Consider the following 113291-nt stretch of genomic DNA (forward strand, 5'->3'; position numbering starts at 1 on the left):
CCACCGTGTCGAGCAGACGCCGGCGGGAGGCCGGTGCCGGCTCGGAGGTCGTGACGGGCTCGCGCGTGAGGGAAGCCGATGTCACTCCTTGACGGATGGTGATCGGACCAGATGAACGACGGTGAGCGGGAAGGCTGTGACGCATGGACGAGACGAAGGTCGCGGAGGCCCTTCGAGGACTGGGAATCGGGGCCGAGGCGGTACGGGTCTACCTCGTGCTGCTGCGGATGGCGCCCGCCTCGCTGAGCGCGGTCGGGGCGGCGGCCGAGCTGGAGGGTGAGCACCTGGCCGTGGCGTATGGCGAACTGGTCGACGTCGGCTTGGCCTGCGGTGCCGTGGGAGAGGACGACCTCGCGGCGCCCGTCCCGCCGGGTGTCGCGCTGAAGGCGCTGACCAGGCGCCGCGCGGCGGAGGCCGACGCGTCCGGCATCACGGTGGCCGGTGCCTTCGAGGCGTTCCGGCGACTGAGGCTCGCGGCGCACAACGAGGATCTCGTCGACGTGGTCACCGGCGAGGACGTCGGCCGTCGGGCACGCCAGGCATGGGCGGGCGCCCGCGAGCAGATACGCCAGTTCGACACGCCTCCGTACTACTCCGTCGGGTCCGGCACAGGGGTGGCGCTGGACACCCTCGGCCGTGGTGTCACCCAGCGCGTGGTCTACTCGCGGGCGTCGCTGGAGCTGCCCGGCAACCTCGCCGCGAACATCGAGCCGTGCATCGCGGCGGGGGAGGAGGCGCGTGTGCTGCCCTCGCTCCCGGTCAAACTGATCATCATCGACGACGCGTACGCCCTGGTCTCGCTGTCGATCGCCGACGTCGACGTGCACAACACCATGCTCGTCGTGCAGCCGTGCGGCCTGTTCTCCGCTCTCGTCGCCCTGTTCGAGCAGACGTGGCAGCAGGCACTGCCGTTCCCCGGCGCACCGGGGCCGTCGCCTTCGCGTCTTCCGCCGGCGGAGCGACGTCTGCTGGCGCTGCTGGCCGGCGGCGTCAGCGACGACGACATCGCCCTGGAGATGGGGATCAGTCGGCGCACCCTGTCCCGGCGCATCGAGGTCCTGATGGCCCGGGTCGGCGCCAGTACACGCTTCCAGATGGCGCTCCAGATCCACCGTCGCGGCTGGCTGTGAAGGCCGTAACGGCTCGGGAGGCCTCCGCCGTGCCATCGGCACACCATGGAGGACGAGTTCGCCGGCTGCCCGAAGGCGTCGCTGAGACCCTCCGAGGCGCCGGTCGTCGGCGCGGACGCACGGCTCGGCGTCGAGGCCCTCACCACGGCGGCCGGCGCCGGTCACAGCCAGCCCCGGTGCTGTGCCTGGAGGGCCATCTGGAAGCGCGTGGTCGCGCCGAGCCGGTTCATGTGGGTCTCCACCCTGCGGGAGAGGGTGCGGCGGCTGATGCCCAGGTTCCGCGCGATCTCCTCGTCCGGGACTCCGGCCGCGAGGAGTGCCAGCAGGCGGCGGTCCGCCGGGACCAGCCGGTGGGGCCGGGGGACGTGACCGTGGAACGGCAGAGCGTTCTGCCAGGTCTGTTCGAACAGGGCGACGAGTGCCGAGAAGAGGCCGCAGGGCTGCACGACGAGCATGGTGTTGTGTACTTCGGCCTCCTGGATGGACAGCGAGACCAGGGCGTACGCGTCGTCGATGATGAGCAGCTTGACCGGGAGCGAGGGCAGGACACGGGCCTGCTCGCCGGCGGCGAGACATGGTTCGATGTTCCGCACCAGGTTCCCCGGCACCTCCAGGGAGGCCCGTGAGTAGACCACCCGCTGGACGACCCCGCGCCGGAGAGTGGCGAGTGCGGCGTCGCCGCCCCCGGCCAGGGGAAAGTACGGCGGCGAGTCGAACTGCCGGATCCTCAGCTCGGCGCTCTGCCAAGCCTGGCGTACCCGTGGGCCGATCTCTTCGCCGGTGACGAGTTCGACCACGTCCGCGTGGTGCGCGGCGAGCCGTGCACGCCGGAACGTGTCGAAGGCGCCGGTCACGGCGATCCCGAACTCGTCGAGCTCCGCGGCCCGGTGCCTGCGGAGCACCTGCAGGGACGCGGCGGGCGGTACCGGGGCCGCGAGGTCCCGGACTCCGGCTGCGGCTCCGGCAAGTCCGGCGTCCACCAGCTCGCCGTACACGGACAGCAGCCGTTCCCCTGAGAGGCCCACCGCCTTGCCGATCACGTCGAGTGGGGCGGGGGACCGTTCGAGCAGTTCGACGTAGACACGCGTCGCCGCGTCGCCGATGCCCAGCCGGCGCAGTGCGGCGGCGACGTTCGTACGCATCACTGGAGAGGCCGCGGATCGGTGACGGTCGGGTCGGTCACGGTGTCGTGTCTCCCTCGTCGTCCGGTCGCCAGGGGCGTGACAGCGGCCCGCAGGCCGGCGTGGCAGCGACGCACAACCGCAGAGCGGCGGTGCGTGAGCTGTTTCTAACCGACGCGGAGCCCCCTGGTCGCCAGATCCCGCCAGTGGCGCGAACGGGCGACCCCGCGTGACGGGTGAGGGAGCGGAAGGGCCCACGGTCCGTGTCCCGCACGGTCGCAGCCGCTGCCGCCGCCCGGCTGCCGTCCAGAACATGCCAATGACTCGATTGGGCACCACGCGGTCGGCCACCGGGATACAACCACACCGCCACTCCCGCTTCACCGTCGAGACGCGGACGGTCAGGAACTCGGCGCGACGGCTCCGACCTGCCTCGACCCCTCGCACCATCGACCAGCGCCGAGAAGGGAAACACCATGCCGCACAAGCCTGTTCACATGGGCCTCGCACTCGCCACGGCAGGCATGCTCACCGCCGTGCTCGCCGGCGGAGTCGCCGGAGCCGCGCCCTCTCCACGCTCCACGCCCGTCTCCGACGGACCGTCCACACCGGTGACGTTCGAGACGCCCGACGGCGAGCTGTTCAGCTACGTCATCAACACCACCCGGGCGAATCCCGGGCACGTCCAGCAGGTCGAACGCGCGGTCGTGAAGTCCGGCGGCGTGGTCGTCCAGTCCTGGCCCGAGATCGGAGTCGTGGTCGCGCACTCCGACCGCGCCGCCTTCCGCGTCGACGTCAAGCGCCGTGGCGGCCGGTTCGTCGAGTCGATGGGCCCCACCCGCTACGGCACCGTGTACGAGGGCACACCGGAGGGCATCGAGACGCCCTGGTCCACGCCGGAACCGGTTCCTCCCGCCGCGCAGCCCGGCGTGAGCAAGCCCGACCCGCGGGAGTCGGAGCAGTGGGCACTGAAGGCGATCAAGGCCGACCAGGCCCACCGGATCACCGAGGGGTCGCGTGACGTCCTCGTCGGTGTCCTGGACACCGGCATCGACCCCGGCCACCCCGACCTGAAGTCCAATCTGGACCCCTCGAAGTCGGTGAACTGCGCGGACGCCGGCCGCCCTGACCGCAGCGCGACGGACTGGCACAGCACCGTAAACGGCCACGGCACCCACGTCGCGGGCATCATCGCCGCGGAACGCAACGGCAGGGGCGTCGTCGGTGTCGCGCCCAAGGTCCGCGTCGCCTCGGTGAAGGTCACCGGTGACGAGAACATGATCTACCCCGAGTACGCCGTCTGCGGCTTCATGTGGGCCGCGCGGAACGGGTTCGACGTCACCAACAGCAGTTACTACGTCGACCCGTTCACCTTCTGGTGCACCGACCAGCCGGAGCAGGCCGCATCGGTCAGCGCGGTGCGCAAGGCGGTCGAGTACGCGACGAGGAAGGGGGTCGTGCACGCCGCCGCGGCCGGCAACGGGACCACCGACCTGACGGCGAAGACCACCGACACCTACCCGGTCCAGCGGAAGATCAACAACGACTGTCTCCACCTACCGGGCGAGCTCGACGGCGTGGCGACCGTGTCGGCCGTCAACAGCAAGGGACAGCTGGCCTCCTTCTCCAGCCGCGGACTCGGCGCGATCGACGTGGCCGCCCCCGGCCGGGACGTCATGTCGACCATCCCCGGCGGGGGCTACGACGCCTGGGCCGGCACCTCGATGGCCTCGCCGCACGTGGCCGGCGTGCTGGCGCTGATGAAGTCGGCACACCCTCACCGGACCCCCGCGCAGATGCTCGAAGCGCTGCGGGACCAGGCCGAGGACCACTCCTGCGAGCCCGCCGAGGGCGACAAGGGCCCCGCCTGCCAGGGCCCGGCGGAGAACAACAGCCACTACGGCGAGGGCGTGGTCGACGCACTCGACGCGGTGCGCTGATCCACCTCCGCGACCGGGGCAGGGGCCTGGTGATCCGCCGCCCCCGCCCCGATGCTCCACCTCCCCCGACCCGACGCCTTCCGAGAGGAGTGCGGACCATGATCACGTACGTCGTGCGCCGGCTCTTCGGCTGGGTCCTGATGATCGTGTTGGCCACGAATCTCACGTACTTCCTGGCCTCGTCGTTCCTGGACCCCCGCGCCAACTACCTGGAGCGGACCCCACCGGTGCCCGAATACGCCGTCGACGCCAACCTCGACCGCTACAACCTGAACGACGAGGAACCCCTCCTGCACCGATGGTGGGACTGGGCCGGCGGAATCGTCACCGACTGGAGCTGGGGGTTCAGCCCGGAAGGCCTCGCCGTCAACGGACAGGTAGCGAGCAGGATCTGGGTCAGCGCCGAGCTCGTCCTCGGCGCCACGATCCTCGCCACCGTCCTCGGCGTCACCCTCGGAGTCTTCACCGCCTCCCGCCAGTACAAGGCGTCCGACCGCTTCTGGCAGCAGGTCTCCGTCGTCGCCCTCAACATCCCCGCACCCGTGATGGCACTGATCGCGGTGGTCGGCGGCATCACCTTCAACGAACAGATGGGCGAGACGGTGCTGTTCGTGTCCGGGTCCGGCAGCGTCGGGGTGACCGGGCTGTGGGCGACCGCACTGGACACCGCGCGCCACCTGCTGCTGCCCACCTTCAGCCTCGTCGTCACCGGATACGCCGGCTACCACTTCCTCCAGCGCGCGCTGCTGCTCGACCACATCAACGCCGACTACGTGCGCACCGCCCGCGCCAAGGGACTGACCAAGGCGGCCGCGATCCGGCGGCACGCGCTGCCCACCTCCCTGATCCCGGTCGCCACCTCGGTCGCCTTCTCCATCCCCGCCGTCTTCACCGGCGCCGTGATCTCCGAATCGATCTTCGGCTGGGAGGGCATGGGCCGCTACTTCGTGACGACCATCGCCAAGAACGACATCCACGGCGTCGTGGCGGTGGCCGCCTTCGGCGCCCTGGTGACGGCCATCGGCGCGGTGCTCTCCGACATCGTCGTCGTCGCCCTCGACCCCCGGACGCGGGTGAGCTGACATGACCGGCAAGACACTGACCGCCCTCGCCGAGGACAGCGCCACGACAGCGGCGGCGGGCACGGCGACGAACAGCGCCGCGCCCCGGCCCGGGCGCCGCAAGGGACGGCTGTACCTCACCCGCTTCCTGCGCAACAGGACGGCCGTGGCGGGCGTGTTCATCCTCCTCCTGATCGCCCTGTTCGGACTGGCCGGCGGAGCGTTCACACCACACACGTACGAGGACGTCGACTTCCTGGCGATCAACCAGCCCCCCAGTGCCGAGCACTGGTTCGGCACCAACGGGGCGGGAAACGACCTGTACGCGCAGCTGGCCCACGGCATCCAGCGCTCGCTGGTCATCGGCCTGGTCGTGTCCCTGTGCACCACCGCGATCGCCGCCTTCGTGGGCGCCGTCGCCGCCTACGTCGGCGGCCGGACGGAGCGGATCATCCTGGAGGTCATCCACTTCCTGCTGGTGGTCCCCAGCTTCCTGATCCTCGCCCTGGTCTCGAACAGCGTCGGCGGCGACTGGCGGACGCTCATCGTCGTCCTCGTCGTCTTCGGGTGGATGTACTACGCCCGCGTCATCTGGACCATGGCGCTCTCGCTGCGCGAGCGCGAGTTCGTCACCGCCGCTCGCTACATGGGGCTCGGGCCCCTCTCCGTCGTCCGGCGGCACATCATCCCCAACCTCGCCTCGATGCTGACCATCCACTTCACCCTGGGCGTGGTCACCACCATCCAGTCCGAGACGGCGCTGTCGTTCCTCGGGTTCGGCGTGAAGCCCCCCGACGTGTCGCTCGGCGCGCTGATCGGCAGCGGCAGTTCCGTGGTCTACAGCGCTCCCTGGCAGTTCTGGTTCCCGGCCGTGACGCTCACCCTGCTGACCGTCTCGATGGCCTTCATCGCCGACGGCCTGCGCGACGCGCTCGACCCCGACTCGAGTGCAGGAGGACACGCATGACCCCCACGACCTTGCCCCGGACAACCCCCGACCTCACCCGCTCCGCCGCGCCGGTCCTGAGTGTCCGGGACCTGCGGGTGTCCTTCCCCTCCGAGGCCGGACGGGTCGACGCCGTGCGCGGCGTCTCCTTCGACCTCCGAGCCGGCCGCACCCTGGCCGTCGTCGGGGAGTCGGGCTCCGGGAAGTCGGTGACGGCGCTGTCCGTGATCGGGCTCCTCGCCGACCGGGCCGCTGTGACCGGTTCGATCACCCTGGAAGGCCGCGAGCTCATCGGGCTCACCGACCGGGAGATGTCCGCCGTGCGCGGCAACGACATCGCCATGGTCTTCCAGGACCCGCTGACGAGCCTCACCCCGGTCCACAGCATCGGCAAGCAGCTCGTGGAGGCGATCCGCGCCCACCGGGACGTCTCCCGGGAGAAGGCCTGGCAGCGCGGCATCGAACTCCTCGACCTGGTCGGCATTCCGAACCCGGCCGTGCGCATGCGGTCCTACCCGCACGAGTTCTCCGGCGGCATGCGCCAGCGTGTGGTCATCGCCCTGGCGGTGGCCAACGAACCCAAGGTGATCATCGCCGACGAACCGACCACCGCCCTCGACGTCACCATCCAGGCCCAGGTGCTGGAACTCCTGAAGAAGGCCCAAGCCGAGACCGGCGCCGCGCTCATGATGGTGACCCACGACATGGGTGTCGTCGCCCGCATGGCCGACGACGTCATGGTGATGTACGCCGGCCGGCCGGTGGAACACGCGCCGGTCGACGAGCTGTTCCACCACCCGCGCATGCCGTACACCCTCGGTCTGCTCGGCGCGGTACCGCGCGCCGACGAAGGCGCGAGCACCACCCTCGTCCCGGTGACCGGAAATCCGCCGCTCCTGATCGACCTCCCCGACCGATGTCCTTTCGCCCCCCGCTGCCCGATCGCGACCGACGACTGCCACGCCCGCGAACCCGAGCTGATCGAACTGACGTCCGGTCACACGACCGCCTGCCTGCGCAGCTCCGAGATCACGGACGGCGCGATCGACGGCGTTTCCGTCTTCGCACGGCCCGACGTCCGTCCCGGCACCGTGGTCAGGACGCCCAGGGCCGACCGCGCGACCGTGCTGGGTGTCACCGCGCTCACCCGCGAGTTCCCCCTGCTCAAGGGGGCCGTGCTCAAGCGACGGGTCGGCACCGTCCACGCGGTGAACGGCCTGACCTTCGACATCCGTGCCGGCGAGACGCTCGCCATCGTCGGGGAGTCGGGCTGCGGCAAGAGCACCACCCTGCTGTCCATCATGGACCTCGCCAAGAACGCCGGCGGCCGGATCGAACTCGACGGCGTCGACCTCACCTCGGTCCGCGGACGCGAGGCCCGCGACCTGCGCCGCAAGCTCCAGATCGTCTTCCAGGACCCGATGGGAGCGCTCGACCCGCGGTTCACCGTCTCCGAGCTGATCGCCGAACCCCTCCGCGCCTTCGACCTGGCGCCCGCCGGCCGGATCGACGCCCGCGTCGCCGAGCTCATGGACCTCGTGGGCCTCGACCCCGCCCACGTCGACCGCTTCCCGGGCGCCTTCTCGGGTGGACAGCGCCAGCGCATCGGCATCGCCCGCGCCCTGGCCTCCGAGCCCTCGCTGCTGGTGCTCGACGAACCCGTCTCGGCACTCGACGTGTCGATCCAGGCCGGCGTGATTAACCTTCTCCAGCGGCTCCAGGGCGAACTCGGCCTGTCCTACCTGTTCGTCTCCCACGACCTGTCCGTGGTGCGACACCTCACCGACCGCGTGGGCGTGATGTACCTCGGACGGTTCGTCGAGTACGGCGACGTCGACGCCGTCTTCGGCGATCCGGCCCACCCCTACACCCAGGCGCTGATCTCCGCGATCCCGGTACCGGACCCCGTGGTCGAGCGCTCCCGCGCACCCCTCCTGCTCACCGGCGACCTGCCCAGTCCCACCGAGAACCCGCCCGGCTGCGCCTTCGCCGGACGCTGCCCGCTCAAGCCCACGCTCCCCGAGGAGAAACAGCGGCTCTGCACCACCGTCAGCCCCGGGCTCACGGGAAGGGAGGGAGCCGACCACCGGCACGCCTGTCTCCACCGCTGACGTTCCGGAGCCGTCCCCGACGGCGCCGGAAACCCCCACTGACACAAGGAAAGTCCATGAAGCACACGAAGCGGATCGCGACGCTGGGCGTCGTCCTCGTCCTCGGTCTCACCGCCTGTTCGTCCGGAGGGACGACCGACAAGGGGGAGCAGCGCTCCAGGGAGAAGCTGGCCGCGGCCGCCCCGCAGTACAACGCGCAGCCGCGCGAGAACCTCAAGGACGGCGGCACGTTCACCACGGCGGCCACGGTTCCGGACCAGTTCAACGCCTTCCACTCGGACTCGACGGCCGGCGGTTGGGAGATCTCCGAGTGGTACAACCCGGCTCTCTTCCTGCAGGCCGCGAACGGTGAGTGGTCGCCGAACCCGGACTATCTGACGGACGTCAAGAACGAGCTGGTCGACGGCAACCGCCGCGTCACCTACACCATCAACCCGAAGGCGAAGTTCAACGACGGTACGCCGATCGACTGGCGGGCCTTCGAGGCCCGCTGGAAGACGGCGAACGGCAAGAACAAGGAGTTCTCGGTCGGGGGTACGGACGGTTACGACCTGATCGAGTCCGTCAAGCCCGGCAAGGACGACCGCCAGGCCGTGGTGACCTACAAGGGCCCGTGGGTGTGGTGGCAGGACCAGTTCGTCATGCCGCTTCACCCGGCCGCGGCCGACCCCGAGACCTTCAACACGGGCTTCGTGGAGAACCCGCACAACGAGTGGGGCGCCGGCCCCTACCACATCAAGTCCGTGGACCACAACGCCGGGACGGTCGTCCTCGAACGCAATCCGAAGTGGTGGGGCGAGCCGGGCAAGCTGGACCAGCGCGTGTTCCGCACCCTGGAGCCCACGGCCGAGCTGAACGCCTTCCGCAACGGCGAGCTCGACGCCATCAAGGCGCCGTCCAAGGAGTTCTACACCCAGGTCAAGGGCATGAAGGACGTCGAGATCCGCCAGTCGGCGATCCTGTCCACCAACTTCCTCACCCTGAACCCCGACTCCAAGGTGCTCCAGGACGAGAGGGTCCGCGAGGCGGTGCTGCGCGGTTTCGACCGCGAGACGCTGCTGAAGGTCAAGTTCGACGGCCTCAACTACACCGAGAAGCTCCCCGGCTCCATGTCCCGCTACCCCTTCCAGGACGGGTACCGCGACAACCTCGCCAAGGTCGGCATCACCTACGACGAGGCCAAGGCCAACGAACTCCTCGACGCCGCGGGCTGGAAGAAGGGTCCGGACGGCTTCCGCGCGAAGGACGGCCAGAAGCTGAAGCTGGTGTGGCCGGTCACCGGTGACGACACGGGAAAGAAGAACATGGCCACCGCGGCGCAGGCGATGATGAAGAAGATCGGCATCCAGCTGTCGATCGACCAGCGCGCCGGTACGGAGCTCTCGAAGACCCTCAGCGAGAAGACGTACGACGCGTTCAACCTGAGCTGGAACTCCGGTCGCCCCGACTACGGCTTCGCGGAGTTCTGCGGGCTCTTCTGCACCGACCCGTGGATGGACTCCGCCACGCAGAAGAAGATGATCGAGAAGGCCCGGGAGATCAACCTGATCGCGGACAAGGCCCAACAGGTCGAGCGGTGGAACGACCTGGAGGTCGAGGCGTTCCGGACGAAGCTCATGCTGCCGATGCACAACGGGCCGGCGATCTGGGCGGTGAAGAAGGGGCTGGCGAACTTCGGCGCGAGCCAGTTCCTCATCGGCCCGAAGCAGGACATCGGCTGGCAGAAGTGACCTGCTGATCAACGTGGAGGTGAGTGGCCGGCGCCCGGTGCCGGACCGCGCGCCGGCGGCTCCCCCTCCCTGACGAACCGACCCTCGACCAAGGAGCGTCATGTCAACGGAGATCCGTCTGGCCGTCGTCGGAGCGGGCAACCGCGGTGCCGCCTACACCCACATCGCCGGGGCCACCGGCCTGGCCCGCGTGATGGCCGTAGCCGAGCCGCGGGAGTCGCGGCGCACGGCCATGGTCCCCCGCCAAGCGATCGACCCCGGCCTCGTGGTGGACGGCTGGCGGAAGCCGGCCGCGGGTCGCCGACGCGGTCGCCACTGGCTCGCCCGCATCGTCGGGCGCAAGGCCGTTCGGGTGTCGTCGTTCGGCAGCCTCTACCACTTCCGCCCCGAGAACCGGCCGGACGGCGCGGCCGACCGCTGCCTGGACTGCGGGGTGGAGGCAGTATGCCCGTACTCCGCCAAGAAGCTGTACATGCCCCCCTCCCCACCGCGACGCCCGACTCCTGGCCGCTCTCGGTGATCACGGACGACCTCACGGAGGCCGGGGTGCTGCGCGCCCTGGCGGAGGGATCGTACGGCCGCTGCGTCTACGCCTGCGACAACGACGTCGTCGACCACCAGGTGGTCGCCCTGGAGTACGAGGGCGGCGTTACCGCCTCCTTCACGATGACCGCGTTCACCCCCTCGGCCCACCGCAAGACCGGGCTGTTCGGCACGCACGGCTACGTCGAGGGCGACGGAGTCACCCTGCGCGTCCAGGACTTTCGTACGGGGGAGTGGGAGACGACCGACACCCGGGCGGGTTCGGACGCCACGGCCGCCGGCGGCCACGGAGGCGGCGACCACGCCCTGGTCACCGCCTTCCTGGAGGCGGTGCGCAGCGGTGACAGGTCCGGGATCCTGTCCGGCGCCCGCGAGAGCCTCGACACGCACCGGGTCGTCTGGGCGGCGGAACGCTCCCGCACGACCGGCGAGACGGTGACCCTGCCCTGAGCCGCTTCCGCTCAGAGGCCGTCCTCGTCGTGCCAGTGGTTCTGCCAGCGCCGGTCGACCGGCTGGGCCGCGGCCTGGTAGCGGATGTCCGTGGAGAGGCGGAAGACACCGTCCGGATCACGGTTGTCGAGCGAAGCGTGGATGATGTGCGCGTTGTGGATCATGACATCGCCGGCGGTGAAGTCGGTGACGAGCCATCGCGCGTCGTACGCGTCGGCGAGGGCGGGCAGGTCGGCGGTGAGGGAGGCGGCCGGACGCCTGAGCGTGCCCTCCGCCTCCTGGCGGAGGGTCACGCGGTGGCTGCCCTCCAGGTAGACGAGCGGGCCGCGGCTCACCGGGACGTCCCCCAGCGGAATCCAGGCCGACACCACCCGGTCCGTGCCCTCGCGCAGGTAGACCAGGTCGTAGTGGGCCTGGGTCGCGGTGCCTATCCCGGTCTCGCCCGGCCCGACGTGACGGATGATCTTCCGGCGGTGCAGGTGCAGGGCGTCCTCGCCGAGAAGCCATTGGAAGAAGGCGACCAGCCGCGGGTGGCGGCAGAGCGCCTCGTACTCCGCGCTTGGTACGACCTCCCTGAACAGGCTCGTCCGCAGCCGCCCGCGGTCGACGTCCGCGGGGTCGGCGGCGATGCCCTCACCGGGGTCGGTTCCCGCCCGGGTCAGCCCGCTGCCGGCGAGGGCCGAGAAGTAGTGCCGGCGGAAGTCCAGCACGGTCGCCGCGTCCAGGAAGCCCGGCAGATAGAGGTAGCCGTCCCGTGCGAAGCGGCTCGACAGGGCGTCCCTGTCGCCCAGTTCCTCCGGCGTCACCGCTTTCAGTCGTCCCAGCCGATCGGCCCTGGGATCGAGTGCGTAGCCGTTCGAGGTGAGGGGCCGGCGAACCGGTATCCCGTCCGAGGTGGCGTTCATGACCGCATCCTCGCAAGACGGATGTTCGTAGAGCCATGCACGAATTCGTGCTTTTCTTGGACTATTCCTCCGGGAGTGCGCCCTGGCGAGATGCGGAGGCGCGTCTGGCGTGATGCTAAGTTAGCACCGTGCGTCCAGCTCAGCCCAACCAGTCCCTGATCGACGGACTGGCTTGCCTCCAAGTGCTCGCCTCGCACGCCGAGCCCGTCGGTTCGCGCGAGCTCGGCCGGATGCTCGGTCTGGAGCCGACGCGCGTCAACAGGCTGCTCAAGACCCTGGCGTACGTCGGGCTCGCCCAGCAGGACGCCCACCGCAAGTACCTTCCGGGGCCGGGCATCCACGTCCTCGCGGCGCAGAGCCTGCGGGGGTCGGGGCTGATCCGGCGCGCCCTCGGGCCCCTGGAGTCGCTGTTCGACCTCGGGCACCAGGTGGCCATGGGCGTCCTCTGGGGGGACCAGGTCTGCTACCTCTACCACAGCAGCCCCGGGGAGAGTCCCGGCGCCGGCCTCGGCCGGGAGCCCCTCTACCCCGCCGCGGCGTCCGGTCTGGGGCAGGCGCTGCTCGCCCGCCTCGACGACGAAGCCGTCCGGGAGCTCTACGACGGGTCCACGGGGCGGCACCCCGTCGCGCCGTCGCGCCACCCGGTCGACACCGACGCGTTGTCGAGGACCCTCGCCACCGTCCGCGACAGCGGCTACGCCCTCGTCAAGACCCTGGAGCCCGCCGGGTACCGCACCCTCGCGGTGGCGCTCGACGGAGGTGACGCGGCCGCCATCGGCGTCGCCGGTCTCTTCCCGGACGAGGACGTGCCCGGCATGCTCGCCCGCCTCGAAGTCGTACGGGACGAGATCGACTCCGCGGACGGCGAGGCCGGGCCCGCGGTCCGGCGCTGACCGCGCCGCTCCGGACCGCGGGGGTCAGGTGTAGAACAACTGGGCGCTGGCGGTGGTACGACGGTCGCTCACGACCCGCACCCAGTGCGCGCCGAAGCCGCTCGGGAAGACGTGTGTGCGCAACTGCCCCGCCGGTACGGCGACTTCCACGACGGACCCGAAGCGCCCGTGCCCGTGGACGTCCACCTCGACCGTGAAGACCACGTCCTCGTCGCCGAGGTTCTCCAGGTGCACGCACTTCCCGTCGAAACCGGTCATCAGGTAGGGGTCGGACGGCACGCCGGCCTCGACCTCGCTCTCCCACCAGGGACCGCCCCAGCCGGCGGGCTTGCCGAAGTTCCACAGGTCGTCCGTCTTGCCGAACCACATGTTGGACTGCGGTTCCGCCGTGTACGGGTTGAGGCCGTGGCTCGGCGACGCGTTGTCGGCGCCGGCGACGAGCATGCCGCGCCACGAGCAGAAGTCCCCGAGCACCCACAGGTGCGTGGAGATCGGCCGTACGCCCCAGATCCGCCCTCCGTACGCCCACGGGGACAGTTCGTAGAACATCCCGTGGTGGTCCATGAGCAGCCGCTCATGCTCCACCTCGCGGATCCGCGGCCATTCGGTCTGCCACTTGTGGTCGAAGCAGTGGGATGCCTTCGGCAGGCGGTACCGGGTCCAGGAGCCGTCCGCCTCGGTGAACACCTGAAGGATCGCCGACGCCCGGTCCCACCCCGTGGCGAAGATCGTGCCGCCGAACTCATGGCGCCCGCCGATGGCGGTGAAGGGCTTGTCCTCGATGATCCGCCAGGCGCCGCCGTCGTACTCGGCGAGCCGGCCGCGGGCCCGCTCGCCCGCCCACTCCGGCTCCGCGTACTCGTTGGAGCAGACGACGAGCCGGCCGAAACTCGTGTAGCAGTCCTTGTAGTGGACCTTCATCTCGCCCTCGGTGCCCAGCTCTTCGTTGAGGTCGAAGATCCGCGTGCACGCGAGGGTGGTGACGTCGAGTTCGAAGAGCTCGCCCTCCATGGCCAGGACGTACACGTGCGTGTCCGGCTTGGTCAGGTGCCTGGCCGTGCCGCAGGTGCGCAGGGGCACGAGCTCCGGAACCGTACGGATCCGGTGGTGCCGGTCGATGACGTGCGGGCCGAGGACGAGCAGGCCGGTCGGGTAGTGGACGAAGCGGTTGGTGTAGGTGCCGTCGACGCCCAGCGTCTCCGGCACGACCTCCAGGGAGAAGTCCTCGTGGACGCGGCGCAGGCTGACGCCACCACCGCTCGCGGCCTTGTGCGAGTTGTAGTTCTGCACGTACAGCTTGCCGTTCCACGGCATCAGGGACCCGATGCCCAGTTCGCTCCGCGGCGGCCCGAAGTCGCCGATCTGGGCCAGGGACGGGTACACGCCGGAAACCTGCTGCGGCGTCGCGTGGTCTGACATGCGGTCCTTCTCTCCTCGGGTGTCAGGGAAAGCCCGGTGAACCCCTTGAGCGAGCGACGAGTGGCGCTAAGGTAGCACCACTATGTTGCTATCACAGCATCATCCGGCTTTCGGTCCGGTTGATCATCACGGCGGTAGGCAGGTCGTCTCCGGCGCGTTCCACTACGCCAGGGTCCATCCAGCCCAGTGGCGCGAGCGGCTCGAACTGTGCCGGGCCATGGGCCTGGACACCGTCGAGACGTACGTCCCCTGGAACCTCCATGAACCGTCGCCCGGCACCTTCCGGTTCGACGGGCTCGCCGACGTCGAGGGCTTCCTCGACCAGGTGGCGGGCATCGGCCTGAAGGCCATCGTGCGGCCCGGGCCGTACATCTGCGCCGAATGGGACAACGGCGGCCTTCCCGCATGGCTCACCGGCACGCCGGACATCCGCGTCCGTACCGGCGACCCGGCCTACCTGGCGGCGGTCGACCGGTGGTTCGACGAACTCGTCCCCCGGATCGCGGCCCGCCAGATCACGCGCGGCGGCCACGTCACCATGGTGCAGGTCGAGAACGAGTACGGCTCGTACGGCAACGACACGGGCTATCTGAGACACCTCCGTGACGGCCTGCGTGCGCGAGGCGTCGACGTACCCCTCTTCACCTCCGACGCCCCCACGGACCTCACGCTGACCGGTGGCCTCGTCGAGGGCGCGGCGGCGACGGTGAACTTCGGCAGCAAGCCCGAGGAGGCCTTCGAGGTCCTGCGGCGGCACCGGCCGCAGGACCCGCCGTTCTGCATGGAGTTCTGGAACGGCTGGTTCGACCACTGGGGCGGGCCGCACAACGAGCGGGACGCCGCGGACGCCGCGGCGGCGCTGGAGGCGATGCTGAAGGCGGGTGCCGGCGTCAACTTCTACATGGTCCACGGCGGCACGAGCTTCGGCGTGACGGCGGGCGCGAACGACGACGGCCGCTATCTCCCCACCATCACGTCGTACGACTACGACGCCCCCATCGACGAGCGCGGCCGGCCGACGGAGAAGTTCTGGGCATTCCGCGAGGTGATCGGCCGCTTCCGCGAGCTCCCCCCGCCGCCGCGACAGGCGACCACGCCGGTCCTTCCGGAGGCGGCGGTCCGCTTCGACCGAACGCTCCCCCTGCGCGAGAGCTGGACCTCCCTCGCGCAGCCGCCCCGCCGCACGCCCCATCCGCCCACCTTCGAGGAACTCGGCATCGCCCACGGCCTGGTGCGCCACCGCACCCGGATCCCCGGTCCACGCCCGTCGCGCCCCCTCACCCTCCCGGGCCTCGCCGACCGCGCGCACGTGTACGCGGGCGGAATACTGCTCGGCATCGTCGACCGGGGTGCCGGCACGGCCTTCGACCTGGAGGTGCCCGCGGAGGGCCTCGACGTCGAGATCCTCGTCGAATCCATGGGCCGGGTGAACTACGGACCGCTCCTCGGCGAGCGCAAGGGCCTCGTGGGCGGGGTGCTCCACGGCGGCGTGTACGTCCACGGGTGGGACGTGTCAGCCCTCGCACTGCCGGACCTTCCGGCCGTCGACTGGGCCGCGGCACCGGCCGTCGGCGACTGCCCGCCCACGCGCCTGCCGGCCCTGCTGCGCGGCACCTTCGATGCGGAGGAGCAGGCCGACGGCTTCCTCGCCCTCGGCGGCTGGGGCAAGGGATACGTCTGGGTCAACGGCTTCTGCCTGGGCCGCTACTGGGGCCGGGGTCCCCAGCGCACCCTGTACGTGCCGGCACCCGTCGTGCGCTCCGGGCCCAACGAGCTGGTCGTGCTGGAACTCGACCACGTCGAAGCTCCCGTCGCCACACTGGAACCGCATCCCGGTCTCGGGCCGCGGTGAGAGCCGCACCCGCCAGGAACCAGGCCTGGGACGAACCCGGCGGGGCGCGGGCCATCCCGTCCGGCAACGTGGTGGCCTGGACCGTGTTCCGTTCGGGAGACTCCCACCTGCGGCAGGGCCGCTTCTCCGCGACGGTCGGCTTCTGGGATCTGTGCGACGGTACCCGCGGCGGCTCGCCGGAGGACTTTACCGCCGTCGTCGACGGCGGACCGCGCCGGAAGAGGACGGGAACTTCTGGGGCATCACCTTCACCCCGGACGACCGCACCTTCCGCGCGACGATGGCCGGCCGAGGCGCGACCTGGCTCATGCGGGGGACGCCCGGGAACGCTCGCTCGTCTCCGTCCGTGAGAACGTGGGATGCTCCTCCCTCGCGCCCGACGGAACGCGCATCGCGTACAAGAAGCGCGTTGACGGCGGCCGCTGGCGACTTCACGGCCTGTTCACGGCCTGGACCTGCGGACCAGGCGGGATGTCCCGCTCGCCGAAACGGCGCACGTCGACGTCCAGCCCGCGTGGCTGGACGAGGACACCGTCGGGTACGCCCGCCCCCAGGGCCGCAGCATCGCGGTCTTCACGGGCGCCGCCGACGGATGGGGCACCCCGCGGCGGCTGATCGAAGCTCCCCGTCTGTGACGACCGAACCGCAGCCGTCGGGGCACCGTCGTCGGAGCCCCCTGGGACCTGTCTCCGCCCACCAGCTAGCAGACACTTTCCGTGCTGGAAACTGCACACTTTCCATAGTGGAAAGTCTCCGCTACTCTTTCCGTCATGGAAACAAACGGGGTACGACCGACACCAGAGCAGGCCCGTTCCGCGCTGGCCGACACCGAGCACATCCGAGCCTCCGCCGCAGCGCTGTCCGCCACGCCGTGGCCGAACTGGTTCGCTGTCACGGTCACCCTCTACGCTGCCGCGCTTCCGATCGCCTATGGGGGCGTCATGGCCGACACGGACTGGCTGCTGCCGCGTCCCGCCTGGATGGGCGTCATGCTGGCCATCACCGTGGTGTACACGGCCCTCTTCGCCGTCGCAGGCAGGGCCTGGTGCGACAAGACCGGGGTGGCACTGCGTTTCGACGTGCTGCCGAAGCGGGCGACTGTGCCCCTTGCGATCGGTCTGCCCGCGCTGCTGGTGGGAGCGGCGTTCGCGTTCCGCGTCACTGGATGGCCGGTGTGGCTGATCGCGGCCTCCCTGATAGGTGCCGCCACGTCCGCTGGCTTCCACCTCGCCTTCGTCCGCCTGCACCGGAAGCTCGCGTGAGCGCCGAAACCCACGACCCCCTGGAGGGGTTCGACGCCACCATCCACGCCCCGAACCGGCTGCGCATCTGTGCCCTCCTGGACGCCGCGGGCGAGGCGGAGTTCGGTCTGATCCAGAAACAACTCGCCTTCTCCGCCTCCGTGCTGAGCAAGCACGTCACCGTACTGATGGACGCCGGATACGTCGGCCAACGCAAGGCCGTCCGCGACACCCGGCAGCGCGTGTGGCTCTGCCTGACTCCACGGGGTCGGGACGCCTACCAGGGTCACCTCGCGGCGCTGAGGGCGATCGTGGGGCCGTCGGATCCGGCTCACTGAACCTCTTGCGTCCTGGACGGCTGCGGGTCGGCGGAGCGTGGACGGCTCGGGCCCTGTGAGCCCCCTTCAGAGCTGACGCGTTCTCAGCCGACGAGACGTGCTGATTGCGGATGTCTGCCAAGGGACAGGCGGCGCCGCTGTGAGGTCGTCGATCTTTGGCGCCCGCCCGAGGAGCTCACCTCGCTGCGCGGGATGTTGGACCAGTTCCCGGATCCCGGTCGCACTCGGCGCAGTGCCCGGGGTAGGGACGGTGCTCTTGAGGTAGGGAGTCGGACCACGCTCTGTACGTAGGTGTGGGCGGTGTCCTCGCTGATCCGGAATCACGCGGCGAGCTTCGCTCAGGTTGTGCCCGGGCGAGTAGACCAGGCGATGACGGCGCGTTGCGGGGCCGCGGCTTGCGCCGGCGGCCACCCTCACGGGTGACGACTGGTCAGTGGGTGTGGTGACGAGGCAGGTCACCTGGCTGCTGCGCCTGCATCTGCATCGCAGCCCCACAGCACCCGCCGGTGCAGGTTCTCCTGCTTCCAGCAGGCGCTGCTCAAGCTCGTCCACCTGCGCGAGAACGAGGCGTTCTCGCAGTTCGCAGCCGGTTTGGGGATATCCCGGGCCACTGCCTGGCGGTACGTCGACGAGACCTCGGACGTCCTGGCCCCAGACGCTGCGGTGGCGACGGTCGTGGAAGACGCCCTCGGTCCGGGCCGGCCGGACGTTCGGCTCCGCGCTCCGCCTTCCCGAACAGGTGTGGCGCACGGACCGTGGGGACCCCTGCCGTCCCGCGCAACGGCAGAGCCTGCCGGATCAAGTCCGGCAGGCTCTGCGACAAGACGAACGGTGTGCCCTCGTGAGATGAGATCAGAAGGTCAGGCCCCAGGAGTCGATGTAGCCGGTGTCCTGAGCGGCCTGGTCCTGGACGCGGAGCTTCCAGGTGCCGCCGGCACTCTCGGAGGAGGCGTCGACGGTGTACGTGGCGATGACGTTGTCGGCGCCGTCGTTGCCGGCGTACGCCTTGAGCGGGCGGACGGTGCCGTCGGGGGCGATGAGATCGACGGCGAGGTCCCCGCGCCAGGTGTGCTTGATGTCGACGGCGACCTTCAGCTGGGACGGGGCATTGCCGGCCACGCCGGTGATGGTGAGGGAAGAGGTCACGGCGGCACCGTTGTCCGGGATGTCGACGTTCTCGGTGTTGACGAACGTCTTCGGGTCGGTGGGCGTCGTGGTGTCGCCCGTGAGGGCGGTGACCGTCTTGGCCGCGTCGGCGATGCCCGCGCCGCAGCCGCCCTGGCAGGTGCCCGGAAGCTCGCGGGCGTTGGCCTTGAGGGCGCTCTCGATCTGCGCCGGGGTCAGGACAGGCCGGGTCGCCTTCATGAGCGCCGCGAGTCCGGCGATGTGGGGGGCCGCCATGCTGGTGCCCATGGACGGCTTGTAGGTCTCGGTGGTCGGCGAGGTCTTGCTCGCGTTCACCGTGGACAGGATGCCGTTCTCCGGCGTGGTGACGGTGCCCGGAGCGTCGGTGGAGCGACGGGTCTCGCCGCCGGGGGCGGAGATGTCGATCTTCGCGCCGAAGTTGGAGTAGAACGCCCGGTCGCCCGAACGGCTGGTGGAGGCCACCGAGATGATGTTGTCGCAGTTGGCGGGGGAGAACCCGGCGACGTCCTGGTTGCTGTTGCCCGCCGCGACGATGACGGTGGTGCCGCGGGCGACCGCGCCGTCGATGGCGTTCTGGTAGGTCCGGGGGCAGCTGGAGGACGGGCCGCCGAGACTCATGTTGATGACCTTGGCGGGGTTCGGGTTGTCCGGGACGCCGGGCACCTTGCCGCCGGAGGCCCAGGTGATCGCGTCGGCGATGTCGACGCTGGAGCCGCCGCACTTGCCGAGTACGCGTACGGGCTGGATCTTCGCGCCGTACGCGATGCCCGCGATGCCCTTGCTGTTGCCGGTGACCGCGCCGATCGTGCCGGCCACGTGGGTGCCGTGCCAAGAGGAATCGGCGGGTGCGGGGTTGCCCCCGCACTCCCAGGCGGCGTACCAGTCGCCCTTGTCGGCGGGGTCGGCGTCGCGGCCGTCGTTGTCACGGGCTGCGGCGGCGTCGGATATGAAGTCGTAGCCGCCCCGGATGTTGCCCGCCACGTCGCTGTGCGCCACGTAGCCGGTATCGAGGACGGCGACGTCGACACCCGCACCGCTGGTGGTGGACCAGGCGCCGGGGACGTTCATGCCGCCGGTGGGCTCGAATAGGTCCCACTGCTTGGCGTAGTCGGTGTCGTTCGGGCCGGCACTGACGGCCAGGGGCTGCGCGGTGAGCTCGGGCTCGACGAAAGCGACGTTCGGGTCGGCGCGGAACTCGGCCATGAGGACGGAGACTTCGGCCGTGGACTTCTTGCCGCCGAGGCTGAAGACCACGGCACCGGTTCCGGTTCGGCGCTCGAACTCCAGCGACTCGCCGGCGGCTTCGCCCTTCCCCCGAGCGTCCGCGACGGCGACGCTGTTCGAACGGGCCCCCTGCGTTCCGGGCTTGTATCCCACGACCAGGCGTTCGGTGGAGACGGCCTGCGCCTGCGAAGTGCTGGGCGAGGGTGCGGCGGCCGCCGCGGGCATGACTGCGGCCAGCCCCAGCAGTGTGGCACTTGACGCCGTTATCGACAGCGCTTTGAGAGTCGACTGGTGCAAGACGATCCCTTTCGGGCGTGGCAAGTCCTCGGGTTGGCCGTGGAGTTGCCGTTCGGTGGGGGGTGCACGTCCGAGAGATGTCTCGGACATGTCATGCGAGAACCTATCCACCTGCCCGGAGATCGCACAAGGTATATCGTCGTCGAAATACGGGCTTGCGTTGGCTGGGTGGAGGACGCGGTGACGGTTTTCGTATGCAGACTCGGCCGGGTACCCGCTCTTGGCGGCCGATGGGCCGGTGCCATCGAGGTGTGAACAGTCAGGAGGAGGTGTGCCATGACGGCCGATGGCGTCAAGGAGAAGCGCAGCCTCGGCGCCCGACAGGGTGAGGGGCACCGAGTCGTCGTTCCAGGTGAAACCGCTCTCCCTCCGTCCCGTCCTCCGGCTCGACCGTGGCGGTCTCCCGAGGCGGGCGCGGTGCCTGGAGCAGCTGCCTGGCCCGCCGTGCCGGCGCCCGTCCTCGGTACCCGAGGACGGTGAAGCGCCAGCCCGAATGCGGCACTCCGGCACGGGGCTGAGCTCTCCCCCGTCCCTCACCGACTGATTCCCGTGGGCGTGTAGACGCCTTGTTCCGTGGCCGAGGTGCGCACCGTGGCGGGGGCGGGGTGCGGTCACCGGCATTTCGCCGAGGGCTGCTTCCCGTCCGGGTTCCACCATGCGCTCGGGGAAGTGCTTCGCGTCGCCGTGGAAGCCCATGCCGTCGATCGACGAGTGGCTGCCGTCGCAGGAGCCCGGGATGAGCCGGACGGCGGCACGATTACCTTCGTAGTCGTACGAACCTGTACCCGTCCGACCTGCTCATGTCGTGCACGCTCAGGGTCGGGGCGTGCTCCCGCACCGCCGGGCCCAGCGCCTCGACGGTCCATATACGCGGGAACCCGGCCGCGGCTCCGGTGGCGGCCGGCGCAAGAAGGCGCAGTCGACCGCCTTGCGTGCGTCTTCCTTCAGCCGCGCATCTGCGCCGCCTGTGCTGGTCATTGTCCCGGTGGGATCTAGCCAAGATTTCGTATATGGAATACCTTCATCTCGCTCGTTGAAGCCTTGGTGCCTGGTCCGTCCCCCCATTTCTGGCTCCTCGCAGACCGGAGGCGGCCGGCCCCGACCTCGGCCACCGTTCCCCCGCCTTTACCACCGTCGTTGCCTGTCATCGAAGGAGATGCCATGACCCCCCACGGTTCACCGGCTCCAAGCCGCAGGTCCATCCTGCGTGGCGCGTCCGTCGTCGGCGCCGCAGCAGCTCTGTCCCCCCTAATCAACCTTTCCACCGCCCGGGCTGCCACCTCCGGCAACTACACGATCCGGTTCGACAACGGCCGCCGGCAGACGATCCTCGGCCTGGGCTTCGAGATCCAGTCCGACTCGATCGGCTCGGGCAACAACGGGCTTCCTGATCTGGTCAGCGGCGTACCGTACGACCTGACCGACTCCGAGCGCACCCGGTTCTACCAGCAGATGTTGAAGGCGGGACGGTCCGACCGGGGCTTTCGCTACTGCCGGCTCGCCATGGGGCTGTACTACCGCGGCCTCGACCCGACCCGGAAGCTCATGCGCGGACGCTACCCCGGCCAGACCGCGCTCCTCGCTGACATGTGCGACCAGGCCGGGATCGAGGGCCTGTCGGTCGAGTACTGGTCGCCGGCACCGGGATGGAAGTCGAACAACTCCTACATCAAGGGCAGGCTCACGTCCTTCGACCCCGTCTTCCTCGACGAGTTCGGCGACGCACTCGTCGCCGATCTCGACTATCTCACCGCGGGTGGATTGCGTATCTCCCAGTGGGGTTTGCAGAACGAACCCCGGTACGCGACCGACTACTCCTCCTGTCAGTACAGCGGATCGGAGTACCTGGCGACGTTCAAGGCGGTCGCGCCGAAGATCCACGCGAAGTACCCGCACGTCATGATCACCGCGGACAGCCAGGACGGCTGGGGCCACGACATCGGCAAGGCCCTCCTCGCCGACCCGCAGGCACTCGAGCACGTCGACGCGTGGACATACCACCGCATCGGCTACGACAGCGACTACCAGATCGACAACGACTTCAAGCGACTGGCGCAGGGCAAGCCGGTCTTCAACAACGAGTTCGAGTACCTCCAGGGCGAGGTCGACGCCCGGCGCACCATCAACACCGCCCAGTCCATCATGAACTGGATGACCTTCCAGGACTCGCCCACCTGGTACTGGCTGCACGCGCTGAAGCCCACCACCAACTCAGAGTCGCTGGGCTACTCGCTGGGCCTGTGGCGCCCGCCGCACGACACGGACTTCTCCAAGTTCGGGCACATCAAGCCGGGGCATTGGGACTGGAATGCGAGAAACTGGAACTCCGTCGCCGGTTTCGTCACGTACATGCCGTGGGACTCCGTCCGGTACCACGTCGAGGAGTCCACCGTCCTGCGGGACCAGCGGATCATGGCGTGGAAGACTCCCCAGGGCAAGCAGGTGTTCGCCCTCACCAACCGCTCGGCGACCGAGTCGTTCACCTACACCATCGACACCCAGACGGCCGCCTCTTTCGAGGGCCACCGCTACAGCCCGACCGTCAACGACCAGCGACTGGCGCCCAAGACCGGTCCCCAACTGACCATCACCCTCCCCCCGCACACCATCGAGATCTGGGTCCGCACGCCGTAACCGCGCTGTATGTACGGGGTCGCGGAGATGCGGTCCTGTGCGCCGACAGGGGCTTGCCGGCGCACAGGACCGCAGGGTCGTGCCGTGGGGTCGGGTTCGAGCACCTGGTCGGTGACGGAAACGAAGCGATGGCTGCGGACCAGATGTTCTGAACCAGGTGTTCGGGACCGGGCTCCGGCAGATGGGAGCGGCACCACCTGCACTCGCTACGACGTCCATTCCGTACACGCACCGGCCCAGGGTGGACTGCGCGAGGTTGGGGCAGCGACGCGTCTGGCCGGTGCCGGACGTCAGGAGCCGGGGGAGGGTTCGGCTCCGGCGGACCGCGCCCATTGCCGGGCCTGGCTCCATGCGGTGCGTGCGTCGTGTCCTGGCGGAATCAGTGTGCCCGCCGGCAGGGCCACCACGAGGCCGAGCACGAACAGGGGAGGCCAGGCGAGCGCCAGACCCGCCGTGACAGCGGCGCCCCCGGCGGCCCCCGATGTCACCGGCCCGCTCAGCGCGACCAGCAGATTGCGCGGCGCGCCGAGGTCCTCGTGCGAGACGGCCATCGAGCCTCCGGACCACTCGGCCCGGAGCGTGCGCGCGCCGAGCAGGAGCGCCGCACGCGCGTGGCCGTACTCGTGGACGACGACGCAGAGGGGCACGCCGAGGAACGCGGCCAGTACGTCGAGTCTGATGAGCCAGCCGGCGGGCCAGACGCATACCAGCATGACCGTGGTGGCGAGGCCCAGCCAGGCAAGCGGCCTGCGGCCGTGCACGAGGACGACCACCGTCAGGCGAAGCGCGATCACTGCTCAGCCGATCGCGCGAAGTTCCTGTCCTTGACGCACATCACCTCTTGGGTGGCCAGATGGGCGAGCACGGCGACGACCAGCCAGTACGCCGCCGTCGCGGCTGCCGTGGAGAGTGCTCCGGCAGTGGAGCTGAGCCAGAAGAGAGCGCCCAGGGTTCCTCCGCTGAGCAATCCGCTTCCCAGCAGGGCGACTCGCTTCTCCGAGAAGTCTGAGTTGACGGTGGCCAGGCCGAACAGAACGCTCATGGCGCTCGCCGCCAGTGCCATGCACACGATGACCGCGTCCCGGCCGGGTTCCAGGGGCAGCAGGCTCGCGACCCTGATGAAGATCACGGTGAGGAGGCCCGCGGCGAGGGCGCCGAGAGCGTTGTGGCGCGCCCAGCGGCTGAACCCGCGGGGGTGCACGGCGTGGAGCCACGCCGTCTCGGCGAGCCGGAACGGGGCGAGCCCGGTGATCAGCGAAGTGATCCCGCAGAGCACCAGAAGGACCAGCGAGGCCGTCGCCTCCTGCAGGTGTCCCGTGTGGAACAGGACCGCGAGGGCCGCCGCGGCGGCGAGCGACACGGACGTGGCCGCGATGAAGAGGGGGTCGCGTAGCATCTGCCGGGCCTCGATGCCGGCACTCCGGCCGGGCAGCCGGACGAAGGCGAGCCGCCAGGGAGCCCCGTGATCCGAGTTCCTGCCGGACGTACCCGCGAACGACAGGGCGTACGCGCACAGCAGGCCCCACAACACGCTGGCGAGGAGGACGAGAGCTGCATCGGACAGCGAGTCGGGGATGCCCCCGGTCACGGCCAGCGGCGGGCACAGGACGTACAGGCCGGAGGTGCGACCGGCGAGCACCAGGCTGATGCCGGCGATCAGGAGGACACCGCAGGCCGAGGCGCTCACCGACTTCACCCCGAGCGCGTCGTTGGACGACCTCAGGACCAGAGCCGTCAGTGCCTGGATGGCGAGCGGAGTGATGGTGGCGATCAGACCGGTGAGCGCCGTGAACGCCAGAGCCGCCACGAACGACGCGCCGAGGCCGCTGCCGCCTGTGGTCTGGACGCGGGCCAGGGAGAGGACGGTGACGGGCCCGACGAGGAAGAGGGCCACGGTCATCGCGAGGACGTACGGGGGCAGGAGTTCTCCGAGCGCGCGGTTCCAGCGCCCCACGCCCTTGGAGACGGCGAGGACGCGGACGCCGGCCGGCTGCAGCCCGACGATGTCGAGGATGAGGGTGACGCCCCACGCGGAGGCCGCCATGCCCGTGAGCGACGCCCTGCTGACGTCCTTCAGTTGGAGTTGCTCCAACGAGGTCAGTGTCCGCTCGTGGATGAGCGGGGTGATCGCCTGAAGCTGGAAGGCGACCATGGCCAGCCCGCAGATGAGCAGCAGGAGCAGCGCCGCCGAGGTGAGGACCGGGGCTCGCCGGAACAACTGGCCCAGGGTGTTGCGCAGGGACTTCGCTGTGGCCCCGGCGAGGGCGAGGGCGGGCCGGACGGAATGGGACCGGGTCATGAGCCGTGCCCCCGTACGCCGTGCTTCGCTTTTCTGCGGTGGGGGACGGACGGAGCCAAGATCTCGCCGAAGAGGTCGTCCGCGGTGTCCGAGACGGCCTCCAGGCCGCTCAGCCGGAGGACCGCGGCTTCCAGGGAGTCGGTCCCCGCTGCGTCACTGATGGCATGCGGTCCTCCCTCGGCAACGAGCCTGCCGTCGGAGAGGACCACGATGTACTCGCATTCCCGCTCGGCCGTGTGCAGGTCGTGGATGGTCACGAGCGCGGCCCGCCCGGACCGGGTCCAGGTGCGAAGGGCGAGGCGGAGCAGCACGGAGCCCTCGACATCGAGGCCGGAGAACGGCTCGTCGAGGACCAGGAGCGGTGCCTCGCTGCTGAAGGCCGCGCAGAACTGCAGCCTGCGCTTCATGCCATGACTGTACGAACCGACGAGTTTGCCCAGCGCGCCGTCGATGCCGAAGATGCCGGCGAGGCGCACGGCGTCGTCGACCAGCGCTGGGGGACGGGATTCCAGTCCGGCCACGAGCTGGATGTATTCGGTCCCCGTGAGCAGGTCGGGCATGGGCAGTTCGTCCGGCGCGTAGGAGACCAGGCGCTTGGCGCGGTCCGTCCCGATCTCCTCGCCGAAGACCCGCCCGGTTCCGCCGCTCGGCTCGGCGAGGCCGATGACACAGCGCAGCAGGGTCGACTTTCCCGCCCCGTTGGCTCCCACGAGCCCGCACACCGAGGCCTCGGGCAGGGCGAACCCGATGTCGCGGAGCGCGTAACGGCTGCCGAAGCGTTTGCTCAGTCCCTCGACCTCCAGGGGCGCCACCTCCGCCATATCGCCGAAACACGCGTTCATCGCCTCTGCCTCCGGGACGTCACCAGGTAGGCGAAGGGAAAGCAGACGACGGTCAGAACGGCGATCACGAGGGGGAACGCTTCGGACGGCTGGAGACTGAGCTGGGCATCCGTCTGCGTGTAGTCGATCAGGCCGGGGACACTGACCGAGTCGTCGCGGGACAGCGCGTACATCATGGACAGCACCAGGGCGGCGAGAGCGAGGCCCGCCGCGCTCAGCACCGCGAGAATTCCGGATGTGATGATCTTCTTCATACCTGGTCCAAGGGTCGGGTGGGGCGGACGGCCCGCCCCGCGTCCGCGAGGGGCGACACGGGGCGGGCCGAGCCTCTGCTTCAGTACTTCTCGCAGATGATCTTGAATTCCCAGATGCGCCAGCCGTTCGGGCCGCTCCACTTCACGCGGTCATAGCCGCGACGGGTGCACTCCAGCGCGACGAGCGCGTAGGAGACGATGCCGGCGACGAGCACGACGGCGATGGCGATGATCAGCACGATCTGCCAGATGCGGTGCGAGACGAGGCGCGGCTCGCCCGGCACGCCCTGGACCTTTGCCAGCGACTCGGAGCAGCGCCGGTGGAGGGCCTCCGGGGTTCCGGTGGCCAGGATCTGGGCTTGGGTGGCAAGACGCAGGGGCGTCTCGCGAAGGGCTGTGAGCACCTGTGGTTCTCCTCGATGGGCTGGATACGATCGCATCGGTGCCCGCCCCGATTGGTGCGGGGCGGGCATCGTCCCGGCGAGGCCGCCGGGGCGTTTCCGATCCTCGTGACCGCATCCCGCCACGCACACCGCCCGTTGCACACCGTCCTTCGGCAGGACGGAGGGTGAACCGGTTCGAAGCGGGACGATTCGGGCGGTGTCTCGTCGGGCAGGGCCGGACCATCCCTCGAGTGACGGATGATGGGAACGGATTAAGTATACGATCTACGGCATCCTTGACCGGGAATCTGCAGGCACGTCACGGGGGCGCCTGAATTGCTGCACGTCACTGTTGTTCACCATCACCCTTTGATCCGTAGGGGACTTGAGCAAGCTCTGAGGGAAAGCGGGGGATTCGATCTGACCGTGTGCGCCGATGCGGCTTCGGCGGTCGCCGCGGTTCGGAGTCGACACCGCACGAGCGTCCTGGCCGCCGAGGGGCTGCCCTCCCTGGGGCAGTTCCTCGCGACGCTTCGAGTGCGGGGGCTCCGAGAGGTGCCCGTCGCGCTGATCGGGGACGTCGCGAGCACGGAGTGGCGGGCCGCACCCCTGCCCCCTGGCGTCTCGGGCTTCCTGCCGGAGGGGGCGGATCCGCGTGCGCTGGCTCACGCGGTGCACACGCTCGCCGCGGGCGCGGCGGTGCTGCCCTTGGAGATGCTGTGGTGCTCCGCTCTGCCCGGTGTCGTGGCGGCCGCCCCGCAGGGACTCCTCGCTCTCCGCGAGAAGGAGGTCCTGGTGCTCATCGGTAGCGGTCTGACGAATCATCAGATAGCCCGCCGCCTGGGGCTCACGGCCGCCACGGTGAAGGCGTACGTCAGCGGCATCTACGCCAAGATCGGCGCGGGCAACCGGGTTCAGGCGGCGCTGTTCGCGCACGGGATCGCCGGGTCGACGATGTAGCGAACGGCGACGGTCCATGGTCCGGACGCGCCCGGAGACCGGCGCCGTCAGGGTGACGGCGGTCGTCGCCCTGACGGACGCCGGCCTCACCCGCGGCGCCTCGGTCGAGCGGGCGGCGAGGAGGCGAGGACGGGGGCGGGGCCACCCATCGTTCCCGGGAAACGCCACGTCCGGCGGCCACGGCGAGTTGCACCCGCTTCCGTCACCGCATCTCACTCCTCAGTCAGGTGACATCTCACTCCTCAAGAGTCCTTTGGAACCCTCCGACGACCCTGCATAGAGTCGACGGCGGGGACACGCCGAGCCGGAGGCCGACGGACATGAGAGGCGAGCGGAGTGCTTGACGACATCAGGGCGGCGTGTGCCAAGGACCCCGCGCTGCGAGGCGTACGCAGCGCGGAAGTGCTGCTCTATCCCGGGCTGTGGGCGATCTGGGCACACCGCGCCGCCCACCGCCTCCACCTCATGGGCATCCCCTTCGTGCCCAGGGCGATCTCCCAGTGGATGCGTACGGTGACCGGCATCGAGATCCACCCTGGTGCCGTGATCGGACGCCGGTGCTTCATCGACCACGGCATGGGCGTGGTGATCGGAGAGACGGCCGTTCTCGGAGACGATGTGATGCTGTACCACGGGGTCACGCTCGGCAGCAGGGGCTGGTGGATGGACGGCGACCGGGTGGACAAGCGCCACCCCACCATCGGCGACCGTGTCGTCCTCGGCTCCCACGCCTCGGTGCTCGGCCCCGTTACGGTGGGCCACGACTCCATGATCGGCGCGCACGCGCTCGTCCTGCGCGATGTCGTTCCGCACACCACGGTCAGGGCCCCCGCGTCGGTGGCCTCCGTGGCCGTCGCCACGGGACAGCTCCCCGAGGCGCTGGAGTACTGCATCTGAATTCGCGCCCACGCGCCCGGCCGCACGCACAAGCCATCGAGAGGACAGCTGTGAACGCCGTACATTCGTCCATCACGCACCTGGTCGGCCACACCCCCATGGTGGAGCTGACACGGTTCGGGGAGGACCTGCCGGCCCGTATCGTCGCGAAGCTGGAGTCCTTCAACCCCGGTGGCAGCGTGAAGGACCGCATCGCCCTGGCCATGATCGAGGACGCCGAGCGGTCCGGCCTGCTGAGCCCCGGTCAGCACATCGTGGAACCGACCAGCGGCAACACCGGGGTCGGCCTGGCGATGGTGGCGGCCGCCAAGGGGTACCCGGCGACGTTCACGATGCCCGAGAGCATGAGCGTGGAACGCCGCGCGCTGTTCAAGGCGTACGGTGCCCAGGTGGTACTGACCCCCGCGGCCGAGGGGATGCGGGGGGCCATCGCCCGCGCGAACGAACTCGCCGAGGCGTACGGCTGGTTCAGGCCCCAGCAGTTCGACAACCCTGCCAACCCGGAGGTCCACCGGCGCACCACCGCCCAGGAGATCTGGCAGGACACCGACGGACGGGTCGACGTCTTCGTCGCGGGCGTCGGCACCGGCGGCACGCTCACCGGAGTCGGGCAGATCCTCAAGGAGAAGAACCCCGGCCTGACCGTGGTCGCGGTGGAGCCCGAGGCGTCCCCCGTCCTGTCCGGGGGGCAGCCCGGCCCTCACGCCATCCAGGGCATCGGAGCGGGTTTCCTGCCCGAGGTCCTCGATACCGAGGTCTACGACCGCGTTCTTCCCGTCTCTCTCGAGGACGCCCGTGCGACCACCCGGCACCTGGCCCGTACCGAGGGCATCCTCGCGGGCGTCTCGGCCGGGGCGGCCCTGTACGCGGCCACCGAGCTCGCACGGGATCCCCAGCACAAGGGCGCCGTCATCGTGGTGATCGTGCCCGACACCGGGGAGCGCTACCTCAGCACCTCCCTCTTCGAGGACGAGTGACCGCGGAGCGCCCGTCCGGCGTGGTGGGACGCGCCGCATCGGGTGGCCGGCGCGCGTCGGCCCGGGCGCCGAGGTGCGAGGCCGGTTCTCGGGACGGGCGACGCGCCGGGCCGTGACTCCGCCGGAACGCGCTGCCGGACGGGGCCGGATGAAAGGCGAGGGGACCAGGGAAGACACGGCCCTGGATCGCGGTGCCGACGGTTTGCCGATGCCGCCGTGCACGGCTCCGTCTCCTGTCCAAGGCGGGCGAAGGCAAGGACACCACCGACTTGCCCTGCTGATCCGCCCGGCCGTGGCCGGAGAGGGCCGCCGGAAGCCGTTCACCGACGACGCCTCCGTGAACTACCGCCGGGCGAGTCGACGCGGGCGTGTCAGATCGTGAGGGGCTGTGCGGTCAAGGAAGTGAACGACTCCACCACCTTCCTTGTGCAGCAGAAGGAGCTTCCCGTGTTCGCCACCTACGTCGTGGTCACCGTCCTCGCCTCGGCCGTCAACGGTTCGGCCGCCGTCGCCAACCTCATCGGCCACGATCACCCGAAGAGCCAGGCGGACAAACTGGGCGTCCCCCGGACCTGGATGCGTCCGCTCGGCACCTTGCTGGCCCTGGGTGCCCTGGGACTGCTGGCCGGGTTCGCCGTGCCGCTGCTGGGCGCGGCCGCGGCCATCGGCCTCGTGCTGTACTTCCTCGGCGCGCTCTGGGTCCACCTCCGCATCGGCGACTACCAGCTGGGTGCCTGGGCCGTGTTCTTCCTTCTGCCCGTCGCTGCTCTGGTCATGAACCTGGCCCACCACGGCGCCTGGTGACCGGAGCGCGACAGAAGACGGGCCGCCCTCGGACCTGAGCCGGGTGGGCACGCCGCACGCGTGCACCGGGGTGTGGCCGTCGAAGGGTGGCGGGGCCGTGTGCGACACGGTCCGGGCATCGGCCAACCCTCACGGGTCATGCTCTGCGAAGGCGGCGGGGACCGGTACCGGGCGAGGGCCGAGGTCGGCATCCGGATGACGGCGCGGCGGACATCCGGCGGGGCGGCACTTCGGCGAGGGCGCCGAAGCGGAGGGCTTTGGCTGTTCCGTCGGACACGGACTCGGTGGGGACGGACACGTGTGTCCAGCCTGTCGGGTCGCGTTCGGCGGAAGCCGGGGCGTAGTCGTAGGGGCCGAGCAGTTCGTCGATGCGGTCGAGCCCCTGATCCGAGACCCGCAGCGCCATGACGTCGGATGTCGACTCGGCTTGGCAGCGTGCCGACGCGTCCCGCCGGTACGGGGCGAGTTCGAACCCTTCGGGGTGGTCGAAGGCGCCGGGCAGCATCGAGACCCGCCGAACACGGCCCACTCGATACGTGCGCGGCCCCTTCTCTCCGGTCCGGGCGATCAAGTACCGGGCGCCGGCCTCGCACACCGGTCCCAGCGGTGATAGCGGGTCCTGATCGGGGGGAGGCCCGTACCGCGGCGGCGATGGCCTTCAAGTGCGTCGCCGCGTCGGGCTCTCTGGACCAGGGAACGGCGTCGAGGTGGAAGCGCTGTCTGATCCGGCCCGTGCGGTCCGCCGCTTCCTTGGGCGACGCCGCGAGCAGCTTCGGTTCCGTCGCGGCCAGTGCCGCGCCCAGGCCGAGTTCCGCGGCGGACAGGGGAGTCCGGACAAGGCCAGCGCGTCGGCTTCGTTCCCCGTCAGGCCGTTCAGGTGTGTGCGCCGGCCGGCTCCGACGGGGGTGGTGGCGGTCCATGCGGGTGCTGATGGCGTGCGCGGCCTCCGGCTTCCCGCCGGCACTGCTGGAGGGCGCCCACGGCGCGGGCCGGTTCCTCGTCTCCAGCCTGACCGTGGACAAGATCCACGACAACACCGGACGCGTGGTTCAGCCCGCCCAGGCGGTCGACGACAGCATGGCGTTCTACCTCGCGCTGGCCGGGTACGTTACGAGTTCTCCCTCGCACCGGTCGAGGAAGCCGTCGGCTTCGCGCCGATGACCGGATCCTTCACCACGTCGCCCGATCCGGACCGGCCGGCCGTCGTCACCGTGGGGACGGGATCGTGCGCGTCGTCCTCGACCCCGTGTGGACCCGGATCGTCGACGAGGGCTGTGACAGCTTCGCCATGCTCGGCGACACTCCGTACCTGGACACCTCCGGCCTGAACGTGGCCCGCTCGAAGCACCGGACGTTCCTGGCGCAGCCCGAGATCTCCCGGCTGATCAGCTCGATGCCGGTGGGCCACCTGGGACGACCATGACTTCGGCGGCGACGACAAGCACGGCTATTACAGCAGCAAGCGCCAGAACCGCACCGTCTTCGTCGGCTAGCGGGCCAACGCCGCCTTCGGACAGACCAGTGCACGCCGATCCTGACCGCTACCTGGATCAACCGGGAGGGCGAGCGCATCTTCGAGGTGAAGCGCACCGCGGCCGCCCCGGGGCACACCTCGTATCCCGAGCAGCCCGTCCGCGGCGCGTGAACGTCACGCCGGGGCGGCGTCGCCAGAGGCGATCGGCCGCCCCGGCCGAGCAGTCTCAGCGTTCGGGCCGTTGTAGCACTTGTGAGGGCAGGTCCCACAGCGCCGGGAGCGTACTCGGGCCCCAGTCCGGCCCGGGCCGGAAGTCACGCCAGGTGCCGTCGAAGGGGAACGTGCCCGCCGAGGCGAGGGCCGCCATCCGTTCTCCTTCGGCGCGCACCTCGGCGGCGCCGGCGAGGTCCCAGAAGCCCGGCCGTCCGGTCAGGTCGGCGAACTCCTCCTCGTCCTTCCACCGCCATGACCGCCGGTCGGGTGCGACGAGGAGGTCGAGGGCGTGATCGACGTGATCCGTGCCGCTCGGCCCCCGACCCGCATCCGATTCCAGGTTGACGTACCACCCCACGAACGCGCCGTCGCGGTCGAACGACCACCAGACGGAGTGCCGTTCGCCAGGCCTGGTGAGCATGAGCGTTCCGTACGGCTCCCACGTGCCGGGGGCGAGCAGGGTGGGCACGTCCATCGCCCGGTACCGCGGCCAGGACCGGGTGGGCGTGCCGTCGGGCGTCTCGCGTCGCAGTGTGGCCGATCCGGCCGCCACCCAGGTCAGCAGTCCGCGGTCGTCGTCGTGGACGACCCGGCCGCACTGGACGTACGCGATGCGGCCGTCGGGGAAGAGACCCCGGCGCACGACGGTCTCGCCCGTACGGAACACGGCTTCCTCCTCACAGGGGTGTGCCCGTATGCCGGGCGGCATACGGGCGGTGGGGATCACGCGTACAGCTGGAAGCGGTCGACTACCCAGTAGAAGTCGTTGTCCCCCGTGTAGTGGAACCGGACGTGCACGGAGGTGGCACCCGCCGGGACGGCGACGTCGATCGACTGCTGCTGGGCGATGACGTCGGACGTGAAGCTCTTGACCTCCTGCGGCGTGCCCGCGTTGAAGGAGACCAGGACCTTCGCGGTCTGTGCGTCCACCTGTCGGTAGTGCGTCACGAACTTGACGGTGATCTTGGCCTTGCCGGAGATACCGTACGTCGGCGACACCAGCGTCGACTCGAAGCGTCCGGAGAAGGACTTGTCCGACCACTCGTCGGAGTCCGCCACCGCGAACACTCCTCGGGCACGGACGTTCAGCTCGCGCCACTGGTTGCTCTCGGCCCGGGACCAGAACTCGTTGGTCGTGAAGGTCCAGCCGCGCCACTCGGCGACGCCGCCGGACCCCATCGCGTTGTTGATCACGGACCAGCCGCTCGGCGCGGTGTGGGTGAAGCCGAGCACGTCGGCCGGGATCCCCGTCTCGTCCACCCGCGTCCCCAGTTTCGACTGGAGCGTGTCGAACCGGTCGTCGGTCCGCTCCTGGACCGGCTTGCCGTCCAGGTTCCAGCCGCCGCTTACCGTGAGGCCGAGCTGCTTGAACACGGTGGGGACGACGTCGACGAGCCGGGTGTCGATCGGCCGGAGTCCTGCCGCGATCCCCGGTCCCTCCGCGAGGATCAGCGTCTGCCGCTCCGCCCATCCGTTGCCGCCGTGACCGCCTCCGTCGGCGTGGCCGTGATCGGTGACGACGAGGATCGTCCACCGCTCCGACGCGTAGGCCGGACGGGCCTTCACCGCGGCCAGCAGGGTGCCGACGTGGGCGTCGGCCCCGGCGATGGCCGCCATGTACTCCGGGCCGCTGCCGTCGACGGCGTGACCGACGTAGTCGACGTTTCCCAGGTAGACGAAGGCGACGTCCGGGTTCTGGTCCTTGAGCACCGAAGCGGCCTCGGCCGCGAGTGTCGCGTCACTGGGTGCGTCGTGCTGTGGTTGAACGAACTTCGCGTCCGCGCCGGCGGTGAGGACGCCGGAGGTGTCGAGCGGCGGCCACCCGATCGCCGAGTAGGTGGACAGTCCCGGCTTCACCTGGGCCAGCCGCGCGAACAGCCCCGGGTAGGCGGTGAACTGGCTGCCGGAGAAGGAGTTGTCCTTCACGCCGTGCTTGTCGGGCCACACACCGGTCGAGATCGTGGACCAGCCCGGGCCGGACCAGGTGCCGGCCATGGGGCTGCCGTACAGAAGGGACTTGGCGTAGGTGCCCCGCGCCATGATGCCCTTCATGTGCGGGGCGTCGGCCGTGTCGAGGCGGTCGGCCCGCATGCCGTCCACGCCGATGATCAGCACCTTGTCCTGGCTGATGCCGTTCGGCACGGTCGTGGCGGCCTGGGCCGTGGCCGCCAGGCCGAGGTTCGTGGCGGCGACGGTGACGGCGGTGGCGGCGCCGGCCGCGAGGACACCGCGCCGGCTGCATTCGTGGGTCATGCACTTCCTCCGGGAAGTCGGGAAGACCAGGGGACGGGGGCGTTGCGGGGCGGTGCTCAGTAACGGATGCAGGCGGACCGCAGGTCGGTGTAGAAGTCCCAGACGTCGGGAGAGCACTCGGGTGCGCCGAGCTGGGACGCCTTGGCGCCCATGTGCGGCAGATGGGAGTACGCCCCCACGCCCGGCCGGTTGACGTGCAGCATCCCCGCCTGGAAGTCCTGCAGCGCCTGGAACATCAGGGACGGGTTCTGCGTGAAGATCGTCCCGGACATGCCGTACCTCACCGAGTTCGAGATCCGCATGGCGTCCTCGTAGCCGTCGCAGTCGATGACCGACAGGACGGGGCCGAAGACCTCCTCCTGCGCGATCTCGCTGTCCCACGCCACATCCGTCAGCACGGTCGGCTCGACGAAGTAGCCCGGGGTGTCGAGCTCCGCGGCGCGGCCGCCGCAGGCCACCGTGGCACCGGCGGCCACGGCCGTCCCGACCGCTGTCAGGCAGGCCCGCATCCGCTCGTCGTTGACCACCGGACCGATGTCGGCCCCGTCCTGGTCGCCCGGCCCGATCCGCATCGCCCGTACCCGGGGCACGAGACGCTCCAGGAGGTCCTCCCGGACGGACCGGTCGACGATGACGCGGCTGGTCGCGCTGCACCGTTGGCCGCTCTGCCCGAACGCGCCGTGCGCGATCGCGTCCACCGCCGCGTCGAGATCGGCGTCGGAGAGGACGATCAGCGCGTTCTTGCCGCCCAGCTCCAACTGGGTGCGCATGAGCCGGCCGGCGCCCGCCTTGTTGATGGCCTGGCCCACCGGCAGGGAGCCGGTGAAGGAGATGCCGGCCACCCTAGGGTCGGCGACCAGCGTCTCGCCGGGTTCCCGGTCGCCCTGGACCAGGTTGAGTACACCCGTCGGCAGACCGGCGTCGGCGAACGCCTCGACGAGGAGGGCCGACGTCCACGGTGTCAGGGGCGAGGGCTTCAGTACCGCCGTACAACCGGCGATCAGCGCCGGGGCGACCTTCCACATCGGAATCGCGACGGGGAAGTTCCACGGGGTGATCAGACCGACGACGCCGAGCGGGCGGCGGAACGTCATGGCGATGGTCCGCGGTTCCTCGGCCGGGGTGGTCACGCCGTTGATCCGGCGGGCCTCACCGATCGTGAACTCCAGGATGGCCAGCGACCGCGACACCTCGCCCCGGGCCTCGGACAGCCGCTTGCCCTGCTCACGGGTGATCGCCTCGGCGAACTCCTCCCGCCTTTCCTCGATGAGGCGGGCCGCGGCGGTCAGGAACGTCGCCCGCTCGATCGGTCCGAGGGCGTCCCAGGAAGCCTGTGCGGCCGAGGCCGCGTCCACGGCCGCGGTGGCGTCCTTGGCGTCGGATTCCGCGAACCGGCCGATGACCTCGTCGGTGTCCGCGGGGTTGAGGTTGGCGCGCACCGCGCCGCTGGAGGACGGCACCCAGGCGCCGTCGATGTGGTTGAGGAGGTGTGCGGGGCGTGGCTCAGCCATGAGGGGGCTCCGTAGGGGATACGGCCGGGGCGGCCGGGAGGACCGTGCGGGAGAAGAGGGGCGGGGCGGGACGGCCCCGGGACGCCGCGCGTGCGGGGCGGTCAGTCCATGCGCACCGCGACGCGCGGTGCGGTGCCTTCGCGGGCGGCGGCGACGGCCGCGTCGATGTCCGTGAGCGGCAGCGCGTCGGGTACGAGGTCGCGGAACAGGTCCTGGACCGAGGTCAGCGTCAGGAAGCGGACCGCTTCGGCGAGGTCGCCGACGGTGTAGTTGTGGCTGCCGACGACGTGCGAGAGGTTGCGGACGAAGGCGTTGGGCTCGAAGCCGACGGCCGGGCCGGGGGAGACGGAGCCGACCAGGGCGACGTGTCCGTCCATGCCGACGATGTCCAGGGCGGACTGTACGGCCCGGTGGTTGCCGGACAGTTCGATGACGACGTCGGCACCGTACTTCTCCGCGATTCCCGCGAGTTCGGCCGGCTCGCACGCGGTGGTCGCGCCGAAGGCCAGGGCCAGTTCGCGGCGGCTCGCGTCCACGTCGCAGGCGACGACGTGTTCCGCGCCGAGCTCGCGGGCGTAGGCGACCGCGGTGAGCCCCAGCATGCCGCAGCCGATGACGACCACGGAGTCGCCCGCAGACAGTCCGGCCCGGCGGGCGGCGCACACCACGGTGGCCGTGGCGCAGTTCGCGGGTGCCGCCACCGCGGCGGGGAGCGAGTCCGGTACGGTCACCAGCCCCGTCCCCTCGACGAGGTGGCAGTGGGTGGCGAGACCGCCGTTGAGCCGCCAGTGATCGGTGATGGCCTCGTGGCCGTACTTGCGGACGCCGGTGCACTTCTGCGGGACGCCGCGGACGCAGCGGCGGCAGGCTCCGCAGGAGGTGCCGATGGTCCAGGTGACGCGCTGCCCCGTCTCGACGGGCCGGCCGTCGACCGTGCGCACGTCGCCGGCGACGGCCTCGACGAAGCCGACCGCCTCGTGGCCCAGGACGGTGGGCAGCGGGGTGGGCCGGTCGCCGGCGATGGTGTGCAGGTCGCTGCCGCAGATGGTGGCGAGCTCGATGCGGACCAGCACTTCACCGGGGGCGAGTTCGGGGCGGGGCTGGGGTTCCAGGGTGAAGCCGCTGTCCGGGCCGGACCAGACGGCCGCGAGGGGAAGCGCGTTCGGGTCTGTCATGTCGTTCTCCGGCTAGCGGCGGATGGTCAGGGCGACCAGGGCGCTGCACGCGCAGGCTCCGGCGACGAGGGGGAAGATGAGGCTGGTGTTGCCGGTGCTGTCCATGAGGCCGCCGATCAGCGGTTCTGCGAGGCCGGCGAAGAGGTAGGCGAAGCAGTTGACCACGCCGGTCGCCGTACCCGCCATGCGCTTGCCGGCGATGTCCGGGCACAGCGCCCAGAAGGACGACTGGGGGCCGTAGACGAAGAAGCCGGTCAGGAAGAGGACCACGATCCCCGTCGTCGTGCCGAGCGGGGCGGCGTACATCGTCAGGGCCATCAGCGCGCCGACGACCATGAAGAGGATGATCGGCCGGTCCCGGCGGGAGCCGAAGAGGCGGTCGGAGATCTGTCCGTTGACCAGAGCGCCGACGGCCATGCCGACCGGCAGGGCCACCGAGATCCACAGCGGGCTGATGCCGGTGTCGGCCTTCTTCCAGTCGTCGCCGAGGAAGTACACGGGCACCCAGATCAACAGGCCGTAGCGGGCGGTGTTCTGGAAGCCGAGGGCGATGCCGGTCGACCAGATCTTCGGGTTGCGCAGCACCGTCCTGTACCGCTGGAGGCTGGTCTCGCCCGCCGCGGCGGCCGCCGTGTCCGCGGCTTCCTCCTCGGCGGTCTGCCGGTGGGAGGCGGGCGGGGTGACGCCTGCCTTGGCCGGGCTGTCCCGGGCGACGAGGTAGAAGGTGACGCCGCCGACGAGCATGAGGAGCACCGGGACGCGGAAGATCCACTGCCAGTCGAGGTCCAGGGTGTCCACGACGATCGTCGAGGTGACGAAGGCGAGGACGGAGGCCATGCCGGCGGCGAAGGTGTAGAAGCCGAAGCTCCTGCCCCGCTCGTGGGAGCCCCACCAGTTGGAGATGACCCGGCCGCCCGAGGGCCAGCCCAGCGACTGGGCGAAGCCGTTGGCCCCCCAGCCCAGGGCGAGGGACTTGGCGCCGACCGCGAAACTGGTGCACCAGTTGAGGAGGGTGGACAGGACCGCGCCGGCGGCCATCATGCGCCGGCCGCCCCACTTGTCGGCGAGGTTGCCGTTGATCATCTGCCCGGCGGCGTACGACCACAGCAGGATGCCGCTGATCGCGCCGAGGGTGGCCTTGCTCAGGCCGAGGTCCTCCTCGATGCCGGGAATGGCGAAACCGAAGGTCTGCCGGCCGGTGTAGAAGAAGAAGTAACAGAACATGGCCGCGAGCAGCATGCGCCACTTCAGCCGCGAGTAGGGTCTTTCCGACAGCGGTTGGGGACTCTCGGTCCCCGGCACGAGCTTTGCCGAGTTGGACATGGCTTTCCAACCGTTCTGCGAAGTGACTGCGCTTTCCACCCGGGGTGGTTGAGGGGCGACGTCGAGACGGCGCCGGGGCCGGTGCGGCCGCCCCGACGGACGGCCGCACGGGGCGTCAGACGGCGAGCGGGGACTCCTGGGAGGCCACCAGCGTCGTGGCGACCCAGTAGGCGTCGTAGTTGTGGATGCGGGCGAGGTCACCGAAGGGGCTGTCCAGCGCCTCCGGCTCCGGCAGGCGCCGGTTGATCAAGAACGGGATCTGGAGCTCGCCCAGGGCGCCGTGGGAACGGAGGGGCGCGTCGAGGCCGCTCAGGTCGTGCCAGGCGGCAAAGCGGCCGAGCGCGGTGCCGGCCTCCGCGAGGATCACGATGTCCCCGATCCGGTCGGCCGGCAGGGCGAAGCGCTCGGCCGCCTCCTCACGGCCGTGGACCTCCTGCACGCCCCCGATCGCGCGGAGCTCCGCGATGACGGCCTCGCGGTCCGCGTTCGCCGGGAGGTGGACGCTGGCGAAGGAGCCGAGGGCGCCGTGGTGCACCGTGTAGGGGTCGGTGATGGGCAGGATGACGCGCAGGCCGTCGTCCTCGGCTTCGGCGTCCGCGTCGAGGCCGAGGATCCGGCGGACCTCCTCCTCCACGTAGACGACCTGGGCGATCCCCGCCTCGTCGGTCTTGGCGCTCATGCCGTGGTCGGCGGTGAGGACCACCGTCGCGCCGAGTTCGGCGAGCTTCCCGGCGTAGTGGTCGATCTGCTCGTAGAGGGCGTTGGCCGCCTCGGTGCCCGGCGCGTTCTTGTGCTGGATGTAGTCGGTCAGCGACAGGTACATCAGGTCGGCGCCGCGGGTCTCCAGGATCTTCAGCCCGGCCGCCAGGGCGAAGACGCTCAGATCGGCGGAGTAGACGCCGGGCAGGGGCTTCCCGACCAGTTCCAGGACGTCGCCGATGCCGTTCTCCTCGACGGTGGCCTGGTCGGCCTTCTCCGCCGAGAAGCAGATGCCCCTGCGGGACGGGGCGACGAACGCGCCCGAACCGTCCAGCGCGGGACCCTCCTCGACGAGGCCGGCGCCGAGCAGGCGGCGGAGCTTGTCCTTGGCGGTCACCACGACGACGTCCAGTCCCGCCTCGTTGGCGGCGGCGAACACCGTCGGCGCCCGGAGGAAACGCTTGTCGTTCATCAGCACCTCCTCACCCAGCTCGGTGTCGAAGATGTAGTTGCCGCTGATGCCGTGCACGGCGGGGGGCCGGCCGGTCGCGATGGAGACGTTGTTGGGGTTGGTCAGGGCCGGCATCGCGCAGTGCGCGGGCCACGACGTCCCCTCGCTCTCCAGGACCTTGCTGAGCCACGGCATCCGGCCGGCCGCCATCGCCTCGAGGTGGTAGTCGGGCTCGCTGCCGTCGATGCAGATCACCACCACGGGAGCGGAGGGCTTCGTGTAGGTCCTGCCGTTGACTGTGAACGTCGCTGCGGTCACGCGTGCTCCTCGGTGCTGTGCTCGGCTGAATTGCTGGGACGAGCGTGCGTCCGCGGCGGCGGAGGAGGAACCCCCGTTTCGGCTATGAGGGCTATTCGGCGAACGCCGCCTCCCGGGGATGGACGCCGCTGAGCTGGGCGGTTATGCCGTCGGGACAGGAGACCCGTCCGCTGGAGAGCCTGAGATAGCGCGGGGATATGGGGCGGATTCATGAACAGGGGGCCGCCGGCCGTTGTACGGGTCGTGACCGGTCGGAGATGCTGCCCGGGAAGACCACGAAAGGGCTCTGCGACCATGACGACCTCGGCGTGCGAACCGCCCCCGCCCCACCTGCTGCGCAACTTCACGGGCGGGGCGTGGACGCGGGCGGAGAGCGGCGTCGTGCGTGCGAACGTCAATCCGGCGGACGCCTCCGACGTGATCGGGGAGTTTCCCGAGTCGGGCGGGGTGGACGTCGAACACGCCGTGGGCGTGGCGGCCGACGCCTTCGCCGCCTGGCAGGCGCTCGACCCGGTACGACGCGCAGGGCACCTCGCGTGCGCGGCCCGGCTTCTGGAGGAGCGGGCCGACAGGTTCGCCGTGGCCATCACCCGGGAACAGGGGAAGCTCCTCGTCGAGGCCAGGGCCGAGGTCCACGGTGCGGTGGCCGCGCTGGACTTCGTGGCGGGCGAGGCCCGCCGGCTGGAACGGACGGCGGTCCCCACCGTGGACGACCGGACGTCGGCGTTCTCCTTCCGCCGCCCCATCGGCGTGGTCGGTCTGATCACCACGTGGCACCTTCCCCTGGCGACCCCCGTCCGGAAGCTCGCTCCGGCCCTGCTCGCCGGATGCACCGTGGTGCTCAAGCCTTCGCCGCTCGCGCCGCTGACGCCCGCGCTCCTCGCCGAGGTGCTGCACGAAGCGGGCGTTCCGCCGGGGGTGTTCAACCTCGTCCAGGGGGACGCCGCCGCGGGTGAGGCCTTGGTGGACCACCCGTCGGTGGCCGGCGTCGGCTTCACGGGATCCCGCCGGGTGGCCGCGGCCGTGCACCGCGCCGGCTCGGGGCGACTGCTGCGAACCGAGCTGGACCTGGCGGGAAAGGACACCGTCGTCGTCCTGGACGACGCCGATCTCGACAAGGCCGTCGCGGCCGTGGCGGCCGGAGCCTTCGGGCAGGCCGGCCAGAGGTACGGGGCCGTCGGCCGGGTCGTCGTCGACCGCCGGGTCAGGCGAGAGTTCCTCGCACGCCTGCTGCCGCGGGTCGCCTCGCTGCGACTGGGGCCGGGCATGGACCCCCGGTCGGAGATGGGTCCCCTCGTCGACGAGGAGCACGTGCACGCGTGTCTGGAGGCCGTGGCCAAGGTACGCGCGGGGGGTGCGGAACTGCTCAGCGGCGGGGACCGTGCCGCGGGCGGTCCGCTCGGGGGCCGGTACGTACGGCCGACTGTTCTGGCCGGGGATCTGTTCGCGGTGGAGACGGCCGTGGAGGAGGTCTTCGGACCCGTGGTGGGGCTCGTCGAGGCGGACGGACCCGACGAAGCCGTCCGGCTTGTCGGCAACGTCCGTACCGCGATGTCGGTGGCCGTGTTCACCACCTCGCGGACGCGCGCCCTCGAAGCGGTGGAACGCCTGGATGCGAGCGCGGTGCACGTCAACCGCCCCGCCGTGGCCGCGTACGTACCGCACGCGGACGCGAAGGGAGCGTGGTGCGGGCCGACGGAGTTCGCCTCGCGGATGTGGGACCTCTCCACCGAGTGGCGCTCGGCCCGCGTGACCCTCTGACCGGGTACCAGGTGCACGGCCGTTCCCACCCGGAGCCGGGCGTCGGACGCCGCCCGGGCCGTCAGGCCGCGTGATCGGGGAGCGGCCGGACCCGGGCCAGGAGCGCGGCTCCCAGGGCAATGGCCGGGCGGCCCAATCGGGCCGGCACCAGGTCGGGAAGCGTGCCGGGGGAGAGGCGTTCGCCCAGGGCCGTTCCCAGCGGTCCCGGCAGCGCGTACCGCATCAGCGGGGCGGGTCCGCCCACGACGAGCCGGTCGACGCGCCCGGCCAGCGGGACGAGTGCGTCGGCGAGCGCGGCGACGGCCCTCCGCCCTGACGACCCTGTCAGCCAGGCCCCCGGCCCGTACTGTCCGCAGGTCCGCGCGGCAGCCTCGTACCGCTCGGCGCAGAACGCCGCGAAGGCCTCGGCGGAGGCGAGGGTTTTCGGGCAGCCGCACCGCGTCTGCTCGTACTCCTGCTCCCGATGCGTGGCGACCCTGCGGCCCGGCCCGCCACAGCGAGGAGAGCCGACGGGAAGTCCGCTCCGCAGCTCGGTGACGTCGACGGTGGTCCCGACCGAGAGGACGGCGCACCGCTCGCGTCCCCGGCCCGCGCCGAGGCGGCTCTCGGCCACGGCGGCGGCGCGCACGTCTCCGGTCGCGACGACCGGAAGGCCCACGTGCTCCGCCAGCCACGGGCCGAGCGGAGTCCCGTGCCACCCCAGCGTGGTCGCGTGTTCGACGACGCCCGCCTCGGGGTCGACCGCGCCGTGCACCGCGACCCCGACCGCCGTCGCGGGGCAGCCCGCGCGCTTCGCTTCCGCGACCAGGTCCGCGGCGTGGTCCAGTACGGTGTCGACGACCGAAGGGGACCCTCGTTCGGGATGCGTGTACCACTCCTCCGCGAGCACCACGCGCCCGTCGGCACGGACGACCAGACCGCGTACGCGTTCGGCTGCCACGTCCAGTCCGACGACGGCCCCGGTGGTATCGCCGGGCAGGGGACGCCCGTTCACCCCTCGGAGCAACGCACCACACCGAACCCGGCCCGGACCCGTCGACGCAGCGGGGCGCGGTCGACGGAGCACCAGTCGCTCAGGCGCGCGACGAGCTCCAGGCGTCGGGCGCGCTCGCCGTCGTCGGTGACGGCAGACCCGGAGAGGTGCGACGGGGCGCCCGTGTCGGTCACCTCCACACACAGTTCCGGTCCGGCGAGCCAGATCCTGACGGACATCTCGGTGCCACCGTGCAGGGCGGAGTCGGCGGTCAGTTCTCCCACGATCAGCAGGAGGTCGGCGAGGCATTCCTCGTCGATTCCCCAGCCGGCCGTCAGCCTCCGTGCGAAGCGGCGGGCCACGCGTACCTGATGTGGTTCGGCGGGGAGCACCAGGAGGCCTCCCTCACGGATGCGAGGGTGAAGCCTCCTCGCCGGGGCCGGGGCCGGGGCCGAGGGGCGCGCCCCATAGAGCTGACGGGACATCAAGGGGCGGGCAGAAGCGGTTGTCATGGGAATCCCGCGTCTCTCGGGCACGCGCGTACGACCGCGGTGCGACAGGCGTCAAACGGGCGGCTTTCGCCGTGCCGCCGTTCTCGATGGCTCGATGGTCCGAGCGCGGGGCGCGGCGCACAAGACGGGTTCTGGTGATGACTCCTATAGCCGGCGCGCACGCGTACCGGGGCGGGTCAGCCGCCGAGGAGGCCGGTGCTGCCGCGCCGCCGGCGCACGAGGTCCACGAAGGCCTCCTCCGCCGGGGACAGGATGCGGTCCCGCCGGCGTACGAGGGAGATGTCCCGGGTCTCCGTGTCCTGGTGCGTCGGCAGGGCGACGAGGGTGCCCGCGCGCAGCTCGTCGGAGACGGCGTACTCCGAGACGAGGGCGACGCCGAGCCCGGCCCGCACGCATCGCTTCAGCACCTCCGGTCCCCAGGCGTCCGTGTGGGGCGGGGCGACGACGCCCCAGCGGGCCAGGGTGCGCTCCTGCACCTCCCGCGTCTGGGAACCCGGTTCGCGCAGGACGATGCGTTCGCCGGTGAGCATCTCCCCGGTGACGGGGCCCCGGCCCGCCAGAGCGTGGTCCGGTGGCGCGATGAGGACCATGTGGTCCTCGGAGACGGCTTCGCCGATCAGTCTCGGCTCGGTGGGGGCGCCGGCCACCAGTGCCACGCCCACCTCTCCGCTCATCAACTGCTGAGTCACCGTGGAGTTGTTGCCGACGAAGACGTGCCCGTCGATCCCCGGGTGCTGGCGGCGGTACTCGGCCAGCAGGTCCGGCAGCAGGTAGGTGCCCATGGTGGTCGAACCGCCCACCACCAGCCGACCCGTCTGGAGCCCGCTGAGTTGCTGTACGGCGGCGACCGCCTCGTCGGCCAGGAGGAAGACACGGCTCGCGTACTCGGCCAGCAGCTCTCCCTCGGCCGTGGGCCGGATCCGGGCGCTCGACCGGTCGATGAGGGTGATCCGCAGGGACTCCTCCAGTTTGCGTACCTGGTTGGAGACCGACGGCTGGCTCATATAGAGCTTCTGGGCGGCGGCGGAGAACCCTTGCTGCTCGATGACGTGCAGGAAGATCCACAAACGGTGCAGGTCGAGTGCCAAGTCAGTGTCCCAGTCGTGCGAAGCGGGGGTGGGGGAGTCATAACCCATGACCGCCGCCGCGCACCAGGGGGACGGCTGCGGGGCAGGTCGGGCCGGCGGATGTGTTTCCTTCGTCGATGTCGTGCCTATCGGCCCTCAAGGCAGCTTGAAGATGTCTTGACAGTGATCACATCAGAGTCTGGATGGGTGCCGCTACGGCTCTACGGTTCCATCCGGATTGACACTTGCATGAGATCTTAGAAAGTTTGCAATATTGGCGTCGGGTAAACATTGCAGAAATCTTGAAACACTTGAAAGTGGGCTGTTAACGTCCGGCCACCCCCCTCATGATTCGGACAGGAGTCCCATGAACCCCTCTCCCCGTGCTCTGCGTCTTACTCTGCTGACGTCCCTCGCCGTCCTCGCCCCGCTGGTCCCCTTCGTGTCCCCGGGCGAAGCCACCGCCGCCCCCACCACCGTTCTGACCGTGGTCAACGGCGGTTTCGAGCAGGGCACCACCGGCTGGACCTTCACGTCCGGCGCCGGTGTCGCCACCAACGCCCCGCACAGCGGGTCCAAGCTGGCCTACCTCGACGAGGGCACCACCAAGAAGGTCAGCCAGACCCTCACGGCCACCGGCGACGGCGTGGTCGACCTCTCCGCGTGGATCAGCACGGGCGGAGCCGGCGGCAAGTTCGTCGCCAAGGTCAACGGCTCCGTCGTCGGCTCCGCCGTCCTGGCCAAGCGCTCCCCCTACACCCGCTACACGATCCCCCGGGTGACCGTGAAGAGCGGGGACACAGTGGAGATCTCCATCGAGGGCGGAGGCACCGGCGCCAGCTACGTCAACGTCGACGACATCGAGGCGACCACCTCGCTCATTCCGGCGGTGGAGATCGTCAACCCCGGGTTCGAGCAGGGCACGACGGGGTGGACCTTCACCTCCGGCACCGGCGTCGCCACCAACCGCCCGCACGGCGGCAGCAAGCTCGCCTACCTCGATCAGACCTCGGCGAAGAAGGTCACCCAGACCATCACCGCCAAGGGCGACGGCATGTTCGACTTCTCGACCTGGGTCGCCACCGGCGGCACCGGCGGCAAGTTCCTCGTGCGCGTCAACGGCACGGTCGCCGGCTCCGTCGACCTCCCCAGCCGCGCCACCTACGCCCGTCACACCGTCAGCCGGGTGGCGGTGAAGACCGGCGACAAGGTGGAGGTCGGATTCGAGGGCGGCGTCAGCTACGTGAACGCCGACGACCTCTCCGTTTCTCCCTCCGCGCCGGTGGACCCCGTCGTCACGTCCTCCGACCCCAAGATCGTCGCCATGTTCGACTGGTCCAAGCGCAAGGCCAACAGTTTCGTCCAGCTGCCGGGTGCCGTCGGCCCGATCAACGTGGACGAGTTCAACCTGACAGGCACCGGCAGTGCTCCGTACGCCCCCTCATACTGGGCGGGTTACGCCAACCGCTCCGGCTACTACACCCGCGATCTCGCGCACCAGGTCGGCGGAGCCTCGGTCCTCGGTCTGAACGCCGAGAACAAGGCGATGCTGCGCACGCACGCCGCGTCCGCCACGGCCGAGCACGGGTACTACCCGGTGTGGGCGTTCAACTTCGACAACCAGAACTACCTGGCCATCGACTACATCAGCAAGCAGTACTTCGTCCGGGAGGTCCCGGCCGCCTTCGAGGTGGTGGAGAAGGCGAACGCCGCGTACCGGTGGAGCGGGGACAACGCCTACATCAACGACCCGGTCCTCTGGGACTACTACAAGCACACCACCAAGGAGTTCATCGAGCTCCATGACAGCAAGAAGCCGAACGGTGTCGCCGAGGGCGAGGGCGGCAGCATCTTCGTCGGCGCCGCGAGCTACAAGGAGGACGGCGACCTCCACGTCATCGAGGCAGGTGACGGCATCGGCGCCCAGTACCAGGCCTTCCGCGCGCTGTCCGCTCTCGCGGCGAGCAAGGGCGACACCGCCCTCTCGAACACCTACAAGCAGAAGGCCGACGACCTCAAGGCGTACTTCAACGACACCTGGGCCGGCAGCGGGAACGGCGCTGACATGGTCCGCGGCTACACCAAGGAGGGGGAGCAGGTCAAGGGTTGGGGCAAGGAGATGAGCTGGATCATGCTCCAGAAGCAGATCACCGCCCCCGGCCCCCGCACCGACGCCTACCTGGACTACGTGGACACGGAGTCCGAGGGCGCCGGGCGGTCGCGCAACATCGAGGCGTACACCTACCTGCCGGACGTCTTCTTCACCTACGACCGCAACGACACCGCCTGGAAGTGGATGCAGTACGTCTACGACCAGCGCGACGTCCAGCACGTCAACTCCAGCCAGGGGCCGAACGGCGACTACCCGGAGGTCTCCTACACTCTGGTCAGCCAGACCGTGGAAGGCCTGATGGGCGTCCAGCCCGACGCCCCGGCCAACGCGCTCTCCACCCTCTCCCGGCTGCCCTCGGGGATGGGCTGGCTCCAGGTCAAGGACATCAAGGTCGGCGGCAACACCTTCACGCTCCGCCACGACGGCGCGACCTCGTCGAAGCTGACCAACAGCTCCGGCTCCGCTTCCTACAGCTGGGAGGCGCGCTTCGCCGGCGGCAAGTCCTCGATCAAGGTCAACGGCGTGTCCCAGGCGGTGAAGACGAAGGTCGTCAACGGGAAGACGTACACCTACGCCACGGTCACGGTGGCTCCGGGGCAGACGGCCACTGTCACCGTCTCCTGACACGGTCGCCTCCCCCTGCCGGGGGAGGCGTGCCAGGTCATCCGCCGTGGGGGGCGCGCCGTGCCCCCCACGGCATCGGCGTCTAGAGAGTCCGGACACCGTCCGTGTCCCGCCGCGCGGGCGGCAGGCGATCGGCTTCCGGACGCACGGCGTCCTGGGGGGAGTCCGGGAACTCGAAGAGCTCGCGGTCGCAGCGGTCGAGCGCCACCCGGAGCGCTCCCAGCGCGACCGCCTCCACACCCAGCCGGGAGACACGCACATGCGGAGGATCGATGCACAGTCCCTCCAGGTGCCTGCGCAGCGGGTCCACGAGGATCTCGCCCGCGCGGGAGAGGCCGCCGCCGACGACCACCAGGTCGGGGTTGACCGTCAGTACCATGGCGGCGGTTCCCAGCGCGTAGGTGCGGGCGAACCGGTCGACACGAAGAAGGGCGGCCTCGTCCCCGTCCGCCGCGTCGGCGAACACCTGGGCGACGTCCGCACCACCGTGCAGGGCGTCCCGGTCGGTGCCGTCCCAGCCGAGGACCGCGAGTCCGGCGATCTCGCCGGCTGCCCCGGCGCGGCCCCGGCGCAGCCGCCCGTCGAGCACGACGGCGGCGCCGGTGCGCTGGCCGATCAGGAGGTGGATGAAGTCGTCGCAGTCCTGGGCGGCTCCCTGCCAGTGCTCGGCGACGGCGGCGAGGTTGGCGTCGTTGTCGGTGACGGCGGGGCAGCCGAACCAGTCGGCGGCCCGGGCGGCGAGATCGAGTCCGTTCCATTCCGGCAGCAGGTCGCAGTGACGGACCGCGCCCTGCGCGTCGACGATTCCCGGTACCCCCAGGCAGAGGGCGCGGGGCCGGGCGTCCGGGTGGTCGCCGACGAAGCGGACGGCGGCGCGCCGGATGGCCTCCAGCCGGTCCTCGCCGGCCCCGCCCATGTCCTCCGTGACCACACGGCGTCCGACCGGCTCGCCGTTGAGGTCCGCAAGCATGAACAGGACCGAAGTGCTGCCGACGTCGATTCCCAGGACGTGGCCCGCTTCCGCGCGGAAGCGGTAGCGCCGAGCGGGTCGGCCCTTGGTTCGCCCGGGGGCCACCTCCTCGACCCAGCCCTGCTGCTGGAACTCTTCCAGGACGAGGTCGACGGTCTGCCGCGACAGCGAGGCGGCGGTCGCGATACCGGAGAGCGTCATCGGCTCACGGCCGCGGATGGCGCGCAGGACGGCGTCGTTGTTGAGCCGGCGGAGCAGGGCGGGATCGCCTCCGTTGATGGCCGACCGCTTCACCGTGTGCCTCCTTAGCCGCGGATGTGCCTCGTGCATGCCCGCAGCGGCCATGCTAGCCCGTACCCACCAGTAATGCCGGGTTGTTACGTAAGTAATCGACGTAAGTCATTGACCTGCGGGTTCGAGCCTACCTACGATCCAGACACATCCCTTATGGAGGAACCCTCCATAAGCCCCTCCGTCGTTCGCACCACTGGAGCCGGTCATGTCTTCCACTCCCCGCGCACCCCGTCGCAGAGCGTTCGTCCGCCCGCTGGCCGTCGTCTGTACCGCGGCGGTCGCGGCCGGCGCCCTCAGCGCCTGTGGCACTCCCGGGGGTGCCCCGGCCAAGGCCGCCCCGACCGACGGAGCGGTGTCGACCGCGATCCCGACGGAGAAGGTCACGCTGTCGATCCTGACGTCGGACGAGTCGCCCACCACCAAGGCGCTCACCGACGCGTTCGCCAAGAAGCACCCGAACGTGACCATCGACTACCGCTTCACCGCCTACGACAGCTACAACACCAGCCTCGGCCTGGCACTCAACTCCGCCAACGCCCCCGACCTCGCCCTGCTGAACCTGCTCGGCAACACCGCCAAGGCGGGCCAGATCCGGCCCCTCGACCCCTACGCCAAGGCGTACGGCTGGGACAAGACCGTCTCGGCCAGCCAGCTGGACCAGTGGCGCAGCCAGGGCAACCAGCTGGGCGCCGGCAAGCTGTGGGCGGCCCCCGCCGGCTTCTCCCTGGTAGGCGTCTACTACAACAAGGAGATCGCCTCGAAGCTCGGGATCTCCGGGCCGCCGAAGACCCTCGACGAGTTCGAGAAGCAGGTCGCGAAGGCCAAGGCAGCGGGTCAGCTGCCCATCCAGGTGTCCAACCTGGACGGCCACTCCTCCTTCATCTTCCAAGCGCTGGTCAACCAGTTCCAGAAGCTCTCCGACAGCACCGCCTGGGCCTTCAACAACCCCGGCTTCACCGTCGAGAGCGACGCCGGCACCAAGGCCGCGCAGAAGCTGGCCGACTGGGCGAAGGAGGGCTACCTCCCCGAGGGGGCCAACGGCGTCGACAACGCCGGAGCGACCGCCGCCTTCACCAAGGGCCAGGGCCTGTTCCTGTTCGACGGCAACTGGGACGCCGGCGTCGTGGACAAGGCGATGCCCAAGGGCGCCGGCTTCTTCACCCTCCCCGGCACCACCCCGGACGCCCAGGCCGCGGGCGTCGGCACCTCGCTGGCCTACGCGATCTCCACGAAGGCGAAGAACCCCGACCTCGCCGCGGCGTTCCTCAACTTCCTCACCACCCCCGAGGCCGGCCAGATCCAGCTCGACAACGGCTTCATGCCGGTCTCGCAGGACCCCTCGATCAAGGCGGCCGAGGGCAGTGTCCGGGCCGACTTCGTGGCCGCCTGGAAGAAGGTCGGCGAGAGCAACGGCCTCACGCCCTACTTCAACAACGCCACGCCGACGATGAACGACGTCCTCACCTCGCAGGGCCAGCAGCTCATCGCCGGCAAGACCAGCGCCGCCGCCTACCTCAAGGCCGTGCAGGCCGAGTGGACCAAGGGGCAGAAGTGACCTCCGTCCTCAAGACGGCGCGGGACTCCGCTCCCGGCCCCTCCGCCCTCCCCGGCGGACGGGCCGGGGCGGGCCACCGCTCCACCGGGCGGCGCGGCGCCGCCGCCCGGCGGAGGCGGCGGAACAGCGCCTACCTCTTCCTGGCGCCAGCGTTCGTGATGTACACGGCCTTCGTCATCGTCCCCTGGGTCCAGGCCATCCAGCTGTCCTTCTACGACTGGGACGGCATCAGCCCCGGCGTCTGGGCCGGACTGGAGAACTACCGGACGGTCCTCAGCGATCCGCAGCTCGTCGGCTCGCTGGTGCACGCCGTCGGTCTCATCGGCTTCTACTCCGTCCTGCCGATCTGCGCCGGACTGGTGCTCGCCGCGGTGATCGGGAGGGGCCGTCGCGGAGGGAACTTCGCGTTCTCCCGCACCGTCCTCTTCCTGCCCCAGATCATTCCGCTGGTGGCCGTCGGCGTGATCTGGCGCGGTCTGTACGCGCCGGACGGCCTGGTGAACGAGGGACTGAGCGCCATCGGCCTCGGCTCCTGGACCAGGGCCTGGCTCGGTGACTTCACCTGGGCCTACGTGGCGGTCGGCCTGGTCGGCAGCTGGGTGATGCTCGGCCTGTGCCTGGTGCTGTTCCAGTCCGGCATCCAGAAGATCGACACCAGCCTCTACGAGGCCGCGCGGATCGATGGGGCGGGCCCCGTCAGGGAGTTCCTGTCGGTCACCCTGCCCGGACTGCGCGCCGAGATCGGCGTCGCGGTCACCGTCACCGTCATCGCCGCCCTCGCCAGCTTCGACATCGTCTTCGTGACGACCGGCGGCGGCCCCGGCGACTCCACGACCGTGCCCGGCGTGCTGATCTACCGGCTCGCCTTCACCAGCGGCCAGGTGGGCACCGCCTGCGCGCTCGCCGTGGTCCTCAGCCTGCTCATCTCGCTGGTGGTCCTCGCCATCGGCCGTCTGACCCGGGAGCGCGCATGAGCCGCACCGACCGCCTGACCGGCCGGGCCCTCGTCGCCCTGTTCTGCGCGGGCGTGCTCATCCCGTTCGCCGCGCTCGTCCTCACGGCGCTCAACCCGCCCGGCACCGCCGTCAGCGGACTCGCCTGGCCGAAGGACCCGACCTTCGCCTCCTTCGGAGAGGCATGGTCCGCGGCGGGCTTCGGCACCCTGCTGACCAACAGCGCGTTCGTCGTCCTGGGCGTGGTGCCGCTGGCCCTGGTGTGCGCCACCCTCGCCGGCTACGCCTTCGCCACGATGGACTTCCGTGGCAAGGGACTCCTGTTCGGCCTGCTGCTGGTCGGTCTCACGCTTCCCTACGAAGCCGCCGTCGTCCCGCTGTACTACAACATGCAGTCCCTCGGGCTCACGGACACCCCGTACGCGCTGGTTCTCGCCCTGGTCGGCCTCTACATGCCGTTCGGAGCGTTCTGGATGCGCCAGCAGTTCGCCGCCCTCCCCAAGGAACTTCGCGAGGCCGCCTCACTGGACGGAGCCGGCGACTGGGCCCTGCTGTGGCGCGTCCTCGTGCCCTGCATCCGGCCCGGTCTCACCACTCTCGGACTGCTCTACTTCCTGTGGGCGTGGAACCAGTTCCTCCTCACGCTCATCCTGATCCAGAGTCCCGAGGAGCGCACCGCCCCGGCAGGACTGGCCTTCTTCGTCGGCGCGCACTCCACCGACGTGCCCATGCTGGCCGCGGCCACCCTGATCGTGATCGCCCCCGTCGTGCTGGTCTACCTCTTCTTCCAGCGCAACTTCATCGCCGGCATGGTCTCCGGCGCGGTCAAGGGCTGACCGGCCCCCACCCCTCCTCACCACCGCCCCGCCACCAGGACGGCGGCCGGGCACACCGCCCTCCCACCACACGGAAGACAGGGAACCATGCTGGATCTTCATGTGGGTCTCATCGGCGCCGGCGTCATGGCGCAGACGCACCTCGAAGCGTGGATCACGCTGGGAGCCCGCGTCAGCGTCTACTCCGACGACGGCCGCCACGCCCACCTCGCCGAGACCCACTCCGCCCACGGAGTCGAGGCCGCCACCTCTTTGGAGCACCTCCTCGCCGACTGCGCCCTCGTCGACATCTGCACCCCCACCGGCAGCCACAAGGAACTCATCCTCGCGGCCGTCGCCGCCGGGCGTCACGTCGTCTGCGAGAAGCCCCTCGCCATGTGTTCCGACGACGCCCAGGAGGCCGCCGACGCCGCCGCCCGCGCCGGCGTGCGCCTCTTCCCCGCCCACGTGGTGCGGTACTTCCCCGAGTACGAGGCACTTCACCGCGCAGTGACGGCCGGCACCGTCGGAGAACCCGCCATCCTGCACTTCACGCGCATGACGGCCTACCCCGACTGGGCGCCCTGGTTCCGGGACGACACCCAGTCCGGCGGCATCCTCACCGACCAGATGATCCACGACTTCGACTTCGCCCGCTCCCTCGTCGGGGACCCGGTGCGCGTCTACGCGCAGGTCCGCGAGATCCACGACGGCCACCACGTCGCGGCCGGCACCGCCGTCCTCACCCACGCCTCCGGCGCCATCAGCTACTTCCACGGCCTGTGGGGTCAGCCAGGCACCTCCTTCCGCACCACCTTCCGCGTCGCCGGATCCGGCGGAGTGCTGCACCACGACTCGCACGAGACGACCGCCTTCCGCGTGCTGGCCCAGCCGGCCGGCGGCGAAGACGACCGCATCCCGCCGGTCGCGCTCTTCGAGAACCCCTACGCCGCCGAACTGCGGGACTTCGCCCTCACCGTCACCACCGGGAGCGTTCCGCGGGTCACCGCCCACGACGGCGTCATGGCCGTGCGCATCGCCGAGGCCGCCCGTGAATCCGCGCGGACCGGCCGCGCCATCGACCTGACCGCCGAGGAGGCAATCCGATGAAGGTCGGCCTGCTGTCGTTCGCCCACACCCACGCCCTCTCCTACGCGGCGCTCCTCCGCGACATGGAAGGGATCGAGCTCCTGACCACCGACCCCGACAGCCTCGCGGAGGAGCCGCGTCCCGAGTGGCCCCGTGGCCGGGACCTCGCCCGTGACCTCGGCGTGGACTACGTCGACACGTACGAGGAGGTGTTCGCCTGGCAGCCGGACGCCGTCATCGTCGCCGCCGAGAACACCCGCCACCGGCACCTCGTCGAACTCGCCGCGAGCCACGGCGTCGACGTCCTTTGCGAGAAGCCCCTCGCGACCACCGCACAGGACGCGGAGGCCATGATCAAGGCGTGCCAGGCCGCCGGAACCCGCCTGGCCATCGCCCATCCGGTCCGCTTCAGCCCCGCCTACGCCGCCGCCCGCGCCGCGGTCAAGGGCGGCCACCTCGGCAGGATCCTCGCCGTGCGCGGCGCCAACTACGGCCGGCTGTCCGACGCCGAGCGTCCCTGGTTCGCCGACCCCGCGCTGGCCGGTGGTGGCGCCCTCATGGACCACACCGTGCACATCGCCGACCTCCTCGACGACCTGCTCGACGGCGCCCGCGCCACCGAGGTCTACGCCCAGTCCAACACCCTTCTGTACCCCGACCACGAGACGGAGACCGCGGGTCTGGTCACCCTCGCGTACGACAACGGCACCCACGTCACCATCGACTGCAGCTGGAGCCAGCCCGCCCACCACCCGCAGTGGGGCGACGTCGAGATCCAGCTCGTCGGCGAGAAAGCCACCGTCGAGTTCGCCGCCTTCTCCCAGAGCGTCAGCGGCTACGACGAGGCGAACCGCACGGCCACCGTCCACCCGTGGGGCACCGATCTCGACGAGCGCCTGCTCACCACCTTCCTCCACGGCACCCAGGACGGAGACGTCGACGTCCCCGACGGCGAGTCCGGCCTGCGCACGCTCCAGATCGTCCTGGCGGGATACGCCTCCGCCGACGCGGGTCAGCCGGCCCCCATGGCCTGACAGACCGGCGGGGCGGGCCCGACTCGCGGTCTGGGCGAGACGCCCCCGCCCCGCCTCCCACCTCCGGCCGAGAGCGGGGAGACCGGCCAACCCGCCGGTCTCCCGCCCCGGCAGTTCCACACGAAAGAAAGTACGTCCGTGAGCCCCGAAGACCGTCCCCCGCCCCGCCAGGCGGCAGCGCCGCAGCAGGACTGCGTGCTCGCCCTCGACATCGGCGGCACCGGCATGAAGGGGGCGGTCCTCGACCGCGCCCTCGCCCCCGTCGAATCCATGTGGATCCCGACCCCGCGCTCTCAGGGGCCGAGCGCGGTCGTCGACGCCGTCACCGACTCCCTCCTGGAGCTGCGGCGCAAGGCCCACGCGCGGGGGCTGCGCGCCGACCACGCGGGCGTCGTCGTGCCGGGCATCGTGGACGAGTCACGGGGGAGGGTGCTCTGGGCGGCGAACCTCGGCTGGCGGGACCTGCCGCTCGCCGCCGAACTCGGACGGCACACGGGACTGCGCGTGACGCTCGGGCACGACGTGCGGGCGGGCGGCACGGCCGAATGCCTTCACGGGGCCGCCCGCGGCGTGCGCAACGCCCTCTTCGCCGCTATCGGCACCGGTGTGGCCGCCGCCCTCGTGTGCGACGGCGTCGCCGTCACCTCCGACGGGTACGCCGGTGAGCTCGGGCACCTGGTCGTGGATCCGCAGGGCCGACCGTGTCCCTGTGGCGGTACCGGTTGTCTGGAGACCGTGTCCTCCGCGAGCGCCGTCGTCACCGGATACAACGCCGCCGTGGACAGGGGCGTCGCGGGCGCGGCGGAAGTCGCCGCTCTGGCCCGAGGGGGCGATCCCGTCGCGCGAGCGGTCTGGGAGCGCGCCGTCGAGGGTCTCGCCAAGGCCCTCGCCTCCGCCGTCACCCTGCTCGCGCCCGAGAAGATCGTGCTGGGTGGTGGCCTCGCCGAAGCGGGCCCCCTCCTCCTCGACCCGGTGCGCGTCGCCCTGGCGGACCGGCTCGCCTTCCAGCGCCGCCCGACGATCGTCCAGGCCGCCCTCGGCGACCGCGCCGGCAACATCGGCGCCGGGATCGCCGCGTGGCGGACGGCCGGACTCGACACCACCGACGTCCGTATCCCCGCCCGCGTCCTCTGACTCCCTGGAGCACCGATGCTTCCCTCCGCTCCGCGGCACCACCCCCGAGTGCCCGACGCCGCAAGCCCCCATCGCGCCGACACGGCGTCGGGGAAGGTCGGCCTCTCGAAGGTCGCGGCGCGGGCGGGACTCAGTGAGGCGACGGTGAGCAGGGTCGTCAACCGGCGCCAGGGAGTGGCGGAGAAGACGCGTGACGCGGTGGAGAAGGCCATGGCGGAGCTCGGGTACGAGCGCCCGGTACGCGGGCAGTTGGTGGCCATCATGATGGAGCGCGTCACCAACCCGTTCTTCGCGGATGTCGCCGAGCGCATCGAGGCGGCACTCGCCCCCCACGGCCTGAGGACGCTCCTGTGCCCAGCGTTCCCCGGCGGTGTGCAGGAGCCGGCGTACGTCGACGCGATGGTGGACAAGGGAGTTGTCGCCGTCGTGTTCCTCTCGTCGTCGAACACCGTCGCGATGGCACGCACCAGGACGTACGAGCGCCTGCGGCTCAGGCGCATTCCCTACGTGGGCGTGAACGGGGTCTTCCCCGACGGAGTGGCCGTCCCGGTGTACTCCACCGACGACCTGTTGGCCGCGGAGCTGGCGGTCGGCCATCTGTTCCAGCTCGGCCACCGGGCGATCGGCATGGCGTCCGGTCCCGCGGGCAACACCCCGGCCGACCGACGCGTGAGGGGCTTCCTCGAAGCGATGGACAGGAGAGCGCTATCCGACGCACACCGGCTGGTGGTCCGTCAGTCCTTCGGCGTCGAAGGCGGTCAAGCGGCCGCGCAGACGTTGCTCGCCCGCGGTGCGACCGCGATCGTGGCCGCAAGCGACTTCATGGCGCTCGGGGCGATCCGGGGTGTTCGACGCCTGGGGTGTTCCGTCCCCGGGGACGTGTCGGTCGTCGGCTATGACGGGTCGGCGGTCACCGAGTTCGTCGAGCCGCCTCTGACCACCGTCCGCCAGCCGGCGGACCGCCTCGCCCTGGAGGTGAGCCGGAGCGTCCTGGCCCTGGCCGGCCGGCGCGAGGTGCCGGTGGGCGAACTGCTCTTCGATCCCGAACTGGTGGTCCGTGCGACGACCGGACCCGCTCCCGGAAGAGCCTGACATGAAATAGTCGGGGCATCGACTGCCTGCTGGAACCACCGCGCCTCCGAAAAGGGAGAAGGCGAACGACGAGCCCGTGCCTTTCATCAGCCTGAAGGTATCCGATGGCACCCTCGTTCAGGGTGCGAAGCCGTGGCTTGCAAGTGCCGCACGGTCGCGTGAACGGGAGCGATGACGGTGCCCGACCGTTCGATGCGCGGATGAGGTCGTCCGTGTACTGAACCTTTTCAACCTCAGGTTGAGGCGTGCTGAAGGACGACGATGGCTATCACGATGTCGGTGATTCGGCTGGTGCTGGAGCGGAGCTTATATAGCAGTCGCCAGCCCTTGAGGATGGCCATGGCCTGCTCGCAGAGGCAGCGGATCCTGGCGTGGCTGCCGTTGCGCCGGCGTATCCACCGCTTGAGTCGAGGGCCCCGAAACGGCACGCGGACAGGTCGGTCGGCGCCCTGGTAACGCCTTGTCCGCCCAGCACTTCACGCCTGCCTCGGCGAGCGCGTCGATGATGCCATGGGTGCGTGCGGCGGTCAGGTCATGGGGGGAGCCGGGCAGTGCGGATGAGGCCCACAGGAGCCGTCTGAACGAGTCGGTGAGAACCTGGACGTTCATGCCGTGGCGCTTGTGCTTCCCCGAGTAGTACGGGGGTGTCGGCAGCGGTGCGGTCGATCGGCAGCAGGGTGCCCTCCAGAATGACGAACGCCTTCGTCCGGATTGCCTTGATTTCCTCGGCCAGGGACGGGGCCAAAGCTGCCAAGGTCTCAACTGCTCACGTATGTGGCGGTAGGTAGTTGCGATCCCGATGCCGAATCCGGTGGCGAGCCGAGCGTAGGTGTCACCGCACCGCAGACGAACCAGGCGAGCAGGGCCTGACGCCCTGATGTCAGTCGTCGCCACCGCGTACCGAATTTTCTGCCTTCGGGAGGAGAGCCGTCCGGCCAGATACCGCAGGGTGCGACTGGACAGGTTGATTGGCGACGGATGGACAAGCACGCGAGGCTTCTGACAGCACAGTGGATTTTGGTCGTGACACGTCTATCAGGAGCTTCGTCGTTGCGCAGGAGCGTCCAACTCATGGCTCCTACGAACAGGTTGGGAAAAGCCTCGGTGCTGGTGCTACTCGGATGTTGCGCGACCCGCCTGGCGATGGAACCTGGGCGGGGCACACAGGTATATGGTGCGGCTCACACCAAGGCGCCGGTCCGGCCAGCGAACTCTCGAAGCCCCGGGATGCGTGCGGGCCCATACAGCAGGTTCGTCGTAAGGGCGCGGAGGGCCGGCCGGCGTGTTTCCTGGGGGGCTTCCTGTTCGACGCGGCGCAGGGCGGCGAAGGTCTCGGTGCCCTGGCCCAGGGCATGGTGCATCCGCGCGATGTCGGTCCAGGCCCTGGCGCGGCGCTCGGCGGTCGGGATGTGGTCGACGTTCAGGCGGTCCGCGACCATGACGCCCTCGTCGGGGGTACCGAGGGTGTTGTGGACGCTGATGCGGTAGAGGTCGACCTGCGTGCGGGTGGCCTCGACGGTGAACAGGCCGCGTGGTGCCTCGGGGTGTCGCGCGGTTTCGTCCTCGGCTTCGTCGAGGAGGGACAACGCTGTCGTGCGGTCGTTTCCCGCTGCGGCCGAGTACGCGGCGGTCAGCAGAAGGGTCGTGCGTACGGCGGCGGTACGGGGGTCGGCGGGGTCGAGCTCGGCTGCCTGGTTGTGCAGGAGGTTGACGGCTGAGGTGCAGCGGCTGGAGCGGCGCATCGTGATGGCGAGGACACGGGAGGCTTCGCCGACAGGAACGGGCAGGCCGCTGGAGCGCGCGGCGGTGAGGGCGCGGTCGGCAGCGACCCAGGCGGCATCCGAGTGCTCCTTCAAGGCGAGCTCGGCGGCCAGGACGTAACCCCGTGCGAGGAGCGCTGCCGCCTGGCGGCGGGCGGTGCCTCCAGCCGCCTCCCGCGTGGCTTCGGCGGTGGCGAGCAGCTGAGGCAGGACCCGGCCGAGTTCGGCGTACCGTGCGGCGGTGTAGTGCCGACGGGCGGTGACGACCTCGGACAGGAGGTTCTTCAGCGGCGCGGGGTCCGCATCGGGGAGACGGAACAGCAGGTCGTCGAGGTCGGCGGGGGCGGCCGCTGCCGGTCCTGCGCCGACGATAGCCGTCATCCCCGTGGCCAGGGCTCCGGCCAGTACTCCTCTGCGGCGCAATGCGTCCTCCTCGTCCGGCGTCAACGTGCTTGCCACCGTATCGATCAGGGGGCGTCCGGGCACGGTGGAACCACGTAGCTGGTCAAGGGACAGGTTCAGAGCCTTGGCGAACCGTGGGGCTGCGGCGGGGTCGAGCCGCATCTTGCCGCTCTCGATCCGGGAGATCGCGGAGGCGGAGTAGCCGACGCGCTGGCCGAGCTGCCCTTGGGTGAGGCGCAGCGTGCATCGGGCGCCGCGGATGAGAGTGCCTAAGTCCTGCTCGTGGATGCCCATGGGTACCTCCTGCACACCGACGGGCGCATGACGGTAGCGGGAGTGTGGACGGGCCGGTAGGGGCGCGCGGTTGCACGGCATGTGCCGGTCTCGCACACCGTGTGCGAGGGCAGGCCGACAGGCCCCCGCAGACGTCAGTACGGCGGGACGGTGGTGCCTCGCAGACGAGCGGCCGACCCCGGCCATTCCGCTGCTCGCACCTCCCGAGGAGGTTCCATGGAGGATCAGCCAGACCGGTTGCGCATCGTCATCGGATCCGACGACGCAGGCCGCGCCTACAAGGGCGTACTCGCCAATGACCTGCGCGCGGATACCCGCGTCGTGGTCGTCCGTGACATCGGTGTGGACGACCAGAGCCGTGCCTCGTACCCCCAGATCGCGCTCGCAGCCGCTGAACACGTCGCCGGCGGCCGCGCGGACCGGGCGCTGCTGGTGTGCCACACCGGCCTGGGCATGGCCATCGCCGCGAACAAGGTGCCCGGGGTCCGGGCCGTCACGGCGCACGACGTAGTGTCGGTCCGGGCCGCGGTCCTGTCCAACGACGCCCAGATCCTCGCGCTCGGGCAGGGCGTCATCGGTCTTGCCCTGGCCCGGCGCCTGGTCGACGAGTGGCTGAACATCCGCTTCGCGCCCGGCACGACGGCGACGGCGAAGCTCGCCGCGATCCGCGACTACGAGCAGCACCGCATGAGCGGCACGGCGGCCGGACGGGGGTGCTGACGATGGCGGTGGACACGAGCACGATCCCGGACGTCGACCCGGCGCTCCTGCGCTGGCCGGCCGAACCGCAGCAGGGCGGCTGGTACACCGACGCCGAGCATCAGGCGCTGGACCGGGTCATCCGCGAGTCGGACGACTGGCGCACCGGCTGGCGCCAGGCCGCGTACCTGGGCGAGTTCGAGGAGGCGTTCGCGGCGTACTGCGATGCCGGGTGCGCGGCCGGGTTCAACTCCGGAGGCACCGCTCTGGAGATGGTCCTGAGCGCCCTGGGACTGGGGGCGGGGGACGAGGTGGTCTCGTGCGCGGTGAACTTCGTCGGCCCGCACGTCGCGGTCATCGGACAGGGCGGGCGCCTGGTGCTCGCCGAGCCCGAGCCGGACACCCTTGGCCTCGACCTCGCCGACACCGAGCGGCGCCTGACGACGCGCACCCGGGCGATCCTGCTGACCCACTGGAACGGGGCCGTCGCCGACGTCCAAAAGTTCGAGGAGCTGGCCGCGCGACACCCGCATCCGGTGCACGGGCCGCCGAAGGTGATCGTGGACGCCGCCCGCGCCTGCGGCGGGCGGACGCCGAGCGGCGCGCGGGTCGGTGCCGAGGGCTGGGCGACGGTCTTCTCCTTCGAGTCGAAGAAGCTCATGACCACGCTCGGGCAGGGCGGGATGGTCACCACCAGCGACCCCGCGCTCGACGAGCGGCTGCGGCTGCTGCGCGGCTACGGCGGCCTGGGGGAGTCCTGGGGCACCAACCAGATGCTGTCGAAGGCGCAGGCCGCGGTCGGACTGGTCCAGCTCTCCCGGCTGGACGAGATGAACGCGGCGCGGATCGCCCGCGCGCACGCCCGCACCCGGGCGCTCGCCGACGTCGCCGAGCTGACGCTGCCGCCGACCTGGCACGAGGGGCGGCACCTGTACTACCGGCACAACCTCCTCGTCCCCGACCCGTGGGCGGGGGCCGGCCGGGACGAACTGATGCGCGTGCTCGCCGCTCGGTACGGCGTCGGCAGCATCATCAGCGACCCCATCACCCCGCACAGCAAGGCCCTGATCCGCCGCCACACCGCCGACCAGCGCGTCCGGCGCGCCGAACGGCTCGCCGCACGGCTGCTGTGCCCGGTCCTCCACCCGCGGATCAGCGAGGCCGACGAGGCCGAGATCTGTGACGCGATCCGTCGGGCCGTCGCCGACGTCGCCCGCACCCGCCCCACCACCTGACCCAAGGGGAGGACCCCGATGTCCCTTCTCCAGCAGGAGACCGACCGCATCCGCGGCCGCGAGATCTCCCTAGCCGACCCCTACGAGCCGAAGGACCCGGTCGGCCGGCTGCGGTTCGTCCTCGCGATGCCGTACGGGCACGCCTACAGCCTGATGTGCAGCGGCCCGATGGCCCTGTACGACCTGATCAACCGCGACCCCGGAATCCCGGCCGTCGCCGAGCGGGCCGTCGAGTACGACGGTCTCGTCCGCGACGGCGCCCGGCTGCGGCCGCCCGCCGGGGAGACGTACCGCAGCATCGAGTCCCCGGCGCCGGTCGCAGACGCGGATGTCCTGGGCGTCTCGGTGACCAACGCCGGCGGCCTGCACCAAGTGCTGCGGCTCCTGGACCTCGCCGGGATCCCGCGCCGCACCGCCGACCGCGCCCCGGGCCGCCACCCGCTCGTCGTCGGCGGCGGCCCGGGACTGACGAACCCCGAACCGCTCGCCGACTACCTCGACGCCATCGCCCTCGGCGAAGCCGAGCAGTCCATCCCCGAGCTCCTGCGCGTCCTGCACGCCCACCGGCTCGTCCCCGGTCCGATGCCGCTGCACCAGCAGCTCGCCCGAATTCCCGGCCTGTACATCCCCGCCGCCTACACCTTCGACCCCGCGCCCGGCGGTGGTGCGACCGCAGTGCGGCCTGTGGCGCCGACCGTTCCGGCCCGCGTCCACGCCCCCTACCTGTCTGTCGCCGAGCTCCCGGCCGCGCACTTCTGCTCCCCGGTCAGCGACGGCACCGCCGCCGTGATCAGCCCGGTCCTCGGCTGCCTGCACGAGTGCCACTTCTGCACCCTGGGCGTCCCCGAGTTCCGCCAGGCCCCGCTCGACCTCCTCACCGGCTACATCGACCGCCTGGAGGCCCACGGCATCCGCCAGATCATCATCAGCGCCCCCACCTTCACCCAGTACCGGCACAAGCGCGCGCTGCTGGACCACATCCGGGCCTACGTCGACCGGGCCGCTGCCAAGGGCGAGAAGGTCTCCACGATCATCGGATCCGTTCGGGCCGACGAGATCACCGCCGACTACCTGACGGCCCTCGCCGAACTCGGCGACTTCGGGCACCTCTTCACGGAACTCGCCCTTGACCGGCCCCGGGGCATCGTCACCCTCGCCCCCGAGTTCGCCGCCCCGGATCTGGTCGCCCTGTACGGCAAGACCCTCAAGCGCGAGCGGGTCGACAAGGCGATCGACCTTTGCCGCGCCAGCGGCACCGTCAGCGCCGTGATGCTGTACTTCATCGTCGGCGCCCCCGGCGAGACGGCCGCCGACCGGCACGCCATCGCCGACTACGCCCGCGACATCCGCAAGCGGCTCGGCGACGGCGACACGGCCGTGATCATCAAGATCACCCAGTTCCAGCCCACGCCCGGCACCCTCAGCCAGCGCCTGGCCATGGCCGACCCGGACACCGTCCAGGAGTACGTCCGACAGATCGCCGACGGTCTGCGCGACCTCGTCGGCCCGGCCGCCTTCGCCCGGCACTACCGCGTCGAAGGCCCCTCCGCGGCGCGCATGCACCTAGAGGCGGTGTGCCTGCGCGGGGACCGGCGCGTCGGCCACGTCCTGGAAGACCTCTACGACGCCGGCACCGACCCACACACCATCACCCGCGACCGGCTCACCGCCCCGCTCGCCGCGCGCGGCCTGGACTACGACCACCACCTGCGGCACATGGACGACACCGTCCTGCCCTGGCACACCGTCGACTCGGTCAACCCTGCCGCCGAGCAGCAGCTGGCGAACGCGCTCACGAAGAGGAAGGCCTGCCCGTGATCCATCCCGTCCTGCCGCTGCACCCCGGCAAGCACGCCTTGCCCGCGGTCGCGGACCCGGCCGAACACGCCCGTCACGTCCGCACCCGCGCCCCCGAGGCGAACCTCGCCGATCACGACGGCGCCGTCCTCGTCTACCAGGACCGCGTCCTGGCCCACACGGTCGCCAACTACGGCGGCCGCCGCACCGACTGGGTCCGCGGCAACCTGCGCCTGATCGAGCGGCGCGGCCGACGCCTCGCGGTCTGCGGCGGCTTCGGCCCCGGCGCCCCCGCCGCCGCCCTCGTCCTCGAACAGCTCCTCTCCCTCGGCATCCGCCGCGTCATCACCGTCGGCACCGCCGCCTCCCTTCACACCAGCCTCACCCCCGGCAGCCTCGTGGTGTGCACCCGCGCCCTGCGCGACGACGGCCTGTCCCACCACTACCTACCGCCCGGCCCGTACGCCGACCCCTCGCCCGGGCTGACCCGGCACCTGGTCGGCGCCCTGCACGCACGGGACGCCGAGCCCCGGCAGGGAAAGGGCTGGACCACGAGCGCCGTCTACCGGGAGACGGCCGCCGAGGTGGCCCGCTACGGCGCCCTCGGCGTCCTGACCGCGGACATGGAGGCCGCCGGCGTCTTCGCGGTCGCCGAGCACCGCGGCGCCGACGCCGCCGCGGTGCTCGCCGTCGCCGACAGCCTCGCCGACCGGCGGCCCCGCCGCGACCACCCCCGCACCGAGGCGGTCCTGCGCACCGCCGTCGAGGCCGCGCTCGCAGCCCTGACCGCTGCCGCACGCGAGCAGCCGCACGACTAAGGTGGGCCGTCTCCCAGATGACGAGACGGCGACGGGCAGGTTCCCGGCGCGGAGAAGGACCGGATCTTCGTGAGCACTGGCGCACCCCGCGTCGGGGCGGTCGTTCTGACGATGAACGACCGTCCCGACGAGTTCCCCAAGGCCATGAGCTCCCTCCTCGCGCAGGAGGGCGTCGACCTGGACGTGGTCGTGGTCGGCAACGGCTGCGCCCCCGACCAGGTCCCGGCCGGCGTCAAGACCGTTACGCTCGCGGAGAACGTCGGCATCCCCGAGGGCCGCAACGTCGGCGCCCAGGCGGTCGACGGGGAGCTGCTGTTCTTCTTCGACAACGACGCGGTCCTGCCCGACCCCCGAGCCCTCGCCCGCCTCGCCGCGGCCCTGTGCGACGAGCCGGCCCTCGCCTACGCCCAGCCCAGGATCGCCGACCCCGACACCGGGATCACCGTCCGCCGCTGGGTCCCCCGCCTGCGCGCCGGAGACCCGACCCGGCCCGGCATCGTCACGGTCATGGCCGAGGGCGTCGTCATGATCCGCCGCAGCGCGTTCGACGCCGCCGGCGGCTGGCCCGGCGACTTCTTCCTGTTCCACGAGGGCATCGACCTCGCGTGGCGGCTGTGGGACTACGGCGGCACCGGCCGCTACCTGCCCGACATCGTCGTCCACCACCCCGCGACCAACCCCGCCCGCCACGACCGCTTCTACCGGCTCAACGCCCGCAACCGCGTCTGGCTCGCGAAGAGGAACCTCCCCGCCCCCCTGATCCCCCTCAACCTCGCCGCCTTCCTCCTGCTCGCCCTGTTCCGGTTCCGGGACCGGGCGGCCCTCCGCGCCACCGCGGCCGGCTTCCGCGAGGGCCTGCGCGGAGGCCATGGACCACGCACCCCGATGAGCTGGCGCACCGTGGTCCGCCTCACCAGGGCCGGACGCCCCCCGATCGTCTGACCTCCCATCGGCATGGAATGAGCGGGCCGGAGGGCGACTGTGCCTGCTACTCCTGCGGACCTCGGTAGATGTCCGAGACGCTCTCCAATGCGGCGTGCCACGGGTACGTGGCCGGGTTGCCCTGCCCCGGCGGGTTCGGCACGAACCCGCCCTCGCCGTACACCACGCGGACACCGACGCTGCGCAGGGTCTCGATCGACCGCTCGAACTGCGGGTGCGCGACGTACGCCTGGTTGACGCACGGCATCATCGCCATGGGGATGCCCTTGCCGATGCCCTCGGCGACGACGCCGACGAGCCACTTGTCCGTGATGCCGAGCGCCCAGGCGTTCACCGTGTTGAAGGTCGCGGGCGCGACGAGGATGGCGTCCGGCTTGGGCCAGACGTCCGGCTGCCCGGGGGAGCGGTAGTCCCAGCGGACGGGTCGGCCCGTCAGGGCGGCGAGGCCGTCGAGGGATTCGTGGAGCCAGCGGGCCGCCCTCGGGGTGAGCCCCAGGCAGACGTCCCAGCCGTCGGCCTGTGCCTCCTCGATGACCCGGGCGATGTCGAAGACGGGGGGCGCCGCGCTGCTGAACAGGTACAGGGTCCGCGTACTCATGGATCTATCCGATCACATGGAATCGCCCCCGATCCAAGGGAGTCGGGGGCGAAGCCGTCTCGCGCAGCTCCGGGCGCGCGTAGCGTTCCAGATGTCGAGTCAGGAACGGAGTACCAGTATGCCTATCTCGGGCGACGACCACACCGGAATCCGCATCAAGGAACAGCGTCGGCTGGCGAGATTGACTCAGCGCGAACTCGCTGACCGGATCCCGTACTCGTACAGCTGGCTGACCCAGGTGGAGTGCGGAGCACGGCCGGCCAGCGTCGACTTCACTGCCGCTGTGGCACGAGCACTGAGGATCGACGTCACTGTGCTGACAGGCCAGCCCTACGTGACCCAACTGCAAGAGGACCGCCTGGCGGGACTCATCCGCCCCATCCGGGAAGCCATGGACGTGTACGACCTCGGCGACGACCCGGCGCTGACGACCCGTACCGCCGGCGAGCTGGTCGACGCCGTCGAGGATCTGTGCGCCCAGGTGCGGGCGGCGCACCTCCACGCCGTCGCGGCTGCCCTCCCAGACCTCATCACCGAACTGACCGCGTTGTGCTGGCGGACGCCGACCACGGAGCTGTGGCGAGCGCTCGCCGCCGCCTACCGGACCGCCCACGACGTCACCGTGAAGATAGGGTATTTCGACCTCGCGGGCGTTGCCCTCGACCGGCTCGGGTGGGCAGCGGAGCGGGCATCGGATCCGTGCCTCGCCGCCATACGGCAGTACTTCCGTGCGCTGGTCTACTTCCGGGAAGGCGAGTACGCGATCGGCCGGCGCCTGATCCGCTCCGGCCATGCCGTCCTCGGCCCGGGCGACCAGTCCCGCGAAGCACTCGCGGTGGCCGGCCAGCTTCACCTCGGCGGGTCCGTCCTCGCTGCGCGGGCCGCAGACAGGAGCGCGGCCGCCGACCACATCGCGAGTGCCCGCGAGCACGCGTCACGGGTCGGGGACGCCAGCCGTATCCACTGGCTCAGTTTCGGCGACACCAACGTGTCGTTGCACGAGATGAGCGTCGCCATGGAGATGCGGCGGTACGACGATGCCCTGCGGCAGGCGAAGGCGATCCGGCTGCCGGCGAGCATGGCGACGTCGCGCCGGTCCCACTACTACATCGACCGGGCCCGCGTGGAGATGGAGCTCGGGCACACCGAGGCGTCGCTCAAGTCCCTGTGGACCGCGAGGCGGGCCGCGCCCGAGCCGACCCGCTACCACCCGCAGGCGAGGGAGACCGTGCGCGGCCTCGTCCACACCTCCCGCCGCACCCCGGAGACGCTGGGCAACATGGCGGCCTGGGTCGGCCTGTAGGGGGGAAAAGGAACTCTCACTGAACTGAAAGAGTTCCGGCCCTCCGACCTCGCCACGATGGTCCCGACACTGATCAACGACGAGGTCGGGGGCGCTACATGGCGAGCCACGACGGTGTGAAGGATCGCACCTACGACCCTGGTCCGGCCGCCGATAACGGCGGTTGGACCAGGGGAGGGCCGACGGGGTCGGCCCTCTTTAACGGACCGATGGAAGCTGACCCCGGTGTGTTCGTCCACCCGCGCAGCGACCGCGCGGCCGGCGCCGAGACCTGGCTGATACTCGCAGCACGTGACGCCCCCCAGGCCCGGCGGGAGTGGGCGGAGTACGGCGTGGCGCTGCTGCGCTGCGGCACCAGCTTCACCGCCGTGCGAATCCCGGCGGACATCGTCCTCGCCGCGGCCGGCACCACCGACCGCGCCGCGCTGGTGACCTACCTGACGACAGTGCTCGACGGCCCGTGCTTCTTCGACGGCAACAGTCGGGCCTTCTACGCCCTCACCCCGCTCAGCACCGCGCACCGGTGGGACGTCCCCGAAACGGAGTGCTTGGGCGCCGACTTCTACCTCGGCGTCCCCGCGACCACCATCACCGAGCCCGACCCGCGGTGCGCCGCCTACTGGGTCGTACCCATGGACGGCCCGGCCGCGCTGTGCGACCCGGCGATCGTCCGATGGCTCGTGCAGCGGGGCCGGCTCCAGCGCTCGGAGGCTGCGGCGTTGGAAGCGGGCGAAGATGCTTGAGGTTCCCGCGCGCCAACGGCCGGAGTTCTACCTCGCCGCCGACGAGCCGTCCCTGTCGCGCACGCTGCCGTGCGACGTGAGGTCGGTTGCCGTCGCGCGGCGCTTGGTCATCGCTGCCCTCGACCGCTGGGAGCTTCCGAAGGACCTGGCGGACCGGGCTGAGCTGGTCGTCTCTGAGCTGGCCACCAACGCGGTCGTGCACGCCCGTACGCGCGGCGGCTCGATCCGGGTCGGCGTGTCCCGCGTCGAGGACGATCGCGTTCAGGTCGCCGTGACAGACCTCGACCGGCGCCCGCTGGTCCGGAGGGAAACGGGCCCGTGCGCCGAGGGCGGCCGCGGCCTGGACCTCGTCGCCGCGCTCTCCGCCCGCTGGGGCTGTGAGCGCCGGCATTGGGGCAAACGGGTGTGGGCCGAATTGCAGACCGCGGAGAGCCAACAGTGAGCAACACGAAGATCCAAGTCGTTTACTGCCTCGTCCTCGGGTCCATCCTCGGAGCTCTCTACGTGGGCATCTTCCACGGGTCGGCCGGTGGCTGACCGGCAGTGGGTTATCGGCCTGTGCTGGCGGTGCGAGGGCACTGACGAGCCGGTGATGTGGCTCGGCCCGGTCTCCAGCGAGCACCACGGACACGGCCCCTTCTACGCGTGCGACCCGTGCATCCAGCGCTTGGAGGAGCTGGTCGTGGAGTACGGCGCGCGGCGCGACACCTGAGACTTCCGTCCCGATCGCCCGGCCGGGGGCAGGGAGCCCCCTGCGACATGTGGAGGTCCTTCGCGACCGGACGCGCCATCATCACGGGGGAGCAGGCCGCATCCTGCTACTTTCGGACGGCCGTGGACGCCCCCAACCAAAAAGCGCTCGTCCAGATCTGCGAGCCGCGCAACGCCCTGTGACCACTGCTTCGTGGTGGCGACGAAGCGAGGGAAGTGCATGGCCGTGGGCGGCGTCCGCGACCGCCTGGTCCCGCAGCTCGCGGAGGCGGTGACGAGCAGATCGTCGCCCTCGTGGAGCCGGACGCCCACACGAACGGCAGCCTGGACGGCTTCGCTGAGACGTCGCGCTCCGTCTTCCGAAAGCTGCCCGGGTGTTTCGGGGAGACCGGCGACACGATCAAGCGGTTCGCGATGACCGGCATTTTCCCGGGTGTGCTGTGCGCGCCGAATTTACGGTTGGTAACGCATGCCCACTCCATGCTCGGTGTCCCGCGACCCTCTGGCAGGCGCGGCATGTGGCCGCTCATCGGTTTGGTGGATACCGGGCATGCGAAGGAGGTGCTCGGTCCAGAAGGCAGGGGAGAGCCTGCGCCAGCGCTGAGGTCTCAGGGGGCAGGCCGGGGGAGGAGAAACAGGCAAGCGGTCTGTTTTCGCCGTCGAGGTAGCTGTTGCAACAGCCTCGACAAGACATCAATCTGACAAGCTTGGGTTGGTTTGACCGGCTTGTCCGATGTGTGAACCGAAGGAAGATGTCGAATTCATAACGGGCGCAACCGGCCGGTAGGTATGAATATCGGAGGCGCGTGAGAAGGTGAAAGGCCCGAAGAGTCGGGCTGAAAGCCTTATTCGATCTTGCCTCGAACGAAGGCTGGTGATCTTCTTCGATGACTCCGCCGCCGTAACCCTTGCCAGGGCCGGCGGCTGTCTTCGCGTAATGTCCAGGAGGCGTTTCCGCCGCCCTCATCCCATCTGTGAATTCGCTTACGCGCTCTTCGGTCGGTGAGGGCCGTGCTCCGTGGTTTGAGCACGGCGGCGCATCAACGCCAGGGCGTGGCTGTCGCCCAGCTCGGGGGTCATCAACCAGCTCGTTAGAAAGGGAAGACATGTTCTCGGGCAAGGGCGCGCGCACGGCGCCCATTCCTCACATCGGGCGGCAGGACGGCAGGGCGCACCGCCGCTGGCGCCTCACCGCCTCTCGAGCGGTGGAGTCGGACCTGCACCGTCGACTTCGGCGCGAGCTTCAGGAACTGGGTGTCCGGCCGCCTCTGGACGTCGAGGCGCTCTGTCGGGCGCTGGCCGAGAAACGGGGGCGCCCCATCGTGCTCAAGGCCGCGCCGCTGGAGAAGCCCGGTCCGTCCGGTCTCTGGGTGGATACGCCCGGCATGGACGTCATCCTCTACCAGCAGGAAACGACTCGGTTCCACCAGGAACTGATCATCCTGCATGAGGTCGGGCACATCATCCTGGCCGACGACGAAGCCGCCGACAGCGGTAGGGCCGCTGAGGAGCCGGATGACTACGTGGAGGGCTGGGCGACGCTGCTTCCGGTGCTCGACCCTAAGCTGATCCAGCGGGTGTCCCGCCGTTGTTCGTACGACTCCGATGAGGAGTGCTCCGTAGAGCTCGCCGCCACCATCATCATGGAATGGGCCTCGAAGCTGAGGAACGTCCCCCTCTCCGAGGACCCTGCGGTCAGCCGCGTCGAGAAGGCCCTCGGCGACCGACAGGGATGGCTGTAGGCGTGACCGAGATCATCCTGTTCGGCTTGGCCGCCGCGGTGGGCTGGAAGGTCTACCAGTTCTCCAAGGCCCCCGACGATCTGCCGCTGCGGTCGGTGACCTTGTGTTTGGTGAGCGCAGCCCTCTCGTACCCCGTCGCCATGCCGGGCGGAGCCACGGGTGTGGACACCGTCGCGGGCCACGGAGCCGCGAAGCTCATTCAGAACTTGTTGCTGCTGGCGACCGTCTACTTCCTGCTCTGCTTCTACCTCTACTCCGCCGAGGGCAGTGCCGGTAGGCGACGCGCTCGTTTTGAAGCCGTCCTGGCATTCGCGGTCGGCGCGGCCATCTCGGTCGCCGCCCTCACCGTGCCGCACTCCGTCTTCGAAGGCTCTTTCAGCACCGCCGACATGACGGTGCCGCAGATCGCCTTCTTCTATGGTGGCGCCGGCCTCTACTTGATGTACGCCCTGACCGTCACCGCGCGCTGGACGTACCAGTTCGCGCGGCTGTCCCGGCGGCCGCACTCCACCGGTCTATGGATGGCCGCCGCCGGTTTGGCGATCATGGCAGGCGCCTGCGGCGTCCGGGCGGTCTTCGTCGCCGTCCGCTGGAGCGGCGGGGCGGTGACCCACTCGCTGATGTCGGCAGTGGCGCTGCTGCTCGTGGTGGCGATCCTGCTTTTCGTCGCGGGCATCACCTACCCGGGCGTCCGGACCCGGATCGCGTCGATCCGGCTCTGGGTCCGGCACCGTCGTGATCACCGACGGCTGGAGCCGCTGTGGCAGCTGCTCGCCGAGGCCTACCCGGAGAACGTACTCGGTGCCGCCTCGCCGGCCTTCCGGGATCGCTGGCGGGCGCGCAAGGTCCATCGTCGCTATCACCGGCGCATTGTGGAGTGTCGGGACGGCCTCGTGGACATCAGCCCCTACCTTTCTGTCGGAGGTCATGAGACCGACGGGGCTGCTCTGAGCCGGGACCCCGCCGAACTGGCGGCACGACTCCGCCTGGCGGCTGCACAGATCGGGGACGGCGCACCCGCGCCCCGTCATGCCATGCCGCTGGCCATGACCCTCGGCGACGACAGGGAGGCGGACGTGCGGCAGTTGATCGCCGTGTCCGACGCCCTTCGCCATGCCGCGTGACCGAAGGAAGCGAGACGAGATGCTGATTGTCGCGAAGCGGGTCCTCGTGGGATCCGGCCGCTATCTGAAGGACGGAGCCGTCCTCATCGAGGGCGACACCATCCGTGCCGTCGGGCCCGAAGAGGCGGTCGTCGCAGAGGCGAGGCCCGGCACCGAGCGCGTCGCTTTCGACGGGACCTTGCTGCCCGGGCTGATCGATGCCCATGTGCACCTGGCCTTCGACGGCGGGCCCGACCCCGTCGCCACGCTCTCCCAGTCGAGCGACGAGAGCCTTCTCGCCGACATGCGGAAGAGAGCGGAGGATCTCCTCCGCAGTGGGGTGACGACCGCTCGTGACCTCGGCGACCGGAACGGTCTCGTGCTGCGGCTGGCTTCCGAGATCGACGAGGGTGCGGCTGTAGGGCCTCGTCTTGTTTCCGCCGGCACCCCACTGACAACTCCCGAAGGCCACTGCCACTTTCTGGGCGGGGAGGTCGCCGGCGAGGAGGACATCCGCGCGCTGGTCCGGAGGAACGTAGCCGCAGGAGCGGGCGTGATCAAGGCCATGGTCACGGGCGGGGGACTGACCAAGGGCGGTCCCCGAAGCTGGGAGTCCCAGTTCTCGGCCGACGATCTCGCCGTTCTGGTTGAGGAATCTCATGCGGCAGGCCTCCCTGTGGCGGCACACGCCCACGGGACCCCGGGTATTACGGCCGCGGTCGCGGCCGGCGTGGACACGATCGAGCACTGCACGTGGATGGCGGGCGACGGGTTCGACTTCCAGGAGGAAGTCGTCGCCCGCATCGTCGAGAAGGGCATCGCCGTCTGTCCGGCGGTCAGCCCCCACTGGCAGATGTTGCCCCGCTTCTTCGGTGAGGAAAAGGCGCACGCGATGTTCGACCTCGTCCGGAGGATGGCGGAAGCCGGGGTGAAGCTCATCGCCGGAACGGACGCCGGAGTGCAGCGCGCCTCGTTCGACGGCCTGGTGCCGGCCTTGTCGTTCTACGCTCACTTGGGACTGCAGAACGGCCGGATCCTCGACATGGCCACGTCGATCGCCGCCGAGGCGCTCGGTCTCGGTCGTACGACAGGCAGGATCGCGGCCGGCTACAAAGCGGACCTCGTGGTGGTGGACGGGGACCCTCTCGCGGACCTGAACGACCTTTCGGCGATCAGGACGGTGATCTGCGCCGGTCGCCCCTTGGAGGGCCGGGCGTAGGCGAGCGGAGGTGGCAGGGGCCTGGAGACTGACACCAGCCCCTGCTACTCCCGTCCGCCCGCCTCGCCCTTGTGCTGCATCTGATCGACGAGGTCGCTGACCAGCGCCAACAGGTTCGGCGGCAGGCCTTGCGCGCCCGCGCCACGGGCACGTACCCGCCCCACCTTGCCTTCCCTGTGGGCGGCGAGCAGTTGGAGCCCCTCGTACACCTGCGCAGCCACCTGGTCGTCGGGCTGGAAGTACAGCGGCGTGACACCGAGAAAGTCGGCGAGGCCCTCCAGGACGAGGGGAGTGGCTGCCTCCGATGCACCTGTCCGGAGATCGCGGACTCCAGTGCCCGTGATGACGTTTCCGCCCGCGTGCGCGTTGATCGCTGTGGCGATCTCCGCGTCTCCGGGGGGCCCTTCAGGACCGGGAAAGGACTTCTCGAGAAGAAGAGTGATCTTCTCCTGGAGCGTCTGCGGCAGCTTCTCGTTCGCCGCGGTGCCGACGGTCTGGTTCTCCACACTTTCGCCGAGGGCCTTCGCCATCGACCGGTCCTGCGCCCGTCTCACCTCGTCCACGGTGACGTGATACGCCTCGGCCAGGAAAGGGAGGTATCGGTCCTTGAGACGCCGCACTCCCTGTTCCGCGCCGGCCACCGGGCCGTCGCTCTTCGTACCGATGACCGCTGCCATCTCGTACCTGTAGAGGCCGGCGTCGCACCGTAGGTCGGTGAGGTCGGGCAAACCCTCGCGGGGGAACAGGTCGTTCAGAGGCTGATGGAGCACCCGCGCGAGAGCGGGCAACTTCTCCTGATCCGGTACGGATGAGCCGAGCTCCCACCCGGCCACCGTCGAATCCGCAGCGCCCAGGGCTGATGCCACGTCGGACTGCGAGATCTCGGCGGCTCGACGTACGGAGCGCACACGAGCTCTATCGAAGCGGCGAGCTGGCATCAGACCTCGTTTTTGGGTGAACCGAAGAAATCTCGGCGCGTTGACCTTTTGCTTGAATCGGGATAGCTTCAGGCTACCGAAAAACAGCGGGATTCGCACGCCTTCCTTCAGCGGCGAGGTTGCGCGCCCGTCGTGGCAGGCAAGGGAGGAGGCGATCGATGTCGAAAAGCAGTCCGTGACGCGATCGCGTAAAGAAAACCGGCGCCCAGGAGCTACCAACTCCCAAGCGCCGGGCCGGCACCCCGAGAGGTGCCCATTCACATCACGCGGGCGGCGGGGCTTTTGCACGAGAACCACCGCGCCGCGCTCCAACGAACAACGGAGTATCGCATGCTTGCCCTGCCGAGCGGAACCTTGGCCTGCCCGGATGCCGATCGACAGCACCGCCTCGCTGCCCAGCTCGCCTCCATAATCCCGGGCGCCGCCACGATTCGGGTCAGCCTCAAAGATCCCCGGCAAAGGTGGCCCCACCTACACGCCATCGTCCAGGACGAAGCCGGCAAGGTCATGGAACCGAACCGTACGACCCTCAGGGTCGCTGCCCGCTGGATCCTGCGAGTCTGGCCGGAGGCGGAGTGGGGCCGGCCGCACATCTTCGACCTTGCCGACGCCACTCTCACCCGTAGCGACCTGGTCGCCGCCGGCCGGGGCCGCTGACATGGCGCGGATCCGAACCATCAAGCCGGAGGCATTCGTCTCCGAGTCGCTCGCCGAGGTGAGCGTCGAGGCCGAGCGGACCTTCTTCGGACTGCTCACCCAGGCCGACGACCACGGCCGCCACCGCGACAACGCCGCGATCATCGCTGGACTCCTCTGGCCTCTTCGGGCCGAGCACACCTCGGTCCACGTCGAGGACGACCTCCACCAGCTCGCGAACGCGGGCCTCGTCTGCCGGTACACGGGCTGCGACGGCCGCCGCTACCTCCACATCGTGACCTGGTCCGAGCACCAGAAGATCGACAAGCCGAGCCAGTCGCGCCTGCCGTCCTGCCCGCAACACCAGGCCGCCGCTCGGTGCGCCCCCTGCAAGGGGGCCTGCACCAAGCGCACCGAGGACCCGAATACGGTTCCCCGAGGGCTCGCCGAGGCGTCGTCGAATGCTCTCCTAACCTTCGATTCGCCCGAGCTCGCCGCCACGATCCCTGGCGAGCACGCCGACGAGGCTTCCGCCACCCGCAAGGTCGCCTTCGACGACATCGTCGACGTGCGCCACCACGGAGTAGTGAAAAGAGCAGGCCAGGGCTCATTCTCCGAGCCCTCTCCGAGCCTTCCCCGAAACCTCGGAGAGGGCTCGGCGCCTGGATCTAGGATCTTGGATCCTGGATCTCTTGTTCCTACGGGGCGCACAGCGCCCGCAGTCGGTGTCTCGGCCAGCCAGCTCGTCGGCGAGTACGTCGCCGCATGCGATGAGCGTCCGCCCAGCGACGTGATCGGACACCTCGGCCGGATCACCAAGAAGCTCCTGGGCGAGGGCATCGCGCCGGAACACGTCCGCGCCGGACTGGCGAACTTCGCGGCCAACCCCAAGCACCCGAGCGTGCTGACCAGCATGGTCAACGAGGCCATGAACGGACGAGCCGGCGGTTTGGGCCAGCCGGGAATCCGACCTAACGTGCCCGCCCCCCAACCGTGGACCAATCCGTCCGACGCCGCTGCCGCCTACGCCGAGGAGCTGTGATGCGCACCCGCCACCGCGAACCGCAGACCCTCGGCGAGGGCACCCTGGACCGGATGGCCCGGATCCTGGCCGCCCGCAACATCGACCCCGCCGTCGTCGCCGTACCTGCCGAGGACGAGACCGTCTCCCCTCTGGAGGCCCTGTCGGCCGGGATGCCCCCGCGCTACCGGGCCGCCGTCGCCGACCACCCCCAGGTCCTGGCCTGGGTCCACACCGTCGCCGACGCCGCCGTCGCTCCCAACCGGGGAGCCCGGCGGCAGGTCGCCACCGGCCCCAGTCTGCTGATGGCCGGTGTCGTCGGCGCGGGCAAGACGCACCAGGCGTACGGTGCGGTCCGGCGACTGGTGCAGAGCGGGGTCGGCGTGCGCTGGCGCGCGACCACCGCCGCCGACCTGTACGCCGACCTGAGGCCCCGACCCGGAGCCGACAGCGAGCGGGAGCTGGCCGCCGTCAGCCGCTGCCCACTGCTGATCCTCGACGACCTCGGCGCGGCCAAGGCCAGCGACTGGACCGAGGAAGTGACGTACCGGCTGATCAACCGCCGGTACAACTACGAGCTTCCGACCCTGATCACCACCAACCTGCGCATCAGCGATCTCCGGGCCCAGCTCGGCGACCGCGTCGCCTCCCGGCTCGCCCAGATGACCACCCGGGTCGAGTTCGAGCAGATCGACCGCAGACGGCACCGCCTCGCGGCCTGACCTGCCCCAGATCACCATGCCGGACCGCGCCCGCTGCGCGCCGCCCGAGCACTCCCCGACCCAGCGCACCTCTCCGCCGACGCCCCTGCGCGCGGAGAGCGATCGGAGCACCCCGCATGACCAGCACGACGATCCGCCCTGCCCGCCACCGGTCGCTCGGCGACCACACCTGGCAGACCGATGCCGTCTGCCAGAGCACCGAGTACAACCCGGTGGACCCCGAGGCCTTCTTCCCGGACCCCGACGAGATCGACAAGATCGCCACCGCGAAGGCGCTGTGCAACCAATGCCCGGTCCGCCGCACCTGCCTGGACGCTGCCCTGGAAGGTAACGACGCCAACGGCATTCGAGGCGGGCTGACCGAGGAGGAACGCCGACCCCTCCACGAGAAGATCGCCGACCGTCTCGACTACAGCCGCGTCAACGAAACCGTTTCCGGACGCGACGTCCACCTCACCACTGCCGAGCGCACCGCGGTCGTCCACGCCGCCTACCGGCACGGACTCACCACCCAGCGCCTGGCCTGGCTCCTGAAGGTGACCGAGGAGCACGCCAAGAAGCTGTACCGAGAACACCGCCGAGCCCTGCGCAACCGAGACCTGATCCAGCCCGAGACGACCGCCGCCCCGTCCGAGGCCGGCGGCGAGCGCCTGGGCCGCGACGACTTCGGGACGGCGGCGTGAGCGCCACGACCGCGCCGAAGACGGCGCACATATCCGGCTGGGACCGAGCGGTCGTCATCGCCCTCGGCGGCGCGGGCTGCGCCCTGTCGTATGACGCCCTCCAGCAGATGGCCGTTGCCATCCACATCCGGGGCTTCCTGACCTACCTCTTCCCCCTGGTGATCGACGGGTTCATCGCCTACGGCGTCCGGGCGCTCCTGGTCCTGCGCGACGCGCCGCTGCGCGCCCGGCTCTATGTCTGGACGCTCTTCGGCACGGCCACCGCCGCCAGCATCTGGGCCAACGCCCTCCACGCCGTCCGGCTCAACGAACAGACGGTCGCCGACACCGGCCTCCGGCTCGGAGACACGGTGGTCGCGGTGCTGTCCACCATCGCCCCGCTCGCCCTGGCCGGAGCGGTCCACCTCTACATCCTCATCGCCCGGCGGCCGGTCAAGAGCAGTGACCGCGAGGACCTCGGTCACCCCGGTCAGCTGGGTCAGGTCGACCGGGGCGAGGCCGTCGAGGTCACCCGGACCGACCGGGTCGGTCAGCAGCAGCCGGCGGCCGGTCAGGTCACTCCCGGTCAGCCGGTCACCGCGCTGACCGACCGGCCCCCGCTGTCCCTGGACAAGAAGGCCCCCGCCCCCCGGTCACTGACCGGGGACACGACCCCGGCGGACAGCCCGACGCCGGTCACCGGTCACCCCGGTCACTCCGGTCAGCGGCACGAGGCCGCTGCCCTGCCCGGACAGCCGGACACGGCGCGGCCGGTCACTGACCGCGCCGAGGACACTGCCCCGGTCACTGGTGACCAGGACAGCCTGACAGCGGATCCTGGTCAGCCGGTCACCCAGCCGACGGTCACTGACCGGGTCACCCGGACACCCGGTGACCGGCGGCCTGACCCGGACACCGAGGAGCTGCTGAAGATCGCCCGGTCAGCGGTCAGGACCCAGGACAAGCTGACCCGCAAGGTGGTCGCCCAGGCGATCCGCGGTCAGCAGATCCCGCTCTCCAGCGACACCCTGACCGCCCTGATGGCCCAGCTCCGCGCCCAGCACGGACAGCCGGTCACCTCCACCCGCTCCGGACACTCCTCCCGAACGGAAGCGGAGCACACCTGATGCGCACTCACCCGGCCACGCCCGCCGAAGTCGACTCCTGGCTGACTGTCCTGCACCAGTACGGCCACGTCCACCACGCCCAGGCCGGCCCCGACACCACCTGGATCGTGCAGCGCGAGCAGCACGACCGCCCCTGGACCCTCCACCACCCCGTCCTCGCCATGGACTGGATCGAGGAACTCGTCCGCGAAATCCAGCAGCAGAACCCCGAGACGAGCCGGTGACCACCGACGACCCGGCAGCGACCCCGGCCGGAGACCAGCGTGACCCGACGACGGCTCCTGGCGGAGCAAGCTATCGCGTACGACGGTCCTACGGCCCGTCGCACGCACTTGCCCCCGCCCCGGAGGGCGGGGGAAGCCCGGCTGGTCCCCGAGCGAGGGCGCACGGGGACCAGCCGGGCAGCCGGCACCAGGGGGCGCCGGTCACCGGGGGAGAAGCCGACCACGACGACCACCGTGAGCAGCCGAGCCCGCGCACGCCCGCCTTCCCCGACCGCACACCGCGCCGCCGCAGCCGCAACCCGAGCGAGCGCACCCGCAAGACGACCACCCGCCTCTCCGACGACGAGAAAGACGAGATCGACGCCGCCGCCGCACAGCGCAACGTCACCGTGGCCCGCTTCCTCGCTGCAGCCGGCCTTGCCGCCGCCCGCGGTTCGACCGCCCTGCACACCAACGAACAACTCGACGCGGCCATCGACGAACTCGCCGCCCTGCGAACCGCCCTGGCCCGGATCGGCAACAACATCAATCAGATCGCCTACGTCCTCAACAGCGGCAGCCGCCCGCGGCTCGGCGAACTCGACCACGCCCTCACGGCCCTCACCCGGCTTCTCGCACGCCTCGACGACGCGGCGAACGACCTGGTGACCAGGAGGCTGTGATGGTGCCCGACATCGGACGCGGCTCGCGCACCCACGGCCTGCTCGTCTACCTCTACGGCCCCGGCCGGCGCGAGGAGCACACCGACGCGCACCTCGTCGGCTCCTGGGACGGCTTCGCCCCCGACCCCGGCCGCGACCCCGACCCGCAGGTCACCCTTGCCCGCCTCACCGCCGCCCTCGACCTCCGGGTCAAGCAGGCCGGCGACCGCGCGCCCGCCCAGCACGTGTGGCACTGCTCGGTCCGCACCGCCCCCGGCGACCGGCGGTTCTCCGACGAGGAGTGGAACGCCGTCGCCCAGCGCATCGTCCACGCCACCGGCATCGCACCGGACGGTGACCCCGACGGCTGCCGGTGGATCGCCGTCCGCCACGCGGAAGACCACATCCACATCGTCGCCACCCTGGTCCGCGGAGACCTGCGCAACCCGCGGTTGAACTACGACTTCAACAAGGCCCAGGCGGAGTGCCGGCGTATCGAGAAGGAGATGGGCCTGCGCCGCCTCAACGCCGGCGACGGCACCGCAGCGAAGAACCCCACCAGCGCCGAGAAGTTCAAGGCCGAACGCACCGGCCGCCCCGAAACCTCCCGCGAGACGCTCCGCGAAGCCGTCCGCCAGGCCCTCGCGGGAGCCGCCACCGAAGAGGAGTTCTTCACCCGCCTTCACGAGGCGGGCCTGCGCGTGAAGGTGCGCCACGCACCGTCCGGTGACGCCCTCGGCTACAACGTCGCCCTCCCCGGCGACCGCAACCGCTGCGGCGACCCGATCTGGTACCCCGGCTCCAAACTCGCCCCCGACCTGTCCCTTCCGAAGATCCGCCACCACCTGGCCGACGGCCTCACCGACCAGACAACGCCCACCGCCGAAGGCCGACCGGACTGGTCCCCGCCCGCCCGAGCACGACGCAGCGCCACCGGCACCGCCGAGCACGCCGCCAGCCTCCTCGACCGCGACGACGACGAGGCCGCCGCCCACCTCGTCGGCGTTGGAGAACTCCTCGACGCCCTCGCCCAGACCTCCCCCGCCGCCACCCGCGCCGAGCTGGTCGCCGCCGCCCGATCCTTCGAACGTGCGACCCGCAGCCACGTGCGAGCAGAACGCGCCGACACCCGAGCCATCCGCTCCGCCGCCCGAGGCATCATCCAGGCCGGCGGCGCCCTCGGGCGCGGCGAAGACGGCGGTACCACCGCCATGCTCGTCTCCACCCTCGTCCTGGTCGCCCTCGCCGCCGCCCGCTGGCACTCCGCCCACGGCCACGCCCAGCAGGCCCACGCCGCCCGGCAGACCGCCCAACACCTCCGCACCGCCTACCGCCTCGCCGCCAACACCCCCATGCGAGCACTTCACGACCAAGGCCGCGCCCTGCCCGAGGCCGACCGGCGGAAGTACGAGAGCACCATCCGAACACTCCTGAAGGAACAGGACGTCCGAACAGAAGGCGCCCCGACGAAGACGGACGCCCTGGCCGCCACCCTCGCCCAGGCCGAAGCAGCAGGACACGACCCCGAGGTCCTCCTTCAGCAGGCCATCGACATGCGCGAACTCGACACCGCCGCGGACGTGAACGACGTCCTGGTTTGGCGCCTGCGCCGGATCGCACAGCTCCCCGCCCACCCAGGGGAAGCTACTCATCGCCAGCAGGCCGACACCCGGCCGAACAGGCCCTCGGCCCGCCCCGCCAGCGGACGGAACGCATCCGCAGCGCCGCCGCGCCCTGCCGTCCCTGCCCCGCGCAGTCGCCCGCCGCGCCGCTGACCAGTGCGCCCGGAAAGCCGGTCACCGGCCGCCGGATGCCTCGAAACGCCTGGACAGGCGGTTCCACCGGCTGTTACGGCTGAAAACAGCAAGCCCTCGACCGGGAGATGACGCTCGTGTTCAGAACCACCGACCACACCACCGAGCCGGCACCCGTGCTGCCCGCCCTCCTCGCCGGTACCGATCCCCTGCTGCACCTCCAGAACGAGACAGAGCCGGCCGACGGCCCCGGCGCGACCCGCTGCCTCAGCCACCCGCACGAGCTGGCCCTCGGCGGCATCCCCGCGATGTGCTCGGGCTGTCAGGCCCGACGCGACTGGCTGCTCATCAACCACGGCCGCAACGTCTGGGTCTGCTGCCGGTGCGGTGACCAGTGGCTCGAACCCGAGATCAGCCGCGCCGACTTCGACGCTCTGATCGGCACCCCGGACGTCACGAACTACCCCAGCGTCGAGCGGGCCCTCACCGCGCTCGGCTTCGACGGCGCCTTCGCGGGCATCTACCTGAAGTAGACGAGCGAGAGGTAAAACGCCGAGGGGCGCCACCGATACGTCGGTGGCGCCCCTCGGCGTTCAAGCTGGTCAGCCGCGTCGGGTGCTCTAAGGAGCGCTGCTCGCGGGTGGAGGCGTGATGGACGGTTCGATGGTCGACCGGACGTAGATCCGCGTGGTGCCGGGTGTGAACTCGTGGGCGAAGAGGTCGACGCAGCGCCGGAGGTATCTGCCCTCCGGGGACGCCAGGTCCTCCGGGCACAGGCTGGCCTTCCGGAGGCCCTGGACGAGCGTCTCGGGTTCAGGCAGTCCGAGGTGACCGAAGGCGGCGGCGGGCCGGTAGCCCTTCTCCTCGGGGTGAAAGTTCCCGATCATCTCGGTGCCGCTCCGGACGAGTCTGCCCGTGTACCGCTCCGCGTCCTCGCTCGGCAGGACGAAGGCGAGCAGGCCGGTGTCGTAACGCTGGCCGGTCTTGTAGCCCGACCGCCGGTCCGAGGCTCCCTCCGGAATGCGGATACCGAGCTGGTCGCTCATCCAGGCGGGCGTGGCCCCTTCTTCCCAGCAACACGTCATTTCCTGGTCCGTCAGATCCGACGACACGTCATCGGCGACCCAGGACACCACACCGATCGCGGTGGCGACGCAGCCGAGGAAAACCGCAAGGACGACGACTGCGACCGGCACACGGCGGCGGCGCACGGGCCGGGTGCCGGCAGCGGTCGGGGGAAAGGTGTCCATCCGTGATCCTCTATCGCGCTTCCTGCTGCTCACGACCCGGATCCGTCCGGTCGCCCTCGCGGCCCGGCTGGTCCGGCTGCGGCAGAGAGCCCTGGTTCGGGGCGAGTCCGCCCAGATCGTAGTGTTTGACGGAGCTGCTGCCCGCCATGTCGAACTCCTGGGCGATGCCCGTGGTGTGGAGGCGGGCCATCTGACCGTCCGGAATGCTCATTTCGCCGCCCCACGGGAGATCGATGGTCACGCCTTTGCTCTCGTCCCAGTTGTAGCGGTCCCAGGCGTTGGCCTGGTAGTCGAGACCGACCTTGGGCTGCCCGTTCTCGTCCGCTATGACGGTGACCACCCCGGTCACGTTCGACCGGGTGGACCCGACTGCGTAGAACCAGTTGTTGTTCACCTCCCGTGTGAAGGAGAAGTCCCGGTTTCCGGTCTCCACCAACATCGAGACGGGTTGTCCGCCATTGCGCCGGAACTCCGCGAGAGCGTCGTCGCGCCAAGCCGCCTGATGTTCCCTGATGCCGTCCTCAATGTGCGCGTTGAAGCCGGGCACGTCCGACATCATTTTGTCGACGGGCAGCTCCATGTCCGTCCCGCTGTTCCCGAGGTAGTGCGCCATGTGCCGCGCGGCGTCGTTGTCGCCCTTCCAGTCGGCGGCCTCGGCGATCAGGTTCATCTTCTCCCGGGTCCTGCGCTCCTCGGCTCCCGGAGCTTCGACACCGTGGGGCCCGGAGCCCCGGTCGGGGGCGGCCTTCTTGATGGTCGGAGCGAGCAGTCCCGCCGCGAGAAGGCCGTCCCTGTGCCCGGTCCACAACTCCGCACGAGCCTGGGGGCTCAGCGATGTCCACAGCCGCCGCAGCTCGGCCCGCTGCGCCGTGTTCGCATCGCCCCCGAGGGAGGCGAGCTTGGTGGCGCGGGGGAGTTGGTCCTCGTCGAGCGACGTGTACGTTGCGTGCCCCGCGTTGTGCGGGTCGCCGCCGTGGCTTCGCTTCAGCGCCCGGGTCACGGCGGCGTCGATCTCGGCCGCGTGCGCCACCAGACCCGTGAGGGTATCGGCGTACCACTGCATCAGATCCTTGGTCCGCTGGGACGTGCCCTCCACACCGCAGAAGGCCTCCATGACCTTCACTGTCCCGTTGGGACCATCCGACACCAACAGCCCCGGATCAGGGCCCGCCGACCGGTCAGGATCACCCTTGCGGGCCTCCGCGGAAAGCTCGCGAGCACGCTTCTGGATGTGCTTCAGCTCGGCGTGCCCGTCCCGGAGGACTGACGCGATGCTCTGCGCCTCCATCTGGAGATCCGCGACCTCTTTGACCGACTTGCGGATGAACTCCTTGGTGACGGCCGCATTCAGCCCAGCCCAGTCGGCCCCGTCGGACAACTGCAGGAGACCGCTGTAGACCTCGGTTGTTAACCTTTTCAGACCGGCAGCCGTCGAGGACCAGTCCTCGGCCGCCGAGCTCAGCTTGTCCAGGTCGGCTTCAACCAGATCCGTGTACGAGAACGCCCCCATGCTGTCCCGCTCCCCCTGATCACTTCACGTACTTCTGCAACTCCGACACCGGCACCGCGGAGCCGTCCCGCCCTCTGAGCGTGGCGGCGATCTCCACGTCGTCGTTGGCGTGCGACTTCTTCGAGTAGTCCAGGTGGTTGGAGATATGCGCGAACATCTGTAGAACTGTCTTCACCTGCGAAGTCCAGACTTCGAGCGTGGTGTACAACTCGCCACCCGCGCTGAAGTTGTGACCCTGCAACTCCGCCGCAGCCCGCGCAGTGGTCCCCGCGCCGGCCTTGTCGGCACCGGCGCCCGCCACGTCAGCACGCTTCCGCAGCTCGCCGTGGATCCGGAAGGCCTCGTTACCGACCGCGCCCAGCTCGTCCCGGTGCACCACGAGGTCGGAACCGGTACCGGATGCCGGAACACCGGGCTGGGCCCCAGCCGTGTTGAGGCTCATCTGCGCCGACTGCCTGTCTCGCGCGTCGGACTTGAGTGCCGCCCACTCGTCGTCGAACGTCATGGGTCCCCCACCCCTGATCGAAACCAACGTTTCACCCTAGCAACGGGGTTGGAGTCGCGCTCCGGGACCAGGGCCTGATGTGTCCGGGCTCCTCGCGGCGGGGTGGCCGGTGCCGCTGCCGTGGGAGCGATTGCCCGCCCTCTGCCCGACCCTCTGTGCCGCACGGTCGGCGCGGTGATCTCCGGCCGCCTTAAGAAGTTGTCCTGAGCAGTGGCGACGGCGGCGGTGACCGCGCCAGCGGCGGTGACCGCGAAGGTTCCGGTGAGAAGGTGCTTCAGGACGCTTCCGGAGCGGAGAACGAGGCTGGGGGAGTCGGTGTGTTGCGCAGGTCGCTGCGGAAGCCCCGGCCGACCGGCTTCCATCCCTGGAACGTGCCCGGCTTCCAGCGGGGCCGGTCCGGCACGGTGGTGTCGTCGGGAGCGGGCAGGCTGCCCCGGCTTTTGCGGCTACGGGCGGCCTGGACGCTGATGCCCAGGTGGGCGGCAACCTCCGGGTACCCCCAGAGCGGCTGGTCGGCCACGATGTCCTCCTTGTTCGTCGAGGATGAGCGTACGCACGCGCGGGCGGGACGGTATGACGAAGCCGCCCCTGCCTGGTCGGCGAGAGGCGGCCTGGTGTGCTTGTCGGTCAGGCCCCGGAGAGGCGGTTCGAGAGGTCGAGGGCGCCGGTCGCGACCACGAGGGCTGCGCAGAGGCCGGTCACCTCGTGAAGGGTCGGGCGGACCAGGCGCGGCCAGTCGTCCGGGGCGGTGGGCCAGGAGGCGAGGTGCACCTCGGTGGTGGCCAGACCCAGGTGTGCGCTGACGTTCCAGCCGGCGCGGGAAGCGGGCTCCCAGTGGAGGCGGATGCGGCCGAGGGGGAGCTTCGGGGCGTCGGCGGGAAGCCAGGTGACGTCGAGCGGACCGTCGTGCTGAGGAGAGACGCGCTGGATGAGCGCGCCGCGGACGCCGTCCGGCATGGGGCGAACGGCGAGGCCGTGCAGCGGGTGTGTGCGCGGCGAGATGGAAGCCTCCAAGGCGTAGGGGGGAGAGAGGTCAGGACCAGGAGAGGGCGTTGCGCACCGACGGGGGGAGGTAGCCCTCCTGGCCGTCGTCGACGATGAACGCTTTGCCGTCCCGGACGACGACCTCGGCCGCCACGTAGTGGGCGAAGGGCCAGTCAGGGCTGACGGCGAGGCGGATCGGCAGCGTGGGGTCGAGGTCTTGGAGCTGACGGAGCAGGTGGCCGACGGTCATGGACTGGGGCACGGAAGCCTCCGGAGGAAGTGAGGGCGTACGGGGTGGGAGCGTCAGGAGGCGTCAAGACGGAGCAGGTCCCGGAGGACCTTCGGTCCCTGGGCGTGGCCGGCGAGGTGCCGCTTGCGGCACTCGGCGACGTAGCCCTTGCCGGGCTGCCTCATCTTCCAGCCGCAGGAGCAGACGGCCTGGGTGTACGCGTGGCCCGAACAGTCGTCGTGGAGCGGTTTGCCGGAGCTGGTGTGCCTGTGGTCCGCCGGGCAGAGGGTGCCGTCGGCGTGGTGGTTGGTGAGCGGAGCGCGGAATGCCATGTCGAGGCCCTTGTGCGGGGTAGGAGGTTCCGGCCTCTGGAGGTGGAGGCCGGGAGGAGCTTGGTCATTCGAAGGGGCGGTGCCGCCATTGGCGTTGTTCGGTTCGGCGTGCGGCCCGGCGGCGAAGGAGCTTTGCGCGGCGGCCGTACCGGCCGGGGAGGTGATAGCAGGTGCAGTGGCGGGCGAAGGCGCACTTGCGGCGGTAGCCGGGGCGGGTGGCCAGGAGCATGCGTGGGATCGGGACCTCCTGGTGGACCGGTGAAGTGGGAGGGGGCGGTCGGCCGGGGCCCGCTCAGAGGGCCAGTCGGTAAGAACAGGCGGCAGGGGCAGACGTTCACCCGTCCGCCCCTGCCACTGGTTCAGCGGGAGGAGTGGGCGACGAGGGCGGCGATGAATCCGGCCACCGCTTCGGCGGGGGTGTGGGTGCCGAACTCCTGGGTCCACGCGTCGCCGTCTGTGGGCAGCACCTGGACGCGCCAGACGATGTCGCGCGTCCAGGCGGCGGGGTCCTCGGGGAGCCAGCCGACGTAGACGCGGCCGTCCGGGCTCGTCGCGTGGACGTTGGCCTCCGGGGTGTCGACGACCACCCAGTCGAGGGCGTGGAGGAGTTCGAGGACCGGGGTGGCGCAGTGGTCCGAGGAGAGCCAGTGGCGGTCTTCCACGGAGGGGCGGACGACGGCGGGCAGGAGGGTGGCGGAGGCGTTCACGGTTGGACGATCCCTTCGTTGACCTGCGGTTTTTCTCGACACCCGTACGTTGACATGGGGTGTGCCGAAGTCCGTAGTCGTTTCCGGGAGTGACCCGTCTGCCGTGGGCGAACTGGCCACGGGCAGCAGTCGAGGACGTCGGCAGCGCGGGAATGGAACGGCGGCCGGAGTTGTCGTAACCGGGTTACGGCAACGAGCCGTACAGGACTGGAGGGGGAGCAGGGATGACGGAGCCGAGCAGACACTGGGACGGGGCCGGGCTGGAGCGCAAGATCCGTGCCGCCGGGCGGCCGTGGACCGTCGGCGACATCTCGATGGTCGCCGACGGTCAGTGGGGCGTCGGAGCGCAGTCCGACCGGTGGTCGGACGAAGAGACAGTGGTGGAGCACCGGGTCGCGGACGGCCGGCGCGTCGAGCTGACGGTGGAGGAGCTGGCCCGCGCGGTGGGCACCTGTACCGACGAAGCCCACCACGACGAGGACCTCGCCTGACCGGTCAGCGACGCGGCCCCGAGGCGGGCGCCCGTGGCCCGGCGGCAGCCGCAGGAACCGGCTGGTCGGGCAGCCGGCCCGGGGTGCGCGGGGCGATCCCCGAGCGGGCGACAGCGGCCCGGGACATGCTCGGCGCCGGGCCACGGTCCGCAGTCGAGGAGGCTTCACGTGCCTCGACCACCCGCCGGATCGCCTGCACGTGTGCACCGCTCTCCGCGAGCGCGACGCGAAGGTCGGCGGCCGAGCTGACGATCCGGTCCAGCTCGTAGTACGCCGGCACGTACCCGGGCCGGGTCAGGGCGTGCAGCCGTTCCTGGTGGACGGCCGCCGCGTTGTCGGTGATCGCCAGGGCCGTACGGATGTGCATGGCCGAGCGCAGGAGCGGGTCCTCGCAGGGGCGGCGGACCGCGAGGACCTCCAGGACTTCGATGGGCTGGGCCCAGGCTTTCTCGATCATGGAGGTGGCCTGGTCGAGCGCGGTGGTGTCGGGCATGAGGGACTCCCGGTGTGCAAAGAGGCGAAGGGGGAGCGTCTGGGTGGGGCCGGGCGGGATTCAGCGGCTGTGCCGGCGCGGCGACGAAGCGACTGGCGGCCGGGCTTCGGCGGCGGGCGCAAGGGGGGAGGACCGCATGCGGGCCGAGGACGTGGTGCGGCTCTGGGCCGCCATCACGCGGCGGTCGGCGGCTGTCCGCGGAGCGCGCGCGGCCCGGCGGACGGCCTCGGTGACGGCGGTACGCCGCACGTCGAGCGGGGTCGGAGCGCGAGAGACCTGAGGAGTGGCAGCCGGGGCGACCGGGGTCAGCGTGACCAGGTGTTCCACCTCGCGGTGGATCATGTGCCGCTCGCGGACCACCGGAGCCGAACTCGCCATCGCGGCGGCCGTCGCGGCGATCAGGTGGGCCGGGGTTCGCGCAGTGAATACCGCCTCCGCCCGCGTCCCCCAGCCCCGAGGTCCGGCCCACAGCGTGACGGCCTCATCGTCCCAGGGAGGGAGATCGTTCCGGATCAGGGCGCCTGCTTGGCCGTCGGGAGCCCTGACGCTGACGGTTCCGCGCATGGCCGGCTCAAGGCGCCAGCCGACGTCGAGCAGCGGCCGGACGGCGTCGGCCCGGTCGAGCGAAGGGGCCGCCAGGAAGCGCCCGTTGTTCTCGTACGGGTCGGACGCGGCGTAGTCCTGGGCCAGGGCGGTGGTGAGGCCGGCGACGATCTCGCCCGGGGTGACGTGGTTGAAGGTTGCCGTCCAGCGGGGCGGGGCAACGGCCTCCTCGGCGGCGGTGATCTTCCACAGGTCGAAGTCGTCGCCGAACCAGCCGATCCTGATGCGCTGGTCGGGCGAGGTGACGAGGAGCTGGCAGGGGCCGTTGTCGAGGTGGTGGTGCGGCCAGTGGGCCACGGGGGCGAAGCCGACGTCACCGGCCCCGTTGGAGCCAGCGAGATACAGGGGGCTGACCAGTACCTCTTCAAAGCGGGACGGGTCGGAAAAGGGAGGCATGGTCGAAGCTCCAGGCACGGAGGGAGAAGGGGAGGGGCCCGCGCGCACAGAGAGTGGGTGGCCGGAGCGCGCGCGAGCACCATGGCGAGGTGGAGAGGCGCCGCGGTTCTCAGCACCGCCCGGCTCACTGTGACCGCCCCGGAGTGGACTGGGCGGTCACGTAGGACGGCACCCGCGGTTGCGGCTGGGGGCGTGGCTGAACGGGGAGGCCGGCACAGCGGTGCTCCGGCGCAGGGCCGCTGCGGTCCGGGCACCGTCCGCCCCCAACGGGATGCCGGGGTGGGTCCGCTGGGCTGCTGTGACGGAGGCGGGAGATGGCGTAGTCCATCGCGTGGGCAGGGCAGCGCTCCAGTGGTCGACGACCGCGTAGACGGGCCCCAGTGCCCGGCCTGCGTCAGTCAGGACGTAGGGGGCGCCGTGGCGCGGGCCCGTGCGGGTGACCAGGCCGTCGGCCTGGAGCCGGAGAAGACGGTGCTGGGTGAAGGCGTAGTCCAGACCGGCCTGTTCGGCGATGTGGACGAACCGCATAGGACCGCCCTTGTCGAGGACCTGGACCATGGCGGTGGTGTGCCGCAGCCGCAGGCGCTGCACGGCGTCCTCGACGCGCTCGGCTTCGGCTGTCGCGCCAGCCGACAGGTAGTTCCGGGACCAGTCGGCCAAGGTGCGGTGCACGGGCGTCAGGGACTCGCCGAGAGCGCTGAGCCGGTACGGAGCCCCGTGGCCGGTGTCGGCTCGGATGACCAGTCCGTCCGTGCGCATGGTGGCCAGGCGCTTGCCGACCAGCTGCTCGCTGACGAAGGGAAGCCTGGCGGCGACGTCCCGCACCTGTAGAGGACGGCCCTCCTGGAGCATGGTCATCACGGTCCAGGTGGTCCACTTCGGCCCCATCAGGGCGAGTGCATCCTCGACGCGCTGTGCGTCGACCGATTCGAAGGAGAAGGCGGGGGGCTGAGCGGGGGTGGGCATGGAAGCGTCCTGTCGGGATGGAGGCAGCGGGAGCGGGAGGCCGTGTTGGCCGTCCTGGCGACGGACTCGGCGACCGGCTCGGCGACGAGGTGGAGACCGGGCTCCTCGTTCGGGCCGTAGGGGTTCACCGGGCCGTATCCATCCGGGCGAGCAGGGAACGGACCAGGGTGGGCAGGTTGTTCGGTCCGTCGTCGGTCCGGACGTGGTCGCTCGCCTCGTCCAGGACGTACGCGGCGTCTTCGAGCAGCCCGCTGGAGATCTCCATACAGGCGTCGGTGATCCGGGAGGCGGCGAGCAGCGACTGGGAGAGGACCTCGACGTAGTCGCTCGGTGAAAGGCCGGCGGCCTCGGCGGCGGTCCGGATCGCCGCCAGCTCCAGCGCGTTGAACGCGAGATCGAACTCGCCGTCCTGGCCGGCATCGCCGGAAGTGGCGAAGGCCGGGTCCCGGGGCTCGGAGGGGATGCCCACGCGGGTGCAGATCTGGTCGACCGAGGCGGTCAGCTCGGTGAAGGACTCGGTGAGCCAGCCCAGCGCGGCGGCGTAGGAGGCAAGGGTGAACAGTCCCGCCGGCGTGGCCGGGCGGGGCACGGCGGCCACAAGCCCTTCGAGCCGGTCGTTCAGCTCACCGACCACCCGAGGTCCGGCGGACAGCGGGCCCAGCACGGGGTGCAGGTAGGAGCGGCTGGCGGCCGTCGGGTACTCGGCGGTCACGATGCCCGAGACGCTCTGCGCGGCCTCGGTGAGAAGGCCCGCGAGTTCGGTACGGGACAGGGGGGCGCGGTCGTCGGTCATCGCGAGGGGGCCTTTCGGGAGGCGGCGGTCGTGGTGGGGACCGCCGGTGCGGGAGTTGCCGGGGTGGCCGGCGGGCGGTCGGCGGTGAGGGAGGAGCGGGACCGGGCGGCCTGGACGCGGGCCTCGGCGGCGGAGGCCGCCTCGGTGTTCTGCGTCGGGGCGGTGCGCAGGTGGGCCGTGCGGTAGACCGCGTAGTCCTTCCGGCTCCCGGCGGCGACCAGGTAGATCTCGCGCTTGTGGTTCGAGGTCGGAGGGGCCGGGCGGAACTGGATGACCAGCCGGTAGGACACGGACGGGTCGACGTAGACCTTGTGGTAGCCGGCGAGGCGGCCCTTCAACGGCAGGCAGTCGTCGCTTCCGTGGACCAGGTTCTGTAGTTCCAGCAGCGCCAGGTCGCGGATGTAGTCCGGGAGTTCCCGCAGGTCCGCGATGGCATCGGGGTGCGCGGCGAAGGCGAAGCGGGCGCGGCTCACAGCAGCCGTCCTTGGGCTGGGCGGCGGTCTGGTGCGGCCGGCGGTGTGCGGGGGGCGTCGACGCCGGCCTTCGGTATCGCGGGGGTGTCGGCCGACCGGGAGAGGGCGGCGCGGGCCCGGAGTACGGCGCCGTCGGCGTAGCGGTACTCCGGTGGCTCGGGCAGCGGGCCGTCCCGGACGTCCAGCCAGGCGCGGGCGGCGTCCTCGTCTGCGAACGCGCCCTCGCGCATCGTGTACGTGCCGGCGGCGTGGTCCCACATTTCGTGGAAGACCCGGATCGGCGCCTCGGAAGGCTGGGTGTCCCGGGTCAGTGTCCACGTCTCGCTCGGGACGAAGTCCGAGGTGTGGGTGTCGAGGACCTCGTACCGCGTGCCCGATCCCTGGATCTGTCGCTCGACCTGGATCGTGAGGTCGTCGGCGGGCTTCACGGCGTCGCCGTGGACCTTGCCGATCTTCTCGGGCGGGCAGCCGCGCTCGACCAGCCACGCCTGGGCGAAGGACACCGTCGCGTGGTAGCTCGTCTCCAGGGTGAACGTGAACCGGCTCAGGTCTCGCGCGACCGCGATCGCCATGACCTGTGGCTCGCCGGGCACCCCCCACGTGACGGACTGATCGTGGGCGACGACGAAGCTGTGGGAGCCGTTCGGCGTGGTGTGGTGCTGGGACAGCGCCCTCAGGTCGCCGGACCAGAATCGCTCCACTGCGTCCGCGGACGCGTCATCGGCCGGGGCGAGTTCGTCGAGATCGAAGTCGAAGTCGAAGTCGTCGTTCACGCCGCCGCCTCCGCGTACTCGGGGGCGGGAGTGGACAGGACCCGGTGGTTGGGCCGGGTCGGGCTCGTCGTGCACGCGGCGAACGGACTGTCCGGGGCACGCAGGTGCACCAGGGCCTGGTCCAGGTGGTCGCGGTGCCAGGTCGACGGACCTGCCAGACCGGCCTCCGTGTCGGTGAGCTGCTGCCACGCGAGCCAGAGCGCGTGGAGGCGGGCGACGGCCTCCGGGTGCTCGTGCCACTGCGCGCACCACGGACGCGTCGTGCTGATCTCCCGGCCGTACACCGGCAGGAGGAGGTGGTTCACCCAGTTGCTGAGGGCGGCGAGTTCGACGGCGTACGCCTCGCCGCCCAGGGCGACGATGAACACCGAGGTGGGACCCTCGGCCTTCTGGTCGGCCGCCCCGGCTTCCGTAGCGCCGTCCGCCTGCCCGTCGGCAGCGGGTACGGGATCGGACTGCTCGGAGCCGAGGCGGTCGAGGATGACGCCGTGGCGCTTGACCTCCGCGATGGTCTTGGCGAGGACGCTGGCGAGGTCGTCGAGGTCTCCGTCGGAGACCCGGAACGGCACGGGGCCGGGGGTGGTCGGGCTGGTGTCGGACATCGGGGCGGGCTCCATCTGTGAGACGGCGACATGCCCGACAGGATCCGGAGAAACCGTGGTTTGGCCCGGCCGGAAAAACCCGGTAGTGGAGCGCTACCCGGCCGCGCAGCGTGGACAGCACGGGAACGGTGGCGCCAGCAACTGCAGGGCCCGAGCAGCTTGTTGTGGGACGACGCCGTTGCCGAGGGCGGTGAGCTGCGCAGGCCGTCCGAGACCCGGGGTGGCGGTGACCCAGCCGGCGTCGAGGCCCTGCATCCACTCGACGAAGTCGGCCCGCAGCCGACCGGCCGTGTCGGTGGGCGCCGGCGCGGGGCGGGTGAGCCTCTCCCATCGGGTGATGGCGGCTGCGTACGGTCCCCACTGCCCGCCTCCTCCCCGGCTTCCGGGCCCTTCTCCGCCCACAACGGCAGGGCCGTCGCCGGCAGGGGAGGGCGCCGGTCCCTGCCCGAGCGGGTGCTCGCGTTTCCGGTCCGCCGGGCGGGGGAGAGCGAGGCCGCCGCACTGGGCAGGGTCATGTCCCCGTTCCCGTGCCGCTGGTTGGGCGAACCCTTGATCCCGTCCGACGCCTTCGGGGTCGGCAGGAGCCACTCGACCTCGTCGGCCAGGTTCGGCCCGTGCCCCCCGCTCTTCCTCTTGGCCGGGTGCTGCGAGCCGCCGTTCTTCCCGATGTTGCTGGTAGGCGTCTTGAACAGGGTCTCCGGCGGGCCAGGCCGCCAGGAAGGTCCGCTCGCGCCGGTGCGGGGCTCCGACGTCGGAGGCGCGAAGCACGAGCCACTGCGCGTCGTACCGGAGGTCGGCCAGGGAGCCGAGTACGGCACCGAGTGCCCGCAGAGGAGGCTGACCTGCGGTGTCTCCCAGACACCACGGGCAGGGTTCCACGTCGCCAGGGGAACCGGCGGGGGAGGTGAGGAGGCCGCGCACATTCTCGATCACTACCAAGCAGGGTCGGAGGGCTTCGACCGCACGGGCGACGTGCAGCCACAGCCCCGAGCGGGTGTGGGCGTTGAGTCCGGCCCGGCGGCCGGCGACCGAGACGTCTTTGACAGGGGAAGCCGGCCGTCAGGACGCACACCCGGGGGACGGCGGACCAGTCGACGGTCGTGATGTCGCCCAGGTTGGGGACGCCGGGCCAGTGGCGGGCCAGGATGCGCGAGGCGTTCGGATCGACCTCCGCGTGCCAGGTCAGGGTGCCGCCGAGAGCGGCCTGCACCCCCAGGTCGAGGCCGCCGTACCCGGAGCAGAGCGACCCGATCAGCGGCTGGAGGGAGACGGCGGAGGACATGTCACCGGCCCCGTACGGTCCGGGCTGCGGGAGCCGGCGCCGACACCGACGGAGCGAGGGAAGCTGGTGCGGCCCCGTACACGGGGGTGGTGGTCCGGGTGAGAGCGGCCCGGAGCCGGGAGGACGGTGGCGAGACCGTGGTCGAGGCGGCGTGCAGGGAGTCGGCCGCCTCCCGCAGGGCCGTGTCCGCCGTTTCGAGCCGGTCTTCGATCACCAACCCCGCAGCCTCACGGGCGTCCCGGGCGTCGGGCTCCTCGTGCAGGTGTTCGGTCTGCTCCAGGAAGGCGAGCTGCTGGGCCACCTCTCCGAGAGCGGTTGCAGCCTCACCGGCGTACCGGACGGCGGCGGAGAAACCGGAGACGGCCGGGGTGGTGCGGGAGCCGGCCTCCCTGTTGACGGCGCGGAAGAGGACCTCGTCGCCCAGCTCGGTGATCAGCTTGCCGAGTTCGGAGATCTGCTGGGCGACAACGATGCTTCCGGGGAGGCGGTGGGGGTCGCCGGGGACCGGGAGCTTGCCACGCTGGGCGTCGAAGGACGAGGCCATGGCGCGTATGGCCAGGGCGTCGGAAAGGGAGTTCGTGGTCACAGTGGATCCCGTCTTTGAGGAGCAGAGTGGTGGAAAGGGAGAGTTAGCTGTGGGTGCGCGAGGGCGGGCGCGCGGCGGTTGGGGCGGGCCTGAGGGAGAGCCGGTCTGGTGAAGACGGAGCGGCACGCGGGGCGCTGCGGTTGAGAGCCGCGTGCACCCGCGCCGGCGGTGGCCCGTCCGGAGAAGACGTAGGGGCCGGTGACGGAGAGGCCGTCCGGCCGTGCGCGGTCCGCCAGCGTGCGCGGACCTCGTCGAGCGGACCGAGTGCGTGCAGGGCGTGGTTGATCAGCCGCCCCGGAGCCAGGGCCTCGTCCTCGGCCAGCGCCCGGACGACGCGCGCGGAGGCGGCGGCGGTCCGGGTGAGCGAGGAGCGCATCACCTGCTGGCCGAGCCATTCGGCGCTGCCGGCCCCCACGCCGTCGCAGATGAGGGCGAACCGGTCCTTCGACAGCGTGCCGTCGGCCAGCAGGCCGCGCCGCTGGGCCTCCCACAGCAGGGTGATCCGGTCGAGGGGTTCGCCGCGGTGGTGCAGCGCCCCGAGGCACCGGTAGAGCTGTCCGTGGACCGGGTCCGCGAAGTCACCCGGCCGCAGCCAGTCGACCACCTTGCCCATCGCACCCGGTCGCTCGACGAGGAGGGCCAGGAGGAACGCCTCGTCCTCGGCCGTTTGATCGGCCTGCGCCGGAGGAACGACGGACGGGGTGACGGCCGGCGGGACGGCGGGTGCGACCGGTCGCGGTTCGGTGCCCCACCGCCGGGCGAGATCCGTGAGCACCCCCGCCAGGACGTCCGCGTAGTGCAGCGTCCCCTCGACCTCGCCGCGCAGCGCACCCGTGCGCGCCTCCTGGTGAAGCCGGACCGCATGCTCGGTGACGGTGCGATGGATCGCCCCCTCCAGCACCATGCGGCCGTACACCGGAGCATGCCCGGGACGCGGACAGGCCGAGATCAGTACATGGGCGTACGAGGCGGTCAGCCCCCGTACGTGAAGACCGGCCTCGGTGACCGCGTCGGTCACCCACGACAGCGGCACCGGCCGCTCGCCCTCGGCCGCGGGGTGGCCGTCGCCCCGGAGCTTGCGCAGCGCGCCGAACAGGGCCTGGTGGACTGGCCGGTAGAAGTGATCGGGTGCGAGCCACTCCAGGTGCGCGAGCTGGCCCGGGTCGAGCAGCACCGCGCCGAGAACCGCCTGCTCGGCGTCCATCAGCGGGTTCATCGCCGGCGGCTTCCCGTACGGGGAACGGACGCAGCGGACGGCTCATCCGGTCGGGCACGCAGAGCGGCGACCGTCCGGTCGGCGGCGGACAGAGCCTCGGCGAAGCCGTTCAACACGGTGATGAACGCGGGGTCGGAGAGCGGAACCGACCCGGCCTCGCCGACCAGCCACCACCGGCCTGCGCGCAGGACGGCCGGCGACTGGGCCAGCCCGACGGAGGGCGGCGTGGGCGCGTTCATGCCGACAGCCCGAAGTCGTCGTGGCCGACGGTCTTCGCCAGGGCCCGCTCGGTGATCGCCTTCGTGGCGCGGGCGGAGGCTGGCCCGACGACCTTGGCGGAGGGCTCCTTGTACCAGGGCCGGATGTTGAGCATGGCGATCCGCAGGCCGGTGGCCAGCAGCAGCACCTTGCCCTTGGGCAGGGCGCGGATCGCGTCCGGGGGCAGGATCCGCTCGGTGCGCATGCTCACCGAGGTGGACTTGCCGCCCTCGCTCGTGGAGACCGAGACGGTCTGGACGTCGTGGTCGCCGACCTGCCTGCTGAGGCGGTCGGCGAAGTCCGCGTCGTCGATGCCCGAGCCGACGATCTTGACAGTGGCGGCGGACCAGAGGGCGTCCATCCCGGCCTCGCCCCAGCACCGCTGGCCCTGCCGGTAGGACTGCAGGATCGTCACCGGGATGACACCCCGGCTGCCCAGGTGCGAGTACAGGTCCGGCAAGTCAGAGATCCGGCAGACGTTCGCGGCCTCGTCAAGGACACACAGGGCTGGCGGGTCGAGCCGACCCCCGGAGCGCTCGGCGACGATCACGGCCGCGCGCATCACCGCGTCGGCTGCCGCCGCGATGATCGCCGACGCGCTGCCGCCGCCGTCCTTGCTCAGCAGGTACAGCGTGTCGCGGGAGGTGGCGAAGGCGAGGGGCTTGAACTCGGGGAGGTCCTCGTTCGGAGTGACCCAGGCGGCGACGTCCGGGTCGAGCAGGCAGCTCGCGTACTGCCGCGCCGTCTCATAGATGCCGTCACGGGTCTCGGTCGCACCGGAGACGGTGCCCTGGAGCTGGGCGGCGACCGCGTCGTGGCCGGCGTCGGTGAGCAGGTCGACCGGGGTCCGGTCGGCGGGGGAGGCGAGCCAGGCCAGCACGTCGGTGATCGGCCGCCGGTGGCTCGCGGCGGCCAGGAACAGGGCGCCGAGCGTGTTGGACGCGGCGGTGGACCAGAAGTCGGAGCCGCTCGACTCGTCCGCGCTCGCCGCGACGAAGTGCCCCGCCAGCCGCTTCGCCCCGGCCAGATCGCGGGCGTCCGCCAGGATGTCCCACCACATCTCCCGCGGATGGTGGGCGATCTGCTGAGGGTCGAGCGTCCAGACCGTGCCGACCTCGGCGCGGGCGTCCACCGTCGCGGTGAACGCGTCGTTCGCCGCCTTGTTGGAGGTGAGCAGGACCGGGCCGGGGGCCGCGAGGATCGCGGGGATCGCCAGGCCGGACGTCTTGCCGGAACGAGGGGCCATGATCGCGACGATCACGTCCTCCCACGAGGCCCGGACCTCGGCCCGGCCCGGGTCGAGGGTGCCGAGCAGGATGCCGCGGTCAGCGGGAGCGACCTCCTTGTTTTCCCGGTCGCCGAGGGACGGACGCAGGCTCTTGGCCTTGGCGGTGATCTCCTTGTCCAGCAGCGGCGCCAGGTCGCCCTTGCGGGCGAGACCGGTCTTGGCGCCGGCACGTCGGCGCAGCCACAGCACCAGACCGGTGGTGAGCAGGGCCAGAGTGAGCAGGGCGGGAACGACGCGGGCGCCGACCAGCAGCGCGGTGCTGCTCAGGGCCGGCCACAGCATGTCCGGGTGGAGCAGGGCGTCGGTGGCGCGGAACGGGGCCCACGGGCCGCTTCCGACGAGGGCGTTGGTGAGGTTGCCGGTCAGCCAGGCCAGCGAGCCGAAGGCCATGGCGGCGCCGAGGACGCCGAACAGGAGGTAGAGGAGCGCGTCGGAGCCGGTGGTCGTCGACGGCGCGCTGGTGCGCGGGGAGGGCACGGGTGGAAGTTCCTTGGGGTGCGAGCGAGCGGGCGGGGGCGGGGCGCGCTCGGCTCTCGTGCAGGTCACGGGACTACTCCTTACGGATTGGGCGGGAACGTAAGGGACAGACCGGCGGAGGACGCGGCGGAAGAGAACATCCGATTACCGCCGGGGGCCGGAGAGGTGCGACGGACGGGCGGACGAACGGGGTTCCGCGACATCGCTACCGAAGGCCACGGTGGCGACGTCGACCTTGGCCGCCGCGGGCGAGATGGCCAGCGCCGCGCTCCGGGAGGCGGACGGGTTCGAGGAGCGCGTCGCCGACTCGGCCTCGGACCGGGACGGTCCACTGACACGCCGCAGCTCGTCCTCCGAGTCGACGAGCTCCGACTGCGCCGAGCAGACGAAGTCCGCCGCGAAGCCGAACCGGTCGGCCAGCCGGTACGCCTCGTCGTCGAGGTCGCTGATGTGCTCGCCGGCGGCCTCCAGCGCTTCCCGGACGCGTTCCAGGGCCCCGTGCTCGGGGTGGAGGAGCTGGTCGACCGCTCGCCGAAGGCCCTCGCCGTTCTCGGCCGACCTGATCTCGTCGGTGATCTGGAGAAGTGCGGCGCCGGCGGCGTAGGACTCAAGGAGGTTCGCCGGGATACTCATCCGGGCCTCGTCCAGAGAGGGTGCGAGGTCGACGTCGTAGCGGGCGGCGCGGAGCATCTCGGCGGCGTGGCTGGCGATGGCGACCTGGTCGGCGACCGGCATCGTGGTGGGAAGCCGGTGGCGCCGGCCGTGCCAGTCCTCGATCTGCTGGAAGCCGGCGTGCTTGAGGAGCCTCGCGGACAGATCGTCGGCGGCACCCCTGGCCACGACGCTGCCGCTGAACTCGGAGGAGATGGTGATCGAAGGGGTGGGCACACGGGCTCCTGGGCGTGGGGAATCGGATCGACAGGGGAGAGGATCCGCAGAATCCGTGATTTGGCCCGGCCGGGGATCGCTGATAGAGACCGCGAGCCGCACCGGGGCCTCCCTTGGGCGACGGGAAGCGAGAGCCCGGTGCCCCGCCGCGGCGGGGCACCGGACGGCTAGAAGTAAGGGTTCTCGGTGGGGCGGTCGGCGTCGGTGGCAGCCTGGAGCAGCTCGGGGAGGTCGTCGGGCTCGGAGGAGCGCTGGTCGATCCACCAGCCGGCGCGGGTGACCGTGCGAGCGGACTCCTCGATGGCCTCCCAGTCGGCCTCGCTGGTGTCGCCTTCGACGACCAGGGCGGTGTAGGCGGCGGCCAGGATCTGGTGGCGGCAGCGCACACCCCAGGAGACGGCCCGCTCGGTTCCCTCCAGCGGAGGCATCCGGTACTGCTGCGACCAGGTTTCGGACTCGGCCTGCTCCTCAGCCCGCTTGGTCTCCAACCAGGCTGCCTTGTCCTGCTCGTCGGCTTCCTTGGAGGTACGCCAGCAGGCGGTGCACTCCTGTGTGGCGAGCCACTCGGCGAAGCCTGCGCGACGGTCGGCCGGCCGACCGGACAGGTCACGGTCGGAGTGATGGCCGCAGGAGTGATCGATCGGCCAGATGGTCTTCACAGCCATGGGGCGTGTTCCTTGGGGGAGTTGGGTCATCGGTTGCGAGAGAAGGCGATGCGCGGATCGACAGGCTGGGCCGCCGTGGCGGGGATGGCGGGCGCGGCCACCGGTCGCTTGCCCGGGAGGCCGGCGACGGCTGGACTGGAGGCGAGTGCGGCGGCGCTGATCGGAGAACGGCGGGCGCCGGCACCCTGGTCGCGGTCGCGGTCGCGGTCGCGGTCGCGGTCTGGGGACGGGGGCGGCGCGGGGGCGGCGCGACGGTTCGCGACCTCCTGGGCGAGGCGGGGGTGCACCGCGACCCGGACATCCGATCGGTACAGGTCCAGCGTGGCGCCGGCGACCTTCCCCAGGGCCTCGTCGCGGCGGGTGGAGGCGGGCAGCGTGTAGATGTCCAGGCGGGGGTCGTGCCGCCAGCCGTGGTCGAGCAGGGCGATTCCGGTGATTCCGGAGGCGCGATCGTCGAGGGCCGCGACGATGCCGAGCTGCGGATGCTCGGCGAAGGCGACCTCGGGCTCGCCGAGCGGGACTCGGCTCGGGGCAGGGCCCGCGCCGGGTGCGAGGGAGGGCTCGAACACGGCGTCCGCGTCGACCCGGAAGTCGGCGTCGCGTAGCAGCTCGACGGCCCGGGTGGCGCGGCCCTGCCCGTCGCGCTGCTGGTCGGTCAGGGCGTACAGGGTGGGCTCGCCCGGGACGGGGCGGAAGTCGAGCCGTTCCAGCATCCACGTGCCGGCGGGGAGGTTCTTGGGGTTCGCGGCGACGATGCCGTGATCGGGGTGGCGGCCGACGGCGACGTCGGCGAGCAGTTCTTCGGCGGAGTTGGGCAACACGGCTGATCCATCCGGTGCGGGCTCGATGACGGGAGAGAGCGAGGGCCGGAACGGTTCTGCTGATGCGAGGCATACGGCGCGCTCCGAGACGGGAAGAGGTCAGCGACCAGGAGTGGTGGACGAGCGCGAGGGAGGCAGCGCGGCACGAGGGGGCGGATCCGCAGCCAGAGGTGTGCGGACCGTGCGCGATCCGGCCGACGGGGACGGCGAGAGAGCAGCGCTCACCCGGGGTGGAACGGGGCCGGCGGCGTGCTCCTGGAAGGCGCGGTACTGCTCGGGGCGCGGCGGTACGCCGAGCTGGTCCAGGCGCGCGTCGACGGCGGCGAGCAGGCTTGAGACGCTGCCGCCGTGCGGGGCGTCCGGGCCCTCGGGCTCGGAGTCGTAGATCACCTCGTACACCGCGGGTCCGGCCTCCCGGTGGCGGACCACCGTCCAGCTCTCGGGGAAGTCGGGGTTCTCGGAAGGCGGTTCCTGCGGCGGCGAGATGATCATTGAACTTCCGTCGGGGAGGGCGACGTCGACGACGTAGTCGCTCAGGCCGTACTCGACGGTGACCTCCAGGCCCCGCCGGCGGAGGGGACCGGTGAGGTAGCCGTACCCGCGATCCCGCTTCGGATCCGCGTCGACGAGGGGCGAGAAGGAGCTGGTCCGTGCGGTGACCAGGGGGTGGTCTGGGTTCATGGGTCTTCTCCGTGGTGAGACGTCCCGGCGGCCGGCGCCGCGGTGAGCGCCGACCGGACCGTGTGGGGCGGGCGGTGGTCCACGAGGATCTGGTGATCGGGCGGTTTGGCCCGGCCGGGACTCGGTGCTACGGGCGTCAGCGGGAGCGGCCCGGGACCGGTGCGCCGGGTGCCGGCGGCGCTGGGGGCGAGGCGGGCATGGTTCCGCGAAGGCCGGAGGCGGAGCGGGCGAGAGCCGCACGCGCCCGCGTCGTGTGCGCGGACTGCTCGGTGTCCGCCCGGCGGGCCAGGTGGTCGGCGGCCTGGACGAGGGCGGGGCCGCGGATGGCCAGCTCGTCGGCGTAGTGCCAGCCGTCGGCGTTCCGTTCCTCCTTCGCCCGGTCCTCGTAGAGCTGCCGGGAGCCGGGCATGGAGGCGTCCATGAGGGCTAGGATCTGGTCCCACTCGCGCTGGAGTTGGCCCGCGTGTTCCAGGGTGGCGTCGATGCCGCGCAGCCAGCGGAGGTCTTCGCTGAGGGGACCCTCGGCGTAGTCGGCGCTCCGGGCGGTCGCGCGGACGCCGGCCAGGACCTCGGGGCCGTGGTCGAGGAAGACCTCGACGTGCCGCCACGCCTCGGCGTCGCGCTTCACCTTCCCGTCCTCGTACCTTTGCTCGTCGACGGTCCAGCCGTCGGTGTCGCAGAAGGAGTCCGAGACCGCGTCCCAGGCGTCGGACGCCTGCCGGATCCCGGCGACGGCAGCAGCCAGGGCCGGGATGTGATTCCGCCACGCCAGGTCCTCGCCGGCCGCCGGCGGGTTCTCGGTAGGGGCGGGAGAGCTGGGGGAAATGGACATGATCGTTCCTCCGGCCATGGTCTAGGCCGACATCCGGGCGTCGGTGTCGAACAGTTCGCGTTCGGCCGGGTGGAGGATGTGCTGCGTGATGAAGGACCGGCCCGCGACCTTCCACAGGCCCCGGCCCTTGGTCAGCGCGGACACTGCCTGGGTCTCGACGCCGGTCAGGCCGAGCAGGGACGCGGCGGCGTCGAGCTGGTCGGGCTCCTGCCGGTAGATGATGCGCGTGGAGCAGTCGGCGAGGAGGCCCTCGGCCAGGACCCGGCCGCGCGAGCCCGCGTCGCCCGCCGAGAGCAGGTCGCTGAGCCGGTGGATGACCATGAGGTTCGCGATGCCGAGCCCACGGCTCAGCTTCCACTGGGACTGCATCCGCTCCAGCAGGCCGACGTGCCGCATCACCCGCCACGCCTCGTCGTAGATCACCCAGCGCCGGCCGCCGGCGGGGTCGGCGAGGGCGGACTCCATCCACGCGCTCGCGCACGTCATGGCCAGGACCAGTGCGGTGTCGTCGCCGGCACCGCCGAGGCGGGAGAGGTCGATGGACAGCATCGGCGCGGTCGGGTCGAACGCGACCGTCGAAGGAGCGTCGAACATGCCGCTCAGGTCGCCATGCACGAGACGGCGCAGGGCGTGCGCGACGTCTTGGGCGGCCGTCCCCAGGTGCCCGGAGGAGTTACCGAGGGCCTGGTCGAGGCGCTGGGGCGAGCCGAGGACGTAGGCGATCTCGCCGAGCAGCGGCACCGCGCCCCGGGCGGCGGCCTCGGCGACGACCAGGTCGAGGGCGAGGTCCAGGGCGGTGTGCTCCATCGGCAGCAGATCGCGCTTCAGGACGGTGCGCGCCAGCCCGGCCAGGAGCAGCAGGCGCCGCTTTCGGACCTCGCTCGCCCAGTCGTCCTCGCTGACCGAGGCTGGCCGGGCCGGTGCGTCCAGCGGGTTCAGCCTGCCCGGCAGGCCGGGGCCCAGCGCGATGCTGTAGCCGCCAAGGGCCTGCGCGACGCCGGTCCACTCGCCCTTCGGATCGCAGGGAATGTAGATCCGGTAGCCGTGGGCGATCGACCGGGTGGCGATGGACTTCGCCAGCGCGGACTTGCCCATGCCGATGATCCCCGCCAGGACGGCGTTGGGGTTGGTGAAGCCCTCGATCCGACCGCTGCCGTACAGCGAGAACGGATCGAAGCAGAAGGCGGCCTCGGCGTGGACGTCACGGCCGATGAAGACGCCCTCCGCCCCCAGGCCGCCCTCGGCGACGAACGGATAGGCGCCGGACGCGGTGGCGGTGGTCATCCGGTGGGCGGGAAGGCGGAGCTTGCCGCCGCGGGCCGAGGCCGGTCCGGGCCGCCCGGCTGGCGGGTAGGCCGGCCGCAGTTCCGGATCGGCGGTCTCCTGGGCACGGTGCCTCGGGGACGCTTCGGCGCGGCGGGCCTGGCGGTGGGCGTCGGCGAAGCCGGCGCGGGCGGCCCTTCGCTGGGTACGCGATGCCTTGTGGGGCACGAAGAGGTGGGAGGCGCTGGCGCGGGTACGGGGCATGAACGTTTCTCCGAGCAGGGGATAGCGGGTCAGTGGCGGGTGAGGCCGGTGAAGGGAGAGTGGAGGTCGGCCGGGGTCGTCCGGCGGCGGACCACGTGCGCGGTGCGCTGATGGCGCTGGCAGACGGTCAGCTCCGGCGCCCCTTCGGGCAGGCCGGCCCGGCACGCCTCGCGCTCGGGCACCTCGCCGGAGTCCGGGCGGGGAGCTGCGTGGTAGGCGGCGTGGAGGTGGTCGGCGGCCTGCCAGATGCGGGTGCGGGCGGCCCGCAGGTGGTCGCCTTCGGCCGGGAGGAGCCGGCCGACGCGGACGGCGTGGGCATCGAGCAGTCCGTACAGCGAGACGAGATGGGAGTGCAGGGCATCCAGCTCGGCGCGGGTGGTGATGAGCGGGCCGCCGGGGATGTTGAGCGCACGGTGGAAGTCGAGCGCGGCGGTGGCGAAGGGCACGAAGTCCTGCGCGGTCGTGCTGGGAGTGCGGGACACGGGAGTGCTCTTTCGACTGGGGGCGCCGGGAGTCAGGCAGCGAGGGCGAGAGGCAGGGCAGCGGCGGTGAACGCCTCGGCCTGCTGCCAGGTCAGCGGCCGGAGGTCGAGCTGGGCGCCGACGGCGGCGGTCTCCACGACCGCGCACGCGGTGCGCAGCTCCTCCTCGGAGTCGGCCGACACGGTCAGCAGACCAGTCAGGGCGACGTCCGCGTGGCCGGCGATGAGCTGCCGCTCGCGCGCCTTGATGTCCTGGTACTCGATCGAGTCCGCCTCGGAGTCGACCTGTCCGCGCCGGGCCCGCTCGGCGGCATCGGCGATGACCGACGCCTTCTTGCGCTGGACGTCGCGCAGTGCGGCGTCCAGGCCCTTCGGCTCGTAGGAGAGCGACAGCGTGCGCCGGACCCCGCCGGTGAACAGGAGCTGGTGCAGGAAGCCGGCGCTGGTTTCGGTCCTCGGCCAGTTCTCCACCCAGTACGTGGCGTGGACGGCGGAGTCGGTCGCGATGTGGTCCGCCTTCTCCACGACCACGACCGGACCGGCAGCGGCAGCGTCGGCCTCGGGGCGTCCGGTGGCCGACCATCGGTCGAGCGCCGCGAGCGCCTTGGGGTCGTAGGCGGTGCGGACGACGGCCGCGATCTCGCGGGCGGTGAGCCAGCCGGCCGGGTTGAGGCCGGCGGTCCGCGCGGCCTGCTCGAAGGTCGAGGTCAGCTGCGCCAGGACGCTGAAGGCTCCGGTCAGGCCGCCGCCGGCCTGGTTGATCAGCCGACGTGCCGCCTTGGTGTCCAGGGACAGCGCGACGTACGCCTCGTGTGGGGCGGCGGCGGGGCCGGCGCTCTGGATCAGTTCGTTGTAGATCGCGCCGGCCACCGGTGTGTCGGGGCGGCCGTGCTCCTCCCAGTAGCGGCGCAGGCTGTCGCCGGAGTCCGGGACGGTGCGCTCGATCACCTGGATGCGGGCGATCTGCCCGGTCCGGGCGAGCGCGGCCAGGGCCCGTCCCCAGCCGGAGACGTTGGCGTGCTGGGTGCCCGGGTCGAGCAGGGCGTAGGCGCGGGAGGAGACCTTGACGACGGCGGTCAGCGTGCCGTTGTGCGGGCCGTGGACCGCGCCGTACCGGCCGTCCGGGGCGGTGGCCACGCGCAGGCTCGCGGCGGTGCCGGGCAGGTGAAGCAGTCCCTCGCGGGTCGGCCGGCGCGAGGGGCGGGTGAGCCAGACGAGCTGGCCGCGCATCCGGCGCAGCGCGTACCGGACGACGACCGGGGTCCAGTCGGCCAGGGCACGGCCCCGGTGGCGGACGAAGACGAACAGGGCGATGACGGCCCACAGGGGGATGAGCGCGAGGGCTCCGACCATGCCGCGGGCGAGGATCACGGCGAGCAGGAGAAGGCCGGTGAGTCCGGCGGCGAGGAGCTGCGGGGCGGTCAGGCCGAGCAGCACGCCGCGCCTGCTGCGGTGGGGGAACTTCACGGTGGCCGAGGGGACTTCGGCCTGGTGCTTACCGGACATGAGGATTCCAGACGGTGGAGGTGAACGAGGTACGGGGCGGGCGGCGCTCTTCTGGAGGACACGGCGGGGCTCCTTCGACGGTCGAATCGGGAGGGGCGGGCTGCGGAGAGGCAGCCCGCCCCCGGTGGGGAAGGGTCAGGAACCCTCGGGCGGCTGGGTGGGGAACACCCAGGGCGTCGGCGTCGGCGAGCCGGTGGCTGCCGCCGAGGGCCCGGCGGGCGGCGTGGTGCCGATGTGGCTCACGCCGCTGCCCGGAGCCGACGTGCTGGTGGAGTGACCGGAGCTGCCGCTGACGGCTTGGACGGCCAGCTGGGAACCTTCCGCTTCCTCTTCGCCGGGCCGGGTGATGAGCGGCGGGATGCCGGGGCGCTGGATCAGGGCCCGGCCCTTGTCGCCGGTCGCGTTCGGGTCCTCGCCGTACCGGAAGCGGGTCTGCGGCTTGGGCGGGCCGGTGTCGATGCCCTCCTTGCTGAGGTTGCCGCCTGCGGGGTTGATGCCGGAGGCGACACCGTCGGCGCCCGCGCCGGGAACCTGGCTCGGCCCCTGGGGGGCGGGGGTTCCGGTCCCGACGCGCATCGCCAGGCTGCCGGCGGTCTTCGCCGCGCCGGCGGCGATGGCCATGCCCGCGACGCCGGTGCGGTGCAGGTCGTCGTGGCCGCCGCCGTCGCTCGCCCAGTGGACGAACTTGTACGTGGCGTAGGGGCACAGGAGGACCAGGACCATGACGACGATGCCGGCCATCGCGTCCGACAGGGCCGACAGGCCGTCGTTGGCGTCGCTCTTGCCCATGGCGGAGACGCCGATCAAAAAGACCACGGTCATCAGGAGTTTCGAGACGATCAGGGTGGCGGTGGCCTCGATCCAGCCGCGCCGCCAGCGCTTGGCGACCTCCCAGCCGCCGCCGGCGCCGGCGAACACGGCGAGGGAGACCATGATCAGGGCGCCGACCTTCCGGGCGACCATGACGCCCCAGTACAGGAAGGCGCCGATCGCGCACCCGAAGGCGACCAGGGCGGGAACTCCCCAGCCCAGGCCGTACATCGCACCGAGTTGGTTGATTTTCACGACGCGGCGGATCGCGTCGTCGACCGAGGTGTTGGCGGCTTGGAACAGGCCGTCGGACAGGGCGTCGACCACGGTGATGGCGACGGTGGTGAAGGCGATGGCGGAGAAGCTGAACAGGACGCCGGTCATGGTGCCGATCGCGGCCTGGGCCAAGGCCCGCTCGTCGCGCCGCCAGGCCGCGAGCATGAGCTGGATGCAGAAGATGCCGACCGTCAGGGCGAGCCCGATGGGCAGCAGAAGCTGGTAGTTGTCCCGGAACCAGCCGGCGTTGAGGTCGATGGCAGTTGTCTGGTTGACGGCCTTGGCGGCGAGGTCCGCCGCGCTGGCCGCCAGTTCGCCGGCCGACTTCGCGATCCACGCGCCGATGCCGTCGGTGACGGCCCCGGCCGGGTTGGTGGCGAAGTCGACGGCGGTGCACACCTTGTCCATCATCGGAAGGCCGCAGACGTCCATGGTGGTACCTCCTTTCGGGAACGTGGGTCAGGGCGCGACGGACGGCATGACGCCGGCCAGGGCGCAGGGCTGGTGGGGGCGGCACTGGACCGCGAGGGTGGTGGAGCGGCTCTCCGCGCCGCCGGCGGGCGAGCCCTTCCAGGCGATCGTCTGCTTCCCCGAGACCGTGACGGCGTAGATGTACGCCTGGGTGATCGCGCCGGGGTTCTCCTGAAGGGCCCGGGTGAAGGCGTTCGGGAAGTGCCCCTCGTTCACCGTGGCCGTGGCGAACTGGCCGTTGGCGGCCATCTCCTTCCACAGCACCGCCGAGGGGATACCCCGGTCGACGGAGGCCGCGTCGGCGTACTTGGCCTCCGCAGTCAGCCACGCGTGCAGAGCGCGCCGCAGTTCGGCCTGCGGGTACGCCCGGGTGTCATACGACCACAGCGCCGCTGCGGCCGCCTTCCCGAAGGCGATCGGGTCGGTGGTCCTCGGCGGAACCGGCAGGGAGCGGGGACGGGTGATCACCGTGGGCGGCCCAGGCGGCGAGACTGCCGAGGAGGAAGCCGGCGGCGAACTCGGAGGAGGGACGGGGGCCTTGGCAGGTGTCCTGCCGTCGCGGGTGAGGTAGGCGGCCAGGCCGGCGAGAGCGACGAGCACCGCCAGGACGACGGTGCCGAGCAGCGCCCGGCGGCGCACGCGAGATGCGCCGCCGGGGTTGGAGGAGTGGGAAGGCATCAGCGGACCTGCGTCCCCAGCGTGCTGAAGAACGCCACCACACCATTTGCCGCGCCGAGCAGAAGGGCCGCGCCGGCACTCACCAGGACGCCCTTCTTTCCGTTGGCCTCGGCCTGGTGGCCGCCGGAGTGGTGGCCCCAGGCCCACACGCCCGCGCTGACGGCGAGGGCGCCGACCACGGCGATGAGACCGAACAAGTTGATGGAGCCCATCACCTGCTTGAGGACGTTCAGGCCCGGCAGCCCGCCCTCGTTCGGCTTGATCCCGGGGTCGTAGGCGAGCTGTATGACCTGTTCGGCGAGGTACACGGGAACTCCAGTTCGAATGAAGGCACGCCGAAGCCCATGAGGGGTGGAGCGGCGGTGCGAGAAAGGGGAGAGGGGGAGAGGCGCCGGTCAGACGACTCGGCGGACCGCGAGAGTCCCGGACTTCCAGGCGGCGACGGTTGTGATGCGGACGATGTCGCCGGTGCGCGGTGCGTGCACGACCAGGCCCTGACCGATGGCCATGCCGACGTGCTCGGGGACGGCGGCTGTGCCCTCGGTGAAGATGAGGTCACCCGGCCGAAGGGCATCGGCCGAGACCGGCTTGCCCTCCTTGACCTGCGTGTACGTCGTCCGCGTCAGGGTGACCCCGGCGGCCTTGTACGCCTGCTGCATCAGGGAGGAGCAGTCGCACCGGCGCATCGCCGTGTCACCGTGGGAGTCGGTGCAGGTCCCGCCCCACTGGTACGGCGTGCCGAGCTGCCCGAGCGCCCACCGGATCGCCGTCTGGACCTCCCGCGGAGCGGTCGCGGGGATGCTGTACTCCTTCGGCAGCGTGCCGGCCGGGATGGTGCCGAAGTCGGTCCCGTCCTCGTCGGCGGTACAGGCACCCGTGGGGCTGGGCGAAGGGCCGTCCGGAACCGGCGACGGTGACGCACCACCGCCACCGCCACCGGTTTTCGGCAGCAGAGGCTCGATGGCCTTCTGCAAGGCCGTGGCCAGCGGCTCCCATTTGGCGTACGCCTCGGGGAAGCCCGACCGCTGCACCGCCTGGGCGGCCTGCGTGACGGACAGGGACTGCCAGCCCGAGACCTGCCGAAGCCCCTCGTAGAACTTCGTCGAGGCGTGCACCGGGTCGAGGATCTCGTTCGCCGTGCCCCAGCCCATCGACGGCCGCTGCTGGAACAGTCCCAGCGAGTCGCGGTCGCCCCAGGTCAGGTTCCGCAGGCCGCTCTCCTGCAGGGCGGTGGCCAGGGCCACGACCTGCCCGCGGGCCGGGATGTTCATCGCGACGCCGGTGGCCTGGATCGTCTTGGCGAAGGGGATCTGCTCGGCTGGATTGTCCAGCCCCGGCACGGAGACCGACGCCGTGCCGCCCCCTGCCAGGATGGCCTTCACCTGATCGGCGACCGCCGCGGTGTCCACGGACTGCGCGCCGCCGGTCGGACAGGAGGCCGAAGCGGTCCCGGCGCCGAAGGCGAGGATCGGCACGACCAGCAACATCGAGCTCGCCGCGAACAGGCCGACGACGCCCTTGGTGGTCTTGTTCACCGCCGCCGCCGTTCACCGGGGCGGCGGGGCCGGCCGGGTGACGGCGTCGGGTCGGGGCGCGGGGGTATCAGGACATGCTGCATCGCAGCGGCTCCTCGGTGTTCGTAGGAGACGCGGTGCCAGCTTCTCGTGCAAAGCCGCCGGCACCGCGCCGATGTGCATCCGCCGCTCGGGCGGGCCCGGGGTCAGAGGAGTTAGCAGCTCCCGGACGCCGGTCTCAGGTCACGCGCGGCAGCCAGCCGCGCTCGTAATCTCAGGCGGTACACAAGGGCCTCCGGACGGCATCGGGAAACGCGTGGGCAACGTGCTTTCCTGCTGGCTCGACTGGACGAGACAGCACGGATACGCACAGGTCAGCGGGGGTGGAGCGGGGCTCCTTCCCGGCGACACGGCGAGACAGTAGACCGCGATTCCGGCCGCACCAAACGACCCTCGGCACCGGCCCCGAGCCGCCGCTGCCTCGTTAGGTCCGGCCGGAATCCACGGCTAACCTCCGGCACAACCCCGCTGGAGACGAGTGCCGTTGAGCGCCGCCCGGCATGGGTTCCACAACCCTCCGCGCCCCCGAAGAGAGGCCCTCCCATGAGCTACACGCTGCACCGAGGCGACGCCCTGACCGTCCTGAAGTCCCTCCCGGACGAGAGCGTCAACGCCGTGATCACCGACCCCCCGTACAACTCCGGCGGACGCACGAGCTCGGAACGCACCGGCCGCACCGCGCGCGCCAAGTACGTCACCAGCAACTCGGCACACGACCTCGCCAACTTCCCCGGCGAGAACCGCGACCAGCGCTCGTACCGCTCCTGGCTGACCGAACTGCTCACCGAGGCGTACCGGGCCTCGACCGAGCACGCGGTCGCGATGGTCTTCACCGACTGGCGCCAGGAGCCGACCACGACCGACGCCCTGCAGATGGCGGGCTGGACCTGGAGCGGCATCCTCCCGTGGATCAAGCCCGCCAGCCGGCCCCGCAAGGGAGGGCCGAAGCAGGACTCCGAGTTCATCGTCTGGGGCGTCAAGGGCTCCCTCGACAACACCCGCGACCTCTACCTCCCCGGGCACTACATCGCCTCCCAGCCCCGCAAGGACCGGGTCCACATCACCCAGAAGCCCGTCGAGATCATGCAGCAGCTTGTCCAGGTCTGCCCCGAGGGCGGCACCGTCCTCGACCCCTTCACCGGCAGCGGCTCCACCGGCGTCGCCGCCCTCCGGGAAGGCCGGAACTTCGTCGGCGTCGAACTCTCCCCGCACTACGCCGACGTCGCCGAACAGCGCCTGCGTGCCGAACTGGAACAGGACGACTTCACCCTCGCCGGACCGGAGAGCTGATCATGAGAAACGAGAAGCCGGGGCCGGCGGACCACAGACGCCGAAGGGCGGCTGGAACATCGAGAACCGATGCTCCAGCCGCCCTTCTGCTTGTCTCAGGCAGCCTCGAACGCCCGCCGGATCAACGGCGCCGCCTTCTCCAGGTCCGCCGCCGAGCCGATCCGCACTTCCAGGTCCCCCGTCCCGAGATGCCCGATACCGCGCATGTCCCGGGTGAAGCCCTCCTCCAGCACGACCGTGTCCGGGTCGAGTCTGAGATAGACCAGGATCACCTCGTGCTTCGGACGGAACAGGACCGAGGCCACGTTCACCAGTCGCCGGTAGGCGACGTAGTGCTTGAGGGGCACCACCTCGACCTCGCCCCACGCCGTCAGCGCCTCGTCGACCTCCGCGAACAGATCCCGAAGGCGATCCGGAACAAGACCGGCGCCCGCCGGCGCCGGAACCGCCGGGGCCACCGCAGCGTCCTCGGCCCCCGCGTCCCGCGCGCGGCTCCGCCGGGGTGCCGCGCTCGGCACGCCGGGCGAGGAGTCCACCAGCAGCAGGCTCAGCAGCCCGCCCTCGAAGACCCGGTAGCGCACCAGGTCGATCCGCTCCGGCACCCGCTGCACCGCCACCCGATCGTGGTGCGAGAAGCCGGCCGCGATACAGACCATCCGCGGACGCCGCCAGTCGACGGACTCCGCCGCCTCCGCGCCCAGCACCTTCCGGACCAGCGCCTCGAACTCGAGCTGCGCCGACTCCAGCCACGCCATGTACGAGACGGCCTGCGACAGCACCCCGCTGTCGGAGCCCTTCTTGAACTCGATCACCACCGGACTGCCGTTCTCATCCAGCCCCAGCGTGTCGATCCGCCCCCGATGCCACGGTCCGGTCGCGTACTCCGACGCCAGGAACCGGATCCCGAGCATCTGCTCCAGCCCGGCCTCGACACGCCGCTGCAGCTCCACCTCCAGCGCCACTGTCGACCCGGACAGCTCGACATCCCGCCCATCCGTGTCTTGCCGGAACAACATCAGATCTGCCATCAGCGCCCCCTCTTGCGACCTCTGCAAGGATCAATCAAAGGGAGGCTACGGGTATTCCACCGTTGGTAGGGGGGAAGGGTTGTCCTCTCCTCTTCCGTGCTGCTGGCGATCCGGAAAAGGGCGGTCTTGCACGCTCATTAGGGGCGGCCGAATTTGCTTAGTACCATCGGGCCCGAAGATTTCGACGAGAGGCAGGGTTTCCTATGATCAGTCGGTTCCTCGGGATCGCTGAAGCAGCCGAGTATCTGGGTATGTCTCAACGGTGGATGTATCGCGATTCGCGGAGGCACGGCCTCCCCCGCTATTACTTCGGGGGGCGACTCAAATTCAAGCTTGAGGACCTTGAGCGGTGGGTGCAGCAGCAGAAGGTTGTATGAAGGAGGGGCCGGGTTGACAGACCCGGCCCCTCCTGGGTTTCCGTCAGAGGCCTACCTCGAGGACCTTGGCCGCACGGCCAATAGAGGCGGGCATCAGGTGACGGTAGATGCGGTAGGTCATGTTGATGTTCGAGTGTCCCATCCACTCGGCCACGTCGGTGATGGGGATTCCCTTGGACAGGCAGTTCGAGGCGAAGAAGTGGCGGAGGGAGTACGGGTTCAGCTTCCGTGTGATGCCGGCTCGTTTCCGAGCCGCGCTCCACTGGTAGTCGAGTGTCGAGTATCCCCAATAGGGGCTGCGCTGGGTGCGCAGCAAGAATCCGTGCTGGTCCGTTCCGAGGCCGTGCGCGTACCTGTGGAGAGACTCCCGAACCGTGGCCGGCATGGGGACTTCACGGAACTCGCCCGCCTTGCGGTGCTTGAGCGGGGCGCGCTGCCGGGTCCTCCCTTCGATCTGTTCGGTGATGCGGTACACATCGTCCGCGACCATCCCTTCCAGGTTGGCAGCGAACGCCTCACCGTTCCGGTGCCCGCACCCGGACATCAGATCGATGATGACGACGAGGCCCTTGGAAGCGACCTCCTTGAGGGCATGGATCTCTTCCAATGTGGGGATGGTGATCCGAGTGGGGATGTACTCCGGCGGGACGACGCCCCGGAAGGGGTCGTCCGATATCCCACCCCTGCGGTGGGCGTCCCGCAGGATCTTTTTGAGGGTGTCGAAGGCGTTCTGCTGAGTGGCCAGCCCGACCTTGCGCTCCTCCATGGACATGATGAAGTCGTCGATGACGATCGGCGAGAAGCTGTTGATCCGACGGGACTCCAGGACAGGGAGCAGCTGCCGGTCGAGCAGCTGCTTGACCGTGCGTACCGTCCCTGGCGCGAAGTGCCGCTGTCGCGGCAACCAAGCCCCCGCGTACTCCCCGAAGCGCTGCTTGCCCAACGTGCGCTTCACCTCGGACTCCTGCACGGGAGTGCTGCGCTTCTCCCTGTAGATCTGCGTGAGTCGGTCGAGGGCGTCGTCCTGCGTCGGGTAGCCCGACTCTTCGCTCTGTCGCCCCGTTCCGTCGCGGAACCGGATAGCGTAGGGGTGCGCACACCCGCCCTGCCGTTTGCAGCTGCAGGTCTTGAAGAAACTGCCCATCCCGCGGATGAGTTTGGCCGCCATGTACACCGCTCCTGACTCATGCTGGGAGTTTGCTGACCAACGGCTCCACAGCATGGCCCTGACCTGCGGCCGCACCAAACTAGAGCACGTTGATCAGCATCTTCACAGGTACCTCCTGGTGAGACGGGCAGGCAAGCTGTCCATCGGGGTCTTTGAAGGTCAGGGTGCGTGAGGCGAGTTGCGGAGCTTGGCGGTGCATCGCCCGGAGGGGCGATCCTCGACGCTGCTGATGCCGAGTTCACGCTGACGCTTCCGACGATAGGCCGGTTCGGGATTCGGCGGTCGGGCCTTGCGTGTGCGCAGCATGGTGCAACTATCGATGCTCGACCGCGTACATGCACGGGTGCGAAAGCGATCAGAGGCGTGTCGGCGCTCGGCGCCACAGGCGGCCGAGCCCGGTCACCGGTCGGGGGCGGGCCGCGGGCCGGTGGCGAGGAGTTCGGCGAGGCCGCGGCGGGTGGCGGCGATGACGACGCGGTCGCGGGGCTGGAGGACGTACCCGGGGTGGAGGTCCCAGAGGAGTTCGGACCGTTCGCCGTCGGGCGGGGTGGAGGCGAGGTCGGGGCGGCGGGCGGAGGCGTCGGCGGTGTCGAGGGCGAGGACGCGCCAGGAGTCGGCGCGGAACGACTCGGCGACGGTCCGTCCTTCGAGCTGGGGGTGGCCGGCGACGAGGAGCGCGGCGAAGAGCAGGACCTTGCGTTCGACGGGTATCGCCCCGAGGATCTGGCGGCCCATCATGGCGCCGGCGAAGGCGGGGGCGGCGAGGTGGGAGACGCTGCGGCTGCGGGTGACGGCGTCGGGGTGGGCGGAGCGCAGGGTGCGGTAGACGGCGGTGGCGAAGTCGTCGTCGTAGAGCCGCAGCACCGTGCGCAGGCCGCTGTGGAGGGTGCGTGCGGCGAGGACGGCCTCCAGGTTGGTGGTGTCGGAGCTGGTGAGGGCGAGCAGGGCGTCGGCCCGGTGGACGCGGGCGGCGTCGAGGACGCCGTCCTCGGTGACGTCGCCGAGGATCACCGGGACGCCGAGGTCGCGGGCGAGCGGGATGCCGCGCGCGTCGGGGTCCTGTTCGACGCAGACGACCGGGATGTCGTACTCCCGCAGGCGGGCGAGGACGCGGGCGCCGATCTTGCCGAGGCCGAGCAGCACGATGTGACCGGAGAGGGTGCGGGGCGGGCGGCGCAGGGTGCCGGCCGTCCGGAACGTGCCCAGGGCCTCCAGGGTCCCGGCCACGAGCAGCGGCAGCAGGGCGAGCCCGACCAGTCCGGACAGCAGCTGGAGCACCTGCCGGGTGGTCGGCTCCTCCAGGGCCGGGTCGTTGATGGAGAACAGATCGAGCAGGGTCAGGTACGCGGCCTCGACGGGACCTGCGTCGGTGAGCGCGATCATGGTGCCCGTCAGGGCGAGGACCGCGGCGACGATGCCGGCGAGCGCCCACCGCAGGCGGGTGGAGAACACCTCGCCGAGGGGGGCGCCGCGGCGGGCGAGTCGGCGGGGCGGCAGGACGGAGCCGGCCCGGCGGACCGCCTCCAGGACGATGGTTCCCCGGCCCTGCGATGTCAGGACGGCCCGGTCGTCGGGCAGGAGATCGGGACCTCGTGTCCCGCTGGTGTCCGAGCCCTCGGCCCCGGCGGGGTCGCCGGTGGTCGACGACAGCAGCGCCAGCGTGCACAGTCCCGGATCGGGAACCTCTCCGCGGCCGGGCGCGGGCCGCTCCGCCGCGCGCAGCAGCAGGCCGCCGGCCTGCACCACCTTCCTCGTGTCGGCTATGGCCGTGGCGACGAGTGCGGGCGCGGCGGTGTCGGCGTCGGACAGCACCGTCGTGGACGCGTCCAGGACGCTGCGGTCCATGCCCGGCTCGGTCACGAGGACGGCCTGGTCGAGGAGTTCCTCCAGCCGGTCGCCCAGCTTGCGGTTGTACATGCGGACGACCAGGCGCAGCCCCGGGTTCAGCCGGCGTGCCGCGAGCGCGGCCCGGAGGTTCGTCTCGTCGTCCTCGTAGAGCAGCGCGAGCGCGGCGGCCGACTCCACCCCTGCCCGTCGGAGAGCTTCGCGCGTCGGGGCGGAGGCGGGCACCTCCCGGAGCGGTGGAGCTGCGCCAGTGCCCTGTCCGGCGCGAGGCGCCTGCCCGGTTCGGTCGGCGAATCGTTCCCTGCCCGGTTCGTCCACACCACCAGGGGGGACGACGAGGACGACGTGGCGCAGGTAGACCTCTCGCAACTCGGCCGCCAGTCGGGGGGCGAGCCCGTCGTCACCGCAGACCACCATGCGGTCATCGGGCCATGGGCCCTCCTGGTGTGGTGGCACGGCCATGTCTCTCTCCCCCCATGCGATGGTACGAACGGCCCGGCGGTGGTGCGGTGATGCCGGATGACGCAAGCGTCGGTGCCTGCCGCGGTCCGGCCGTACACGAGCGCGCACGCAGCCATCCGGCCCTGGGCGCGTCACCGAGTCCCGTCGTCGCTCGGGAGACGTCATGGCCGTCCCTCGGTCGCTTCGGTGCCGGAGGTGGTGTTCGTCGAACGGTGTGCCGCGGCCGGCACGGCCGCGGCACGAACACGGGCGAGCGGGGGGACGGGGCGGCCCGCGTCACCGCGGCGCGCGGCTCGCTCTTCGCTGCTGTCATGGTCCCCCGTCAGGCGTCGGCGCTTCCGAGCCGCACGCAGCCTGTCACGGTCCGGTACCCGAGTCGACTGCCTGGTTCCGGCAACCTGGGCGTCCGTTCCGTGCTGGGGCCGTACGGAGGGGAGGCGCCCGGCGACGAGGCCGGCCAGGCGGGCCCTTCCCGCACTGCCGCTGTGCGCGGCGCTCGCGGCGCGCCCGGGTCGCGCCCGGGGCGTCACGGCCGTCGCCGAAGCCGTCGCGATTCCGCTGAGCGTGGCCACGGCACTTCTCGGGATGCGCGAGCGGGACCGGCGGCGCCGTCGGCGCGAGCATGCGGGGGCGGCCGCAGGTTCCGGGAGCGGTCACCGAATCGATGGAGTCGGGACGCGAGGCCTGTCGAAGGACCGTACTGATGACGGAACCCTTACGTCACGGCGCGGACGCTCCCGTCGCACCGCGACCGGCCCCTAACGTCGCACCATGCGCGTACTCGTCACCGGAGGAGCCGGGTTCAT

At 70.9% G+C, this 113291-nt stretch carries 111 protein-coding genes and 3 pseudogenes (1 of these 114 running past the window's edge); 55 read left to right on the forward strand and 59 right to left on the reverse strand.

The window, feature by feature from the left end:
* Positions 1-143: 143 nt before the first annotated feature.
* Positions 144-1130, forward strand: a complete 987-nt coding sequence (locus AB0E19_RS22600) for a helix-turn-helix transcriptional regulator (RefSeq protein ID WP_362182975.1) — start codon at positions 144-146, stop codon at positions 1128-1130.
* A 161-nt stretch (positions 1131-1291) separates the two neighbouring features.
* Here the strand turns inward: AB0E19_RS22600 and AB0E19_RS22605 are convergent, their stop codons facing one another.
* A complete protein-coding gene (locus AB0E19_RS22605; RefSeq protein ID WP_362182978.1) occupies positions 1292-2272 on the reverse strand; it encodes a helix-turn-helix transcriptional regulator in 981 nt (326 codons plus the stop codon).
* A gap of 476 nt (positions 2273-2748) precedes the next feature.
* On the opposite strand from AB0E19_RS22605, the gene AB0E19_RS22610 reads away from it, so the two are divergent.
* The 7 genes from AB0E19_RS22610 to AB0E19_RS22640 all read left to right on the forward strand — a co-directional run bounded on the left by AB0E19_RS22610 (position 2749) and on the right by AB0E19_RS22640 (position 11032).
* On the forward strand, positions 2749-4191 hold the full coding sequence (locus AB0E19_RS22610; RefSeq protein WP_362182981.1) for a S8 family serine peptidase: 1443 nt from the start codon (positions 2749-2751) through the stop codon (positions 4189-4191).
* A 98-nt stretch (positions 4192-4289) separates the two neighbouring features.
* A complete protein-coding gene (locus tag AB0E19_RS22615) occupies positions 4290-5273 on the forward strand; it encodes an ABC transporter permease (protein WP_362182984.1) in 984 nt (327 codons plus the stop codon).
* A 1-nt stretch (position 5274) separates the two neighbouring features.
* The gene (locus tag AB0E19_RS22620) at positions 5275-6219 is read left to right on the forward strand and encodes an ABC transporter permease (protein WP_362182987.1); all 945 of its coding nucleotides are present in this window, start codon (positions 5275-5277) and stop codon (positions 6217-6219) included.
* Positions 6216-8309 carry an ABC transporter ATP-binding protein gene (locus tag AB0E19_RS22625; protein ID WP_362182989.1) on the forward strand — a complete coding sequence of 698 codons (2094 nt, stop codon included), beginning with the start codon at positions 6216-6218 and terminating at the stop codon, positions 8307-8309. The genes AB0E19_RS22620 and AB0E19_RS22625 overlap by 4 nt, the downstream gene beginning before the upstream one ends.
* Before the next feature lie 56 nt (positions 8310-8365).
* Positions 8366-10039: an ABC transporter family substrate-binding protein gene (locus AB0E19_RS22630; RefSeq protein WP_362182992.1), complete on the forward strand. Its 1674-nt coding sequence runs from the start codon at positions 8366-8368 to the stop codon at positions 10037-10039.
* A gap of 100 nt (positions 10040-10139) precedes the next feature.
* Positions 10140-10559, forward strand: a complete 420-nt coding sequence (locus AB0E19_RS22635) for a hypothetical protein (RefSeq protein WP_362182995.1) — start codon at positions 10140-10142, stop codon at positions 10557-10559.
* Entirely contained in the window at positions 10556-11032 is a 477-nt protein-coding gene (locus AB0E19_RS22640) for a hypothetical protein (RefSeq protein ID WP_362182998.1), read from the forward strand. The genes AB0E19_RS22635 and AB0E19_RS22640 overlap by 4 nt, the downstream gene beginning before the upstream one ends.
* Before the next feature lie 11 nt (positions 11033-11043).
* On the opposite strand, the gene AB0E19_RS22645 is transcribed toward AB0E19_RS22640, so the two are convergent.
* Positions 11044-11937, reverse strand: a complete 894-nt coding sequence (locus AB0E19_RS22645) for a phytanoyl-CoA dioxygenase family protein (protein WP_362183002.1) — start codon at positions 11935-11937, stop codon at positions 11044-11046.
* A gap of 128 nt (positions 11938-12065) precedes the next feature.
* Between AB0E19_RS22645 and AB0E19_RS22650 the strand changes: the two genes are divergently transcribed.
* On the forward strand, positions 12066-12830 hold the full coding sequence (locus tag AB0E19_RS22650; RefSeq protein WP_362183005.1) for a helix-turn-helix domain-containing protein: 765 nt from the start codon (positions 12066-12068) through the stop codon (positions 12828-12830).
* 24 nt (positions 12831-12854) lie between these two features.
* Here AB0E19_RS22650 and AB0E19_RS22655 read toward each other — a convergent pair whose 3' ends face one another.
* Positions 12855-14249 (reverse strand): hypothetical protein, encoded by a 1395-nt coding sequence (locus AB0E19_RS22655; protein ID WP_362183008.1) that lies wholly within the window; start codon positions 14247-14249, stop codon positions 12855-12857.
* A gap of 82 nt (positions 14250-14331) precedes the next feature.
* Here AB0E19_RS22655 and AB0E19_RS22660 point away from each other — a divergent pair, with 82 nt between their 5' ends.
* The 4 genes and pseudogenes from AB0E19_RS22660 to AB0E19_RS22675 form a co-directional block, all read left to right on the forward strand.
* The gene (locus tag AB0E19_RS22660; RefSeq protein ID WP_362183011.1) at positions 14332-16101 is read left to right on the forward strand and encodes a beta-galactosidase family protein; all 1770 of its coding nucleotides are present in this window, start codon (positions 14332-14334) and stop codon (positions 16099-16101) included.
* A gap of 770 nt (positions 16102-16871) precedes the next feature.
* Positions 16872-17363 carry a hypothetical protein gene (locus AB0E19_RS22665; RefSeq protein WP_362183014.1) on the forward strand — a complete coding sequence of 164 codons (492 nt, stop codon included), beginning with the start codon at positions 16872-16874 and terminating at the stop codon, positions 17361-17363.
* Positions 17360-17680: a transcriptional regulator gene (locus tag AB0E19_RS22670; protein WP_362183016.1), complete on the forward strand. Its 321-nt coding sequence runs from the start codon at positions 17360-17362 to the stop codon at positions 17678-17680. Before AB0E19_RS22665 ends, AB0E19_RS22670 begins: the two co-directional genes overlap by 4 nt.
* Before the next feature lie 495 nt (positions 17681-18175).
* Positions 18176-18328, forward strand: a pseudogene (locus tag AB0E19_RS22675) (transposase family protein); the annotation flags it as partial.
* 204 nt (positions 18329-18532) lie between these two features.
* Here the strand turns inward: AB0E19_RS22675 and AB0E19_RS22680 are convergent.
* Positions 18533-20275: a S8 family serine peptidase gene (locus tag AB0E19_RS22680; protein ID WP_362183019.1), complete on the reverse strand. Its 1743-nt coding sequence runs from the start codon at positions 20273-20275 to the stop codon at positions 18533-18535.
* Positions 20276-21508: 1233 nt separating this feature from the next.
* Here AB0E19_RS22680 and AB0E19_RS22685 point away from each other — a divergent pair.
* Positions 21509-22981, forward strand: a complete 1473-nt coding sequence (locus AB0E19_RS22685) for a hypothetical protein (RefSeq protein WP_362183022.1) — start codon at positions 21509-21511, stop codon at positions 22979-22981.
* Positions 22982-23271: 290 nt separating this feature from the next.
* On the opposite strand, the gene AB0E19_RS22690 is transcribed toward AB0E19_RS22685, so the two are convergent.
* The 5 genes from AB0E19_RS22690 to AB0E19_RS22710 all read right to left on the reverse strand — a co-directional run bounded on the left by AB0E19_RS22690 (position 23272) and on the right by AB0E19_RS22710 (position 26780).
* A complete protein-coding gene (locus tag AB0E19_RS22690; RefSeq protein WP_362183025.1) occupies positions 23272-23775 on the reverse strand; it encodes a hypothetical protein in 504 nt (167 codons plus the stop codon).
* Positions 23772-25280 carry a hypothetical protein gene (locus AB0E19_RS22695; RefSeq protein ID WP_362183028.1) on the reverse strand — a complete coding sequence of 503 codons (1509 nt, stop codon included), beginning with the start codon at positions 25278-25280 and terminating at the stop codon, positions 23772-23774. The genes AB0E19_RS22690 and AB0E19_RS22695 overlap by 4 nt, the downstream gene beginning before the upstream one ends.
* Positions 25277-26122, reverse strand: coding sequence for an ABC transporter ATP-binding protein (locus AB0E19_RS22700; protein ID WP_362183031.1), 846 nt, complete (start codon positions 26120-26122; stop codon positions 25277-25279). Before AB0E19_RS22700 ends, AB0E19_RS22695 begins: the two co-directional genes overlap by 4 nt.
* Positions 26119-26376, reverse strand: coding sequence for a hypothetical protein (locus AB0E19_RS22705; RefSeq protein WP_362183034.1), 258 nt, complete (start codon positions 26374-26376; stop codon positions 26119-26121). The genes AB0E19_RS22700 and AB0E19_RS22705 overlap by 4 nt, the downstream gene beginning before the upstream one ends.
* A gap of 80 nt (positions 26377-26456) precedes the next feature.
* A complete protein-coding gene (locus tag AB0E19_RS22710; RefSeq protein WP_362183037.1) occupies positions 26457-26780 on the reverse strand; it encodes a hypothetical protein in 324 nt (107 codons plus the stop codon).
* A gap of 534 nt (positions 26781-27314) precedes the next feature.
* Here AB0E19_RS22710 and AB0E19_RS22715 point away from each other — a divergent pair.
* The 4 genes from AB0E19_RS22715 to AB0E19_RS22730 all read left to right on the forward strand — a co-directional run bounded on the left by AB0E19_RS22715 (position 27315) and on the right by AB0E19_RS22730 (position 30397).
* Positions 27315-27719 carry a response regulator transcription factor gene (locus AB0E19_RS22715; RefSeq protein ID WP_362183041.1) on the forward strand — a complete coding sequence of 135 codons (405 nt, stop codon included), beginning with the start codon at positions 27315-27317 and terminating at the stop codon, positions 27717-27719.
* Between the two features lie 336 nt (positions 27720-28055).
* Entirely contained in the window at positions 28056-28616 is a 561-nt protein-coding gene (epsC, locus tag AB0E19_RS22720; protein WP_362183044.1) for a serine O-acetyltransferase EpsC, read from the forward strand.
* Between the two features lie 50 nt (positions 28617-28666).
* Positions 28667-29593 carry a cysteine synthase A gene (gene cysK / locus AB0E19_RS22725; RefSeq protein WP_362183047.1) on the forward strand — a complete coding sequence of 309 codons (927 nt, stop codon included), beginning with the start codon at positions 28667-28669 and terminating at the stop codon, positions 29591-29593.
* 447 nt (positions 29594-30040) lie between these two features.
* Entirely contained in the window at positions 30041-30397 is a 357-nt protein-coding gene (locus tag AB0E19_RS22730) for a DoxX family protein (RefSeq protein ID WP_362183050.1), read from the forward strand.
* Positions 30398-30533: 136 nt separating this feature from the next.
* Here AB0E19_RS22730 and AB0E19_RS22735 read toward each other — a convergent pair whose 3' ends face one another.
* The gene (locus AB0E19_RS22735; protein ID WP_362183446.1) at positions 30534-31001 is read right to left on the reverse strand and encodes a WYL domain-containing protein; all 468 of its coding nucleotides are present in this window, start codon (positions 30999-31001) and stop codon (positions 30534-30536) included.
* A 314-nt stretch (positions 31002-31315) separates the two neighbouring features.
* On the opposite strand from AB0E19_RS22735, the gene AB0E19_RS22740 reads away from it, so the two are divergent.
* Together AB0E19_RS22740 and AB0E19_RS22745 are read left to right on the forward strand one after the other, a co-directional pair.
* Positions 31316-31558: a hypothetical protein gene (locus tag AB0E19_RS22740; protein ID WP_362183053.1), complete on the forward strand. Its 243-nt coding sequence runs from the start codon at positions 31316-31318 to the stop codon at positions 31556-31558.
* 64 nt (positions 31559-31622) lie between these two features.
* On the forward strand, positions 31623-31820 hold the full coding sequence (locus tag AB0E19_RS22745; RefSeq protein ID WP_362183056.1) for a hypothetical protein: 198 nt from the start codon (positions 31623-31625) through the stop codon (positions 31818-31820).
* A 277-nt stretch (positions 31821-32097) separates the two neighbouring features.
* Here the strand turns inward: AB0E19_RS22745 and AB0E19_RS22750 are convergent, their stop codons facing one another.
* The 6 genes from AB0E19_RS22750 to phnA form a co-directional block, all read right to left on the reverse strand.
* Positions 32098-32751 carry a DUF402 domain-containing protein gene (locus AB0E19_RS22750; RefSeq protein ID WP_362183059.1) on the reverse strand — a complete coding sequence of 218 codons (654 nt, stop codon included), beginning with the start codon at positions 32749-32751 and terminating at the stop codon, positions 32098-32100.
* Positions 32752-32807: 56 nt separating this feature from the next.
* Complete coding sequence (locus AB0E19_RS22755; RefSeq protein ID WP_362183062.1) at positions 32808-34337, reverse strand: alkaline phosphatase family protein; 1530 nt, start codon at positions 34335-34337, stop codon at positions 32808-32810.
* 56 nt (positions 34338-34393) lie between these two features.
* Entirely contained in the window at positions 34394-35848 is a 1455-nt protein-coding gene (locus AB0E19_RS22760) for an aldehyde dehydrogenase family protein (protein WP_362183065.1), read from the reverse strand.
* Between the two features lie 101 nt (positions 35849-35949).
* Positions 35950-37023: a zinc-binding dehydrogenase gene (locus tag AB0E19_RS22765; RefSeq protein WP_362183068.1), complete on the reverse strand. Its 1074-nt coding sequence runs from the start codon at positions 37021-37023 to the stop codon at positions 35950-35952.
* 12 nt (positions 37024-37035) lie between these two features.
* Positions 37036-38262, reverse strand: coding sequence for an MFS transporter (locus AB0E19_RS22770; RefSeq protein ID WP_362183071.1), 1227 nt, complete (start codon positions 38260-38262; stop codon positions 37036-37038).
* A 199-nt stretch (positions 38263-38461) separates the two neighbouring features.
* Complete coding sequence (gene phnA, locus AB0E19_RS22775) at positions 38462-39814, reverse strand: phosphonoacetate hydrolase (RefSeq protein ID WP_362183074.1); 1353 nt, start codon at positions 39812-39814, stop codon at positions 38462-38464.
* A gap of 294 nt (positions 39815-40108) precedes the next feature.
* Here phnA and AB0E19_RS22780 point away from each other — a divergent pair, with 294 nt between their 5' ends.
* Positions 40109-41575 carry an aldehyde dehydrogenase family protein gene (locus AB0E19_RS22780; protein WP_362183077.1) on the forward strand — a complete coding sequence of 489 codons (1467 nt, stop codon included), beginning with the start codon at positions 40109-40111 and terminating at the stop codon, positions 41573-41575.
* 61 nt (positions 41576-41636) lie between these two features.
* Here the strand turns inward: AB0E19_RS22780 and AB0E19_RS22785 are convergent, their stop codons facing one another.
* The 3 genes from AB0E19_RS22785 to AB0E19_RS22795 form a co-directional block, all read right to left on the reverse strand.
* Positions 41637-42569: an ROK family protein gene (locus tag AB0E19_RS22785; RefSeq protein ID WP_362183080.1), complete on the reverse strand. Its 933-nt coding sequence runs from the start codon at positions 42567-42569 to the stop codon at positions 41637-41639.
* Positions 42566-43060, reverse strand: a complete 495-nt coding sequence (locus tag AB0E19_RS22790) for an ATP-binding protein (protein ID WP_362183083.1) — start codon at positions 43058-43060, stop codon at positions 42566-42568. Before AB0E19_RS22790 ends, AB0E19_RS22785 begins: the two co-directional genes overlap by 4 nt.
* A gap of 176 nt (positions 43061-43236) precedes the next feature.
* Positions 43237-44148, reverse strand: coding sequence for a LysR family transcriptional regulator (locus AB0E19_RS22795; RefSeq protein WP_362183086.1), 912 nt, complete (start codon positions 44146-44148; stop codon positions 43237-43239).
* A 346-nt stretch (positions 44149-44494) separates the two neighbouring features.
* On the opposite strand from AB0E19_RS22795, the gene AB0E19_RS22800 reads away from it, so the two are divergent.
* The gene (locus tag AB0E19_RS22800; protein ID WP_362183089.1) at positions 44495-46864 is read left to right on the forward strand and encodes a hypothetical protein; all 2370 of its coding nucleotides are present in this window, start codon (positions 44495-44497) and stop codon (positions 46862-46864) included.
* 82 nt (positions 46865-46946) lie between these two features.
* On the opposite strand, the gene AB0E19_RS22805 is transcribed toward AB0E19_RS22800, so the two are convergent.
* Positions 46947-48128, reverse strand: coding sequence for an ROK family protein (locus tag AB0E19_RS22805; protein ID WP_362183092.1), 1182 nt, complete (start codon positions 48126-48128; stop codon positions 46947-46949).
* Positions 48129-48333: 205 nt separating this feature from the next.
* Between AB0E19_RS22805 and AB0E19_RS22810 the strand changes: the two genes are divergently transcribed.
* The 7 genes from AB0E19_RS22810 (at position 48334) to AB0E19_RS22840 (ending at position 55800) form a co-directional block, all read left to right on the forward strand.
* Positions 48334-49683 carry an extracellular solute-binding protein gene (locus AB0E19_RS22810; RefSeq protein ID WP_362183095.1) on the forward strand — a complete coding sequence of 450 codons (1350 nt, stop codon included), beginning with the start codon at positions 48334-48336 and terminating at the stop codon, positions 49681-49683.
* Positions 49680-50657: a sugar ABC transporter permease gene (locus tag AB0E19_RS22815; RefSeq protein ID WP_362183098.1), complete on the forward strand. Its 978-nt coding sequence runs from the start codon at positions 49680-49682 to the stop codon at positions 50655-50657. The genes AB0E19_RS22810 and AB0E19_RS22815 overlap by 4 nt, the downstream gene beginning before the upstream one ends.
* Positions 50654-51472, forward strand: a complete 819-nt coding sequence (locus tag AB0E19_RS22820; protein ID WP_362183101.1) for a carbohydrate ABC transporter permease — start codon at positions 50654-50656, stop codon at positions 51470-51472. Before AB0E19_RS22815 ends, AB0E19_RS22820 begins: the two co-directional genes overlap by 4 nt.
* Positions 51473-51559: 87 nt before the next feature.
* A complete protein-coding gene (locus AB0E19_RS22825; RefSeq protein ID WP_362183104.1) occupies positions 51560-52561 on the forward strand; it encodes a Gfo/Idh/MocA family oxidoreductase in 1002 nt (333 codons plus the stop codon).
* The gene (locus tag AB0E19_RS22830) at positions 52558-53574 is read left to right on the forward strand and encodes a Gfo/Idh/MocA family oxidoreductase (RefSeq protein WP_362183107.1); all 1017 of its coding nucleotides are present in this window, start codon (positions 52558-52560) and stop codon (positions 53572-53574) included. The genes AB0E19_RS22825 and AB0E19_RS22830 overlap by 4 nt, the downstream gene beginning before the upstream one ends.
* A 138-nt stretch (positions 53575-53712) precedes the next feature.
* Positions 53713-54708, forward strand: a complete 996-nt coding sequence (locus tag AB0E19_RS22835; protein WP_362183110.1) for an ROK family protein — start codon at positions 53713-53715, stop codon at positions 54706-54708.
* A 48-nt stretch (positions 54709-54756) separates the two neighbouring features.
* Positions 54757-55800 carry a LacI family DNA-binding transcriptional regulator gene (locus AB0E19_RS22840; RefSeq protein WP_362183113.1) on the forward strand — a complete coding sequence of 348 codons (1044 nt, stop codon included), beginning with the start codon at positions 54757-54759 and terminating at the stop codon, positions 55798-55800.
* A gap of 233 nt (positions 55801-56033) precedes the next feature.
* Here the strand turns inward: AB0E19_RS22840 and AB0E19_RS22845 are convergent.
* Positions 56034-56790, reverse strand: a pseudogene (locus tag AB0E19_RS22845) (transposase family protein).
* 191 nt (positions 56791-56981) lie between these two features.
* A complete protein-coding gene (locus AB0E19_RS22850; protein WP_362183116.1) occupies positions 56982-58256 on the reverse strand; it encodes a helix-turn-helix transcriptional regulator in 1275 nt (424 codons plus the stop codon).
* A gap of 216 nt (positions 58257-58472) precedes the next feature.
* On the opposite strand from AB0E19_RS22850, the gene AB0E19_RS22855 reads away from it, so the two are divergent.
* The 5 genes from AB0E19_RS22855 (at position 58473) to AB0E19_RS22875 (ending at position 63747) form a co-directional block, all read left to right on the forward strand.
* Complete coding sequence (locus tag AB0E19_RS22855; RefSeq protein WP_362183119.1) at positions 58473-58976, forward strand: RpiB/LacA/LacB family sugar-phosphate isomerase; 504 nt, start codon at positions 58473-58475, stop codon at positions 58974-58976.
* A gap of 2 nt (positions 58977-58978) precedes the next feature.
* A complete protein-coding gene (locus AB0E19_RS22860) occupies positions 58979-60190 on the forward strand; it encodes a DegT/DnrJ/EryC1/StrS family aminotransferase (RefSeq protein ID WP_362183122.1) in 1212 nt (403 codons plus the stop codon).
* A gap of 18 nt (positions 60191-60208) precedes the next feature.
* On the forward strand, positions 60209-62008 hold the full coding sequence (locus tag AB0E19_RS22865) for a radical SAM protein (protein ID WP_362183125.1): 1800 nt from the start codon (positions 60209-60211) through the stop codon (positions 62006-62008).
* Positions 62005-62805, forward strand: coding sequence for a nucleoside phosphorylase (locus AB0E19_RS22870; protein ID WP_362183128.1), 801 nt, complete (start codon positions 62005-62007; stop codon positions 62803-62805). Before AB0E19_RS22865 ends, AB0E19_RS22870 begins: the two co-directional genes overlap by 4 nt.
* 69 nt (positions 62806-62874) lie before the next feature.
* Positions 62875-63747 carry a glycosyltransferase gene (locus AB0E19_RS22875; protein ID WP_362183131.1) on the forward strand — a complete coding sequence of 291 codons (873 nt, stop codon included), beginning with the start codon at positions 62875-62877 and terminating at the stop codon, positions 63745-63747.
* 46 nt (positions 63748-63793) lie between these two features.
* On the opposite strand, the gene AB0E19_RS22880 is transcribed toward AB0E19_RS22875, so the two are convergent.
* Positions 63794-64345: a flavoprotein gene (locus AB0E19_RS22880; protein WP_362183134.1), complete on the reverse strand. Its 552-nt coding sequence runs from the start codon at positions 64343-64345 to the stop codon at positions 63794-63796.
* A gap of 118 nt (positions 64346-64463) precedes the next feature.
* On the opposite strand from AB0E19_RS22880, the gene AB0E19_RS22885 reads away from it, so the two are divergent.
* The 8 genes from AB0E19_RS22885 (at position 64464) to AB0E19_RS22920 (ending at position 71166) form a co-directional block, all read left to right on the forward strand.
* Complete coding sequence (locus AB0E19_RS22885; RefSeq protein WP_362183137.1) at positions 64464-65648, forward strand: helix-turn-helix transcriptional regulator; 1185 nt, start codon at positions 64464-64466, stop codon at positions 65646-65648.
* 209 nt (positions 65649-65857) lie between these two features.
* Entirely contained in the window at positions 65858-66391 is a 534-nt protein-coding gene (locus tag AB0E19_RS22890) for a hypothetical protein (protein WP_362183140.1), read from the forward strand.
* The gene (locus tag AB0E19_RS22895; protein ID WP_362183143.1) at positions 66384-66833 is read left to right on the forward strand and encodes an ATP-binding protein; all 450 of its coding nucleotides are present in this window, start codon (positions 66384-66386) and stop codon (positions 66831-66833) included. Before AB0E19_RS22890 ends, AB0E19_RS22895 begins: the two co-directional genes overlap by 8 nt.
* An 87-nt stretch (positions 66834-66920) precedes the next feature.
* Positions 66921-67103 (forward strand): hypothetical protein, encoded by a 183-nt coding sequence (locus tag AB0E19_RS22900; RefSeq protein WP_362183146.1) that lies wholly within the window; start codon positions 66921-66923, stop codon positions 67101-67103.
* Between the two features lie 47 nt (positions 67104-67150).
* Positions 67151-67285 carry a hypothetical protein gene (locus AB0E19_RS22905; protein WP_362183149.1) on the forward strand — a complete coding sequence of 45 codons (135 nt, stop codon included), beginning with the start codon at positions 67151-67153 and terminating at the stop codon, positions 67283-67285.
* A gap of 923 nt (positions 67286-68208) precedes the next feature.
* Complete coding sequence (locus tag AB0E19_RS22910; RefSeq protein ID WP_362183152.1) at positions 68209-68844, forward strand: hypothetical protein; 636 nt, start codon at positions 68209-68211, stop codon at positions 68842-68844.
* A 2-nt stretch (positions 68845-68846) separates the two neighbouring features.
* Positions 68847-69968 carry an MAB_1171c family putative transporter gene (locus AB0E19_RS22915; RefSeq protein ID WP_362183156.1) on the forward strand — a complete coding sequence of 374 codons (1122 nt, stop codon included), beginning with the start codon at positions 68847-68849 and terminating at the stop codon, positions 69966-69968.
* 19 nt (positions 69969-69987) lie between these two features.
* The gene (locus AB0E19_RS22920) at positions 69988-71166 is read left to right on the forward strand and encodes an amidohydrolase family protein (protein ID WP_362183159.1); all 1179 of its coding nucleotides are present in this window, start codon (positions 69988-69990) and stop codon (positions 71164-71166) included.
* A gap of 44 nt (positions 71167-71210) precedes the next feature.
* Here the strand turns inward: AB0E19_RS22920 and AB0E19_RS22925 are convergent, their stop codons facing one another.
* Positions 71211-72203 carry a helix-turn-helix transcriptional regulator gene (locus tag AB0E19_RS22925; RefSeq protein WP_362183162.1) on the reverse strand — a complete coding sequence of 331 codons (993 nt, stop codon included), beginning with the start codon at positions 72201-72203 and terminating at the stop codon, positions 71211-71213.
* Positions 72204-72434: 231 nt separating this feature from the next.
* On the opposite strand from AB0E19_RS22925, the gene AB0E19_RS22930 reads away from it, so the two are divergent.
* The 9 genes from AB0E19_RS22930 to AB0E19_RS22970 all read left to right on the forward strand — a co-directional run bounded on the left by AB0E19_RS22930 (position 72435) and on the right by AB0E19_RS22970 (position 79424).
* Complete coding sequence (locus AB0E19_RS22930; RefSeq protein ID WP_362183165.1) at positions 72435-72761, forward strand: transcriptional regulator; 327 nt, start codon at positions 72435-72437, stop codon at positions 72759-72761.
* Position 72762: 1 nt separating this feature from the next.
* Positions 72763-73782, forward strand: coding sequence for a hypothetical protein (locus tag AB0E19_RS22935; RefSeq protein ID WP_362183168.1), 1020 nt, complete (start codon positions 72763-72765; stop codon positions 73780-73782).
* Positions 73782-74483, forward strand: a complete 702-nt coding sequence (locus tag AB0E19_RS22940) for an ATP-binding protein (RefSeq protein ID WP_362183171.1) — start codon at positions 73782-73784, stop codon at positions 74481-74483. Before AB0E19_RS22935 ends, AB0E19_RS22940 begins: the two co-directional genes overlap by 1 nt.
* 116 nt (positions 74484-74599) lie before the next feature.
* Positions 74600-75166, forward strand: coding sequence for a WhiB family transcriptional regulator (locus tag AB0E19_RS22945; protein ID WP_362183174.1), 567 nt, complete (start codon positions 74600-74602; stop codon positions 75164-75166).
* Complete coding sequence (locus AB0E19_RS22950) at positions 75163-76272, forward strand: DUF2637 domain-containing protein (protein ID WP_362183177.1); 1110 nt, start codon at positions 75163-75165, stop codon at positions 76270-76272. The genes AB0E19_RS22945 and AB0E19_RS22950 overlap by 4 nt, the downstream gene beginning before the upstream one ends.
* The gene (locus AB0E19_RS22955; RefSeq protein WP_362183180.1) at positions 76272-76496 is read left to right on the forward strand and encodes a hypothetical protein; all 225 of its coding nucleotides are present in this window, start codon (positions 76272-76274) and stop codon (positions 76494-76496) included. Before AB0E19_RS22950 ends, AB0E19_RS22955 begins: the two co-directional genes overlap by 1 nt.
* Positions 76493-77158: a MobC family plasmid mobilization relaxosome protein gene (locus AB0E19_RS22960; RefSeq protein ID WP_362183183.1), complete on the forward strand. Its 666-nt coding sequence runs from the start codon at positions 76493-76495 to the stop codon at positions 77156-77158. The genes AB0E19_RS22955 and AB0E19_RS22960 overlap by 4 nt, the downstream gene beginning before the upstream one ends.
* Positions 77158-78912, forward strand: coding sequence for a relaxase/mobilization nuclease domain-containing protein (locus AB0E19_RS22965; RefSeq protein ID WP_362183186.1), 1755 nt, complete (start codon positions 77158-77160; stop codon positions 78910-78912). Before AB0E19_RS22960 ends, AB0E19_RS22965 begins: the two co-directional genes overlap by 1 nt.
* A gap of 107 nt (positions 78913-79019) precedes the next feature.
* On the forward strand, positions 79020-79424 hold the full coding sequence (locus tag AB0E19_RS22970) for a hypothetical protein (protein ID WP_362183189.1): 405 nt from the start codon (positions 79020-79022) through the stop codon (positions 79422-79424).
* Positions 79425-79511: 87 nt separating this feature from the next.
* Here the strand turns inward: AB0E19_RS22970 and AB0E19_RS22975 are convergent, their stop codons facing one another.
* The 8 genes from AB0E19_RS22975 to AB0E19_RS23010 form a co-directional block, all read right to left on the reverse strand.
* Positions 79512-80141: a hypothetical protein gene (locus AB0E19_RS22975; protein ID WP_362183193.1), complete on the reverse strand. Its 630-nt coding sequence runs from the start codon at positions 80139-80141 to the stop codon at positions 79512-79514.
* 10 nt (positions 80142-80151) lie between these two features.
* The gene (locus AB0E19_RS22980; protein ID WP_362183196.1) at positions 80152-81651 is read right to left on the reverse strand and encodes a hypothetical protein; all 1500 of its coding nucleotides are present in this window, start codon (positions 81649-81651) and stop codon (positions 80152-80154) included.
* 19 nt (positions 81652-81670) lie between these two features.
* Positions 81671-82156 carry a hypothetical protein gene (locus tag AB0E19_RS22985; RefSeq protein ID WP_362183199.1) on the reverse strand — a complete coding sequence of 162 codons (486 nt, stop codon included), beginning with the start codon at positions 82154-82156 and terminating at the stop codon, positions 81671-81673.
* A 274-nt stretch (positions 82157-82430) separates the two neighbouring features.
* Positions 82431-82676, reverse strand: a complete 246-nt coding sequence (locus tag AB0E19_RS22990) for a MarR family transcriptional regulator (protein WP_362183202.1) — start codon at positions 82674-82676, stop codon at positions 82431-82433.
* A 107-nt stretch (positions 82677-82783) separates the two neighbouring features.
* The gene (locus tag AB0E19_RS22995) at positions 82784-83113 is read right to left on the reverse strand and encodes an esterase (protein ID WP_362183205.1); all 330 of its coding nucleotides are present in this window, start codon (positions 83111-83113) and stop codon (positions 82784-82786) included.
* 76 nt (positions 83114-83189) lie between these two features.
* Positions 83190-83402, reverse strand: a complete 213-nt coding sequence (locus tag AB0E19_RS23000; RefSeq protein WP_362183208.1) for a hypothetical protein — start codon at positions 83400-83402, stop codon at positions 83190-83192.
* 41 nt (positions 83403-83443) lie between these two features.
* Complete coding sequence (locus AB0E19_RS23005; RefSeq protein ID WP_362183211.1) at positions 83444-83701, reverse strand: hypothetical protein; 258 nt, start codon at positions 83699-83701, stop codon at positions 83444-83446.
* Between the two features lie 359 nt (positions 83702-84060).
* The gene (locus tag AB0E19_RS23010) at positions 84061-84408 is read right to left on the reverse strand and encodes a DUF317 domain-containing protein (protein WP_362183214.1); all 348 of its coding nucleotides are present in this window, start codon (positions 84406-84408) and stop codon (positions 84061-84063) included.
* Between the two features lie 224 nt (positions 84409-84632).
* Here AB0E19_RS23010 and AB0E19_RS23015 point away from each other — a divergent pair, with 224 nt between their 5' ends.
* On the forward strand, positions 84633-84899 hold the full coding sequence (locus AB0E19_RS23015; RefSeq protein ID WP_362183217.1) for a hypothetical protein: 267 nt from the start codon (positions 84633-84635) through the stop codon (positions 84897-84899).
* 4 nt (positions 84900-84903) lie between these two features.
* On the opposite strand, the gene AB0E19_RS23020 is transcribed toward AB0E19_RS23015, so the two are convergent.
* From AB0E19_RS23020 to AB0E19_RS23135, 24 genes and pseudogenes are all read right to left on the reverse strand, one after another.
* Entirely contained in the window at positions 84904-85392 is a 489-nt protein-coding gene (locus AB0E19_RS23020) for a hypothetical protein (protein ID WP_362183220.1), read from the reverse strand.
* Between the two features lie 60 nt (positions 85393-85452).
* Positions 85453-86391 (reverse strand): DUF317 domain-containing protein, encoded by a 939-nt coding sequence (locus tag AB0E19_RS23025; RefSeq protein ID WP_362183223.1) that lies wholly within the window; start codon positions 86389-86391, stop codon positions 85453-85455.
* A 156-nt stretch (positions 86392-86547) separates the two neighbouring features.
* Complete coding sequence (locus tag AB0E19_RS23030; protein ID WP_362183226.1) at positions 86548-87357, reverse strand: winged helix-turn-helix transcriptional regulator; 810 nt, start codon at positions 87355-87357, stop codon at positions 86548-86550.
* A gap of 124 nt (positions 87358-87481) precedes the next feature.
* Positions 87482-88150: a hypothetical protein gene (locus tag AB0E19_RS23035; RefSeq protein ID WP_362183229.1), complete on the reverse strand. Its 669-nt coding sequence runs from the start codon at positions 88148-88150 to the stop codon at positions 87482-87484.
* Positions 88147-88623 carry a hypothetical protein gene (locus tag AB0E19_RS23040; RefSeq protein WP_362183232.1) on the reverse strand — a complete coding sequence of 159 codons (477 nt, stop codon included), beginning with the start codon at positions 88621-88623 and terminating at the stop codon, positions 88147-88149. Before AB0E19_RS23040 ends, AB0E19_RS23035 begins: the two co-directional genes overlap by 4 nt.
* On the reverse strand, positions 88620-89396 hold the full coding sequence (locus tag AB0E19_RS23045) for a glycosyl hydrolase (RefSeq protein WP_362183235.1): 777 nt from the start codon (positions 89394-89396) through the stop codon (positions 88620-88622). The genes AB0E19_RS23040 and AB0E19_RS23045 overlap by 4 nt, the downstream gene beginning before the upstream one ends.
* Positions 89393-89998, reverse strand: coding sequence for a DUF4913 domain-containing protein (locus AB0E19_RS23050; protein ID WP_362183238.1), 606 nt, complete (start codon positions 89996-89998; stop codon positions 89393-89395). Before AB0E19_RS23050 ends, AB0E19_RS23045 begins: the two co-directional genes overlap by 4 nt.
* A 93-nt stretch (positions 89999-90091) precedes the next feature.
* Entirely contained in the window at positions 90092-90982 is an 891-nt protein-coding gene (locus AB0E19_RS23055; RefSeq protein WP_362183449.1) for a DNA cytosine methyltransferase, read from the reverse strand.
* Positions 90983-91097: 115 nt separating this feature from the next.
* Positions 91098-91280: pseudogene (locus tag AB0E19_RS23060) on the reverse strand (hypothetical protein); the annotation flags it as partial.
* Between the two features lies 1 nt (position 91281).
* Positions 91282-91866, reverse strand: coding sequence for a hypothetical protein (locus AB0E19_RS23065; RefSeq protein ID WP_362183241.1), 585 nt, complete (start codon positions 91864-91866; stop codon positions 91282-91284).
* Between the two features lie 43 nt (positions 91867-91909).
* On the reverse strand, positions 91910-93082 hold the full coding sequence (locus AB0E19_RS23070) for a DnaB-like helicase N-terminal domain-containing protein (RefSeq protein WP_362183244.1): 1173 nt from the start codon (positions 93080-93082) through the stop codon (positions 91910-91912).
* A gap of 235 nt (positions 93083-93317) precedes the next feature.
* Entirely contained in the window at positions 93318-95105 is a 1788-nt protein-coding gene (locus tag AB0E19_RS23075) for a TraM recognition domain-containing protein (RefSeq protein ID WP_362183452.1), read from the reverse strand.
* A 144-nt stretch (positions 95106-95249) separates the two neighbouring features.
* Positions 95250-95993: a hypothetical protein gene (locus AB0E19_RS23080; protein WP_362183247.1), complete on the reverse strand. Its 744-nt coding sequence runs from the start codon at positions 95991-95993 to the stop codon at positions 95250-95252.
* A 167-nt stretch (positions 95994-96160) separates the two neighbouring features.
* On the reverse strand, positions 96161-96658 hold the full coding sequence (locus AB0E19_RS23085) for a hypothetical protein (protein ID WP_362183250.1): 498 nt from the start codon (positions 96656-96658) through the stop codon (positions 96161-96163).
* A gap of 26 nt (positions 96659-96684) precedes the next feature.
* The gene (locus AB0E19_RS23090; protein WP_362183253.1) at positions 96685-97479 is read right to left on the reverse strand and encodes a hypothetical protein; all 795 of its coding nucleotides are present in this window, start codon (positions 97477-97479) and stop codon (positions 96685-96687) included.
* Between the two features lie 99 nt (positions 97480-97578).
* Positions 97579-98160 carry a hypothetical protein gene (locus tag AB0E19_RS23095; protein WP_362183256.1) on the reverse strand — a complete coding sequence of 194 codons (582 nt, stop codon included), beginning with the start codon at positions 98158-98160 and terminating at the stop codon, positions 97579-97581.
* A gap of 136 nt (positions 98161-98296) precedes the next feature.
* A complete protein-coding gene (locus AB0E19_RS23100; protein ID WP_362183259.1) occupies positions 98297-98992 on the reverse strand; it encodes a hypothetical protein in 696 nt (231 codons plus the stop codon).
* 21 nt (positions 98993-99013) lie between these two features.
* Complete coding sequence (locus AB0E19_RS23105) at positions 99014-100519, reverse strand: ATP-binding protein (RefSeq protein ID WP_362183262.1); 1506 nt, start codon at positions 100517-100519, stop codon at positions 99014-99016.
* A 29-nt stretch (positions 100520-100548) separates the two neighbouring features.
* Entirely contained in the window at positions 100549-101001 is a 453-nt protein-coding gene (locus AB0E19_RS23110; RefSeq protein WP_362183265.1) for a DUF6238 family protein, read from the reverse strand.
* Between the two features lie 32 nt (positions 101002-101033).
* Positions 101034-102506 carry an SCO6880 family protein gene (locus AB0E19_RS23115; RefSeq protein ID WP_362183268.1) on the reverse strand — a complete coding sequence of 491 codons (1473 nt, stop codon included), beginning with the start codon at positions 102504-102506 and terminating at the stop codon, positions 101034-101036.
* A gap of 135 nt (positions 102507-102641) precedes the next feature.
* Positions 102642-104024: an ATP-binding protein gene (locus AB0E19_RS23120; protein WP_362183271.1), complete on the reverse strand. Its 1383-nt coding sequence runs from the start codon at positions 104022-104024 to the stop codon at positions 102642-102644.
* 27 nt (positions 104025-104051) lie between these two features.
* The gene (locus tag AB0E19_RS23125; protein WP_362183274.1) at positions 104052-104741 is read right to left on the reverse strand and encodes a hypothetical protein; all 690 of its coding nucleotides are present in this window, start codon (positions 104739-104741) and stop codon (positions 104052-104054) included.
* Complete coding sequence (locus tag AB0E19_RS23130) at positions 104741-105049, reverse strand: DUF6112 family protein (protein WP_093549354.1); 309 nt, start codon at positions 105047-105049, stop codon at positions 104741-104743. Before AB0E19_RS23130 ends, AB0E19_RS23125 begins: the two co-directional genes overlap by 1 nt.
* A gap of 87 nt (positions 105050-105136) precedes the next feature.
* Positions 105137-106276, reverse strand: a complete 1140-nt coding sequence (locus tag AB0E19_RS23135) for a C40 family peptidase (RefSeq protein ID WP_362183279.1) — start codon at positions 106274-106276, stop codon at positions 105137-105139.
* A gap of 582 nt (positions 106277-106858) precedes the next feature.
* Here AB0E19_RS23135 and AB0E19_RS23140 point away from each other — a divergent pair.
* On the forward strand, positions 106859-107605 hold the full coding sequence (locus AB0E19_RS23140; protein WP_362183282.1) for a site-specific DNA-methyltransferase: 747 nt from the start codon (positions 106859-106861) through the stop codon (positions 107603-107605).
* Positions 107606-107700: 95 nt separating this feature from the next.
* Here AB0E19_RS23140 and AB0E19_RS23145 read toward each other — a convergent pair whose 3' ends face one another.
* Complete coding sequence (locus AB0E19_RS23145) at positions 107701-108633, reverse strand: DUF5655 domain-containing protein (protein ID WP_362183285.1); 933 nt, start codon at positions 108631-108633, stop codon at positions 107701-107703.
* A 203-nt stretch (positions 108634-108836) separates the two neighbouring features.
* Between AB0E19_RS23145 and AB0E19_RS23150 the strand changes: the two genes are divergently transcribed.
* Complete coding sequence (locus tag AB0E19_RS23150) at positions 108837-109010, forward strand: helix-turn-helix domain-containing protein (RefSeq protein WP_362183288.1); 174 nt, start codon at positions 108837-108839, stop codon at positions 109008-109010.
* 43 nt (positions 109011-109053) lie between these two features.
* On the opposite strand, the gene AB0E19_RS23155 is transcribed toward AB0E19_RS23150, so the two are convergent.
* Complete coding sequence (locus AB0E19_RS23155; protein ID WP_362183291.1) at positions 109054-110178, reverse strand: tyrosine-type recombinase/integrase; 1125 nt, start codon at positions 110176-110178, stop codon at positions 109054-109056.
* A gap of 399 nt (positions 110179-110577) precedes the next feature.
* Positions 110578-112440: an NAD-binding protein gene (locus AB0E19_RS23160; RefSeq protein ID WP_362183455.1), complete on the reverse strand. Its 1863-nt coding sequence runs from the start codon at positions 112438-112440 to the stop codon at positions 110578-110580.
* An 816-nt stretch (positions 112441-113256) separates the two neighbouring features.
* Between AB0E19_RS23160 and AB0E19_RS23165 the strand changes: the two genes are divergently transcribed.
* Positions 113257-113291, forward strand: partial view of an NAD-dependent epimerase/dehydratase family protein gene (locus tag AB0E19_RS23165; RefSeq protein WP_362183294.1) — the beginning only. The gene runs 1027 nt beyond the window's last position; the window shows 35 of its 1062 coding nt (coding positions 1-35); its start codon is at positions 113257-113259; the stop codon falls past the right edge of the window.

The sequence above is a fragment of the Streptomyces sp. NPDC047974 genome, from assembly GCF_040653375.1.
Lineage (GTDB): Bacteria > Actinomycetota > Actinomycetes > Streptomycetales > Streptomycetaceae > Streptomyces.

Bases quoted from the DNA above. Each gene is read 5' to 3' on its own strand.
- AB0E19_RS22920 (WP_362183159.1), top strand. From the start codon at position 69,988: ATGCTGATTGTCGCGAAGCGGGTCCTCGTGGGATCCGGCCGCTATCTG.
- AB0E19_RS22830 (WP_362183107.1), top strand. From the start codon at position 52,558: ATGAAGGTCGGCCTGCTGTCGTTCGCCCACACCCACGCCCTCTCCTAC.
- AB0E19_RS22980 (WP_362183196.1), bottom strand. From the start codon at position 81,651: ATGGGGGCGTTCTCGTACACGGATCTGGTTGAAGCCGACCTGGACAAG.
- AB0E19_RS22880 (WP_362183134.1), bottom strand. From the start codon at position 64,345: ATGAGTACGCGGACCCTGTACCTGTTCAGCAGCGCGGCGCCCCCCGTC.
- AB0E19_RS23030 (WP_362183226.1), bottom strand. From the start codon at position 87,357: ATGCCCACCCCCGCTCAGCCCCCCGCCTTCTCCTTCGAATCGGTCGAC.
- AB0E19_RS22800 (WP_362183089.1), top strand. From the start codon at position 44,495: ATGAACCCCTCTCCCCGTGCTCTGCGTCTTACTCTGCTGACGTCCCTC.
- AB0E19_RS22605 (WP_362182978.1), bottom strand. From the start codon at position 2,272: ATGCGTACGAACGTCGCCGCCGCACTGCGCCGGCTGGGCATCGGCGAC.
- AB0E19_RS22955 (WP_362183180.1), top strand. From the start codon at position 76,272: ATGCGCACTCACCCGGCCACGCCCGCCGAAGTCGACTCCTGGCTGACT.
- AB0E19_RS23120 (WP_362183271.1), bottom strand. From the start codon at position 104,024: ATGGACGTCTGCGGCCTTCCGATGATGGACAAGGTGTGCACCGCCGTC.
- AB0E19_RS22975 (WP_362183193.1), bottom strand. From the start codon at position 80,141: ATGGACACCTTTCCCCCGACCGCTGCCGGCACCCGGCCCGTGCGCCGC.
- AB0E19_RS22790 (WP_362183083.1), bottom strand. From the start codon at position 43,060: ATGACAACCGCTTCTGCCCGCCCCTTGATGTCCCGTCAGCTCTATGGG.
- AB0E19_RS22695 (WP_362183028.1), bottom strand. From the start codon at position 25,280: ATGACCCGGTCCCATTCCGTCCGGCCCGCCCTCGCCCTCGCCGGGGCC.
- AB0E19_RS23085 (WP_362183250.1), bottom strand. From the start codon at position 96,658: ATGGCTGTGAAGACCATCTGGCCGATCGATCACTCCTGCGGCCATCAC.
- AB0E19_RS23125 (WP_362183274.1), bottom strand. From the start codon at position 104,741: ATGCCTTCCCACTCCTCCAACCCCGGCGGCGCATCTCGCGTGCGCCGC.
- AB0E19_RS22600 (WP_362182975.1), top strand. From the start codon at position 144: ATGGACGAGACGAAGGTCGCGGAGGCCCTTCGAGGACTGGGAATCGGG.
- AB0E19_RS23025 (WP_362183223.1), bottom strand. From the start codon at position 86,391: ATGCCTCCCTTTTCCGACCCGTCCCGCTTTGAAGAGGTACTGGTCAGC.
- AB0E19_RS22780 (WP_362183077.1), top strand. From the start codon at position 40,109: ATGACGACCTCGGCGTGCGAACCGCCCCCGCCCCACCTGCTGCGCAAC.
- AB0E19_RS22760 (WP_362183065.1), bottom strand. From the start codon at position 35,848: ATGGCTGAGCCACGCCCCGCACACCTCCTCAACCACATCGACGGCGCC.
- AB0E19_RS22610 (WP_362182981.1), top strand. From the start codon at position 2,749: ATGGGCCTCGCACTCGCCACGGCAGGCATGCTCACCGCCGTGCTCGCC.
- AB0E19_RS23020 (WP_362183220.1), bottom strand. From the start codon at position 85,392: ATGCCCGACACCACCGCGCTCGACCAGGCCACCTCCATGATCGAGAAA.
- AB0E19_RS22770 (WP_362183071.1), bottom strand. From the start codon at position 38,262: ATGCTGCTCGCGGCCATGTTCTGTTACTTCTTCTTCTACACCGGCCGG.
- AB0E19_RS22630 (WP_362182992.1), top strand. From the start codon at position 8,366: ATGAAGCACACGAAGCGGATCGCGACGCTGGGCGTCGTCCTCGTCCTC.
- AB0E19_RS22905 (WP_362183149.1), top strand. From the start codon at position 67,151: ATGTGGAGGTCCTTCGCGACCGGACGCGCCATCATCACGGGGGAGCAG.
- AB0E19_RS22705 (WP_362183034.1), bottom strand. From the start codon at position 26,376: ATGAAGAAGATCATCACATCCGGAATTCTCGCGGTGCTGAGCGCGGCG.
- AB0E19_RS22810 (WP_362183095.1), top strand. From the start codon at position 48,334: ATGTCTTCCACTCCCCGCGCACCCCGTCGCAGAGCGTTCGTCCGCCCG.
- AB0E19_RS23155 (WP_362183291.1), bottom strand. From the start codon at position 110,178: ATGGCGGCCAAACTCATCCGCGGGATGGGCAGTTTCTTCAAGACCTGC.
- AB0E19_RS23050 (WP_362183238.1), bottom strand. From the start codon at position 89,998: ATGTCCGACACCAGCCCGACCACCCCCGGCCCCGTGCCGTTCCGGGTC.
- AB0E19_RS23115 (WP_362183268.1), bottom strand. From the start codon at position 102,506: ATGTCCGGTAAGCACCAGGCCGAAGTCCCCTCGGCCACCGTGAAGTTC.
- AB0E19_RS23015 (WP_362183217.1), top strand. From the start codon at position 84,633: ATGACGGAGCCGAGCAGACACTGGGACGGGGCCGGGCTGGAGCGCAAG.
- AB0E19_RS22895 (WP_362183143.1), top strand. From the start codon at position 66,384: ATGCTTGAGGTTCCCGCGCGCCAACGGCCGGAGTTCTACCTCGCCGCC.
- AB0E19_RS22645 (WP_362183002.1), bottom strand. From the start codon at position 11,937: ATGAACGCCACCTCGGACGGGATACCGGTTCGCCGGCCCCTCACCTCG.
- AB0E19_RS22865 (WP_362183125.1), top strand. From the start codon at position 60,209: ATGTCCCTTCTCCAGCAGGAGACCGACCGCATCCGCGGCCGCGAGATC.
- AB0E19_RS22890 (WP_362183140.1), top strand. From the start codon at position 65,858: ATGGAAGCTGACCCCGGTGTGTTCGTCCACCCGCGCAGCGACCGCGCG.
- AB0E19_RS22825 (WP_362183104.1), top strand. From the start codon at position 51,560: ATGCTGGATCTTCATGTGGGTCTCATCGGCGCCGGCGTCATGGCGCAG.
- AB0E19_RS22620 (WP_362182987.1), top strand. From the start codon at position 5,275: ATGACCGGCAAGACACTGACCGCCCTCGCCGAGGACAGCGCCACGACA.
- AB0E19_RS22765 (WP_362183068.1), bottom strand. From the start codon at position 37,023: ATGACAGACCCGAACGCGCTTCCCCTCGCGGCCGTCTGGTCCGGCCCG.
- AB0E19_RS22700 (WP_362183031.1), bottom strand. From the start codon at position 26,122: ATGAACGCGTGTTTCGGCGATATGGCGGAGGTGGCGCCCCTGGAGGTC.
- AB0E19_RS22935 (WP_362183168.1), top strand. From the start codon at position 72,763: ATGGCGCGGATCCGAACCATCAAGCCGGAGGCATTCGTCTCCGAGTCG.
- AB0E19_RS22995 (WP_362183205.1), bottom strand. From the start codon at position 83,113: ATGCCGGACGGCGTCCGCGGCGCGCTCATCCAGCGCGTCTCTCCTCAG.
- AB0E19_RS22985 (WP_362183199.1), bottom strand. From the start codon at position 82,156: ATGACGTTCGACGACGAGTGGGCGGCACTCAAGTCCGACGCGCGAGAC.
- AB0E19_RS23100 (WP_362183259.1), bottom strand. From the start codon at position 98,992: ATGTCCATTTCCCCCAGCTCTCCCGCCCCTACCGAGAACCCGCCGGCG.
- AB0E19_RS22945 (WP_362183174.1), top strand. From the start codon at position 74,600: ATGACCAGCACGACGATCCGCCCTGCCCGCCACCGGTCGCTCGGCGAC.
- AB0E19_RS23140 (WP_362183282.1), top strand. From the start codon at position 106,859: ATGAGCTACACGCTGCACCGAGGCGACGCCCTGACCGTCCTGAAGTCC.
- AB0E19_RS22940 (WP_362183171.1), top strand. From the start codon at position 73,782: ATGCGCACCCGCCACCGCGAACCGCAGACCCTCGGCGAGGGCACCCTG.
- AB0E19_RS22930 (WP_362183165.1), top strand. From the start codon at position 72,435: ATGCTTGCCCTGCCGAGCGGAACCTTGGCCTGCCCGGATGCCGATCGA.
- AB0E19_RS23145 (WP_362183285.1), bottom strand. From the start codon at position 108,633: ATGGCAGATCTGATGTTGTTCCGGCAAGACACGGATGGGCGGGATGTC.
- AB0E19_RS23105 (WP_362183262.1), bottom strand. From the start codon at position 100,519: ATGCCCCGTACCCGCGCCAGCGCCTCCCACCTCTTCGTGCCCCACAAG.
- AB0E19_RS23150 (WP_362183288.1), top strand. From the start codon at position 108,837: ATGATCAGTCGGTTCCTCGGGATCGCTGAAGCAGCCGAGTATCTGGGT.
- AB0E19_RS22660 (WP_362183011.1), top strand. From the start codon at position 14,332: ATGTTGCTATCACAGCATCATCCGGCTTTCGGTCCGGTTGATCATCAC.
- AB0E19_RS22965 (WP_362183186.1), top strand. From the start codon at position 77,158: ATGGTGCCCGACATCGGACGCGGCTCGCGCACCCACGGCCTGCTCGTC.
- AB0E19_RS22860 (WP_362183122.1), top strand. From the start codon at position 58,979: ATGGCGGTGGACACGAGCACGATCCCGGACGTCGACCCGGCGCTCCTG.
- AB0E19_RS22615 (WP_362182984.1), top strand. From the start codon at position 4,290: ATGATCACGTACGTCGTGCGCCGGCTCTTCGGCTGGGTCCTGATGATC.
- AB0E19_RS23095 (WP_362183256.1), bottom strand. From the start codon at position 98,160: ATGAACCCAGACCACCCCCTGGTCACCGCACGGACCAGCTCCTTCTCG.
- AB0E19_RS22685 (WP_362183022.1), top strand. From the start codon at position 21,509: ATGACCCCCCACGGTTCACCGGCTCCAAGCCGCAGGTCCATCCTGCGT.
- AB0E19_RS22855 (WP_362183119.1), top strand. From the start codon at position 58,473: ATGGAGGATCAGCCAGACCGGTTGCGCATCGTCATCGGATCCGACGAC.
- AB0E19_RS23035 (WP_362183229.1), bottom strand. From the start codon at position 88,150: ATGACCGACGACCGCGCCCCCCTGTCCCGTACCGAACTCGCGGGCCTT.
- AB0E19_RS22970 (WP_362183189.1), top strand. From the start codon at position 79,020: ATGACGCTCGTGTTCAGAACCACCGACCACACCACCGAGCCGGCACCC.
- AB0E19_RS23005 (WP_362183211.1), bottom strand. From the start codon at position 83,701: ATGGCATTCCGCGCTCCGCTCACCAACCACCACGCCGACGGCACCCTC.
- AB0E19_RS22885 (WP_362183137.1), top strand. From the start codon at position 64,464: ATGCCTATCTCGGGCGACGACCACACCGGAATCCGCATCAAGGAACAG.
- AB0E19_RS22680 (WP_362183019.1), bottom strand. From the start codon at position 20,275: ATGCCCGCGGCGGCCGCCGCACCCTCGCCCAGCACTTCGCAGGCGCAG.
- AB0E19_RS22850 (WP_362183116.1), bottom strand. From the start codon at position 58,256: ATGGGCATCCACGAGCAGGACTTAGGCACTCTCATCCGCGGCGCCCGA.
- AB0E19_RS22820 (WP_362183101.1), top strand. From the start codon at position 50,654: ATGAGCCGCACCGACCGCCTGACCGGCCGGGCCCTCGTCGCCCTGTTC.
- AB0E19_RS23160 (WP_362183455.1), bottom strand. From the start codon at position 112,440: ATGGTGGTCTGCGGTGACGACGGGCTCGCCCCCCGACTGGCGGCCGAG.
- AB0E19_RS23070 (WP_362183244.1), bottom strand. From the start codon at position 93,082: ATGAACCCGCTGATGGACGCCGAGCAGGCGGTTCTCGGCGCGGTGCTG.
- AB0E19_RS22635 (WP_362182995.1), top strand. From the start codon at position 10,140: ATGTCAACGGAGATCCGTCTGGCCGTCGTCGGAGCGGGCAACCGCGGT.
- AB0E19_RS22655 (WP_362183008.1), bottom strand. From the start codon at position 14,249: ATGTCAGACCACGCGACGCCGCAGCAGGTTTCCGGCGTGTACCCGTCC.
- AB0E19_RS22755 (WP_362183062.1), bottom strand. From the start codon at position 34,337: ATGACCCACGAATGCAGCCGGCGCGGTGTCCTCGCGGCCGGCGCCGCC.
- AB0E19_RS22740 (WP_362183053.1), top strand. From the start codon at position 31,316: ATGCGGGTGCTGATGGCGTGCGCGGCCTCCGGCTTCCCGCCGGCACTG.
- AB0E19_RS22625 (WP_362182989.1), top strand. From the start codon at position 6,216: ATGACCCCCACGACCTTGCCCCGGACAACCCCCGACCTCACCCGCTCC.
- AB0E19_RS22665 (WP_362183014.1), top strand. From the start codon at position 16,872: ATGGAAACAAACGGGGTACGACCGACACCAGAGCAGGCCCGTTCCGCG.
- AB0E19_RS22910 (WP_362183152.1), top strand. From the start codon at position 68,209: ATGTTCTCGGGCAAGGGCGCGCGCACGGCGCCCATTCCTCACATCGGG.